This window comes from Mucilaginibacter sp., from assembly GCF_028288185.1.
GTDB lineage: Bacteria > Bacteroidota > Bacteroidia > Sphingobacteriales > Sphingobacteriaceae > Mucilaginibacter.
Window position 1 is genome coordinate 1 of sequence record NZ_JAQBOF010000007.1, and the last position, 91,536, is coordinate 91,536.

General features: G+C 41.3%; 71 protein-coding genes. 30 read left to right on the forward strand and 41 right to left on the reverse strand.

Annotation, left to right across the window (positions count from 1 at the left end; translation table 11 throughout):
- Window positions 1–3,092: hypothetical protein (locus tag JWQ34_RS02230; RefSeq protein ID WP_299353288.1), on the forward strand; the 3,092-nt coding region annotated here is incomplete at its 5' end.
- A 71-nt stretch (window positions 3,093–3,163) separates the two neighbouring features.
- Here the strand turns inward: JWQ34_RS02230 and JWQ34_RS02235 are convergent.
- On the reverse strand, window positions 3,164–3,865 hold the full coding sequence (locus tag JWQ34_RS02235; protein ID WP_299353291.1) for a DUF4136 domain-containing protein: 702 nt from the start codon (window positions 3,863–3,865) through the stop codon (window positions 3,164–3,166).
- Window positions 3,866–4,063: 198 nt separating this feature from the next.
- On the opposite strand from JWQ34_RS02235, the gene JWQ34_RS02240 reads away from it, so the two are divergent.
- Entirely contained in the window at window positions 4,064–5,353 is a 1,290-nt protein-coding gene (locus JWQ34_RS02240; protein WP_299353293.1) for an HAD-IB family phosphatase, read from the forward strand.
- Between the two features lie 131 nt (window positions 5,354–5,484).
- Here the strand turns inward: JWQ34_RS02240 and JWQ34_RS02245 are convergent, their stop codons facing one another.
- From JWQ34_RS02245 to JWQ34_RS02270, 6 genes are all read right to left on the reverse strand, one after another.
- Entirely contained in the window at window positions 5,485–5,958 is a 474-nt protein-coding gene (locus tag JWQ34_RS02245; protein WP_299353294.1) for a universal stress protein, read from the reverse strand.
- Window positions 5,959–6,061: 103 nt separating this feature from the next.
- Complete coding sequence (locus JWQ34_RS02250; protein WP_299353296.1) at window positions 6,062–6,967, reverse strand: alpha/beta hydrolase; 906 nt, start codon at window positions 6,965–6,967, stop codon at window positions 6,062–6,064.
- Between the two features lie 33 nt (window positions 6,968–7,000).
- Complete coding sequence (locus JWQ34_RS02255; RefSeq protein WP_299353298.1) at window positions 7,001–7,906, reverse strand: alpha/beta hydrolase; 906 nt, start codon at window positions 7,904–7,906, stop codon at window positions 7,001–7,003.
- Window positions 7,907–7,989: 83 nt separating this feature from the next.
- Window positions 7,990–9,082, reverse strand: a protein-coding gene (gene prfB / locus JWQ34_RS02260) for a peptide chain release factor 2 (RefSeq protein WP_299353300.1) whose coding sequence is annotated in 2 segments (ribosomal slippage) — window positions 7,990–9,021 and window positions 9,023–9,082 — 1,092 coding nt in all. Because the reading frame shifts where the segments join, the coding sequence is not laid out codon by codon here.
- A gap of 104 nt (window positions 9,083–9,186) precedes the next feature.
- A complete protein-coding gene (locus JWQ34_RS02265; RefSeq protein WP_299353302.1) occupies window positions 9,187–9,903 on the reverse strand; it encodes a hypothetical protein in 717 nt (238 codons plus the stop codon).
- 174 nt (window positions 9,904–10,077) lie between these two features.
- Entirely contained in the window at window positions 10,078–10,512 is a 435-nt protein-coding gene (locus JWQ34_RS02270) for a hypothetical protein (protein WP_299353304.1), read from the reverse strand.
- 255 nt (window positions 10,513–10,767) lie between these two features.
- On the opposite strand from JWQ34_RS02270, the gene pgi reads away from it, so the two are divergent.
- Window positions 10,768–12,414 (forward strand): glucose-6-phosphate isomerase, encoded by a 1,647-nt coding sequence (pgi, locus tag JWQ34_RS02275; RefSeq protein ID WP_299353307.1) that lies wholly within the window; start codon window positions 10,768–10,770, stop codon window positions 12,412–12,414.
- A 70-nt stretch (window positions 12,415–12,484) separates the two neighbouring features.
- On the opposite strand, the gene JWQ34_RS02280 is transcribed toward pgi, so the two are convergent.
- From JWQ34_RS02280 to JWQ34_RS02300, 5 genes are all read right to left on the reverse strand, one after another.
- On the reverse strand, window positions 12,485–13,555 hold the full coding sequence (locus JWQ34_RS02280; protein ID WP_299353309.1) for a glutaminyl-peptide cyclotransferase: 1,071 nt from the start codon (window positions 13,553–13,555) through the stop codon (window positions 12,485–12,487).
- Window positions 13,556–13,572: 17 nt separating this feature from the next.
- Window positions 13,573–14,649: a glutaminyl-peptide cyclotransferase gene (locus JWQ34_RS02285; RefSeq protein WP_299353311.1), complete on the reverse strand. Its 1,077-nt coding sequence runs from the start codon at window positions 14,647–14,649 to the stop codon at window positions 13,573–13,575.
- Entirely contained in the window at window positions 14,646–15,020 is a 375-nt protein-coding gene (locus tag JWQ34_RS02290; RefSeq protein ID WP_299353313.1) for a YraN family protein, read from the reverse strand. The genes JWQ34_RS02285 and JWQ34_RS02290 overlap by 4 nt, the downstream gene beginning before the upstream one ends.
- Complete coding sequence (gene dnaG / locus JWQ34_RS02295) at window positions 15,020–16,942, reverse strand: DNA primase (RefSeq protein ID WP_299353315.1); 1,923 nt, start codon at window positions 16,940–16,942, stop codon at window positions 15,020–15,022. Before dnaG ends, JWQ34_RS02290 begins: the two co-directional genes overlap by 1 nt.
- A gap of 317 nt (window positions 16,943–17,259) precedes the next feature.
- The gene (locus tag JWQ34_RS02300) at window positions 17,260–18,117 is read right to left on the reverse strand and encodes a DMT family transporter (RefSeq protein ID WP_299353317.1); all 858 of its coding nucleotides are present in this window, start codon (window positions 18,115–18,117) and stop codon (window positions 17,260–17,262) included.
- A gap of 186 nt (window positions 18,118–18,303) precedes the next feature.
- Between JWQ34_RS02300 and asnS the strand changes: the two genes are divergently transcribed.
- Together asnS and JWQ34_RS02310 are read left to right on the forward strand one after the other, a co-directional pair.
- On the forward strand, window positions 18,304–19,740 hold the full coding sequence (asnS, locus tag JWQ34_RS02305) for an asparagine--tRNA ligase (protein WP_299353319.1): 1,437 nt from the start codon (window positions 18,304–18,306) through the stop codon (window positions 19,738–19,740).
- 227 nt (window positions 19,741–19,967) lie between these two features.
- Complete coding sequence (locus JWQ34_RS02310; protein ID WP_299353322.1) at window positions 19,968–23,231, forward strand: S41 family peptidase; 3,264 nt, start codon at window positions 19,968–19,970, stop codon at window positions 23,229–23,231.
- A 128-nt stretch (window positions 23,232–23,359) separates the two neighbouring features.
- Here the strand turns inward: JWQ34_RS02310 and JWQ34_RS02315 are convergent, their stop codons facing one another.
- The 4 genes from JWQ34_RS02315 to secA are packed head-to-tail and all read right to left on the reverse strand — an operon-like array spanning window position 23,360 to window position 29,332.
- Complete coding sequence (locus tag JWQ34_RS02315; protein ID WP_367278584.1) at window positions 23,360–24,280, reverse strand: hypothetical protein; 921 nt, start codon at window positions 24,278–24,280, stop codon at window positions 23,360–23,362.
- Window positions 24,281–24,324: 44 nt separating this feature from the next.
- Window positions 24,325–25,509, reverse strand: coding sequence for an amidohydrolase (locus JWQ34_RS02320; RefSeq protein WP_299353324.1), 1,185 nt, complete (start codon window positions 25,507–25,509; stop codon window positions 24,325–24,327).
- Window positions 25,502–25,972 (reverse strand): SPOR domain-containing protein, encoded by a 471-nt coding sequence (locus JWQ34_RS02325; RefSeq protein ID WP_299353326.1) that lies wholly within the window; start codon window positions 25,970–25,972, stop codon window positions 25,502–25,504. Before JWQ34_RS02325 ends, JWQ34_RS02320 begins: the two co-directional genes overlap by 8 nt.
- A gap of 45 nt (window positions 25,973–26,017) precedes the next feature.
- Window positions 26,018–29,332 (reverse strand): preprotein translocase subunit SecA, encoded by a 3,315-nt coding sequence (gene secA / locus JWQ34_RS02330; protein WP_299353328.1) that lies wholly within the window; start codon window positions 29,330–29,332, stop codon window positions 26,018–26,020.
- A gap of 246 nt (window positions 29,333–29,578) precedes the next feature.
- Between secA and purD the strand changes: the two genes are divergently transcribed.
- Window positions 29,579–30,853, forward strand: a complete 1,275-nt coding sequence (gene purD, locus JWQ34_RS02335; RefSeq protein WP_299353331.1) for a phosphoribosylamine--glycine ligase — start codon at window positions 29,579–29,581, stop codon at window positions 30,851–30,853.
- A 220-nt stretch (window positions 30,854–31,073) separates the two neighbouring features.
- Here purD and atpG read toward each other — a convergent pair whose 3' ends face one another.
- The 8 genes from atpG to JWQ34_RS02375 form a co-directional block, all read right to left on the reverse strand.
- A complete protein-coding gene (atpG, locus tag JWQ34_RS02340) occupies window positions 31,074–31,961 on the reverse strand; it encodes an ATP synthase F1 subunit gamma (protein WP_299353333.1) in 888 nt (295 codons plus the stop codon).
- Window positions 31,962–32,041: 80 nt separating this feature from the next.
- Window positions 32,042–33,619 (reverse strand): F0F1 ATP synthase subunit alpha, encoded by a 1,578-nt coding sequence (atpA, locus tag JWQ34_RS02345; protein WP_299353335.1) that lies wholly within the window; start codon window positions 33,617–33,619, stop codon window positions 32,042–32,044.
- 34 nt (window positions 33,620–33,653) lie between these two features.
- A complete protein-coding gene (gene atpH, locus JWQ34_RS02350; RefSeq protein ID WP_299353337.1) occupies window positions 33,654–34,199 on the reverse strand; it encodes an ATP synthase F1 subunit delta in 546 nt (181 codons plus the stop codon).
- 118 nt (window positions 34,200–34,317) lie between these two features.
- A complete protein-coding gene (locus tag JWQ34_RS02355; protein ID WP_299353340.1) occupies window positions 34,318–34,809 on the reverse strand; it encodes a F0F1 ATP synthase subunit B in 492 nt (163 codons plus the stop codon).
- Between the two features lie 84 nt (window positions 34,810–34,893).
- A complete protein-coding gene (gene atpE, locus JWQ34_RS02360; RefSeq protein WP_299353342.1) occupies window positions 34,894–35,097 on the reverse strand; it encodes an ATP synthase F0 subunit C in 204 nt (67 codons plus the stop codon).
- Between the two features lie 48 nt (window positions 35,098–35,145).
- Window positions 35,146–36,165 (reverse strand): F0F1 ATP synthase subunit A, encoded by a 1,020-nt coding sequence (gene atpB / locus JWQ34_RS02365; RefSeq protein ID WP_299353343.1) that lies wholly within the window; start codon window positions 36,163–36,165, stop codon window positions 35,146–35,148.
- Between the two features lie 80 nt (window positions 36,166–36,245).
- Complete coding sequence (locus JWQ34_RS02370) at window positions 36,246–36,632, reverse strand: hypothetical protein (RefSeq protein WP_299353345.1); 387 nt, start codon at window positions 36,630–36,632, stop codon at window positions 36,246–36,248.
- Window positions 36,629–36,847: an AtpZ/AtpI family protein gene (locus JWQ34_RS02375; RefSeq protein ID WP_299353348.1), complete on the reverse strand. Its 219-nt coding sequence runs from the start codon at window positions 36,845–36,847 to the stop codon at window positions 36,629–36,631. Before JWQ34_RS02375 ends, JWQ34_RS02370 begins: the two co-directional genes overlap by 4 nt.
- Window positions 36,848–37,032: 185 nt before the next feature.
- Here JWQ34_RS02375 and JWQ34_RS02380 point away from each other — a divergent pair, with 185 nt between their 5' ends.
- From JWQ34_RS02380 to uvrC, 3 genes are all read left to right on the forward strand, one after another.
- Window positions 37,033–39,708, forward strand: coding sequence for a tetratricopeptide repeat protein (locus JWQ34_RS02380; protein ID WP_299353350.1), 2,676 nt, complete (start codon window positions 37,033–37,035; stop codon window positions 39,706–39,708).
- The gene (locus JWQ34_RS02385) at window positions 39,708–41,951 is read left to right on the forward strand and encodes a transglycosylase domain-containing protein (protein ID WP_299353352.1); all 2,244 of its coding nucleotides are present in this window, start codon (window positions 39,708–39,710) and stop codon (window positions 41,949–41,951) included. The genes JWQ34_RS02380 and JWQ34_RS02385 overlap by 1 nt, the downstream gene beginning before the upstream one ends.
- Window positions 41,952–42,134: 183 nt before the next feature.
- Window positions 42,135–43,949, forward strand: a complete 1,815-nt coding sequence (gene uvrC, locus JWQ34_RS02390) for an excinuclease ABC subunit UvrC (RefSeq protein WP_299353355.1) — start codon at window positions 42,135–42,137, stop codon at window positions 43,947–43,949.
- Between the two features lie 128 nt (window positions 43,950–44,077).
- Here the strand turns inward: uvrC and gldN are convergent, their stop codons facing one another.
- The 11 genes from gldN to JWQ34_RS02445 form a co-directional block, all read right to left on the reverse strand.
- Window positions 44,078–45,073: a gliding motility protein GldN gene (gldN, locus tag JWQ34_RS02395; protein ID WP_299353357.1), complete on the reverse strand. Its 996-nt coding sequence runs from the start codon at window positions 45,071–45,073 to the stop codon at window positions 44,078–44,080.
- 6 nt (window positions 45,074–45,079) lie between these two features.
- A complete protein-coding gene (gene gldM / locus JWQ34_RS02400) occupies window positions 45,080–46,618 on the reverse strand; it encodes a gliding motility protein GldM (protein ID WP_299353359.1) in 1,539 nt (512 codons plus the stop codon).
- Between the two features lie 50 nt (window positions 46,619–46,668).
- Window positions 46,669–47,478: a gliding motility protein GldL gene (gldL, locus tag JWQ34_RS02405; protein WP_299353362.1), complete on the reverse strand. Its 810-nt coding sequence runs from the start codon at window positions 47,476–47,478 to the stop codon at window positions 46,669–46,671.
- 40 nt (window positions 47,479–47,518) lie between these two features.
- Window positions 47,519–48,850 carry an SUMF1/EgtB/PvdO family nonheme iron enzyme gene (locus tag JWQ34_RS02410; protein WP_299353365.1) on the reverse strand — a complete coding sequence of 444 codons (1,332 nt, stop codon included), beginning with the start codon at window positions 48,848–48,850 and terminating at the stop codon, window positions 47,519–47,521.
- Window positions 48,851–49,116: 266 nt separating this feature from the next.
- Window positions 49,117–49,875 (reverse strand): uroporphyrinogen-III synthase, encoded by a 759-nt coding sequence (locus tag JWQ34_RS02415; protein WP_299353368.1) that lies wholly within the window; start codon window positions 49,873–49,875, stop codon window positions 49,117–49,119.
- 25 nt (window positions 49,876–49,900) lie between these two features.
- Entirely contained in the window at window positions 49,901–50,869 is a 969-nt protein-coding gene (locus JWQ34_RS02420) for a DUF4271 domain-containing protein (RefSeq protein ID WP_299353371.1), read from the reverse strand.
- Window positions 50,870–51,026: 157 nt separating this feature from the next.
- Entirely contained in the window at window positions 51,027–51,836 is an 810-nt protein-coding gene (locus JWQ34_RS02425) for a hypothetical protein (RefSeq protein ID WP_299353374.1), read from the reverse strand.
- A gap of 37 nt (window positions 51,837–51,873) precedes the next feature.
- Complete coding sequence (locus JWQ34_RS02430; protein WP_299353377.1) at window positions 51,874–52,848, reverse strand: ROK family protein; 975 nt, start codon at window positions 52,846–52,848, stop codon at window positions 51,874–51,876.
- A gap of 6 nt (window positions 52,849–52,854) precedes the next feature.
- Window positions 52,855–54,333 carry a family 43 glycosylhydrolase gene (locus JWQ34_RS02435; protein ID WP_299353380.1) on the reverse strand — a complete coding sequence of 493 codons (1,479 nt, stop codon included), beginning with the start codon at window positions 54,331–54,333 and terminating at the stop codon, window positions 52,855–52,857.
- 41 nt (window positions 54,334–54,374) lie between these two features.
- On the reverse strand, window positions 54,375–55,757 hold the full coding sequence (locus tag JWQ34_RS02440; protein ID WP_299353383.1) for a sugar porter family MFS transporter: 1,383 nt from the start codon (window positions 55,755–55,757) through the stop codon (window positions 54,375–54,377).
- 61 nt (window positions 55,758–55,818) lie between these two features.
- Window positions 55,819–56,832 carry a LacI family DNA-binding transcriptional regulator gene (locus tag JWQ34_RS02445; RefSeq protein ID WP_299353386.1) on the reverse strand — a complete coding sequence of 338 codons (1,014 nt, stop codon included), beginning with the start codon at window positions 56,830–56,832 and terminating at the stop codon, window positions 55,819–55,821.
- 185 nt (window positions 56,833–57,017) lie between these two features.
- On the opposite strand from JWQ34_RS02445, the gene JWQ34_RS02450 reads away from it, so the two are divergent.
- The 13 genes from JWQ34_RS02450 (at window position 57,018) to JWQ34_RS02510 (ending at window position 71,409) form a co-directional block, all read left to right on the forward strand.
- A complete protein-coding gene (locus JWQ34_RS02450; RefSeq protein WP_299353389.1) occupies window positions 57,018–58,901 on the forward strand; it encodes a glycoside hydrolase family 97 protein in 1,884 nt (627 codons plus the stop codon).
- A 54-nt stretch (window positions 58,902–58,955) separates the two neighbouring features.
- On the forward strand, window positions 58,956–60,077 hold the full coding sequence (gene hemW / locus JWQ34_RS02455) for a radical SAM family heme chaperone HemW (protein ID WP_299353392.1): 1,122 nt from the start codon (window positions 58,956–58,958) through the stop codon (window positions 60,075–60,077).
- Window positions 60,078–60,232: 155 nt separating this feature from the next.
- Window positions 60,233–60,775, forward strand: coding sequence for a fasciclin domain-containing protein (locus JWQ34_RS02460; protein WP_299353394.1), 543 nt, complete (start codon window positions 60,233–60,235; stop codon window positions 60,773–60,775).
- A 366-nt stretch (window positions 60,776–61,141) separates the two neighbouring features.
- Window positions 61,142–62,023 (forward strand): cupin-like domain-containing protein, encoded by an 882-nt coding sequence (locus JWQ34_RS02465; RefSeq protein WP_299353396.1) that lies wholly within the window; start codon window positions 61,142–61,144, stop codon window positions 62,021–62,023.
- A gap of 413 nt (window positions 62,024–62,436) precedes the next feature.
- Window positions 62,437–63,066: a TetR/AcrR family transcriptional regulator gene (locus JWQ34_RS02470; RefSeq protein ID WP_299353399.1), complete on the forward strand. Its 630-nt coding sequence runs from the start codon at window positions 62,437–62,439 to the stop codon at window positions 63,064–63,066.
- Window position 63,067: 1 nt separating this feature from the next.
- Entirely contained in the window at window positions 63,068–64,426 is a 1,359-nt protein-coding gene (locus JWQ34_RS02475) for a TolC family protein (RefSeq protein ID WP_299353402.1), read from the forward strand.
- Window positions 64,427–64,437: 11 nt separating this feature from the next.
- Window positions 64,438–65,496: an HlyD family secretion protein gene (locus tag JWQ34_RS02480; protein WP_299353405.1), complete on the forward strand. Its 1,059-nt coding sequence runs from the start codon at window positions 64,438–64,440 to the stop codon at window positions 65,494–65,496.
- A gap of 5 nt (window positions 65,497–65,501) precedes the next feature.
- On the forward strand, window positions 65,502–67,049 hold the full coding sequence (locus JWQ34_RS02485; RefSeq protein ID WP_299353408.1) for a DHA2 family efflux MFS transporter permease subunit: 1,548 nt from the start codon (window positions 65,502–65,504) through the stop codon (window positions 67,047–67,049).
- 285 nt (window positions 67,050–67,334) lie between these two features.
- Window positions 67,335–67,940 carry a nicotinamide riboside transporter PnuC gene (pnuC, locus tag JWQ34_RS02490; RefSeq protein WP_299353410.1) on the forward strand — a complete coding sequence of 202 codons (606 nt, stop codon included), beginning with the start codon at window positions 67,335–67,337 and terminating at the stop codon, window positions 67,938–67,940.
- A 74-nt stretch (window positions 67,941–68,014) separates the two neighbouring features.
- A complete protein-coding gene (locus JWQ34_RS02495) occupies window positions 68,015–68,572 on the forward strand; it encodes an ATP-binding protein (RefSeq protein ID WP_299353412.1) in 558 nt (185 codons plus the stop codon).
- A 341-nt stretch (window positions 68,573–68,913) separates the two neighbouring features.
- Window positions 68,914–69,471 carry an RNA polymerase sigma factor gene (locus JWQ34_RS02500; RefSeq protein ID WP_299353415.1) on the forward strand — a complete coding sequence of 186 codons (558 nt, stop codon included), beginning with the start codon at window positions 68,914–68,916 and terminating at the stop codon, window positions 69,469–69,471.
- Entirely contained in the window at window positions 69,468–70,028 is a 561-nt protein-coding gene (locus tag JWQ34_RS02505) for a hypothetical protein (protein WP_299353418.1), read from the forward strand. Before JWQ34_RS02500 ends, JWQ34_RS02505 begins: the two co-directional genes overlap by 4 nt.
- A complete protein-coding gene (locus tag JWQ34_RS02510; protein ID WP_299353421.1) occupies window positions 70,009–71,409 on the forward strand; it encodes a hypothetical protein in 1,401 nt (466 codons plus the stop codon). The genes JWQ34_RS02505 and JWQ34_RS02510 overlap by 20 nt, the downstream gene beginning before the upstream one ends.
- Window positions 71,410–71,556: 147 nt before the next feature.
- On the opposite strand, the gene JWQ34_RS02515 is transcribed toward JWQ34_RS02510, so the two are convergent.
- Window positions 71,557–72,744 carry a class I SAM-dependent rRNA methyltransferase gene (locus JWQ34_RS02515; protein ID WP_299353424.1) on the reverse strand — a complete coding sequence of 396 codons (1,188 nt, stop codon included), beginning with the start codon at window positions 72,742–72,744 and terminating at the stop codon, window positions 71,557–71,559.
- A gap of 247 nt (window positions 72,745–72,991) precedes the next feature.
- On the opposite strand from JWQ34_RS02515, the gene JWQ34_RS02520 reads away from it, so the two are divergent.
- Window positions 72,992–73,900 carry a hypothetical protein gene (locus JWQ34_RS02520; protein ID WP_299353427.1) on the forward strand — a complete coding sequence of 303 codons (909 nt, stop codon included), beginning with the start codon at window positions 72,992–72,994 and terminating at the stop codon, window positions 73,898–73,900.
- A 133-nt stretch (window positions 73,901–74,033) separates the two neighbouring features.
- On the opposite strand, the gene JWQ34_RS02525 is transcribed toward JWQ34_RS02520, so the two are convergent.
- The gene (locus tag JWQ34_RS02525; protein ID WP_299353430.1) at window positions 74,034–75,584 is read right to left on the reverse strand and encodes a Do family serine endopeptidase; all 1,551 of its coding nucleotides are present in this window, start codon (window positions 75,582–75,584) and stop codon (window positions 74,034–74,036) included.
- A 284-nt stretch (window positions 75,585–75,868) separates the two neighbouring features.
- Between JWQ34_RS02525 and dapF the strand changes: the two genes are divergently transcribed.
- From dapF to JWQ34_RS02545, 4 genes are all read left to right on the forward strand, one after another.
- Window positions 75,869–76,654 carry a diaminopimelate epimerase gene (dapF, locus tag JWQ34_RS02530; protein WP_299353433.1) on the forward strand — a complete coding sequence of 262 codons (786 nt, stop codon included), beginning with the start codon at window positions 75,869–75,871 and terminating at the stop codon, window positions 76,652–76,654.
- 411 nt (window positions 76,655–77,065) lie between these two features.
- Window positions 77,066–79,957: a DEAD/DEAH box helicase gene (locus JWQ34_RS02535; protein ID WP_299353436.1), complete on the forward strand. Its 2,892-nt coding sequence runs from the start codon at window positions 77,066–77,068 to the stop codon at window positions 79,955–79,957.
- A gap of 128 nt (window positions 79,958–80,085) precedes the next feature.
- Window positions 80,086–80,997, forward strand: coding sequence for a TIGR01777 family oxidoreductase (locus JWQ34_RS02540; RefSeq protein ID WP_299353439.1), 912 nt, complete (start codon window positions 80,086–80,088; stop codon window positions 80,995–80,997).
- A gap of 100 nt (window positions 80,998–81,097) precedes the next feature.
- A complete protein-coding gene (locus JWQ34_RS02545) occupies window positions 81,098–82,405 on the forward strand; it encodes a deoxyribodipyrimidine photo-lyase (RefSeq protein ID WP_299353443.1) in 1,308 nt (435 codons plus the stop codon).
- Here JWQ34_RS02545 and JWQ34_RS02550 read toward each other — a convergent pair whose 3' ends face one another.
- From JWQ34_RS02550 to JWQ34_RS02560, 3 genes are all read right to left on the reverse strand, one after another.
- Entirely contained in the window at window positions 82,406–83,320 is a 915-nt protein-coding gene (locus JWQ34_RS02550) for an FKBP-type peptidyl-prolyl cis-trans isomerase (RefSeq protein ID WP_299353446.1), read from the reverse strand.
- A gap of 106 nt (window positions 83,321–83,426) precedes the next feature.
- A complete protein-coding gene (locus JWQ34_RS02555; protein WP_299353448.1) occupies window positions 83,427–84,011 on the reverse strand; it encodes an FKBP-type peptidyl-prolyl cis-trans isomerase in 585 nt (194 codons plus the stop codon).
- Between the two features lie 39 nt (window positions 84,012–84,050).
- The gene (locus JWQ34_RS02560; RefSeq protein ID WP_299353461.1) at window positions 84,051–84,497 is read right to left on the reverse strand and encodes a MarR family transcriptional regulator; all 447 of its coding nucleotides are present in this window, start codon (window positions 84,495–84,497) and stop codon (window positions 84,051–84,053) included.
- Between the two features lie 167 nt (window positions 84,498–84,664).
- Between JWQ34_RS02560 and JWQ34_RS02565 the strand changes: the two genes are divergently transcribed.
- Complete coding sequence (locus tag JWQ34_RS02565; RefSeq protein WP_299353449.1) at window positions 84,665–85,162, forward strand: hypothetical protein; 498 nt, start codon at window positions 84,665–84,667, stop codon at window positions 85,160–85,162.
- 284 nt (window positions 85,163–85,446) lie between these two features.
- On the opposite strand, the gene JWQ34_RS02570 is transcribed toward JWQ34_RS02565, so the two are convergent.
- Window positions 85,447–89,202, reverse strand: coding sequence for a S8 family serine peptidase (locus JWQ34_RS02570; protein ID WP_299353451.1), 3,756 nt, complete (start codon window positions 89,200–89,202; stop codon window positions 85,447–85,449).
- A gap of 553 nt (window positions 89,203–89,755) precedes the next feature.
- On the opposite strand from JWQ34_RS02570, the gene JWQ34_RS02575 reads away from it, so the two are divergent.
- Window positions 89,756–89,998 carry a hypothetical protein gene (locus tag JWQ34_RS02575; RefSeq protein WP_299353453.1) on the forward strand — a complete coding sequence of 81 codons (243 nt, stop codon included), beginning with the start codon at window positions 89,756–89,758 and terminating at the stop codon, window positions 89,996–89,998.
- A gap of 102 nt (window positions 89,999–90,100) precedes the next feature.
- A partial coding sequence (locus JWQ34_RS02580; protein ID WP_299353456.1) for a hypothetical protein occupies window positions 90,101–91,536 on the forward strand: 1,436 nt, incomplete at its 3' end.

Below are 91,536 nucleotides of genomic sequence, written 5' to 3' on the forward strand. Positions count from 1 at the left end.
ATAATACCGGTTTGGTTAAACAAACAGGTACGGGCGGTATAACATTTTCAGGGATAGTCACCAATAATTCGGGCGGTGTTATAACGCAAAACGGCGCATCCGGACTCATGCAGTTTACGCTTGCTCCAGTTAACGGCGGTTTAATTAATCAGACCAATGCCGGCCCGCTAACCTTTACCGCAGGGGCTACCAATAACTCCGGCGGTAACATTACCGAAGGCTCCTCGGGGGTTATGCTTTTTTCGGCGGGGGTTACCAATAACTCAGGTGGTACTATTACCGAAGGTGGATCGGGCCTTATAACATTTAATACTACCTTAAGCAATACCGGCCTGGTTCAGCAAACGGGTACAGGAGGTATAACATTTACGGGGATAGTAACCAATAACTCGGGCGGTGTTATAACGCAAAACGGACCATCAGGACTCATGCAGTTTACGGCTGCCCCGGTTAATGCCGGTTTAATTAACCAGGTAGATGCCGGTCCGCTAACCTTTAGTAGTACGGTCGCCAATAATTCGGGCGGCACTATTTCACAGGCCAGCACAGTCACCGGCAGTGTTATGACGTTCGCACTGGCGGTAACCAATAGTTCGGGCGGCACCATTACACAGGACAACACGGTCGGCGGTACCATGACCTTTACCACTACTTTAGGCAATAGCGGTTTAGTTAACCAAACCGCTACCAATACAGGCGGTATAACATTTTCAAATACAGTTACCAATGCCGCCGCTACCAGCGTACTTACTTTTAGAGGTGGAACAGCTACGTTTACCGCCACATTTACAAACGGAGCTACAGCCAATTTAAACCAGTTTGGGCCGGGAACAGTTACTTTTAACAATACGTTTACCAATTCTGGTACAGTTACCCAGACAGGGGGTACAATAGTGTTTCCATTGGTATCTGCATCTGTATTTACTAATAATGCCGCCCCGGCAACATTTACTGCCAGTGCCGGATCTGTGACGTTTAGCGGTGCAGGCGCTCAAAGCATAACTAATTTAAATACTACAACACCTGTTACATTTAATAATTTAAACATCAGTGTAAGCGGCACCAAAACTTTAGTGGGTGCAGGTAAATTTATCATAGCTAGCAGCGGTGTTATCACCTTATCAACTATAGGCAACACCATATTTAATCCCGGTATTGCCTTACTTACGCTTAGTTCGAACGCTACGAGTACGGCTTCCGTGGCCACTTTACCACCGAACACCAGTATTACCGGTAGTCCGTCTACTATAAGCATACAAAGATATATAACGGGTGGCAATATTATTTACCGGGGTTATCGTTTACTATCATCGCCAGTTCAAGACCCGGGGTCAGGCGGCTATTATAGCTTAGGTTATTTAATAGGCGGAGGTGCTGGTGGCACAGGCAGTTACATAAGCGCAGCTACCGGAACCGGCGGCGGATTTGATGTAACCGGTAACCCCAGCATGTTTTTATATCGGGAAAGCGCAACACCAAGCAATGCTTCATTTACCAGTGGTAACTATCGGGGTATTGAAAAAATAAATAATACTACTCCTTCTTATTCAATAGGCATTACCGGGGATGGAAGTCATAACCTGGGGGTTGGTAACGGTTTATTGTATTTTTATAGGGGTAATACTGGCACCAGCACATCAGCGGTTCCAAATAGTTTGATGTTCACCAGTTCGGGCGTATTAAACCAGGGCCCAATTACTGTTACATCATGGGTAACCGGCACAACTAATTTATCATATACCGCCGCCAGCATCGGCCCCCCTACTGACCCAAGGACAAATGTTGTTGGTTATAACTTAGTGGGCAATCCGTATCCAAGCACTATTGATTGGAATACTTTCCATACAACAGCAGGAGCTACAGGTATTTTAGGCACTAACCTTGATGCAACTATATATACTGTTGACCCTACTACACAAGGTTATGCAACTTATTTAAATGGCGGAAGTACAAATAGTGGCTCACGTTATATAGCAAGCGGGCAGGGCTTTTTTGTACACGCCAATGCCCCAGGGGCCCAGTTAACTTTTTATGAGGACGCTAAAGTTCCTAACCAGCCGTCTCCCTTGTCTTTAAACGCATCGACTCCTTCTGTTGAACATACGCACCTGCGTTTGCAGTTAGCAAAAGATTCTGTTCATAAAGAAGACATTTATCTGGGCTTCGCCGCCAATGCCAGCACTAAATATGTTATAGATGAGGATGCTCCTTATAGACTAGGAAATGGCACCGTTAGTTTATCAAGCTTTTCAAGCGATAACAAGGCTATGGCTATAAATTTTTTGCCTTTGCCCAAAGGAGTTCAAACTATCCCATTAAATGTATTAACAGCTGCATTTGGCACTTATAAATTAAATTTAACCGAAATAAGTACGGCTTTTAATATTTACGATGTTTGGTTAAAGGATAATTACACCAAAGATTCGCTGGATATTAAGCATAACCCAACTTATACCTTTAATATTAAAACCGATACTGCTACTTATGGTGCAAATCGGTTTAAAGTGGTGATTCGTTTAAATGCTTTAAAAGCGGTTCATTTATTAAGCTTTACCGGTGTGCAGGATACTAAACAGATAAAATTAACCTGGACGTCCGAAAATGAAGAAAATTATACCACCTATGTATTACAACGCAGTATAGACGGCGGCCATACTTTTACAAACCTGGATAGTTTAACATCGGCTAATTTGGGCACTTATAATGACCTTGATCCAAACCCGGTAACAGGTATAAACCTGTATCGTTTAAAACAAGTTGATGTAACTGGCAGCGTTAGTTATTCGGCTGTTTTGTCATTTGCCTATACTCCACCAATAATACCTATAGCTGGTAATAATAATGCCGTAAGTGTTTATCCTAATCCTGTAAAGTATATTTTGGGTGTGGTTATAAAACCTAAGAGCGACAAACCGGCAAACTATAAAATAATCGTTACCAACAATATGGGTATTGTAATAAAAACTGCTACTACAACGCTCCCAATATGGCTTTATGAGGTGGCAAATTTATTGCCGGGCACTTATTTTGTAAACGTTACCAGCAGTAAAGACAATAGTTTAGTTGGACGCGCTACCTTTATTAAACTATAACAGATCATAAATTATCATACAAAAAAGCCCTGCCAGATTTTTTAAACTGGCAGGGCTTTCTATTATAAATTTTATATAGACTTAGTAGATACAGGCGAAACAAAACCTCGTCTGCCCCTTGGCACTCTTCCATCGTTACGGCCACCAGCCGGTGCAGCTGATGATGGAGCTAAACTTAACTGATCTAAAACGCCCGCAACTACTTCAGGCAGATCGTCAATATTTTTTTGTTGATTATGATGTACTTCGCCAACCCCAAAGCCACGCCAAACTATCTGACGGCTGCGCCTGTCAATCAAATCAATAATTAAAGTACCTTCTTTGTAATGCTCTGTCCCCTGGTTATAACCATCATACATAAATGGCGCGCCATAAGCATAATAATACGGGCGATACCAACCACCCCAGCCACCAAAACCACCATAGCCAAAACCAAAGCCCGGATACATACCGCCATAATAATTAGGATAGTAATAAGTACGGGTGCCTTTACCTACTACGCTCGAGTAACTTACAATCAGATCGGGGTCGCGCTGGTTTAGTGTTAAACCTTTAGTTACTAATGATGCCGTTGCCGCGTCTTTTATCTTTGCATCGGCAGCCATATTGGTAGTTGCTTTACTATTATTTCGGCCCGTCGGCATCCAGGCAAAAGTACGGTACCGGCTTAAATTTGTGCGGTTTAAACCCGCAACATAATAATCATAACTGGTACAGGCTGATAAGCCTGAAATGAATAAACCTACCAGTACTGCATAAATTGATCTTCTCATGGCTAATTATCCCCTTCTTTTATATTTTTATTAGACAAGCAACCTAAAAAAGGTTTAACACTAAATTAAGTTTTTTTGAACTTATATTTTTTGTCAAATCTTACATTCATAAACTAAAAAAGCCAATCAAAAATTGCACATTTGCTAGCCCGATGGTACCGCTAGCTTACGGGAGGATATATTTGTTTATTAAGCAGCATGAGCCAGTATTTTATAATAGATTTCGATAGTACATTTACACAGGTTGAGGCACTAGACGAACTTGCCCGCATATCCCTAAAAAATCATCCCGACAGGGAAAAAATATACCAGCAGATAGAGGACCTGACCAATGCTTCTATGGAAGGCAAACTATCATTTAGCCAAAGTTTGGAGGCTCGTGTTAAACTGTTACAAGCTAACCGCGATCATTTAAAACTGCTTATCACACATTTAAAGAAAAAAGTTTCCACTTCATTTTCGCGCAATACCATATTTTTTAAAAACCACCAGGACGAAGTATTGATTGTATCGGGTGGATTTAAGGAATTTATTATACCTGTAGTTACCGAGTATCATATTAAAAAAGAAAACATCTACGCCAATACTTTTGAGTTTGATGAGGATGGTAATATAACAGGCTATGACCGCGAGAACCCGTTATCGCAGGAAGGTGGTAAAGTAAAACTGTTAAAAGAGCTTAAATTGGAAGGTGATATTTATGGTATTGGTGATGGCTACTCTGATTTCCAACTAAAAGAATCGGGCATGATCAAAAAATTCTTTGCCTTTACAGAAAACATTGAACGTAAATCGGTAGCCGAAAGAGCAGACCATATAACGCCAAGTTTTGATGAGTTTTTATATATCAACAAATTGCCACGGGCTATATCATACCCAAAAAACCGCATAAAATGTTTGGTGATTGGTAATATTGAGGAAGATGTACTAACCCAAATGCAAAAAGAGGGTTATAACATACGCCAGCGTGATAGCATTGAAGAAAAGTATCTGGATGAAGCAGGCGTATTGCTTTGCGACGAGGACAACCAACCAACCCCCGAGCAGGTACAAAATGCCGGCCGACTTAAAGTTATAGGTTGTTTTGGTAAAGCTAACCGTAAACTGGGAGAAGCGGCTTGCGAAAATGGCATTATTGTTTTTGATGACCCCAAACATAACCCGCGTAACGATGATTTTTTACCCAAACGCGTAATTGCTTTTATGAACGAGGGTAAAACCCATACCAGCTGCAATTTCCCTGATCTGCAACCACCGCGAATTAGCAACGCGCACCGCCTGATACACATCCACAAAAACGTACCGGGGATATTGGCCAAGATAAATGATGTATTTGCCCGCCATAACATTAACATAGTTGCAGAGTTTTTGGTTACCAACGAGCAAATAGGTTATGTAATAACCGATGTTAATACCGGTTATGATACCGAAGTATTGGATCAGCTAAAGGCTATTGAGCATACTATTAAGTTTAGGTTGCTTTATTAGGCCATAGTCGATGGTCCATAGTCCATGGTTTTTTAATTAATCCATGGCTTGTGGTTAGTAACCTATAGTTCATTGCTCAATTAGTGCTGCCCAAATCTATCGACTATGGGCCATAGTCTATGGACTATTAGCTATGAACCAACTTCTACCATCGGCACTACCAACACCGGCACTTCTGAGTGACGCACTACATGCTCGGCAATGCTACCCATTAACAAGCGATCAATACCTGTACGGCTGTGGGTGCCAATAACTATCATATCTGCACCAAATTCTTTACTGCAATTAATTATACCATCGGCGGTATCGCCAAACTCGCTAAAATGAGTTACGTCCAGGCCATCGCCAAACTTCTTTATTGTAGCATCAATAATAGCCTTTGATGCGTTGTTTTGTATATTAATTATATCTATATCTGCCACTGTCATATCTGATGAGCCCATCAATGGGTCGCCGGAGTTGTTATATGGCATTATAACCGGTTCAACAATATGCACCAAACCTACATGGGCTTTAAATTTATGGGCGATATCAAAACCGTATTTAGCGGCGTGTTCGGCAAATTTACTGTTGTCTATCCCGATGAGTACTTTCTTGATCAGCATGATTTATGTAGGTTAGTGTATTATATAAACAAACTAGCGGCGATATGTTTGAGCCCTAAATTTTCCTCCATGATTTGATTAAGGGCAGGCTATTATATTATGTTTAAAACCCATTATTATTCATCCAGCTTTTGCACCAGTCAAACCATTTCTCTTTACTGGTTTTGTTATTGATGCCAAAGCCATGGCCGCCTGCCTGGTACACGTGCAGCTCACCTTTTACTTTGGCTTTGATCATAGCGCTGTAAAACAATAGCGCGTTTTCAATAGGTACTGTACGGTCATCCTCGGCCATTACAATAAATGTAGGTGGGGTATCGGCAGTAACTTGTTTTTCGTTGCTGTACAGGTCAACCATATCTTGCGATGGAGTTTTACCTATTAAATTATCTTTTGATCCCTGGTGTGTCTTATCGCTAAAGGTTATAACCGGGTACATTAAAATAGCAAAATCAGGGCGTACACTAACATTGGCTTTATTATCTATTACCACTTTATTAAAATGAGTTTCGGCAGTTGATGCCAAATGTCCACCCGCCGAGAAGCCTATAATACCAATCTTAGCCGGATTAATACCCCAATCGGCAGCACGACTACGTATCAATTGTATAGCAGCTTGAGCATCCTGTAACGGGCCGATGGTTTTATCAATCATGATCAGATCGCTTGGTAAACGGTATTTTAAAATGAAAGCGGTAACACCGATCTGGTTAAAGGCTTTGGCAATGCTTATGCCCTCATTCTCCATTGATAGGCCCGAATAACCACCACCCGGACAAATAACAATGGCGGTGCCTGTGGCAATGGCTTTATCTGCAGGGTATGGTAACAGCGTTGGTATGCTTACTGTACGCGCCCAACCATTAGCATCATTCTCTACATAAGTTGCCGGCGTAGGTTTTGAGTTAGGCACACCATCGGGATATAATGGAATTTGTTTAACATCCTGAGCATGAGTTAATGGTATAGTCGCGATAAATGTTAACGCAATAAAAATTAGTTTTTTCATTAGTTTATACTTTTTGGAGTTGATATATGTTTATTAAAATCCGTTGGCGTTTAACCAGCTTGCACACCAGGTAAACCAAAGCTCGCGGCTTTTGGGGTTATGCAAGCCAAAGCCATGCCCGCCGGCCTGGAAAAGATGCAACTCGGTTTTTACTTTGTTTTTTAGCAAAGCCTCGTACATCATTATAGAGTTTTGTACAGGTACGGCACCGTCATCGCCAGCCTGTACTAAAAAGGTGGGTGGTGTATCTGCAGTAACCTGTTTTTCATTACTGTAAAGCTCAACTAATTCGGGCGAAGGGTTTTTCCCTATTAAATTTTCGCGCGATCCTTTATGAGCCTGATCGCCAAAAGTTATAACCGCATATAGCAGCAATGCAAAATCAGGGCGAACGCTAATGCCTTTATTATCAATTACCGGTTTATTAAAATGGGTCTCGGCAGTTGCCGCCAGGTGGCCGCCTGCAGAAAATCCCAATATGCCAATCTTTGACGGGTTAATACCCCACTCGGCCGCGTTTTTACGTACCAGCATAATAGCGGTTTGCGCGTCCTGTAACGGACCAATGGCTTTGTCAACCATTATCTGATCGCTTGGCAGGCGATATTTTAATACAAACGCGGTTATGCCGATCTTGTTAAATTCTTGCGCAACCGCATAACCCTCGTGCCCGGCAGCTAATATACTGTAGCCTCCACCAGGGCAAATAATTACGGCCGATCCGTTTGCTTTGCCCTTCTCCGGGAAAAACGGAGTTATAGTTGGAATGCTTACTTTTGATATATGCATATCCGCACTTGTTGCTTCAACGTAAGTTGCGGGCGTGGGCTTTGAATTGATTACGCCATCTGGATATAACGGAATTGCAGGCGCGGTGCCTTGGGCATAAGATATAGTTACCATAGCCATTAACAGCAAAGTTGTAAATACGGGTTTCATAATAAAAGGTTTATACAATAATAAACCTTTTCGGAGAGAAAGACTTACGAAGTTTTAAAAACTTAGTAAGTATTTTGTTAATATTAACCATTCGGCCCGCCAAATTCCATTAGGTATGCTTTCAGGAAATCGTTCAAGTCACCATCAAGTACCGCTGCTGCGTTCGATGTTTCATGATCTGTACGCAGATCTTTAACCAGTTTATAAGGATGCAATACATAGTTGCGTATCTGCGACCCCCACTCTATTTTCTTTTTATTGCCTTCAATTTTATTACTGGCTTCCTGGCGCTTGCGCATCTCGATCTCGTACAATTGCGATTTCAGTAAGCGGATAGCGTTATCTTTATTCTGCAATTGCGAGCGCGACTCCTGGTTTTTGATAATAATGCCTGATGGTTTGTGATATAAACGCACCGCGGTCTCTACCTTGTTTACGTTTTGCCCACCTGCACCGCCTGATCGGAAAGTTTCAAACTCAATATCCGCAGGGTTAACATCTATCTCAATAGTATCATCAACCAAAGGGTAAACGTATACCGAAGCAAAGGATGTATGGCGCTTGGCGTTCGAATCAAACGGTGAGATCCGCACTAAACGGTGTACGCCGTTCTCGCCTTTTAAATAGCCGTAGGCAAAATCGCCTTCCAACTGTAAGGTTACAGTTTTAACACCTGCCGACTCTCCCTCCTGGAAATCCTGCTCGGATACCTTGTAACCATTCTTTTCGCCCCACATAATATACATACGCATCAACATGCCGGCCCAGTCGCAGCTCTCTGTACCGCCGGCTCCTGCTGTTATTTGTAGCACGGCGTTAAACTGGTCCTCTTCGGCTGATAGCATGTTTTTAAATTCAAGCTCTTCAACCACTTTTATGGCCTCGTTATATTGTTCCAGCATTTCGGCTTCAGTAGCATCACCACTCTTAAAAAAATCAAACATAACGCCGGTATCATCAATAACCGATGCTACTTTCTGATACTCGTCTGTCCAAACTTTTTTTGTTTTGATGGATGCTAAAACCTTTTCGGCTTCCTTTGGATGGTCCCAAAAATGGGGGCCTACAGTTATGTCCTGTTCTATTTTTAATGCATCAAGCTTCTTGTCGATGTCAAAGATGCCTCCTCAGGGAAATTAATCTATCCCTTAAATCCTGGATCTGTTCTTTAGTCATGAGGCAAATATATAAAATAGCGATGGGTTTGAAATCTATTGGTAATTAAAACAATGCTAGTTGATACAATTAGTACAGATAAGTGCGGGGGGGCAAAACTATTTTTAATTAGCATGTAGCAGTCCAGGTGAAAACTGGAAAACTTGTATAATAAGCTGCATAAGTTCAGCTCCTTTTTGAGAATCTAAAGAAAGGGCTATACATATGCTTATAAAAGTGTTTATTAAAACGCCTTTGTAATCAGTCTTACTTAACGCCTCAACCCGTTCTGTTAAATACTTTATGTGATGTGCAACTATTTGTTGTTGTACATCGTTTTTTGTATAACGTTCGTTAATCAATACTTTCAACTCGGATAAAGCGATTTTGATGCTTTCAGTTTCTTCTTTACTAAAATTACTTTGGTCGGCGTAATTAATGGTTGTAATATCATTCGCGTTTTTTCTTTGCAAATAAGTAGACCATAGATCAATTTCATTAACTTCTCTAATGTATCCTTTTAGATCTTTAACAAGCCAAAGCTTAAATTCTTCAAGACCTTGCCTAAAATTATGAAGATTGGATGGTTGGTTCAGCTTTAATTCTAATGCTGGCGTGAATTTTACCGAAGCTATATTAAACAACTCAAAACTGTCTGGTCGCTCAAGAAAGACAAATTGCATCTTTGGCATAGGTTTGTATGAAACCTTCAAACCATTAACATAAGAACCTGATAAACTCGGAAAAATAGCCTTGAAATTCTCATTGATTTCTAAATTATCAATTCCAATTTCGTGTGTTAATAGCGTCTGGAACAGTTCATTTTTATACTCTTTTAACATAAGCTAAAAGTAATATTTTTTGCAATCAATAGCAATCTGCAAACGTTACAAGGAGAAATTACTTACTATTGATTTGTTTTATTTAAAAGAAGTTTTGGAGGCCTACAGTTTAAACTCTAATAAAAAAGCCTGTCCGCAATAGCAAACAGGCTCTTCATAGATAGATGGAATATTTTAAGCTACAGCCAACTGGCTAAGCAATGTGTTCATATTGTTGTTTCCGCTAAGCATAGCCAATAACTTGCCTAAACTAAAATCAGTATCCTGCTCATTTTTTGATTGTTGTATTATTTCCTGCATAACCGGCGGAATCAACTCTTTAGCAACTTGCAAAGCTGCAACCGGCTCAATGCCGTAATAGTTATTCAGTTTGTTAGCAAACTTATTAACAGTGCTAGTAATTAGCGGGTTATTATATATACCCGGGAACTGAAAATATTTGATCATATCTTTTAGCTTACCGCTTTCCATCTGGCCCTTTAATACCTCAATGATGGAGCTTGATGCTTCATTAATCACCGCTTCATGGTATTTTACCGGAATTACAGGGTTGTCAATAACAGCCATCCCGGCGTTATTTTTAACAAGCATAAAAAGTTTTTCAAACATAATACAAGTACATTTAAATTCTGATTATCAAAATGACGATAAATAATTGATTTATTTATCAAGTGTTCAAATATATTAAATAATAATTTTAAATATGATACTAAATTTGTTTAATCATTAAAAATATTACAATTCAATGAAATAAAAACAAACCTATTTATAATTGTGTTGAAATAACACCTGCGTCACTTAGTTTAAAATTTAATATGCACCTAAATATTAAATTCTATTTTTGCTTACAAAATATAACCAATTATGCTGCCAAATATTGATTTTACCACCACCCAATCGTATAAATACTTAACCGATCATTATATCGACGTAGTATCGCAAAGCCTTAAAGGATTATTTGATTCTGATAATGAGCGCTTTGCTAAGTTTTCTGTTCAGTTTGAAGAAATTCTGCTGGATTATTCAAAAAACCGCATTACAGACCAAACTATAGCTTTATTGCTACAGTTGGCTAAAGAGTGTAGGCTAAATGATGCAATAAGCGCTATGTTCAGCGGCGAAATAATTAACGCAACCGAGGGTCGCCCGGTGTTGCACATCGCATTGCGCAACCAAAGCAATACTCCAATTTATGTTGACGGTAAAGACGTAATGCCTGATGTTAATAGTGTATTACAACACATGAAAGAATTTAGCAATGCTATCATCTCCGGTTCATGGAAGGGCTATACCGGCAAAGCCATTACCGATGTGGTAAACATTGGTATCGGCGGATCTGACCTGGGACCGGTAATGGTTACCGAAGCGTTGAAATCATACAAAAACCATTTAAACCTGCATTTTGTATCAAACGTTGACGGTACACATATTGTAGAAACTTTAACAGGATTAAATCCCGAAACTACTTTATTCCTCATCGCATCAAAAACATTTACCACGCAAGAGACTATGACTAATGCCCATAGCGCCCGCGATTGGTTTATTAACAGCGGTAGCAAGGATGAGGATGTTGCCAAACACTTCGCGGCATTATCAACTAATGCTGATGGTGTTGGCAAATTTGGTATCGACACTAAAAACATGTTCGAGTTTTGGGATTGGGTAGGTGGCCGTTACTCTTTATGGAGTGCTATTGGTCTGTCTATTTCTTTAAGCATTGGCTTTGATAATTTTACCGAGCTTTTGGCCGGTGCCCATGCCATGGATAATCACTTTAAAACTGCCGAGCCGTCTGAAAATTTACCTACTATACTGGCTTTAGTCGGCATTTGGTACAATAACTTCTTTGATGCCGAAACCAATGCCATTTTACCATACGATCAATATATGCATCGTTTCGCAGCCTATTTTCAACAAGGCGATATGGAGAGTAATGGTAAGCATGTCGACCGCAATGGCAAACATGTTGAATATCAAACCGGGCCTATTATTTGGGGTGAGCCGGGCACTAACGGTCAACACGCATTCTATCAACTGATCCACCAGGGCACCAAATTAATTCCTTGCGATTTTATCGCTCCTGCACAATCACATAATCCGCTGGGCGAACACCATACTATGTTGCTATCTAACTTTTTCGCGCAAACAGAGGCGCTGATGAATGGCAAAAGTTATGATGAGGTGGTTGCTGAATTAAAAGCATCCGGTAAATCGGCAGAAGAAATTGAGGAACTGGCGCCATTTAAAGAGTTTGAAGGCAATCGCCCCACCAACTCTATACTGGTTAAGAAAATTACGCCGCGCAGCTTAGGATCGTTAATAGCTATGTATGAGCATAAGATATTTGTACAGGGCATTATCTGGAACATTTACAGTTTTGACCAATGGGGTGTTGAACTAGGCAAACAACTGGCCGGTAAAATATTACCGGAGTTAAGAACCAATGATAAAATCGCTTCGCATGATTCATCAACTAATGGGTTGATCAATCAGTATAAGGCTTGGCGGTAAGCCAGTTGGCAGTTTTTAGTTAACAGTTTGCAGGAGTTTATTTTGCAAACTGCCAACTAAAAACTGCTAACTATTTCTTCTTAACAAACTCAACCTGGTAAACGTACGGCCATTTTTTGCCGGTTACAAAAAGGCGTTTGCCCTTAGCATCCCAGGCTATGCCGTTTAATACATTGTTTGAGTTATCAAAATTTGCCGGGCGTTGTGATTGGGGCCAAAGGTTTGCCATGTTTGCGCGTTGCAGCACGGCACCAGTTTTGGGGTTGATAACCAAAATGGTATCTGTTGTATAAACGTTTGAGTATAGTTTACCATCAATATATTCCAGCTCGTTTACCATGTTTATTGGGCCCTTATTATCATAAACATCAATAAAGCCGGTTTGATGGTAATCATTCTTATCCAAAAACCAAATCCGGTTGGTGCTATCATCCAGGTACATTTTATTACCATCAAAAGTTACACCCCAGCCTTCAATGCCTACATTGTTGTTAAAAGTACTTAGTAGTTTAAAGGTGTTTTTATCAAACACAAAACCTATCTTGTCTCTATAAGTAAACATTACTATCTTGTCGCCAATAATGGCGCTGCCCTCGCCAAAGTATTTGGCATCAAGTTTTTGCCGCTGTACAACCTTGCCGGTTTGCAGGTCTACTTTTCTAAGGTCTGACTGGCCCGCAGTACCAGTAGTTTCATACAAATAACCATCCTTGTACAAAAATCCCTCGGTATAGGCGCTGGTATCATGCGGAAATTTTTTAATTACCTTATAGGTAAACTCTTCCGGAGCTTTTGCCGGCAGCAGCACTATATTGGTTGAGATCTCCTGGCTTTTGCCACCACTGTAAACTTTAACCGTGATTGTTCTGGGACCCATTGGAAGGCTATCCGTTTTAACAAAAAATCCCGCCGAACCTTTACCTGAACCTACTCTTACCGAATCAATCAGATAAGCAATTGAATCCGGTTTTAAATCACCATAGTTCACTTTTACGGTTACTTTGTCGCCGGTTTTATAGGACGTTCCGGCGTCAGGTGTAATGGTGATGTCGCCTTCATGTTTCGTATTGGTATGACAACCAAACATACTCAAGGTAACAGCAGCACTTAGTATAAGTATATTTATCTTTTTGCTGATCATTGATAGTGATTTTGGCCTTAGTGTTGTGTCTCTTCCATTGTAGCCTTTACCAATTCAACTTGGTATACAAATGGCCATTTTTTACCGGTTACAAAAAGGCGTTTGCCTTTTGCATCCCAGGCTATGCCGTTAAATACGTTTTTGTCGCCCTCAAATTTCGCAGGGCGTTCTTTACCGGGCCAAAGCTCCATAAAACTAATTGCTTTCTCTACCGCGCCGGTTTTACCGTTAATTATTAACATAGTATCGTAATCAAATATATTGGCATATATTTTACCATCAATATATTCCAACTCACCGATCTGGTTTACCGGGGCTTCATGATCATAAATTTCAATGGAGCCGGTTTTGTGATAATCATTAGGGTCTAAAAGCCATATCCGGTTAGCGCTATTACCTACGTAGATCTTTTTGCCATCGGTTGTCGCTCCCCAAGCCACACTATCCACATAATTAAATTGCTTAACCTGTTTAAGTGTATTTTTATCAAATACAAAACCTGCTTTATCTTTTTGGGTAAACATTACAATTTTATCACCAATAACAGCACTACCGGTGCCGGTATATTTATCGTCCAGTTTTTGGCGCTGTACTACCTTACCAGTTTCCAGCTCTACCTTCCTGATCTCTGAATGGCCCAGGCCACCGGTACTTTCATACAAGTACCCATCCAGGTACGACAAACCCTCGGTAAAGGCGGTTGTATCATGCGGGAATTTTTTGATCAACTTGAACCTATATCGCGTTGGCATCCGGGTTGGCATTATGATAATATTAGTTGTTACAACCTGACTTTTGCCGCCTTTGTATACATTTGCGGTAATAACCCTTGAGCCGCAACGCAAAGTATCGGTTTTAATAATAACTGCCGATGAGTCTTTTTTTGACCCAACGTATACCCCATCTAAAAAATAAGCGATCGAGTCGGGTCTGTATGATGCCGGGTAACTCACATGGGTATTAACCGGCTTTCCATTCTGCTCGCCATAGTTTACAGACGGACTTATGGTAAAGGTTACAGCTTCGTCTTTCGGTTTACAACTAAAAGCAAGGGCCGCTATGGCAGTAATAAGTAGTATTGATCTATTCTTCATAATTTATCAGCTGATGGCCAAAAGGCATCCTCAATATGGTTTAACTTATAATTGGTTTCGTTTTTAACTAAAATGGCAATAATATCAAACCGCACTTCGCCCTGGTGATCTTTCACATATATGTATTCGTCTGCAGCACCGGCCAGTAGCTTTTGCTTGCGGATATCTACAAAATCCTCGGGCTCACCAAAACCATTGCCTGAGCGGGTTTTTACCTCGGCAAATATAATAACCTTGTCTTTATATGCAATAAGATCTATCTCGGCTTTTCCGTGCCTCCAGTTTACATCCAATACCTCATAACCAGTCGCTTCCAGGTGCGCTTTTGCCAGGTTTTCGCCGTATCGGCCCAAATCATTATGCTGCGCCATTACTTTATTATAACCGATCCTAAATAATCAGAGATCGTTTTCTCTACCTTTTTCATGCGCATGTATTGGGTAAGCAGTATATCCTGATCCTCGTCTGTTACCGCGTTTTGTAGTTCTTTACGCAAGTTGTCTAACATTTTGCCAACCTTATGCATTTTTAAGTGAAATATAGCGCCTAATATAGTTGCCTTCATATTGGCCTGTTCATCGCTTGTCAATATTTTATGCATCTCATACCAGTTTTCACTTAACGTGTATTTGGTGGCAATTAGTGTAACCACCAGGTCGACAATGTCCTTATCGGGGTAATGGATAAAATGCTGCTCTTCGGGTAATACGCCGTTCTCTACTTCTTTACTGTATATCTCTATAAAGGCTTTACTGGCCGGGTGCTCAAACTCCACATCGTTTAACTCGGCAATCATAAACGGGCCAATATAGGTATTGGCAATACCATCCCAATCAATCATTTTATTGCCGTAAAGCAACAGCAGGCGCACAATTTCTTTTTCTTGGGACGAGGTTTCTTTACGCTCTTCCTGAACAGGTTCATCCAGCGGATATTCCTCTACCGGAGTTACCATTCGGCCGTTTGGCTGTTGCGAATCTTTTTTCGCTTTTGCCTGGCGCATTTTGTTGAGTTCGGACAGGAGCGCGCGTTCATCTATCTGTAATATACTGCTGCACTCTTTTATAAATACTGATGCTTTGATCGAATCGGGTATCTTGGCTATACTCTCAACTATATCCCGTATTACTTCTGACTTTTTTATGGGATCATTACCAACCTCTTTAAGCAGCAGTGTGGTTTTGTATAGGATGAAATCCTTCTTGTTATCCTCTATATGTTTTTTAAAGCCGTTGGTGCCTACTAATCGCACGTACGAATCAGGATCATGGCCATCCGGGAAAAGCACCACTTTTACGTTTAGCCCTTCTTCCAATATCATATCTAATCCGCGCAGCGATGCTTTTATACCTGCCGCGTCTCCATCATATAATATGGTGATATTTTTGGTTAGGCGGCCTATCAGCCTGATCTGCTCGACAGTTAATGAAGTACCCGATGAGGCCACCACATTCTCAATCCCGGCCTGGTGCACCGATATTACATCGGCATAACCTTCTACCAAATAACAGTTATCCTCTTCCCGTATAGTTTTTTTGGCGAAGTGCAACCCATAAAGCACGCTGGATTTATGGTAGATCTCCGACTCGGGCGAGTTTACATATTTGGGTACGTTCTTATCGCTTTTAAGCGTTCGTCCACCAAAGGCGATAACCCTGCCCGTAAAACTATGTATCGGGAACATCACACGGCCCCTATAACGGTCATAAAGCGATCCGTTATCGCGTTTGACAGACAGACCGCTATCTGTTAAAAACTCTTCCAGGTAGCCCTCTTTAAGGGCCTGGCCGGTAAAGGCTTCCCATTGGTCGGGCGAGTAACCCAGTTCGAATTTTTTTATAGTTTCGGTACTAAAACCGCGTTCTTTAAAATAGCTTAGGCCTATGGCTTTGCCTTCATCTGTATCCAGCAAGCTTTCGTGGAAGAATTTTGCCGCGTATGATGATACGATCATCAGGCTTTCGCGGCGGTTATCTGCTTCGCGATCTTCGGGTGCATCTACTGTTTCTTCAACTTCGATACTGTATTTTTTGGCCAGCCATTTCAGGGCTTCGGGATAGGTAAACTTTTCCAGTTCCATTAAAAAAGTGACTGCACTGCCGCCCTTGCCCGATGAAAAATCTTTAAAGATACCTTTAGCCGGCGATACCGTGAACGATGGTGTACGCTCATTAGCAAACGGCGACAGGCCCACGTAGTTGGCACCGCGCTTTTTTAACTGCACAAACTCGCCTATCACCTCCACAATATCTGTGGCTTCCATTATACGGTCGATAGTTGATTTTAAGATCATGTGTTAAAAATGCAAATGTAGGGCAATTATCCATTGCCGTAAATAAGAACGGTTAATTTACGCATTTTATTTAAAGCTCAAGGCATAGGTGAGGTGTACCACGTGAATGTGTCCCGTTGATACACTTTGGCACATTTGATTTTGTAATGTTTTGATAATTAGACAATTGATTTTCTAAAATCAGTTTCATGATACAGTTTGGCACAATTTTTATGACTTTTAGGTAAGTTTTGAGGTGCCTGAAAACTGACAATTTAGCGTCACCAAAAATATCATATATATTTATAGCGATGGGTTTCAAACCCATCGCTATGTAATCATGCTATACCAGTCTTCGGCTTTAAAAAAGTAATTGCTATCCCCGCCAATACAACCACACTGCCAATAATCTCTTTTAACTCCAGGCTTTCATTCAATATAAACATCGCCAATAGGCAGGTAACAACAGTTTGGCTAAGTAACGTAATGGCTACTTTGGTTGACTCCAAATGACTGATGGCGTAGTTAATAGTGATCCAACCGGTGAGTTGGCATATTATGCCCATGGCAGCCAAACTGCCCCATGTTTTTAAATTATAATGGAACAGGTCGTTACCTAAAACCATACTCAATATCAACAAAAAAACACCGGCCGCCAACATATTATAAAACATAAACGGAATGGTGCTTATCCGCTTTAAAATATCTTTGGTGATGAGGATATAAATGGAATAAAGTAAACTAGCCGCGACAGCATACACAATACCAATATTTAATTTTAGATGGATCAGGTTTGATACCCCAACCAATACCACCATACCTGCAATAGCTATAAACGTACCTATCCAAAACAAACCGCCCGATCTTTTTTTAAACAATAGATAACTTAATAGCCCCACCCAAACCGGCGCCAGGTTAGCCAGTAAAGTGGATACGGTTGCACTGATAATTTTAAGCGACAGGTTCCAAACTGCAATATCTGAAGCGAAAACCAAGCCGCCAACCAAGGCCAGGACCAAATCCTTACGTTGCATTTTAAGGTTGCCTTTATAAAGGCAATAAGGCAACAAACATATCCAGGCAAAAAAGATTCTATAAAACGCGCAAATTATAGGCGATGCATCAGCCAGCTTTACAAATATGGGCGAAAAGGATATGCAGACAATGCCTATAGCAAGGCTTAGTTTGGGATTCATGCGATAAACTTAGTTAATTTTGACAAGAGAGATGGGTGTCATCCTGAGCCCCGTCGAAGGATGAGCGTAAAGGCCCACCCACATGCTTCGAGAGCCTCAGCATGACACCCTTTTTTGAAGAATTACTAAGTAACATTAAATCAAATAATCGTAATTTAGCCGCTCTTAAAATATTATCATACAACAATGAGCCAGCGTATAAAGATCAAAGCATTATTAGAAAGCACAACAACCGATATTGATGTAACCGTTAAAGGGTGGGTACGCGCCTTCCGTCAAAACCGTTTCATTGCTTTAAATGATGGCTCGACCAATAATAACGTACAAATAGTTGTTGATTTTGAAAACACAGATCCTGCCCTTTTAAAACGTATTACCGTAGGCGCTGCCATCAGCATATTTGGTAAACTCATTGCCTCACAAGGCAAGGGGCAAACTGTAGAAGTTATCGCACATACGGTTGAGATATTAGGTGATAGCGATCCTGAAAAATATCCTATCCAGCCTAAAAAACATAGTTTGGAGTTTTTAAGGGAGCACGCTCACTTGCGTTTCCGTACCAATACGTTTGGCGCTATATTCAGGGTGCGTAACAGCCTGGCATTCGCAGTACACCAGTTTTTCCAGGATAAAGGGTTTGTTTACCTGCATACGCCAATCATTACCGCCAGCGATGCGGAAGGCGCGGGCGAAACTTTCCATGTTACCAACTTCGACCTGGCTAATACGCCACGTACAGATACCGGCGAGGTTGATTATAAACAAGATTTTTTTGGCCGTGCCACTAACCTAACCGTTTCCGGGCAGCTGGAAGGCGAGCTAGGTGCTATGGCTTTAAGCGATATATATACTTTCGGTCCTACGTTCCGTGCCGAAAACTCGAACACAACCCGCCACCTGGCCGAGTTTTGGATGATAGAGCCGGAAATGGCTTTTGCCGATATTACAGATAACATGGACACCGCCGAAGCGTTGTTGAAATATGTTATAGCTTACGCGCTGGATAAAAACAAAGACGATATTGAGTTTTTAACCCAACGTTTGTTAGAAGAAGAAAAGCAAAAACCACAAAACGAACGCTCAGAAATGACGCTCACCGAAAAGCTACAATTTTGCCTTAGTAATGATTTTGAACGCTTAACTTATACCGAAGCCATAGAGATATTAAAAGAATCGACCCCTAATAAAAAGAAGAAGTTTCAATACCCGGTTGAAGGCTGGGGTACCGATCTGCAGTCAGAACATGAGCGTTATTTGGTAGAGAAGCACTTTAAGAAGCCTGTTATATTGACCGACTATCCAAGAGAGATCAAATCATTCTACATGCGCCAAAATGATGACGGCAAAACCGTTGCCGCTATGGATATATTATTCCCCGGCATTGGTGAAATTGTAGGCGGAAGCCAACGCGAGGAGCGTTTGGATAAACTGGAAACACGTATGGACGAAATGAGCATACCTAAAGACGAGCTTTGGTGGTACCTTGACACACGCCGTTTCGGCTCATGCCCGCATGCGGGCTTCGGCTTAGGCTTTGAGCGTTTGGTGCTGTTTGTTACCGGTATGGGTAATATCAGGGATGTGATCCCTTTCCCAAGGTTCCCTAAAAACGCAGAATTTTAATCGCTGATTTAAAACAAACACGTCATTGCGAGGAACGAAGCAATCTCTATGGTTGCTAATCAACGTCCTCAATTGTCGTGCTGGCTATCGCCAAATTATATTAAGGATATTGACTGTCTGTTGCAGAGATTGCTTCGTTCCTCGCAATGACGTGTAGTTTAAGTTGTTCTTCGCTTATTGCTAATTAGCCCCACTTTCCCTATATTGTCCCTCGAAATTAACTTATCATGAAAAAATTCTCCCTGATTATTTTACTAATCGGCATAGCTGCATGCCGGGTATTTGCCCAAAGCCATGCTTTGTGGATGCAGCAACCCTCAATTTCCCCAGATGGTAACTGGATAGCTTTTGAATATAAAGGCAATATCTTTAAAGTAGCCTCAACCGGCGGTGCCGCTATACCGCTAACTATCAATAGCTCATACAACGGCTACCCTGTTTGGAGCCATGATGGTAAAACTATCGCTTTCGCGTCAGACCGCTACGGTAATTTTGATGTTTATACCATGCCGTCAGACGGTGGTGTAGCTAAAAGGCTAACGTTTGATTCGGGCAAAGATATCCCTAACGAGTTTTCGGGTGATGATAAAACCATTTATTTTGGTAGCCGCAGGCATGATGTTGCCAGTTCGGTGCGTTTCCCCGAAGATGGTTACTTTATCAAATTATATAAAGTAGCAGCTAAAGGTGGCCGTAGTTTTATGGTAAACTCGGCAGGTACAGAGTTTGTACACTTTAATAAAGCAGGTGATAAATTTATTTTTCAGGATAGTAAAGGTTATGAAAACCCTTATCGTAAGCACCATACCTCAAGCGTAACGCGCGATATATGGATCTACAATACTAAAACGGATGGTTACACCAAAGTATCAGATTATAAAGGCGAGGACCGCGAACCACTTTGGGGCAACGGCAGTACCTTTTATTATTTAAGCGAGCGCAATGGCAACCAAAACCTTTTCCGCTCGACCGAGGCTGATGCAAGCAAAGTAACCCAGTTAACTACGTTTGATAAAAACCCGGTACGTAACCTGTCACGAGCAGACAACGGCACATTCGCCTTCACTCAAAACGGCGATATCTACACATTAAAAGAAGGCCAGAAACCACAAAAGGTAACCATTAATATCAATGCTGATTTTAATGGCGATCAAACCCAAAATATAGCTGTTAGAGGTGGTGCCAGCGAAATGGCCGTGGCGCCCGATGGTAAAGAAATAGCATTTGTGTATCGCGGCGAAATATTCGCCGCATCAGCCGAAGGTGGTTTGGTAAAAAGAATAACCAACACCCCTAACCAGGAGCGCATGATCAAATTCAGTTCGGACGGGAGAAGTATTATCTATTCGGTAGAGAATGAGCAATCATGGGATATTTACAAAGTATCTATCGCCAACAAAAGCGAGCCCTATTTTTATGCGGCTACTACCCTAATTACCGAGCCTGTAATTGCTACCGATAAGGATGAGTTTCAGCCTATCCCATCGCCGAACGGCAAAAAAATAGCTTACCTGGAAGAGCGTAATGTGATTAAGGTTTATGATATCGCCACAAAAAAATCTGTCGCTATATTACCGGAAGGCGTAAACTTCTCTTATGCCGATGGCGATCAAAATTTTGTTTGGTCGGCAGATAGTAAGTATATCTTAGCACAATCTACCGAGGGTAACGCATTAGGCAGCAGTGAGGTGGTATTAATTAAAGCCGATGGCTCGAAAGCACGCGTCAACCTAACCCAAAGTGGTTTTGACGATAACAACCCGCAGTTTGGCATGGGCGATAAAATGATGTACTGGACAAGCGACAAGCAAGGTATGAAAAACCTTACTCGCGGCGGACAAGGCGATGTTTACGCCATGTTTTTTGACCAGGCTACCTGGGATAAATTCCAACTAAGCAAAGAGGACCTTGCTATTAAAACAGAGATAGATAAAAGAGATTCAGTCGATATCAAAAAAGCGATAGCAAAAGCGGATAGCGTGGCTAAAGCCGAAAAGAAAAAAATAACGCCGCCTGCTATACCTGAGTTTTTACCTAACCTGGAAAATTTGGAGGATCGTACCGTGCGTTTAACCTTAACTTCGTCACGTATAGGCGATGCCAAACTATCAAAAGATGGTGAAAAGCTATATTACCTAGCCCGGTTTGATAAAGGGTATAACCTATGGGTACTAACAACCCGCACAAGAGAAACCAGGGTGCTGGCCGAAATAAACGCGGGCGGCGGATCGCTGGAAATGAGCAATGATGGTAAGGCATTATTTTTACTATCAGGCGGTGGTATTATGCGTATAGGAGTTGACGATGGTAAGGTTACACCTGTGCCTATCAGTACCACTTTTACCCTAAATGCATCTGCCGAAAGAGCCTACATCTATGAGCATATCTGGAAACAGGTTAAAAAGAAATTGTTTGACCCTAACCTGCAAGGCGTTGATTGGACCTATTACCATGATAACTATGTTAAATTTTTACCGTACGTAAGTAATAATTATGATTTCCAGGTATTATTGAGCGAATTGCTGGGCGAGTTAAATGCATCACATACAGGCGGTATTTATGCCGTTAGTTTCCCTGATGGTGAGCGTACGGCCGCTTTAGGTTTAATTTATGATTACACAAGAACCAATGATGGTTTGATGGTTAAGGACATTATAACCGGTAGTCCGTTTAGTATTGCTAAAACCAAAATGAAAAGAGGTTATATTATTGACAAAATTGATGGCACAGCCATTACTGCCGATGATGATTGGGCCAAACTATTAAATAATAAAACCGGCAAATTTACACTTATCACTTTCCATGATCCGGCAACTAATCAAACCTATAATGAAACTGTTAAACCAATAACCGTTGGTGCAGAAAATGGCATGTTATACAACCGTTGGGTACGCAAAATGGAGCATTTAACGGACAGCCTATCGCATGGCGAAGTTGGGTATGTGCATATAGCAGAAATGAACGAAGAAAGTTATCGCACCGCTTTTGATAAGGTTTTAGGTAAAAATCTTAATAAAAAAGCATTAATTGTTGATACCCGTTTTAACGGCGGCGGCTGGCTGCATGATGATTTGGTTACCTTTTTAGGTGGCAAGCACTATTTCTCTTTCAGGCCGCAAGGGCATGTAGCCAATGGAGGCGAATCTGCCAACAAATGGGATAAACCAAGCTGCGTATTAATGAGCGAGGGTAATTACTCTGACGCGTTTATGTTCCCGTATGCTTATAAAGAATTGGGCATAGGTAAATTAATAGGTATGCCGGTTGCAGGTACAGGCACCGCGGTATGGTGGGAAAACCAGATAGACAACTCTATAATTTTTGGTATACCGATGATATCAAGCTGGGGGACTAATGAAACCCACGCTACCGAAAATCATCAGTTAGAACCGGATATTAAAGTTAATAACGATTACAATCAGGAGCTTACCGGCGAGGACCAACAACTGGAAGCTGCCGTAAAAGAAATGCTGAAAGAAATAGGTAAGTAATAGAAATTCCCTAACGCAATATATAACGAATTAAGCCCTGCCCGGTAACGGTGTGGGGCTTTTTTTGGGGAGGAAGAGCGCGAGGGCTGTCATACTGAGCTCCGTCGAAGTATGAGCGAGGGCCTTTTTTAATTATGATGATAATCCCGTTGAAAGATTAGAAAACTAGCGCGCTCTACTTTATGGAAAGGTACGTTCCAGTTGCCCTGGTAACTTATTTTGGCTGGGAGCAATTCGCCATTATATGGGATCAATTCAATGTTCATCTTCACATCAAAATCAAAGAAAATGTTACTGTATTTCATATCAACATAACGGCCCAATATTTTAAAGGTGCGTGTATCAAAAATGGTAGTCAGCTCTCTTATCATTACATCGCCATCGGCTATGCTCGGCTTTTTTATCACCTTAAAACGATAAACGGGTATAGAGTCCAGATATTTACCACGCGCAAACTCATAGCTGTAAAACTGCTTCATATCGCGGCCAAAGATCTCTGTTTTACCACTCAAAAATGGGATACCGGTAACTTTGCGTCCCGGAGAGAATATCAGTGTTTTTAGCTTGTCTTTATACGTTCCATTCTTACCTGCCCCGGCCAGCGGATCGCTCGCAGAAAATTCAGAATTATAGGCGTTGTTAAAAATATAGTCGAACATTTCAACAGTATACAGCTCATACTTGCCATTCTTTTTATAAACATTGCCTTTGTCCTGCTTTAACAGGTATTCGGTTTTATGCCTGCCTCCTACTATGTTGTGTTTTACAATTCGGTGTATCTCGCCGTCTACTTTATTATTCTTATCATAAGTGTAAATATTGTTTTCGGCAGTGAAGCCATAGCGTTTCATGTTACGGAAAGCTTTATAAAAACCGGTATCGGCTAATACGGCATCAATAAAATCCTGCGCGTTTAAGCGGTGCGACCGGATATTTATCGGCGAATCAATAACAACGGTTAATAGTGTATCCGGGTTAAACCTATGCTGTGCCTTCAAGCTAAAAGCCGAAAGCAAAAGGCAGAAAGACAGTAAGATTCTTTTCATCATTATTCCATCTACGGTCTATAGACCATGGACTACTAACTATCTATCTAATTACCCAATTGTTTAATAGCCAAATAAGCCATTAGGCCAATACTTTGCTCCAAAGCAGTTTCTTCTATATCAAAAGTGGGGGTGTGTACGGCTGATGTGATACCACGGCTTTCGTTACGTGTACCCATACGATAAAAACAAGCATCAGATACCTGCGAATAGTAGGCAAAATCTTCGGCAGCCATCCATATATCCAGGTCCAGCACGTTTTCTTTGCCTAAATAATCTTCGGCATGCGCGCGTGTGGCCTCGGTTAATTTGGGTTCGTTTATCAGGAATGGATAGCCTTTCATAATATTAAACTCGCAGCTTCCACCCATACTTTCGGCAATACCTTCGGCCATTTTTTTCATTTTGATATGGGCCTCTGCGCGCCACTCTTCATCAAGCGCTCTAAAGGTACCTTCCAGCTTAACCTCGTTAGGGATAACATTGGTTGCGCCATTAGCTATTACTTTACCAAATGACAGTACAGTTGGATTTTTAGGGTCGGCCATGCGGCTAACAATTTGCTGTAGGGCTATTAATATATGCGCGGTAATAATTACCGGATCAATGTTTTGTTGTGGCTGCGCGCCATGGCCGCCTTTGCCTTTTACGGTAACATATAATTCGTCTGTAGAGGCCATGTATTTGCCCGAGCGGAAACCAAATTTACCGGCATCAATTAAAGGCATTACGTGTTGGCCTAGTACTGCATCAGGCTTTGGATTTTCCAATACGCCTTCTTTTATCATCAGGCTTGCTCCACCGGGTAGTTTTTCTTCGGCAGGTTGAAATATCAGTTTAACAGTGCCACCAAACTCGCTCCTTAATTCGGTCAATATTTTTGCGGTACCTAACAGGGATGAGGTATGCACATCATGGCCGCAAGCATGCATCACACCCATGTTTTGCGATTTGTATGGAACATCATTAGCCTCGGTAATAGGCAGTGCATCCATATCGGCACGCAAGGCAACTACCTTGTCAGACGGCTTCTCGCCTGTTATCAGGGCCACCAAACCATTATCAGCCATGCGTTCCCAGCCGATACCCAGCTCGTCTAATTTTTTAGCAACAAACGCAGATGTTTCTACTTCATGAAATGAAAGCTCCGGATGCGTATGTATATGGCGGCGATTGCCTACCACTTCGTTAAAAAGGTTTTTAGAAAGTTGCTGTATCTGCTGTTTAATCATTTCCTGTGTTTATTTTAGGCGGATTTATTTTGCCTTCAATTATAAAAAGGCTTGTAAACTTACCTCGTAATTCCTGCATTAGTTTTTCGGCCTCCAGGCGCGATCTGAAATCGCCTGCCCGTACTTTAAAATCCGGCTCGTTATAAGTAATATAAGTACGCATACCCGGATGTTGGTTTACAAACCGCTCCTGCACATCATAAGCTTCTTTACGGCTTGTGCCGTTGTATATCTGCACCCGGTAGCCATAGCCTAATGTTGAATAAGTAGCCGTTACTGCCACACCACCACTCCCTTTTAAAGTAGAGCGCCTGGCTGCTAAAGTATCTATCCGTGCATCTTTTATAACCTCGACCGTGCCGCGGGTTTGCGCCTGTGCTGTTACCGGTACAAAAATAGTTATAAAAAAAATGCACCCGGCTATATTGCTAAAAATTGCTTTATAATCGGGTGCGTTTTTCATGCTTTTTTTTCAAAGCCCTCTCCTTTGGGGAGGGTTGGGTGGGGCCTACGCCTGGCCTATGCCATGGCAGCTTTTATATTTTTTACCGCTACCGCAAGGGCAAGGGTCGTTTCTACCTATTTTTTGTTCAACACGTATTGGCATTGGTTTTTGTAGCTCGCGCGTGTCGTCAAACTGTGGTATGCCTGTACCGCCATCATGCACTAACTCAGGTTTTGAGGTACGCATTTTACGCATATCTGTTTTTGGCTGTGGCCTTGCTTCCTGCACTTCATCAGGTGCTTGTTGCGCGGCAATTCCTCCCCTAAACAAGAAACTCACTAACTCTTTATTAACACTGGCTAACATAGTACGGAACAAATTAAACGCCTCTAACTTATAAACCAGTAATGGGTCTTTTTGTTCGTAAGTCGCATTTTGTACAGATTGCTTTAACTCATCCATTTCGCGCAAATGCTCTTTCCAGGCATCATCTATCAATGAAAGCGTAACATTCTTTTCGAATGATTTGATCACTTCCATCCCATTGTTTTCAACCGCCTTTTTAAGTGGAACAGCTACCTGCATGGCATGAACACCATCAGTAAACGGTACTACTATGTTTTCGATAATATTACCACGGGTGGTGTACACATCTTTCAGTATTGGGAAAGCCTGCTGTGCAATAGCTTCTGATTTACGTTTGTAAAACTCTGTTACTTCTGCAAAGGTGCGGTCGACTAAATTATTTAAGCTTGTTGCTCCAAACTCATCTTGCGTAAGCTCAATATCAACAGAAAACAAACGGATAACCTCTAAACGATAACCTTCGTAATTGTTTACTTCTTTGTATTCGGTTACAACATCTTCAACTACATCAAAAACAGTATTGTTTAAATCAACATCTAAACGTTCGCCAAACAGCGCGTTTTTACGTTTGGTATAAACAACAGTACGCTGCGAGTTCATCACGTCATCATACTCCAGCAAACGCTTACGGGTACCAAAGTTGTTTTCTTCTACCTTTTTCTGCGCACGCTCTATCGAGTTTGATATCATGGAGTGCTGTATAACTTCGCCTTCCTCAATACCCATACGCACCATTAGGTTTGAGATCCGCTCTGACCCGAATAAACGCATCAAATTATCCTCTAACGATACAAAGAATTGTGAGGTACCCGGATCGCCCTGGCGGCCTGAACGACCACGCAACTGCCTATCCACACGGCGCGACTCATGGCGCTCTGTACCTACAATGGCTAAACCACCGGCTTCTTTTACACCTGCACCCAATTTAATATCCGTACCACGGCCAGCCATGTTAGTGGCAATAGTTACCGTACCTGTTTGACCGGCTTCGGCTACTACATCAGCCTCTTTCTGGTGCATTTTGGCATTCAATACGTTGTGTTTGATACCGCGTAGCTTCAACATACGGCTCAATAATTCTGATATTTCTACCGAAGTTGTACCTACCAGCACCGGGCGACCCGCCTGCGTTAGTTTTACAATCTCATCGGCAACGGCATTATATTTTTCGCGTACGGTACGGTAAACCAGGTCTTCCATATCCTTACGACTGGCCGGTGTATTGGTCGGTATTTCTACCACATCCAGTTTATATATTTCCCAGAACTCACCTGCTTCGGTAACGGCAGTACCCGTCATACCGCAAAGCTTGTGGTACATCCTGAAATAATTTTGCAGGGTGATGGTCGCAAAAGTTTGTGAAGCATCTTCTACTTTTACGTTCTCTTTAGCCTCGATAGCCTGGTGTAAGCCGTCAGAATAACGACGGCCATCCAATACGCGGCCTGTTTGCTCATCAACAATTTTCACTTTACCATCGTCAAGGATGTATTCGGTATCCTTTTCAAATAAAGTATAAGCTTTTAATAATTGGTTAACCGAGTGGATCCGCTCAGACTTAATAGAAAAATCGCGCATCAACTCGTCTTTTCTGGCGATCTTTTCTTCAGCCGGCAAATCAGATTTTTCAATTTCTGCTATCTCAGTACCTACATCCGGCATTACAAAGAAATTAGGATCTTCGCCTGATGAGGTGATCAGCTCAATGCCTTTCTCGGCCAACTCAACCGAGTTTTGTTTTTCATCGATAACAAAGAAAAGCTCGGCATCAACCTTATGCATTTCCTTGTTTTGGTCCTGCATGTAATAGTTTTCAGATTTTAACAGGGTTTGCCTGTTGCCGCCTTCACTTAAATATTTTATCAGGGCCTTACTTTTTGGCAAACCTCTAAATGCGCGCAGCAGTGCCATACCGCCTTCTTCGGGGCCTGTTTTGCCTTCGGCAATAGCTTTTTTGGCATCGTTTAAAACACCGTTGATCAACGCTTTTTGCGCGGCAACCAAACGCTCAATACGTGGTTTCAAATCATGAAACTCATGCTCATCACCACGCGGCACAGGGCCCGATATAATTAAAGGTGTACGGGCATCATCAATTAATACCGAATCGACCTCATCCACCATAGCAAAATGCAGCTTGCGTTGCACCAACTCTTCAGGGCTACGTGTCATATTGTCACGCAGGTAGTCAAAACCAAACTCGTTGTTGGTACCAAAAGTAATATCTGCTAAATAAGCGGCACGGCGCTCTTCGACATTTGGCTCATGTTTATCAATACAATCAACAGATAACCCTTGGAACTCATACAAAGGGCCCATCCACTCAGAGTCACGGCGTGCCAGGTAATCATTAACGGTTACAATGTGTACACCTTGCCCGGCAATAGCGTTTAAGTAAGCAGGCAGCGTGGCTACCAACGTTTTACCCTCGCCCGTTGCCATCTCGGCTATTTTACCCTGGTGCAATACAATACCGCCAATTAGCTGTACATCATAATGCACCATGTCCCAGGTAATTTCATTACCGGCAGCCAGCCATTTATTATGGTGAATGGCTTTATCGCCTTTAATCAACACGTTTGATTTTTTAGCGGCCAGGTTACGGTCAAATTCGGTAGCTGTAACTTCTATAGTAGCATTATCTTTAAACCTGCGGGCAGTTTCTTTTACCACGGCAAAAGCCTCTGGCAATATATTTAACAATATAACTTCCAGTTCTTTATCGCGGTCTTTTTGCAACTTATCCAGTTGGGTATAAAGCTCAACCTTTGCAAGCATATCCATATCCGGGTTGCCTTCGGTTTGCTCTTTTATTGACTGTATCTCTTCGTCAATTGATGCTAATCCTGCTTTTATGGTTTCCTTAAATGTTAAGGTCCTGGCTCTAAGCTCATCATTAGTTATCTGGTCAAGCTTGGCAAACTCTGCCTTTACTTTTTCAACCAAAGGCAAAATAGCCTTAACATCCCGTTCTGATTTGCTTCCGAAAAGCTTACTTATAAAATTTAACATATTTAGTTTTATATAGGCATCAACTCAATAATTACGCCATTGTAATTTTGAAGTCATTATGACAGGCAAAGGTAAGATTTTAGTTTTGAGTTATGGGTTTTGAGTTATAAGTTTTGTGTATAAAACACAAGTAAATGACAATAACGGCAAACTATACTGCACTAATACATCAGATATTATATACCCACTTAAAACTCATTACTCACCGCTCAAAACTCACCACCAAAAATTCTATCTTTGCGCCCTATGAATATCCTGATCCTCGGTTCAGGCGGAAGGGAAAGTGCCTTCGCCTGGAAATTAGCTCAAAGCCCAAAATGTAGTCAAATTTTTATTGCCCCGGGTAATGCCGGCACGGGCCAATATGGCACCAATGTAAATATTGGCGTAAATGATTTTGAGGGTATTAAACAATGTGTTTTAAGCAACGGCATTAACCTGGTATTGGTTGGCCCCGAAGAACCATTGGTTAGAGGTGTACATGATTTTTTCCTCGCGGATGAGCGGTTGAAAAACATCCCGGTTATCGGTCCACAGGCAGAGGGCGCGCAGTTGGAAGGCAGCAAGGATTTTTCTAAACAATTCATGACCCGTCATAACATCCCGGCGGCGGCATCACAAACTTTTACTGCTGATACCTTACAGGAAGGGTTAGCCTACCTGCCAACCATAGGCTTACCTATAGTTTTAAAGGCTGATGGACTAGCAGCCGGCAAAGGCGTACTAATTTGTGCATCATTAGCAGAGGCCCAGCAGGAACTAAAAGAAATGCTTACCGAAGCTAAATTTGGCGCGGCAAGTGCCAAAGTAGTAGTAGAGCAATTTTTACAAGGTATAGAGCTATCTGTATTTGTGCTGACCGATGGCAACAATTATAAAATATTACCATCAGCAAAGGATTATAAACGTATTGGCGAAGGCGATACAGGTTTAAATACAGGCGGCATGGGTTCTGTATCACCGGTACCGTTTGCGGATGCCGAGTTTATAAAGAAAGTTGAGGATCGTGTTATCATCCCAACTGTTGAAGGATTGAAAAGCGAAGGTATCCCCTACAAAGGTTTTATCTTCATCGGCCTGATGAATTGCGGTGGCGATCCATACATGATAGAATACAACTGCCGCATGGGCGACCCGGAAACTGAAAGCGTGCTACCACGTATCGAGTCTGATTTTGTGGAGCTGTTATTAGGGGTAGCCGAAGGAAATCTGAACGAAAAAGAACTCATTATATCCAACAAGGTTGCCGCGACCGTAGTGTGCGTTGCTGGCGGCTATCCAGGCGAATATCTAAAGAACAAAGCTATCACCGGCATGGAGAATGTTCGCGGCTCGCATGTGTTCCAGGCTGGTACAACACAACAAGGCGATGACGTTTTAGCAACCGGCGGTCGTGTGTTGGCCATTACATCGTTACAAGACAATATGTTTGATGCCCTGCAACAAGCAACTGCCGATGCCAGCCGTATTTATTATGATGGTTGTTATTTTAGAAAAGACATTGGGTTTGATTTGATATAGTAGCAACTCCCATTTCTCAAACACGTCATTGCGAGCGTAGCGTGGCAATCTCTACACGACAGGTTACGACTTACGTATCGCGCAGAGATTGCCACACTCGTTCCTCGTTCGCAATGACGCGCGACGAGATATAAAAACAAAAGGCTTTTCAAAATTGAAAAGCCTTTTGTTTTTATGCTTATTTAAAGTCTCCCCTTCGGGGAGATTTAGAGGGGTTATGTTAATTTGATGACAACGCTGCTGCACCACTTACGATCTCGGTAAGCTCGGTGGTGATAGCTGCCTGGCGGGCCTGGTTGTATGAAAGTTTTAGGGCTTTCAATAAGTCGCCTGCGTTTTCTGTTGCTTTGTCCATCGCTGTCATACGTGCGCCATGCTCTGAAGCTACCGAATCTAATACCGCGCGATACAGTTGTATCTTGATGTTTTTAGGTATTAGTTGTGCAACAATCTCTTCTTGCGAAGGCTCTAATATATAATCAACCGGTGCTGCTTTTACTTCTTCTTTTTTAAGCTCTGTTTTTGGTACCGGTAATAATTGCTCGGTTATTAAAAACTGCATAGCCGCGTTTTTAAAGTGGTTGTACACAATTTCAACACGGTCATACTGTCCTTTTAAAAAGCCTTCCATAATGCTTTCGGTAATTAACGAAGCATTGTGGAAGTTTAAGTTGTTATACAACTCGGTATTGTTGCCAATAACGGTGTATTTACGGCGCTCATAAAACTCCTGCGATTTTTTACCAATAGCAATGATAGATACATTACCAGCTTTTAACTGCTCGCTATATTTCTCGGCGATTAGGTTATTAGCTGTTTTTATAGCGTTGGCATTAAATGCACCGGCCAGGCCACGGTTTGATGTTACCACCACAACCAATACACGCACCGGCTCACGCTGCTGTAAAAAAGGTGACGAACCATCCTCTAAACTTGCAGACAAGTTTGACAATAATTCCTTCAGCTTATTTGCATAAGGGCGTAATTGTACAATAGCATTGGTAGCACGTTTCAACTTAGCCGCCGAAACCATTTTCATAGCCTTGGTGATCTGCTGCGTTGATGATACCGATGATATCCTGTTTCTTACTTCTTTTAAATTAGCCATTCTTTATTTTGAGTGGTGAGTTTTGAGTTGTGGGTTTTGAGTTTTCACTCATTACTTACTACTCATTACTCAAAACTAAATTAATTATAATTCGCTGCCAGTTCTTTAGCTACTTTTTCAAGTACGCTTGTTAATTGGTCATCAAACTTACCTGCTTTTAATGCAGCAAGTACTTCCGGGTGACGTTGTTCTAACTGGGTTGTATATTCGCTTTCAAACTCGCGGATTTTATTTACAGGTACGCTACGCATTAAGTTTTTGGTACCTAGGTAAATAATAGCTACTTGTTTTTCAACAGATACCGGTGAGTATTGACCTTGTTTCAAGATCTCAACGTTACGGGCGCCTTTATCTAATACATTTTTAGTTGAAGCATCTAAGTCTGAACCAAATTTAGAGAAAGCTTCCAGCTCGCGGTATTGAGCCTGGTCCAGTTTTAAAGTACCGGCTACTTTCTTCATTGATTTGATCTGGGCGTTACCACCTACACGTGATACCGAGATACCTACGTTAATAGCCGGACGAACACCCGCGTTAAACAAGTTAGACTCCAAAAATATCTGGCCGTCAGTAATTGAAATTACGTTGGTTGGGATATAAGCTGATACGTCACCTGCCTGAGTTTCGATGATAGGTAACGCTGTTAATGAACCGCCACCTTTTACGATACCACGGATAGACTCCGGCAAATCATTCATCGCTTGCGCGATAGAATCATTGGCGTTGATCTTAGCGGCACGTTCTAATAAACGGCTGTGCAAATAAAACACGTCACCAGGATAAGCCTCACGGCCCGGTGGACGACGTAATAATAAAGATACCTCACGATAAGCTACCGCTTGTTTTGACAAGTCATCATAAACGATCAAAGCCGGACGACCAGTATCGCGGAAATACTCGCCAATTGCAGCACCTGCAAATGGAGCAAAGAATTGCATAGTTGCAGAGTCTGACGCGTTTGCAGCAACGATGATAGAATAAGGCATAGCGCCTTTTTCTTCCAACGCGCGTACGATGTTTGCTACTGTAGATGCTTTTTGACCGCAAGCTACATATATACAGATAACCGGTTTGCCGGCATCATAAAATTCTTTTTGGTTGATGATAGTATCGATACAAACCGCAGTTTTACCTGTCTGACGGTCGCCAATAACCAACTCACGCTGGCCACGGCCGATAGGGATCATCGCATCAATAGCTTTGATACCTGTTTGTAGTGGCTCGGTTACCGGCTGGCGATAGATAACACCCGGAGCTTTACGCTCTAAAGGCATTTCGTAAGTCTTTCCTGCAATTGGTCCTTTACCGTCAATAGGCTCGCCTAATGTGTTTACAACACGGCCAAGCATACCTTCGCCTACGTTAATAGAAGCAATTTTATTGGTACGTTTAACTGTATCGCCTTCTTTAATTTCGTCAGACTGGCCCAATAATACAACACCCACGTTATCTTCTTCTAAGTTTAATACAATGCCTTGTAAGCCATTGTCAAACTCAACCAACTCGCCTGATTGTACTTTTGTTAAACCATAAACGCGTGCAATACCATCACCCACCTGGAGCACGGTACCCACTTCTTCTAATTCAGATTCTGACTTGAAACCCGCCAACTGCTGACGCAATATTGCCGATACTTCATCTGGTCTTACCTCTACCATAGTTTATTTTAATTTTGAGATTTTAATTATTCAATTAAACAATGCCTTGAGCAAAGTTCTTTTTCAATTTCTTTAAGTTATTTGCAATACTGGTATCTATCTGCCTGTCGCCAACGGTTAAAACAAAACCGCCAATTAACTCAGGGTCAACCTTTGTTTCTAATACCACTTCGCCACCTACCGATGCTTTTATTTCGGCTAATATTTTGGCTTGGTTAGCCGCCGATAACGGGGTTGCAGATACTACAGTAGCTTGAGTAATATGCTTTAGCGTATCATACTGGTTAATAAACTCATGTGCTGTAGTGTATAATACTTCGCCACGGCCTTTGTTTATCATCAGCTTATAAAACGCTATAGATATTTTATTTACCTTACCTTCAAATAACGCGGTAAGGATATTTAATTTCTTAGCGTGCGATATGATAGGATTACTTAAAACCGCTATTAACTGCGGGTTTGCCTTTAAGGTTTTCAGGAAAAAAATCATATCATTATTTACGTCCTCAAGAGATTTTTGCTCCTGCGAAAGATCAATGATTGATTTGGCGTACCTGGCTGCTACCGTTAATTCTGACATGTTTTTAATTTCGGAATTCGGATTTTCGATTTCGGATTTACCTCCGTCGTCAATTCAAATTCATTTATGTAATTATTCAATTTTCTAATTCCGAAATCGTAATTCCGAAATCCGAAATTTAAAGCTTAACTTCTCTTAAAAGCTGGCTAACCAACTCGTCTTGTTTTTGCTGATCTGCAAGTTGTTGTTTCAAAACTTTCTCAGCAATTTCTAATGATAAGGTTGCTACCTGGTTTTTCACATCAGCCATAGCAATAGCTTTTTGATTGTTGATCTCAACCCGAGCCATTTCTATCATCCGTGCACCTTCCGTATGTGCAGCTTCTTTAGCATCGCTTATTATTTGATCTTTAACCTTTTTAGCTTCGTGTAATATTACATCGCGCTCTGCACGTGCTTGCTTTAACAAGGCTTCATTCTCATTAGTTAAACGAGACATTTCTTCTTTAGCAGCTTCTGCTTTCAATAAAGCATCTTCAATAAAACGTTCGCGCTCATTAATGGCGCTTAAAATTGGTTTCCAGGCAAATTTGCCCAGTATAAATAACAAGATCAAAAAAGAGATCGTTGTCCAAAAAACCAATCCTATATGTGGGGTAACTAATTCCATAGTATATATCTTATAATTTCAGTATCATTCAAAATAATTAAAGAATAGGCCGGTGCCAATCGCGCCGGTCTATTCTTTTTTCTCTTAGCCAATCATAGCAACAACCACCGCGAAAAGAGCTACACCTTCTACAAGGGCAGCAGCGATGATCATGTTAGTTTGGATTTTAGAGGCAGCTTCAGGCTGACGGGCAATACCTTCAACGGCTTTACCACCAATTTGTCCGATACCGATACCGGCACCAATAACAGCTAAACCTGCACCAATTGCAGCAATACTTCCAGTCATTGTTTGTTAATTTAAACGTGTATATTAATAGATAATTAATTCAAAAGATTAATGATGATGCTCTTCAACAGCCATACCAATAAATAAGGCTGTAAGCATGGTAAAAATGTAGGCCTGTAAAAATGCCACCAGTAATTCAATAGTATCCATAAATACTACAAACACCACTGATGCCGGCGAAACCCACAATGATTTAAATATAAAGATTAATGATATTAAGCTTAATACAATAATGTGGCCTGCTGTAATGTTAGCAAACAAACGTATCATTAATGCAAATGGCTTTGATATAATACCTATAATTTCAACAGGTACCATAATAATATATAACCAAAGCGGTATATCAGGCGCAAAAATATGTTTCCAATAATACTTGTTTCCGCTTACGTTAACGGTTATTAAAGTAATAACAGAAAGTACCAGCGTTACAGCTATATTACCTGTAAGGTTAAAGCCTCCCGGGAAAAATGGAACTAATCCCAATAAATTATTTATCAGGATAAAAAAGAACATAGTTAATAATAAAGGAATATATCTTGCATATTTTGAACCAATGTTGGGTATTGCTACATCATCACGCACAAACATTACAACAGGCTCCAGTAAAGATTGAAAACCTTTTGGCGCTTTGCCCTGACGCTTGCGGTAACTTGAAGACATACCGATAAATACGATGATTAAAATGATCATCCCCATCCACATACTGGCCACGTTACGGGTTATAGAAAAATCCCAAACTTTTTTACTGGCTGCTTTATCAATCTTACCGGCGGCATCTGCAACTAATATTTTATCATGATCGGCAGTATAGGTATAATATTTACCCTGATATATTTTTTTCTCTGATTTACCCCCAACTTCTTCTTCTCTGACATTTGCAGATGAAAACACTTCTAAACCTTTATCTGTATACAAAATAACCGGCAACGGTAATACTATACTACCAAATATCGGCAATGAATGCGAATCGCCTACGTGCTCTAATATTACGTCTTTAGGATTGAATTTTTCTTCTGCTTTATGCTCTTTTTCCTGCGCAAAAGAGATAGCAGGGAAAATTGCAACCATTATAAAAACGGCAGAAATTAGTAGTTGCTTAATTTTTTTTGAGTTTAAAATCGACTTTTTATTCATCAAAATGAAGTTTTTTACCTTGAATTTTGGTTGCGCAAGTTACGCAACAAAATATAAATTTCAAAGGCCGTATTTAAGAAATATATGTAAAAAAAATCAGCAACAAAAATATACCTGTTTAGCTTGTTTTTAAGGATGAAAATGAGCGCGAAAACCAGGCATGCCAGTATTTTAAAAACAGTTGCGGCCAAAAACATTTGGGTGCCTTTTTCGGCATCCATTTGCTGGCCTGTTAATACCGCTATAACCACAACCAACGTAAGGCCCGAAAGAAAAAAGAATACCAGCCAAAAATGTGGGATCAATAAGCTGGCATACCCATTATTAGCTAGTATATATGGAGGAACTGCTAAAACAATAACAAATAATATAAAAAATAATATGTGGCGCAGCAATTTCATTTTTTTATTGATTTGATTACTATATACAATGAAATAAATACACCAATAAGCGATAACAGTGCTGTTACCCATTTAGTGTGATGGTTGGTTGCCATATCAATTTTATACCCGGCAAATGCAAAAATGCCAATAATAGCTATCATTTGAAAAGCAATACCTGTAAATTTAGCTAAGCTACTTCTTTCGTTTTCGCTATCTGATTCATTTTCTTCCATCCGCAAATTTATTAAATCCTATTGCATAATGTTTACTAAATTAGCAATGCTTTTATAATCCCACTTTGAATTTGAGGCACATCTGTATATCCATTGTAAATAAGCAAGTTACCTTTTTAGGATTAGTATTATTACTACTAGCCGCAGGCTGCTCTTTTGAAAGGCAGACCGGTTTTAACCGTACAATGCAAAATTTAACCGCGCATTATAATATATTATATAATGCCAACGAGTTGCTACGCCAAAAACAAGAGACTTATACCGGCACTTATATTGATCAGTATAACAATATATTGAGCGTTTACCAGGATACCGTAGCCCACGGTACCGCGCTTGATAAAGAGCTGGATGCCGCCATATTTAAAGCCAACACTATTATAAACGAAAAAGAGCAAAGCAAATACGTTGCCGATGCTTACCTGGTTTTAGGCAAGGCAAATTTTTTATATGGCAAGTATTTTGACGCGGTCGAGTTTTTTAGCTATGTCATCCGCTCGTTCCCGAAACAACTTAGCTTGACACAGGAAGCAGCCTCATGGAAAGTACGGGCCTTATTATATTTAGATAACCAAAAGGAAGCTAAGCTAACGCTTGATTCGGCTTTTGCTAAAGTCGACCCTAAAAAGCACATAACCGCCGAGTTGTATGCCGCCGCTCTGCAATATGATATCAATACCAAAAACTATGTTGACGCAGAAGCTTCCGCTAAAAAAGCAATATTGTATACAAAGGACGGCAGCCAAAAACTACGCTGGACCTTTATACTGGGACAATTACAGGAACTGAACCGGGAAAATAAGGATGCCCTGGTAAATTATACCCGTATAGTAAAAAGCAACGCATCGTTCGAGATGGCTTTTAATGCCAACCTAAACCGCATACGTATAGAGGATATGCGCAACGGCGTTAAACTTAACCGTACCGCTCTTTTGTTATCTTTATTAAAGGATGAGAACAATGTTGATTTTAACGACCAGGTATATTTCCAGGTGGCCGAGATCTATGCCGCTAACAAGGATATTAATAACGCTTTAAAATATTACAGGCTATCGGCACACAGCAGTTTAAAAAATCAAAATCAAAAGGGATTATCCTACCTGCGTATTGCCGATATTGACTTTAACACCAAAGCCGATTATGTTAATGCTAAAAAGTATTATGATAGCACGCTTACCAACCTGTCTACCAATTATCCCGGCTATCAAACCATTCTAAAGAAAGCCAATAACCTGCAATTGCTGGTTGATAAACTACAAATAATTGCCCGCGAAGACACCTTGCAAGCCCTGGCTACAATGGACGAGAAAACGCGTTCGGCTGCTATTGATGCTATGGTAACTGCACAAACCTTACAACAAAATGCTGTTATCGCCAGCAATAATGCCATCGCGGCGACAAACAACACGTATAATAATACCAATGCTGCCACCCCTACCGGGAAAGCCGCAACAGGCAGCAGTTTTTACTTTTATAACACTGCCGCGGTAAGCCAGGGATATACCGAATTTAAACGCCGCTGGGGCGATAGGAAATTGGAAGATAACTGGCGCAGGGCAAATAAAAGTGGCGGTACCAGTGTCAATAACCCTAACGCATCGCCGGCCATAAACGCTATTACCGATCCTGACGCGCTGCCTACTGATATGCGCAAGAGCAAAACTGATGTGTCTGCAGGTGGTTACAGGCAAAGTCTGTTACAGAATGTACCGGTTACGCCTTTGTTGCTGGCTCAATCAAACATACGTATTTATAATGCTTATTTAGATATAGCCAATTTTTACCGCGATATTTTGGAGGATAAGAAAGAAGCTATAGCCAACTACGAGCTGCTTTTAACTAAATATCCAGACGATACCAATAAAGCGCCTATATATTATAGCCTGTACAGATTATATAGTGATATGGATGTTGCTAAATCAACAGGCTATAAAAACAAGTTATTGAAAGAATATCCCGAAACTGTTTTTGCCAAAGTAATTATAGATCCTGATTACAGTAAAAAACTGGATGATAATGATTCGCGGTTTAATGAGGCTTATAATACTGTGTACGATCTGTATCGCCAGAAAAATTATCCCCAGGTTATAAGCCATACTGATAGTTTACTAAAGCAATATCCCGGCAATAAACTACTGGCACAATTATATTATTTAAGGGTAATAGCTTCGGGGCATTTAGAAAAAGTGGCACCCTTCCGCGCCGAGCTACAGCAAATAGCGGCTACTTATCCTAACGATCAATTAATAACGCCATTGGTTAAGCAACACTTAGCTTATGTTGATGCCAATACTGCCGAGCTATCTGCACAAACCTTTGCTATTATGAGTACGGATACAGCTGGTGCACTATTTACGCCACCTGTCGAATATCAAAAAGACGCGGTATATAACCGTGGCCGCACTTTTGCACAGGTGCAGGTATTTGAAAAACCCGCTGTTAAACAGGCGCCCGTAGTTGTTAAAGAAAAACCGGTTGAAAAAGTTGTATCTATCATATTCACCAATCGCGACAGCACCAACTATTATTTTGTGATAAATGTGAACATCGGCACAACAGATCTCTCCTCGTCACGTTTTGGGATTGGGCAGTTTAACCGTGCAAATTTTCAGGCAAATACCATAAGGCACCAGCTTAAAAATGTAGGGACCGATAACCAGCTGATATATGTTGGCCGTTTCCGTAGCTTTGCCTGGGCAAAAAATTACGCTACTGCAATTATCAAGTTGATGCCGCAGATAATGAAGGTACCGAGTGATAAATACAGTTTTTTTATCATAACACAAGAAAATCTGGATAAATTAGCCGATAAGAAATTATTGGATGATTATATTAATTATTATCAACAAACTCTATTAAAGTAATGATCGTTAAATTATCGCCGCAGGATATAAAAAGATACAACTGGTACATCTGGAGGTTTTTTATAGGCTGTTTTGCATTTGTAGTGATACTAATAGGCCTTACCACGTTTGGTGTGTTTGGCCCACTCCCATCTCTGCGTGATCTGGAGAACCCAAAAAGCGACCAGGCATCAGCGATCATATCGTCTGATAAACAGGTTATAGGTAAATATTATTTCAAAAACCGCTCGAGCGTAAATTTTAAAGACATTTCGCCCAATGCAATTAACGCGCTGATAGCTAAAGAAGATAACCATTTCTACTCGCACTCTGGTGTTGATTTTTGGCGTACATTCTCTATTATACCCTATAATTTAATTGGTAAAAAACAAGGAGCCAGTACTATTACCCAACAATTGGCTTTAAATCTTTTTTCTGATACAAAGCGAGCGCACAACCCCATCAAACGTATCATCCAAAAATTGCAGGAACTAATAATTGCTGTACGTATTGAAAAACATTACACCAAGCAAGAGATCATTACCATGTATTTAAACACGGTTGATTTTGGGTCGAATACATTTGGTATAAGCTCGGCAGCGCAAACCTATTTTAATACGACGGCTGCTAACCTAACGCCCGATCAGGCTGCCACGTTGATACAAATGCTTACCGCGCCTACAAAAAACTCGCCGGTTAGGCACCCTGACAGGGCGCTTAATAACCGTAACTTTGTATTGAACCGTATGGTTAGCGAGGGCTATTTAAACGGCGGCCAGGCAGCAGAATACAAAGCTAAACCATTAGGTATTGATTACCACCAGGTAGATCATAACGAAGGCTTAGCGCCCTATTTTAGGGCTGTATTAAAAGATGATATTAAAAAAATACTGACAACGGTTAACAAAGCCGATGGCACTCCTTATGACATTGACCGCGATGGCTTAAAAATATATACTACCATTAATGCTTCCATGCAAGAGTATGCAGAAGCGGCGCAACGCGAATGGATGCGCGACCTGCAAAACCAATTTAATAGCCAGTGGAAAGGCGTTAAACTATCAGATAAAATAAAAAATTACAAGTTACTAATAGACCAGGGTATTCATCAATCAGACCGTTACCGCGAGCTGAAAGCCGAAGGACAATCAGAAGAAGAAATCATTAATAATTTTAATACACCCGATAACCTTAATCTATTTACCTGGAGGGGTAATATTGATACCGTAATGAAACCGATAGACTCTATAGTTTATTGCAAAATGCTATTACGCAATGCCGTTATGAGTATGGACCCAACTACAGGGTATGTTAAGGCATGGGTAGGCGGTATTAATTTTGAACATTTTAAGTATGACCAGGTAAAGGTTGGCGCACGCCAGGTTGGATCAACCGCTAAACCTTTTACTTACGCGGTGGCTATAAACAATGGATACTCGCCATGTTTTCAGGTTGAAAATGTGCCGGTGACGATATCCGGTTATGGCGGTCAGGATTGGACGCCTGGTTCATCGCCACTGGAGACCTTACCCGGAATGGTAACTTTGCGCGCCGCGCTGGCACACTCGCAAAACTGGGTTACAGCATATTTGATGAAAGAGCTAACCCCCGAGCCTGTAGCCGAATTGATAAAGAAAATGGGTATCCATAATAACGTACCTGCGTATCCAAGTATTTGTTTAGGTGTATTTGATGCTACGGTTATGGATATGACGGCGGCTTACTCTGTATTTGCCAATCATGGCGTATGGACAGAGCCTACCTATTTACTACGCATTGAAGATAAAAACGGTAACGAAATATACAACTACACCCCTAAAGTTAAACAGGTAATGAATGAGCAGGATGCCTATGTAATGGTTGATATGCTAAAGAGTGTTGTTGATATGAGCGGCGCTACCGGTAACAGGCTGCGCTGGAAATATAATTTCACCAATCCAATCGGAGGTAAAACAGGTACTACGTCTGACAATTCTGACGGTTGGTTTATTGGCATAACCCCTAAATTGGTTACCGGCGTATGGACAGGCTGCGAAAACCGCGATTTCCATTTCCGTACAACGCATATGGGCGAAGGCTCTAATTCGGCGTTACCAATATTTGCACTGTATCTTAAAAAGGTTTATGCCGATCAATCATTAGGCATCAAAAAGAATATCGATTTTGAGTTACCTAAAAAAGGCTTAACCTCTGTTTTAGATTGTAATGTTTACAGCCAGCAGCAAAAGGGCACTAATGAGGTGGAGAAGAAGCTAAGTTTTTAACTTAGTTCATATAATAAATACCCGCGCGTCATTGCAGGAACGAAGCAATCTCTTCACTCGCTAATCAATGTCCGTAGTGTTGGTTAGTACGTAATAAATATCTGCATAGGGATGAAATTTATCACATTGACTGTCTGTTGCAGAGATTGCTTCATTCCTCGCAATGACGTAGTTATATAGAAAATGGAGAAATTCGATTATCGTGCTGCATTAAAAAACATCCCCCATAAACCCGGGGTTTACCAGTATTGGAACGAGGAGAAGGAGCTGATCTATATTGGTAAAGCTAAAGACCTACGTAACCGGGTTACGTCTTATTTTAATAAGGATACCAACGTAAATGCCAAAACACGGGTGCTGGTATCAAAGATCCGCGACATAACGTTTACTATTGTTGATACCGAGGTGGATGCCTGGCTATTGGAGAATAGCCTTATTAAAAAACACCAGCCACGCTATAACGTAATGCTCAAGGATGATAAAACATATCCCTGGATCATTATTAAAAATGAAAAATTCCCCCGCATATTCTGGACAAGGCGCATAGTTAAAGATGGCTCAAAATATTTAGGACCTTATGCGTCTGTTAGTATGATGCACGCTATTTTAGGGTTGATAAAAGAAACCTACCCCCTGCGCACCTGCAACCTTGCGCTTACCCGGCAAAACATTGATGCAGGCAAATTTAAGGTTTGTTTAGAGTACCAGTTAGGTAATTGCAAGGGCCCTTGCCAAAACTACCAAACCGAGGACGATTACGATAACAGCATTGAAGAAATAAAGGATATCCTTAACGGTAAAATTGGCGCGGTACTGCGTAAAATGAAAACCGAAATGGATAATGCTATATCCGGCATGAACTATGAGCTGGCGCACCGGCTAAAACGTAAGTTCGAGCTGCTGGAAAATTACCAAAGCAAGTCAACCGTAGTCAACTCGTCCATTACGGATGTGGATGTGTTCAGCATCGCGTCCGAAGAGAAGATAGCTTTTGTTAACTTTTTAAAGGTAATGAACGGCACCATCATCCAAACGCAAACCATCGAATTAAAGAAACGGCTTGACGAAAGTGATGAAGAATTACTGGAACTGGCCATAATTGAATTTAGGAGCAGATACAACAGCGATTCTAAAGAGATCATCGTCCCCTTTAAGATAGACCTGGCAGACACTACTTTAAAATTTACCGTACCCAAGTTGGGCGAGAAGCGAAAGCTACTTGACCTGTCGCAAAAAAATGTGCAGTTCTTTAAAAAAGAACGTATAGATCAATACGAAAAACTAAATCCCGAGATACGCACCGAGCGCCTGCTTACCCAAATGATGAAGGACCTGCGCATGAACCAACTGCCGCGGCATATTGAGTGCTTTGATAACTCCAATTTTCAGGGTAAGTATCCGGTATCGGCAATTGTGGTGTTTAGGGATGGTAAGCCGTCCAAGAAAGATTATCGGCACTTTAACGTAAAAACCGTTGTCGGGCCTGATGATTTTGCCACCATGGAAGAAGCCGTTTTAAGGCGTTATAAGCGGGTTTTGGAGGAGAATACAGGCTTGCCGCAATTGATAGTAATTGACGGCGGCAAGGGCCAGCTATCATCGGCTATGAAAAGTTTAAAGCTGCTGGGGATAGAAAAGCAAGTTACCATTATCGGCATAGCCAAACGCCTGGAAGAACTATATTATCCCGGCGACCAGTACCCCATGTACCTTGATAAAAAATCTGAAACATTAAAGGTTATACAGTATTTGCGCGATGAAGCGCACCGTTTTGGTATAACCTTCCATCGTAAAAAACGGGATAAGGGCACACTGGCTACCGAGCTTGAATTGATTGAAGGCATAGGCAAAACCACTGCCGAAAAGCTACTTAAATACTTTAAATCAGTTAAAAAGATACGTGAGGCAAATGCCGAAACTTTGCAGGAGGTAGTAAACGGCAAACAGGCCAATGCGATAATAGAATATTTTGGCGGCAGCGGGTTAGATACAAACTAAATGTCATTTCGCGCAAACATGCAACCCAACAACATTTATAAAACAAAAAGCCTCACGATATGATCGCGAGGCTTTGTTATATTTTTACAGGTAACTAATCTCTAATCACCAATTAACTAATCACTAAATTAATACTGCCACAAATTAAGTTCCCAATCCATCAAAGATTTCTTGATCCGTTCAGATTCGTACAGACGATCTATACCGATGGCGTAGTCTTTAATACGTTCATCTTTATCGTTTGATACTTTTACTACATAGCCATGAAACAATCGTTTTAGGAATACATCATCAAAGCTTAGGTCGGTAGCATCGTTATTGCGGTTAAAAGCTTCTTTTGTAACCAATACCTGGCGAGCGGCCGGGAAATATATCCAGAATGCCGGTTGATAATCAAGCGCCAAATTTGCACCATCTACTTTTTGCTTGATCATTGGCGCTATACCAATAATGCGCGGCTCCCATACAGAACGTTGTTTATCAAATACCCAATCCTCTTTAATACGGAACTTTACAATGCTATCCGGTTGGAAATCGCCGGCCACCATTTTGGAACCGGTTTTTTCGCCTGTTTTTTTATCAATAACATTTACCACAGCGCTATCAGCCATTTTAGCTTTTGCTTTATCGGCTGTTAATGGGGTGGCAAAGCTATCACCATTAGGATCATTTTTAGTAGGCAGCGGGTCGTAAGCAGTTAACTCGCCTGCTGCAATGGCATCCATTAATACATCAATTAACCTTGATTTTGGAGAGCCTAAATAAGCGTTAACTTTTTCGCGCAGGTCAATTTCTTCCCAAACACGTTTTGAATATACTACGTCCGATTCGCGCAGGTTAGCATAAGGCGTTACCTTGTTATGCTCGATATTGTTTTTTTTGTAGTAACCATCCAAAGGCCTGTCAAACGGTTTAGCCGGATCGGCAGTTATAGGCACGTCAGTTATCTTCTTGCTGGTATCAACCGTTGATGATTGTTTATTAGAAGCCGGGTTAATAGCAGGTTGTGTTGCCACACGTTGTTTTACGGTTTGTTTTTTAGTTGCCGGTGTCTTCTTTTTAGTTTGTGCGAAAGATGCTACACAAGCTAAACAAAGTACAACTAATAAAATTCTCTTTTTCATACGCTTCTAATTTGCAAATAACACTATATTATCTAAATTTCGCTGTGTGCCGTCAGGCCCCACGGCAATAATTTCTTTAAACACTACGGTCGATCCTGCCGTTATGCCGTTCAACACCGTATGCATGGCGCTGGTTAGCTGGTTGCCTGTACCCGAAAAACTTAATGGGTCCTGGCGCGGCTTTATTACTAATAATGTAAAACGTGTAACATTAAACCTGGCATCAAACTCAAAATTATCCAGTTTAGCAAACACCGCGTCCTGCGATTTGATGTTGGCCGAACTGGTTGTTCCACCTGATTTACCCGCAAACTCCGCCTTTGGATCAGGTATACGTTTTACACGGAATAAAGTTGACCCTAAGGCCATAACTTTTCCTTTTGATACCTCGCCCGATACATTAACTGTAGCTGTACCGGTGGTTGTAACAGTAGCAATATAACCATTGCCTGACGGTGTAATGCTACCACCTGTCATGCTTACTCTTAAGTCCTTTTTAGCTATACCGGGGGCCGATACCGATACCGGGTTGGGCACACCAATATATAATACATTCATTTTATCAGGCGACACTACTGCCGATGGACGCGCCACGGTATAAGTTTGCGGCTGTGTTTTGTATTCAGTTATTTTACCTGTATTGTCTTTAACGCTAATAGTTCCTATCCAGGTATGCACGCCTTCACTTGCTGTGCTCCCACTATATTTGCCACGGCCTGCTTCTGTAGGCACCCTGCTACCATCAACCGAAATTGATGGTGAAGATTTAGAATCAGACGCAGTTAAAAATACTTCAGCGGTGTAAGGTTGTCCAACTAAAACATAACTTGTTGGTGCAACCGCCACTGCCGAAAACTGATCCAGATTAACTACGGCCTGATCTACTTCACCCAATATTTTTTTGACAACCTCATTCTCGGCATTTTTTGAATCCGATTGTATTTTTATAAATGCGGTCATCGCTGCTCCCATCGGTACCCCCTCACCAAAATTGGCCTGCTCCCACGATTTATTAGGGAACCCCTTTCTATGAACAGGAGGTATTGTAGTTAAAGATAATTTAACACCAACCCTGTCTTTTGCCGGCAATAATGCCAATAAAGCTTCACGGGTTTGATTTATTTTTTTTGACAAGTCGAAAGCATTTTTTCTTCTGTCAACCATCAGATCAACAGATGCATCCAAATTATCTCTGCCTTTGTAATCGTTTGTTGCCTCATCAAAGCCACCAGTTTCCTCAACCAATTTACTTTTTAATGATTCAACATAAGTATTCAAATCATCTGTCAATTTACTTGCTTGTTTGGCCCTGTCATAAATAGGCTTTGCCCTATCAGGTTGCTCCTTTAATTTTGTTTTTTCAAAAGCGTTAAAAGTATTATCAATACCTACCTGCACATTTGCTTTTGAAGCCGTTAAACTGTTGCTAATGTTTTTAAAAGCGTCAAGCAAGTTTTCAGGAACCTCAAGAGCAATAAGACCAAGCAATACCAGGTATAATATACCCATCATCCGCTGCCTTGGGGTTTGTTTACCTCCAGCCATTTGTTATATATCTTGTTTTGTATTGTTCAAAATTTGGTTAATTTGCCCAATTATGCCTGGCGGGGCGGCTGGTTCATTGCTGTTAACATATTGCCGTAAATAGAATTTAACGATGATAAGTTTCTAGCTAATCGGCCCACTTCTTCTTTAAACTGTTTAGAGTCTTCTAACGATTCATTAAAGTTGTTCATGGTTAATGATAAGTTTTGGTAAAACTTATTCATTGATTTTAAATGCGCGCTTGAATCTTGCAGCTCCAACTCATAAACCGCATTTAATGCTGATAGATTTTTAGCCAAATTGTTTACCTGGTCATGATATGCTTTCGAATCAACATTAGTATTAGCCAACTCCATTAAATTGCCTGATGCTTTCTCAAACGATAAGGTTAAGTTATCATAGCTTTGTGTAGCAGCCTTAACTTTTTGCGTAAACGCGATGGTAGCTTCGCCGGCATCGGTAACTTTAGATATACTATTAACTTTATCGCCAAAAGTTCTTAAACCATCGGCAAGACTGCCAATCAGTTCAGGACCAATTTTAGCTTCTTCCAGCATTTTATCTAAAGCAGCTGTGGTTGATACACCACCGCCAATTGCTTTTGTTGATGCCTTTGGTAATTCGCCATTAAAATCATGTGCTAATTCCGGATAAGCTCTTGTCCAGTCTATCTCTACTTCCTCACGCTGAAATCCGAGTATGAAAAACAAAATAGCTTCTGCCCCTAGTCCAAGGGTTATAAATAAGCCGCCGTTTGGCCAATGCTGGATTTTAAATAATAACCCAACAATAACCACTGTTGCACCCCAGGATACAACATTATTAATTCCCCATGGTTGTTTCTTACCTGTACCTGCCATAAAATTCTATTATATTATTTTTAAGTTTTTGGATTATTAATTAGCGCTTGTCTCTTAAGTCGCGACCCTGGAAGTGTGTTACACAACGAAAACCGATATATGATTTAGCGCTATCCTGGTACTCATAACTACGTGATGAGTTTTGAAGAAAATATCCAACATCTTTCCATGAACCACCACGTACAACTTTACGTTTCATTACTTCGGCATCATTCTTTTTAGCATTATAATTAAAGGTAGGTGCCAAATCATTCACAAACGTTGATGCCGAGGGATCAAATGCAGATTGTGTCCACTCTGCAACGTTACCGGCCATATTATACAGGCCATAATCATTAGGAAAATAAGATTTTACTTTTACGGTATAAGTACCGCCATCGTCCGAGTAATTACCACGGCCTGGTTTAAAGTTTGCCAGTAAGCAGCCTTTAGCATTTTTAATATATGGGCCACCCCATGGATAATCAGTACCTATCCTACCACCACGTGCAGCATACTCAAACTCATTCTCTGTAGGCAATACATAAGGTGATCGGTGTGGTAAACGGCGTGAATCTTTATAAGAATTATTATAACGTGTACGCCATACGGTAAACGCGGTAGCCTGTCTCCAGGTTACACCTACTACCGGGTAATCTCTAAATGATGGATGTGAGAAATAGCCTTCAACCATTGGCTCATTGGCCGCATACGAAAAATCACTTAACCAAACCAGGGTATCGGGATAAACCGGTACGGTATCACGTTCTATAAAGTCTGATCGTTTCTTATTTTTATCGTTTTTATAGCGTGCTGCTTCGTTTAGGTCTATATTAGAATAGTTGTATTTTAACACTCTAACGTCTAATTCGTTACGGTCAAACACACGGTCATCGCCCTGGTAAAACATGCCTTGTAACTTAGCTGCATTAGCATTTGGCGCTTTTTTGCTACCACCGGCACCCCAAATAGGATATCTTTTTGCATAGGCCCAGTTAATGTATTTTTTGCCTGAAGGATTTGGCGCTGCTGCTGCTCCTTTTCCGGTTGGCGCGCCTATATAATATTTAGGATCATTTAAATAGGAGGTAATGGCTATCGAGTCGCGAACCCAGTTGACAAACTGCCTGTACTGGCTGTTTGATATTTCTGTTTGATCCATGAAGAAAGCGGGTATAGTAACCTGTTTGGTTTGGGCTATCTGGGCAAAGGTAATATCCTGATCGGTTTGCCCCATTAAAAAGGTACCGCTTGGCACATAAACCATATTATAGGGTATGGGGTCTGCAAACACCTTGGCCTTAGCCCCCAATATCTCGCCTTGGTCTCCTTTATGGCATCCGCTTAGTGCCGCTGTACCTAAAATTGCTATTAAAAAGTATATCTGCTTCATTTTTTACAAATCAAAATCAGGCTATAAAAATATAACACAAAATGACCCCCGAATATATAAAATTTGCTACCCAATATCAAAAAATGTTTTTATAATTAAAAATAACATCTTTTAAACTGCAAGGCAAATTAATTAACGAATGAACAAATTGGTATATACTCCCAAATCCCTTTAAATTAACTAGTTATAAACTATAAGTATTTACTTATCGCTTATACGGCAAAATAAGGAAAAAGTTGCAGACTAGATTAAAAATTACTAAAAAGCTATTTATTTACCTGCTTGCAGTATTGCTCGATAGCCATTGTCATGGATGGAGCGGCAGGAGTGGGTGCCGGAATATCTAAAATTAACCCAGCTTCAAGTACTGCTTTATGGGTTGTTGCACCAAAAGCCGCTATGCGGGTATTGTTTTGTTTAAAATCCGGAAAGTTTTTATATAATGATTGGATGCTTGACGGGCTAAAGAAGGCTATGATATCATAAAAAACTTCGGCCAGGTCGCTCAGGTCACTGCAAACTGTGCGGAATAATACAGCTGGTGTGAAGTTGTAGCCATTCTCTAACAAAAAACGCTGGGTTTCTTCGGCAGCTACATCAGAGCATGGATAAAGAAACTTCTCGTTCGAATGTTTTTTAAGCACTTCGGCCAGGTCGGTAGCTGTTTGTTTACCAAAAAAGATCTTTCTTTTACGGTATTGAATATATTTTTGAAGGTATAAAGCAATAGTTTCAGACAGGCAGAAATACTTCATTTCTACAGGCACTTCAAAACGCATCTCTTCGCATATCCTAAAGAAATGATCGGCCGAGTTACGGCTGGTAAATATAACAGCTGTAAAATCTGCAAGGTTAATTTTATCCTTGCGGAAATCTTTAGCCGGCACACCTTCAACATGGATAAATGACCTGAAATCAATTTTCAGATTATGCTTCTTTGCCAGCTCTGTGTATGGATTTTTATCGTTTTCGGGCTTTGCTAAAGTAACCAATATACTTTTCACCTTTTTCTTTCTTTCTTCCAAATCGCTAAGTATAAAACCTAAAAAATTATATATTCAATGCTTTAATTAATATCAAAATGGGGCAAATTTCGAGGGCACAAAGATAGACAAATAAATAAAATTTATGAAATCGAAAATTAGAAATAATATTAACACTGCTGCGCAAGTAAAGCCAGGTAAAAATTATTACTATTAATATCAACGCGACTATAAGCAAAGGCTTTATAAATACAGCCGCCAGTAAGCTAAAACATACGGTAACGGGCAAAAACACAAACGCTATATTGAAATAAGTTAAGTAAAGTATTGACACATACTCTGTTACCAGTTTTTGTATATCAAAAACAAACCCTACAAACTTTAGAACCAGGAACTTAACAGCAAACAGCAACAAAATTATCAGCATCAGCGAAATAAATAGCCTGAAACCACTTATACTGTAATAGATCCCTTTATAGGATGCCAGCTGGTACAAAAACAAGCCAAATGTTAAGCCAAACAATAAAAACAAGCCTACAAATGCCCAGAAATTTATCTGTGTATCATCTTTACTTGCCTGCACCAGCGCGCGTTTACTATAAAAAGACAGGAACACGTTTTTAATATCCTTATTTAAAGCAATGTTTAATATAGCGGTGTATAACAGCAGCCCTATAATTATTATAATGATCCATTGATCGCGGGTTTGGCGCGTGTGGCCGGTGCGTAACGTGCTTTTTGCTTTATAGGGGATATCCAGAAACCCGTTGCCGTGATATAAGTGCTCGCGCAAGTATTGCCGGGCGGCCTGGGCACTTAGTGTAGAGTCGGGATATTTGATGTATTGAAAAGCGATAGAATCTTCGACAAACTTTTTGCGGGCTGCAGTTGCCATTATAACCGAATCAAGCACCTGCATACCGCCTGATTGGGCGGGGGTAATAACTGTATGGCCGCGAACCGTTGTATCTACCTGTGCGTAGCCGGCAAAGCAGCCAACAACCATTAACAGGAAACACCAAACAATAAAACGCATATTAATAAGCAGGGTTAATATGCTGCAAAAATACCCGAATTATTGGTTGTTTATAGGTTAAGTGTTAAAAAATAGTATGGCAGGGGCTCACCCGGCCTACGCTTCGCTGGACCACCCTCTCTTTCGCAAGTGGGAAAGAGGGTTTTTGTATGATAAATTATTTAGATAGTTTATTGGGGATGACTGAGGTGGTTGGCTGCCTTAATGATTTTTTAGCTAAAAAAGCTGCTAACTGCTCTATTTTATCAGTGCCGATAATATCAGCGCCGAAGGCAATCTGGGTATCCCATGATTCGGGCAAATCAGGTCCACCCCAAAATCTAACTAGTTTGCCGGTATTGGTGTGCACACTGTCTACTGTTTTTAGTAAACGTTTCCTATCGGCTTCAGGGATAGCGCCAACGCCTTTCCATTTAGACCATTTTTCAAAATTAAGGCTTACCTGCCCTACTCTGTCCCATTCGGCCTGAGTATGCGGATAAACTAAATCGTCATCAAACCATAATATGGATGGATAATCTTTATAGTTTGCAGGTATCGGCCTGTTTCCGCTGATCAGGATTTTCAACCGGCCATAAGGGTTCTCTTTGCTCAATAAATAGGGTTTAAGCGGTTTTAGCTCTTTTATCAGTTTGGGCAATAGTTTTCTATAGTCTTCCTTATCATCTATTAAAAGGCAAAGGCGGCGGGTGGTATCTTTGCGCAGGGCGTATAAAACAGGTTCGAGGTACATGCCTTTTAAAGTACGCTCCGGCTCTAAAGCTTTATCGCTATGCGATACCAGCAGTTTGCCATCAACCAAAAATATATCCGCTTCGATAGAGTTAAAGCCGTTATAAAATGCCTTGTAAAACGGTGTATTGTTGGCATAATCGTTATGCGAATGTGTATACCTGGCTTGTGCAAATGCGTTGCCGGTAATGAAAAACAACAACGGTAATAGTAATAGATGAGCCTTAAATTTCATGGTGATAAAACTAGTATATTTTGATATAACTTCTAAACTATTTTATCTGCATACTCATTACCGCCAAACTAAGCGCCGCCATATCGCCAATATTTTCACCCAGTCCGGCAGGTACTATCTTACAAACATTTCTGGCTCCAATGTAGGCTTCGCGCTCAATTACCTGCATCATGCGGGTATCTAACAATGATCTTGCACGTCCGTAAATACTCCCCATAATAATTACTTCGGGATTAAGGATATCTATCAGTAAAGACAATCCTCTGCCCAGAAACTCGGCGCAGGTGTTATAAATATCAAGCGCCAATTCATCACCATTATGCGCTGCTTCGGCAACAATTTTGGCGGTTAGTTTACCAAGATCATCCAGGCTATTGCAAAAACTCACTTTCTCGCCTATCTGCAAACGCTCACGTACTTTGATCTGCGCCAGTTGCGCTATACCACCACCACTACAGTAACCCTCAAAAGATCCTGCCTTACCGAAGCCCACAGGCCCCATATCGGCTAAACGTAAGTGGCCAACCTCACCGGCAAAATCAGACGTCCCGGAATAGAGCTGCCCGTTCAGGATCAGCCCTGCCCCCATGCCCGTGCCGAAAGTTAAAAATATCACATTTTCATAGCCCTGCCCAGCGCCATATTTCCACTCGGCAACGGCGCAGGCATTGGCATCGTTTTGCAGCAAGGCGTTCCTGCCGAATCGCTTTTCGGTCATTTCAACCATGGAGATATTATCCCAGCCCGGTAAATTTGGAGGCGATAATATCAAACCCTTTTTACTGCTTAACGGGCCACCGCAGCTTATGCCTATACCATCCAATTGATTATTTGAAACGGTATGTTTTGCCAATAACTCTTCGGCAGCCTTAAACAATGTTTCAATCATTTCATAAGCAGGGCCGGTAGTTGGTAGCACCACTTTATCGATAATTTCGATAGAATCATCGTCCAATACCTTACCTATAACCACGGCGCATTTAGTACCGCCAATATCAAAACCTAATAGCATATCTAACTAGTCTTCTTTAAGTGGACTGATCTTAATTGATTTAAACTTCACATTACCGTGCTTGGCATAAAACCAAAGGTAGCCCCCCTTTTGCTCGGGCACACGGTTAACAATACAGCGTTTGCCGCCAACAGAAACGTCTATCAAATCGTCCTTCATAATAATATCGATCTTAACGGGTTTGTCCAGTCCATCAACTGCCCTTATCATGGTATTACCCAACCAAACGGTTTTATCCGTTGGCGAGAAGTTTAGGCGATAAGCACGGTCAGCGTCCTGGTCTGATCGTAAATATAAACCATAATCGGCGGTTAGTGTAGCCGGATCAATTTCTAATGTTATACGGCAATTTGCAGGTACATTTTCCAGGTGAGCCGAACCTACGCCGCTAACCGTATTAATCACCATGTTTTTCATCGCGTCCATTTTACTATCAACATCGGTTTTAAAATTAAGGTTCAGCGGTGCGCCACTTTCGGGGATCATCTCTATAGGAAAGCTTGTTGACAACGTACCATCAAGCTCTTGTTTAAGTTCGCGGAATATCATATTACCGCCAAATCGTTCGCCTTCATTATCGCGGTTTTGGTTTCGGCTGGGTATCCACGCGCCTTCTATCCTACGTCCATTTTTAAAGGCCGCGGTTTTAGCCACGTTTGTCCACGACTCGTTAAGCGCCTGGTATTTAGGCTCCTGCCATGGGCCATATGGCTTACGCGATTGCACATAATAAGTATCGCCGTTATCACCATACACGAGGTAATACCAGCCATTCCACAAGAAGTAATCAGAACATTCAGGCACAGACCCCTGGCCCGTTAGTACCGGGTCAAGAACGGTCCAGTTTTTAAGATCCTTTGATACCATGTGCACCAGCGCGCCGCCTGCATGGCGCAATACGGGGTTTTCTTTCGAACTGGAAACGAATAGATGAAACTCACCGGTCTTTTCATCGACAAAAACTTTAGGGTCCCTAAAATCGCGCTTGCTATAACCCGGTGCCGATGTATAAAACGGGTTAGGCTTTTGTTTATCAAAGTGGATGCCGTCATTACTGATGGCGTAGCTTAATTGCTCGTTTATCTTGCCGTCATTAATTAATCGCGTAGCATAAAAAGCGTAGTATTTATTTTTGTAGAAGACGATGGAGCCGGTGCAGATAGATTTTTCCCACGGCTCATCAATTCCTAAAACAATGGGTTCCTGTTTCCAGGTTTTCAGATCAGTAGTAGTACTTAGCGCCCATTGGTGTCCGCCCAACCCACCCAAACTGGCATGATGTGCCGAATCTAACAACCAGTACATAGAGAACACGCCGTCCTTATAAAACGGCATGCAATCGCCCACAAATAAATTGCCTTTGGGCCGCCAGTATTGCAGGTTTTTGGTGCTTTGGATGGCAGGGTCATATTTAACGCCTAGTTTTTGCGCTTTTAGACCGATGCTGGCCAGGATAAAAGGTATTAGTAATAGGTATTTTTTCATTATGGTGATTTTTCAATTGATTATAAATTATGATAAAGCGTTTAAAGCTCTCTCGGTGTACCGCCTTTGCGCCAATGTTCCTCTATTTCTTCTAATGATTTACCTTTAGTTTCGGGGATATAATACCGGCCCCAAAACATACCTACCAGGCAAACACCCGAGTAAAGAAAGAACGTGCCCGATATCCCCAACGAGTTAACCAGTTTAAAAAATGTAAACGCAACAATGGCGTTAAAACCCCAATGAGATAAAGAACCAATACTCATACCTACACCACGAACATTTAGCGGGAAAACTTCGGATATCAACAACCAACCCAACGGGGCAAGGCTTATGGCGATAAATATGATATAACAAACTATACTTAACACCGCGAAAACAGGCAGGCTTGCGCCTAATGCTTCTTTAAAATGGAAGCAGATACCCAGCAATGCCAACGACGGGATCATGCCCCAGATACCAATCATGTAAAGTTTACGACGGCCAACTTTATCGAGTAAAATCACCGAAACAAAACAGGCTAAAACATTTACTGTACCGATGATAATGGCCGGCACAATAGACGCTGTATTACTAACTATCCCCGCCATTTTAAAGATGATGGGCGAATAATAAATGATGGTATTCACTCCGGAAAATTGCTGAAAGAAAAATATACCCACCGTAATTATCAATGCAGGGCGCAGCCAGGGTTTTAGTATTTCGCTACCGTTGGTTTTATTTTCTTTGGTTAGCTCAATGTCGCGCCTCAGGTCGGTTAAGGTTTGTTGGATCAGGTCAGCGTCCTCAACCCTGTTCAGCACTGCTTCACCTTCTGCCCACCGGTTTTTACTGATAAGCCAGCGTGGTGTTTCGGGTAAAAAGAACATGCCTATTAATAATATCAGCGCAGGGAATAATCCTACAAAAAACATCCATCGCCATGATTCCAAATTAGCATCGTTACCCAACGCATAATCTGTTATGTACGATACCAGGATACCAATAGTGATCATTAACTGGTTAAGCGTTACCATTGCGCCCCTGCGCCGGGTTGGCGCAATCTCGGCAATATACATGGGTACTACATACGATGTAATACCAATGGCTATACCAATAATAACCCGCATCACCATTAAAAACACAATGCTATGCGCATAGGTACAGCCCACTGCCCCTACGGCAAAAATAATGGCGTTAATAATGATCATTTTTTTACGGCCCAGGTAGTCTGACAATTTGCCGCTGCTGATGGCACCTAATACCGCGCCTACAAGCACGGTAGTTGTTATCCATTCAAGGCTCGAGTCGCCAAGTTTCCAATACTCTTTCATAAACGGCAACGCGCCGGATATTACCCCGGTATCAAAACCAAATAGCAGCCCGCCCGTAGCAGCCACTATGGAAATGAGTAAGACGTTAGATCTTATTTTTGTTGGTTTCATTATTTTATTTTTAAGTATATATAGTTGGTTTCTATAATTAGTTTAAAGTGTTCTCAAAAAATTACTCCTTACATGATTGCCCGATTATCAGTTCAGACGAAAGGCTTATCTGCTTACTTATTTTATTATAATTAATTAACTCAAGCAAGGTATCTACCGCCTTTTGCCCCATCTCTTCTAACGGTTGTCTTAAATGAGTTATCGGGCTATAAAACAATTCAAAAGCTTCCGATTCATCAAAGCTCAATACAGATATATCTTGCGGCACTTTCGCTTTAATTTTATTAAGATATTTTAACCCGTTTATAGCCAGTGTATCTGTCGCGAAAAATACCGCATCGCAGGGTTCTTTTAAATTCAATATACTATCTAAGGCCTGTTGGATATCTCCTGCTCTATTCGCACTATTTATTTGTTGCAACCAGTCTGACTTAAAAACTATATCATGATCTTTCAACGCTGCCAGGTATCCGCGATCACGTTCCTGCAAATGGAACATAGTGGTAGCATAATTAAAAAACGCAATACGGTTATGCCCCTGCTTAATTAAATACGCAGTAGCGGTATAGGCCGCTTTATAATTATCAAGCGCGATATGGTTAGTTGTTATTTCGGGGAAATTTCTGTCGATTAGCACAAATGGAATCTCTGCTTTTTGCAGCATTTTTATCTGATCTTGCGAGTTTTCAACCGGCACCAATATCAGGCCGTCAACCTGGCGGTTTATCAGTACATTAACCAGCTCGGCAAAAGTATTTTCGTTTTCGTTCGAGCTGCCAAACAGCACCGTGTAGTTTGCTTTTTTTGCTTCAGCCTCGATGGCGCGGGTAATGCCGGTACTAAAACGATAATTAATATCGGCCACCACCAACCCAATGGTATGGGTTTTATGCATTTTAAGGCTTTTTGCTATTTGGTTGGGGCGATAGTTAAGCAGCTCGGCAGCGGCTTTTATTTTTTGGGCGTTTTCTTTGCTTACCTGTTTAATTTCGGCCTGCCCGTTTAGCACGTAAGACACCAGGGCGATAGATACACCCACATGCTCCGCAATATCCTTGAGGCCTACTTTTTTCATTAAGATTTACTAATTGGTTAAACCAAAGCTATCACTTTAAACGATTAAAGCAAATGAAAAATTAAATTTATGGTGGTTATAGAAATAATGCGGATTGCCGCCTGCTGCTCCATTAACTATATTTTATAATACACTATCTTTGAGTACGACCACAATATATAAACTACAAACTTTTAAGAACCACAATGAAAAAACTGCTTAAAGTTATGCTGACAGCCCTGTGCTTATTCATAGGGGTAAACAAAATTTTTGCTGATGGCGATATCAAGATCATCAGCCCCGATAAGCAGCTTTCTGTTATAGTTTTTGTAGCACCCGATGGCAGACTGACCTATTCTATCCAAAATAAAAATACACAACTAGTGGAGCCATCGCCCTTAGGTATAACAGTTGATGATATTGACTTAGGTTATGGGGCAAAAATAACTGCTAAACCAATTTTAAGTAAAATTGATGAAAGCTACCCTATTCTTGGGAACCACGCCACAGCAAGGAACCAAGCGAATGAGGCGGAGATCCCACTTGAAACAGTAGGGCGCTCATTCAAATTAATAGTGCGTGTTTATAATGATGGTGTTGCTATGCGTTATACCATCCCCGAAGGATCAAAAAAAATAAACGGTGAGTCTACTTCGTGGAACCTGCCGGCAAAAGCAAACAAGTTGGCATGGTCTGGGTTTAACAGTGCTTATGAGGAGCTGAGCCATGTTACAACGTTGGAAAATGTGCCGCAGGATACCACGATCATGGGCCCTATAACCCTTGAAGTTGCTGGTAATTACCTTTCAATTGCTGAAGCCGATTGTGAAAATTTTTCAGACATGGCCTTTGTGCGTCATGGTACAACATTTAAAGCCAACTTTCCTTTTGCAAAAAAAGGCTGGGATATTAAAAACAGGACTGATAACCGGTCAACATTTTTAAACGGGACATATAAAGGTCAAAACGTATCACCATGGCGAACAACAATGATCGCCGGTAATTTAACCTATTTGATAAATTCTGATCTCTTAATGAATTTATGCCCTCCGCCTGCTAAAGATCAGGATTTTAGCTGGGTAAACCCCGGCCGGTGTATGTGGCAATGGTGGAGCGTGGGTAGCCCCGTTTATGAGGATCAGAAAAACTGGTATGACGCGGCAGTAAAATTAAAATGGGAATACTATTTAGTTGACGATGGCTGGCGCACCTGGACGGCTCCCGGCAAGGACCAATGGGCGCTACTTGCCGAGGTGATTGCCTATGGCAAAAGCGTTGGCGTAAAATCAATTGTTTGGGTGGACTCTAAAGAAATGCGCGAAGGCGAAAAACGACGTGCCTACCTGGAAAAGATAAAAGCGTTAGGTGCTACCGGGATAAAAATAGATTTCGTTCCGCCTGCTACCGCTGATATTATGCAATGGTACATGGGCGCGTTGCAGGATTGTGCCGAATTAAAATTAATGGTAAACTTTCATGGCAGTGTTAAGCCAACCGGCCTGCGCCGCACTTATCCAAATGATATTACCCGCGAGGCTGTCCGCGGTAATGAATGGCACATGACCAGGTACAAACGGGTAGAACCATTTGAGCAGGATGTATCCCTGCCTTTTACCCGGTTCATGGCCGGTGCTGCTGATATTACCCCCGTGATGTTAGATCCGGAGCAACTAACATCCACCAAATTTACCTGGGCTCATGAGTTTGCGCAGGCCATTGTATATCTATCTCCTATAACACACTTTGCCGATCAGTATAAATTTTATTTGGAAAGCCCAATGTTTGATCTGTTCCAGCAAATACCTACCGTTTGGGACGAGACAAAAGTATTGCCGGCCACAGAAATGGGCGAGGTAGTTGCCTATGCCCGCCGTAAAGGTGATACCTGGTGGATAGGTGTAATGAACGGCGCTACCGAACGGGAAATAAAGATTCCCTTAGATTTTCTTAAAAAGCCGACAAAGGCAACTTTGATATATGATGACCAGGCTACCAATACTGCTGTTAACAGGCAGGAGAAAACGCTTGCGAGTAAGGATACGTTAACCATAAAGTTAGCGCCGGGCGGTGGTTTTGTGGGGCGGTTTTAGAATTTAATATCTGTAAAAGAATAAGAAATTTATAATTGCGCTTACCTTTGCGGCATGGCCGGTATCTACCTACATATTCCTTTTTGCAAACAAGCCTGTCATTACTGCGACTTCCATTTCAGCACATCTCTAAAATATAAGGATGAGCTATTGCAATCGCTGGTAAAAGAGATCCAGCTGCAAAAAAACTACCTGCTAAATGATACTATCGAGACCATTTATTTTGGCGGAGGCACACCATCAATTTTAGAAGCCGGCGATATTAATTTATTGCTGGATACCATTACCGGCTTGCATACGGTAACTGCCGATGCCGAGATTACCTTAGAAGCTAACCCTGATGATCTGGACAAAGCTAAGCTACAAGCATTGCGCCAAACGCCGGTTAACCGTTTCAGTATAGGTATACAATCTTTTTTTGATGACGACCTGCAATGGATGAACCGTGTGCATCGCGCCAATGAGGCAGAGGCATCGGTTAAACGGGCGCAGGATAGCGGGTTTGAAAACATAACTGTCGACCTGATCTATGGCTACCCCTTGCTTACTGAACAAAAATGGAAGCATAACCTTCATAAAGTTTTTGAGCTGGATGTACCGCACATATCGGCTTATTCTATGACGGTGGAGCCGCAAACCGCGCTGGCATCTTTCATCCGCAATAAAAAACAACCTGCTATGAACGAGCAGCAAAGCGCCGAACAGTTTAACCTGCTGATGGCCGCAATGGCAGAAAAAGGCTTTGAGCATTACGAAATATCCAACTTTTGCAAACCGGGACAGTACAGCAGGCATAATTCTAATTACTGGCATGGAGTAAAGTACCTGGGGATAGGCCCATCGGCACACTCTTATAACGGCCAGGCCCGGCAGTGGAATATTGCCAATAACGCAAAATATATTCAATCTATACAAACTAGTACCCTGCCTGCCGAAACGGAACAACTGACCGAAAACAACCGCCTGAACGAGTATATCATGACCTCGTTACGTACCATTTGGGGCCTTGATCTGGATAAGTTAAACGCTATTGCCGCGACATCATCCAATGTACTGATGAGCGAAGCCCAGCCTTTTTTAGAAAAGGAGTGGATCATGAAAAAAGACAATAAAATTTACCTTACCCAAACCGGTAAATTATACGCCGATCATATAGCTGGCGAGCTGTTTTTTTAAGCTATTTATACTTAAATAGCTCATTTTTCAGGGGCACGTACTTACGCAGATAATTTAGTTTCGGTTTAAAAAAAACAACAACTGATAGCTATGCGATTTTAAAAACCGTCCTTTAAAACCCGCCGTATCTTCCAACAAATAGCTTTAAAAAAACCATGAAAAAACTAATTATCTCGGCGTTTGCTTTAGTAGCTATCGCGACTGCGCCAAACACTTATGCTCAAACCAAAATGGTTGGAGGCGCGGCAATGTATCCTACAAAAAATATAGTAGAGAATGCTGTAAACTCAAAAGATCATACCACTTTAGTTGCTGCTGTTAAAGCCGCAGGTTTGGTAGAAACATTAGAGTCGGCTGGCCCATTTACTGTGTTTGCGCCAACTAACGAAGCGTTTGACAAATTGCCTAAAGGCACGGTAGAAACTTTGGTGAAACCAGAGAACAAGGCAACCCTTACAAAAATACTAACGTATCATGTTGTGGCCGGCAAATTAAGTGCCGCCGACCTATGGGCAAAAGTTAAAGCCGGCAAAGCCGAATTAACTACTGTACAAGGTGGTAAACTATGGGTAAAAGTCCAAGGCAAAAAATTATACCTGGTTGATGAAAAAGGCGGCAAATCATGGATCACCATTGCCGATGTTAACCAAAGTAATGGCGTAATACATGTAATAAATACGGTATTAATGCCTAAATAGATAATTTATGGCTTTAGCGGTAAGCAGTTTGCTGGAGTTCGTTGGCAGAACTGGAAACCGCAGCCATAAATTACTTATATCTACCTATAAATGGAAAGCCCGGTTGCAAATGCACCGGGTTTTTTGTTATTCTTTTAAAATTCCCTCCCCTGGGAGGGGTGTGTTGGTTGTGAGGTGGCAGGGAGGGGTTTCGCAAATTTGCAATAATTAACCCCTTCCTCCCCCCTCTCAAGGGAAGGAATCGCACATGGCCCTTGCTTTTAAAACTACAAACTGACAGATCCTCAACAAAATATCAAAAACAAATAAGGCCCACTGCCGTATTTATGGTATTAATTAGTTTTTGCGCGTTAATTATTAGGGAAAATGGGTATTATTTTAACCCCTCTTGACAGGGTTGACAACATTAACAAAGACGATTTTATAAACAATTACTTAAAGCCGCGCAAGCCGCTGGTTATTCGCGATGCTACCCAAAGCTGGCCTGCGCTAAAAAAGTGGACCTTCGAGTATTTAAAAGAAACCGTTGGCGACCAAATTGTGCCGCTTTACGATAGCGCTAAAGCCGACCCGTCGAAAGCCATCAACGCATCGGCTGCCGAAATGAAGTTTGGCGACTACATAGACCTGATACAAAAAGAACCTACCGACCTGCGTATATTTTTGTTCGACCCGATAAAGCATGCGCCAAAGTTGCTGGACGATTACCGGCCGCCTACCGGCCTGATGGGTGGCTTTTTGGATAAATATCCTAATATGTTTTTCGGCGGTGCCGGATCAATTACCTTCCTGCATTTTGATATTGACCTGGCTCACATTTTCCATACCCATTTTAACGGGCGCAAGCGTGTTATTTTGTTTGATAATAAATGGAGCGAACGCCTTTACCAAATCCCGTTTGCTACTTATGCCTTAGAAGATTATGATATTGAAAATCCTGACTACATTAAATATCCCGCGCTAAACGGCGTTGAGGGCCAGGAGATTATACTAGAGCATGGCGATACCCTATTTATGCCTACCGGCTACTGGCATTGGATGAAATACCTGGACGGGTCGTTCTCCATATCACTGCGCGCATGGGATACCTCGTGGGCCATTAAAGCCAAAAGCCTGTACAACCTTACGATACAACGCAAGTTTGACGATATCATGAAACGTAATTTTAAAAGCCGTTATATGGATTGGAAAGAGAAGTTAGCGGTTAAGAGAGCGGATAAAGCGTTAGCGGAGGGGGAACCTCGTTAATGTTTTTTAAAATTGCAGGGACAAAACTATCGCAATGATGCCACTTAAACGCGTCGTAGCGCTCTAGGCCGCTAGGGCCCTTTACTTTTTGCTTGTCAGGGCGCGCGGCCGGGAGTTTGGCCTTGTGGGTGGCAACGATCGGCCTGACTTGATCTTTTGGTTACTTTTGGATCAAGCCAAAAGTAACAGCCTTAGCGGCAATTGAGCGTCACCAAGCGATAAGTACCTCTCCCCTGTCCAAAATCCCCTTCCCCAATCGTTATTAAAACAATTATCCAAAAAAACTGTATTTATTATAGCTTGTTAATCGATTGATTAATTTTATACATCTGTAAATCAACAACTTATAGAATTAACATAAAAATAATTTTATTTTAATCAATCGTTTGATTAACTTTGTGCTATTAAAAGATATGGATAAAGATAAAATAGACAAAAGAGACTATATTCTGGACGTTGCCGAGCGCGTGTTTTCAGAAAAAGGTTTTGACGGCGCATCTACCCGATTAATTTCAGGTGAGGCCGGTGTTAATATGGCTATGCTTAACTATTACTTTGGCTCGAAAGAGGGTCTGTTCCTGGAAATATTTGAACGCAAGATATCATCGTTCCAAAATATTTTACAAAACCTGGGTAATGACGAGAGCATGAACGCCTGGGAAAAGATGGAGCAATATATTGAAATGTATGGCGAGAAAATTGTTAACAATAACTGTTTCCAAAAACTATTATACCAGGAAATAGGGATGAACAGAAACAATGACCTGTCTAACAAATTGCGCGATTTATTGCTAAAGAACGTGACCGAGCTGGATAAAATATTGAACGAGGGAATTGCCAAAGGCGAGTTTAAAAAAGACATAGACATACCTATGGTGATAGCCACCCTTTATGGCACCAAAAATTATATTATTAATACACCCTTAATGTCATCACGCCTACTAGGTTATAATATACTGAATGATAAAATGATTGAGACTAAGTTAAAGCCGCAGATAAAAAGCTTTATGAAGAACCTATTAAAAGCATACTTACTGAACTAACATGAATATACATTTGAACACCTCACACAAACTACACCTTTACAAAATACCTGTTTTAGCTATTGCGCTCGCGTTATTATTGATGTCATTGGTATCTAAAAAAGCTTCGGCCCAGGATAGAACCATCACCTTAACCGAAGCCGTTAAACTAGGGCTGGATAACAGCAAGGTGTTAAGGCTATCGCAGTCAAAAATTGACCAGGCGATATCACAATATAACCAAACTAAGGATAAGGCGTTACCAAGCGGGAACGTAAGCTTTGCTTATAACCGTGCCGAGATACCTTACAACACTTTAGCTTTTGGCAGCAGCAATATCCACCTGCCTAAAAATGCTAACGCTTACTTAGGCATAGCATCATTAAGCGAAACCATTTTTGCAGGCGGTAAATACAAGTATGCGCAGGAGTCTACCCAGATATTAACCAGCATATCAAGGTTAGATGCTGAGAAAGACAAGGATCAGATCACTTACGAGATCATAAGCGAGTACTATAACCTGTATAAAGTACTGCAAAGCAAAAAAGTGGTAGACCAGAATTTGGAAACCATTGACGCGCAGATACACCAGTCGCAACGTTTTTTTGACCAGGGATTAGTTACCAAAAATGATGTTTTACGTTTCCAGTTACAACGCGCTAATGTTGAGTTAACCGGCATCGACCTGGAAAGTAATCGCAAAATAATTAACTATAACCTGGACATTCTTTTAGGCTTGCCTGAAACTACCAGGTTAAGCATCGCACAGATCAATGAAGCAAACCAAAATTTAAGCGCGCTTAGTAATTATATTGATACCGCGGTGAGTTATCGCCAGGAGCTTAAACAGCTTGACCTGCGTAATAAGTATGCCGAAACAAATATTAAAACCATTAACGCCAATACTACGCCAACTGTAGCAGCATCGGCAGGTGCTTATTATTTGGATGCCAGCGGCAACCCGCTGCCAAGGTCAGGCAATTTTGTTACTCCTATAACTGTAGGTGTAACCGCAGCCTGGAACTTTGGCGCTTTATGGACCAATAAAAACAAATTGGCCGAGGCAAGGATACAACGCGATGAAGTAGCTATTAACAAAAACATCACTTTAGATAATATCAAAAACGAGATCAACCAAAACTATCAGAATTACCTGACGGCTTTAAACAAGATCAAGCTTTTACAAACATCTATAGAGCAAGCCGGCGAAAATAACAACATACTAGCATCAAAATACAAAAGCAACATCGCGTCGGCAACAGATAAGGCAGATGCAGAAACATTACTATACCAGGCGCAAATAAACTTAGAATTAGCTAAAGCTGATGCAGGACTGGCTTATTATACATTATTAAAATCAACCGGAAAACTTAACAAATAATACAACACAAAATGGCAAAGCAAGACACTAACGAAAACACACCCAAAAAACCGAACAGAGTATTACCTATAATTTTAGGGCTTGTACTTTTAGGTGGCGCTTTTTTCGGAATAAAAGAATATATATACTACGGTAAACACGTTGATACAGACGATGCACAAGTTGATGGCGATATAAGCCCGGTTGTTGCACGCGTTGGCGGATATGTTGACAGCATTTTCTTTGAAGAAAACATACACGTTAACAAAGACCAGGTACTGGTAAAAATTGATCCGCGAGATTACAAGGTAAAATTAGAGCAGGCACAAGCCGCGCAAGTTGGCGCAAGCGCCGGCGTTAATGTTGGCCAATCACAGATCTTTACTACTGCTTCAAACTCGGCAGTTGCTAAGGCAGGTGTGGTATCTGCCCAGGCCCGTTTAGATAAGGTGAATAAAGACTACCAACGTTTTGCAAACCTGATAAAAGATGGCTCAATAACCCAGCAACAGTTTGACCAGGCAAAATCTGATCTGGAAGTTGCACAAGCAAACTTAAACGCCGCGCAAGATCAATACAAAGCAGCTGTACAACAAATTGGTACTACACGTAATGAGTTAAAGGTTACCAATACCGGTGTTAGCCAGAAACAGGTTGATGTTGATTATGCCAAATTACAATTAAGCTATACAAATGTTAAAGCTCCTGCAAGTGGTATCGCGTCAAAAAAGAATGTGCAATTGGGGCAGTTGGTACAAGCAGGTCAAACACTATTCTCCATAGTGAATGATAACAGCTTGTTTATTACCGCCAACTTTAAAGAAACCCAGTTAGAAAAAATACACAACGGCTTAAAGGTTAATATTGAAACCGATGCTTACCCTGATCTTAAAATTGAGGGAACAGTTTACAACTTCGCTCCCGCTACGGGCGCTAAGTTCTCTTTATTACCTCCGGATAACGCAACCGGTAACTATGTAAAAGTGGTACAACGTATCCCTGTTAAAATAAAATTAAACGCGTCAAAAGATGTTTTGGATAAACTGCGCCCGGGTATGAGCGTGAACGTATCTGTTATTACTAAAGACTAATTATAATGGCTGAAACTGGCTTTAAAAAATGGATCATTACTATTACGGTTATCGTGGCTTCGCTTTTGGAGCTAATTGATACCACGATAGTAAACGTATCCTTACCGGTTATCCAGGGCAATCTGGGTGCCACCCTTGAGGATGTTGCCTGGGTGGTTACCGGTTACGCGGTGGCTAACGTAATCATACTCCCCATGTCGGGATGGTTAGGCAGTCGCTTTGGACGTAAACAATACTTTATAACATCAATTATCGTATTTACCATTGCCTCGTTTTTATGCGGTAATGCCACCAGTTTAGATGAGTTGGTAATATTCAGGATACTACAGGGTATAGCGGGTGGTGGTTTAATATCAACATCGCAGGCTATACTGGTTGAAACCTGGCCGCGCGAGCAAATAGGTACAGCTACTGCCCTGTTTGGTTTAGGCGCGGTTGTGGGCCCTACACTGGGTCCAACCATAGGTGGTTATATTACCGATCACTTCTCATGGCGCTGGATATTTTATGTAAACATCCCCGTAGGTGCGCTGGCAGCATTTTGTGCCTACACCTTTATTAACGAAACACCCAAGGAAGCCAAAGGGCGACCCGTGGACTGGTGGGGCATTGCACTACTAGCCATAGCTGTGGGCAGTTTACAAACTATATTAGAAAAAGGTGAATCGGAAGATTGGTTTGCCAGGACATACATACTGGTATTAACCGTTACGGCTGTACTAGGAGTTATCCTGTTTATATGGCGCGAAATGAGTATAGAGCACCCTATAGTTAACTTTGGCATACTCCGGCATCGAAGTTTCGCGGTGGGTATGTTTACTTCGTTTGTATTAGGGTTTGGTTTATACGGCACTGTGTTTGTGTTCCCGGTATTTTGCCAGAACCTGTTGGGCTTTTCGGCTCAGCAAACGGGCGAACTGTTATTCCCCGGAGGTTTATGTACTATTGTTATGATGCCCTTTATAGGCAAGATGCTTAATAAGGGTATCCCGGCGCAATTTATGGCAACTGCAGGTATGTTTTTGTTCTTTGTGTTTACAACGATGCTAAGTAACTCAACCCTCGGCACCGGGCAAAAGGACGTATTGGTGCCTTTACTGATAAGAGGTGTTGGTATGGCGCTGTTATTTGTACCATTAACTACATTAGCTATTGCCGATTTGAAAGGGCCTGAACTTGGCCAGGGTACCGGTTTAAATAATATGATGCGACAGTTAGGCGGCTCTTTTGGTATTGCCGTGTTAACTACCATCATCCATATACGGACGGGTTTCCATAGAAGCAACCTGTTAAGCAATATCAACCCGTATAATAACGCGTTTACCGAAAGACTACACATGATAGAACAGAGTTTTATTGCCAAAGGCAGATCCGCGTCTGACGCGCTGCACATGGCTTACTCGGCAATTGAGGGTGCTGTAACCAAGCAATCGTTATTATTGACTTATGATGATGCTTATTATCTATCGGGCCTGGTGATGCTATTCTCTATACCGTTGCTGTACTTACAACCGTTTAAAAAGAATGTTAAAGTGCCAACAGATGTGCACTAAATAATAAAAGCCGTTCCCCTATGAAAGGAACGGCTTTTTACAAAAAAAATTAACAATTTGGGTATTGTGTCCTCGATAGCCGCTTTCCTCACAAAAAAAGTATCCTCGCAGGACTTGTTTAAATCTTAGGCATAAAATTAAAAGTTTTTAATTAACAAATCCTATTTTTATTACCTTAAATGAAATTATTTTCATTTTGTTAAAAATTTGGGGGATAATTCTCTTCAAATTACAAATCACCTAACAGTCCCGACAATATCAGGGCTGTTTTTTTATATTTGAGCAATGGGAATTATACACGCGCTGCAAACCTGGTGGCAACAACAATCATTGTTAGAAGTTATCGGCGTTATAACCGGATTATTGTGTGTATATCTTGCTGCCAAAAACATTATCTGGAACTGGCCCTTCGCCATCATCAGCGTGGTTATTTACATCTTTATTTTTTTCGATAGCCACCTCTTTGCCGATATGGGGCTGCAGGTTTATTTTTTAATAATGAATATTTACGGCTGGTATTATTGGAGCAAAAAACCTGCATCCGAAGAAAAAACACCTGTAATGCGCATTAAAAAAACAGAGGTAATGTTATCTATCATCGCTATTATAATTTTTACATTTTTGCTGGGGACTTTTTTATTAAATCATACATCGGCATCCTTTCCTTTTGTGGATAGTTTTTGTACGGCGTGTAGCCTGGTAGCACAAATATTCCTGGCCAGAAAAGTATTAGAGAACTGGCTGATATGGATTTTTGTTGATATAATTTATGTAGGTGTTTATATATTTAAAGGCCTGCACCTTACCGCTGCAATGTATGCCATATATGTAGGTATAGCTTTAATGGGGTATATTGATTGGAAAAGGGACTGGAAAAAGCAGGTAGCTTAGGTATCGGATTTCGTATGTTCGATTTCGGATTTATTTAAATTGTAAATTAGCAATGATTTATTTGTAATTATTAAATGCCAAAATCCGAAATCGAACATTCGACATCCGAAATAAGAAAGATCGCCATTGTAGGTCCCGAATCAACGGGAAAATCAACCATGTCTATTTATTTGGCCGAATATTACCATACCGTTTGGGTACCCGAATACGCCCGCGGCTATTGCGAAAAACTAACCGATACCCCCACCTGGCAAGATGAGATCAATATGTTTCACGGGCAAATAGCTCTTGAAAAGGAACTACTGCCTAAAGCCAACGGGATATTAATTTGCGATACTACTTTTATCACCGTAAAGATCTGGAGTGATGAGATATTTGGCAAAGCCCCCCAGGAAGTGCTGGACGAATTACCCAATCATCATTACGACTTGTACCTGCTTTTAAACATTGACCTGCCCTGGCAGGATGACCCCCTGCGCGATTTCCCCCACATGCGCGAACATTTTATGAATGTATGGTATAAAGAGCTAAATGCTTTAAATGCCAATTATGTGGTTATTAGCGGTACAGGGCAGGATAGGTATGATAGCGCGGTTGTGGCGATTGATAATTTTTTAGTGGGCAGTGTTTAGTGCAGTGGGCAGGTTTATTAAATTAAATCAAAATCCCATTAATCCTATAATCAGGTAATCGAGGTTCAGACAATCCGCGTTAGTGATCGAAGCGGATACCGGCCTGTGAATAAGGCCTTGTGTAGTATGAGCGAACAGCACGGGCCGCAGGCAACGCCCTAATTATAATATAATGGCCTCTTTACTTCTTATCCCCAAATAATCTTTTACTTATCTTTAGATATAGATAACCCACACTTAAAGATTCAATTATACTTAAATTCATATTATTTTCATAATTATTTCACTTTGATGCAACATTCAAAAAAAGTCGTTGTCATATAACCCGAAAGCTGTAAAACTTGGAGACCTTATTCATAGACAAACATTACAACTTAGTAGTTGAATGTAAGCAGGGCAGTAAGAAAGCCTGCTATGAGTTGTACAAATTATATTCTAAAGCGATGTTGAACATCGCCTTTAGGATTGTGGGTAACGTTGCCGAGGCCGAGGATGTTTTACAGGAAGCTTTTTTAGATGCATTTAAACGCCTACCAGATTTCAGGCAGGAAACCACTTTTGGTTTATGGCTTAAACAAATAGTAGTAAGCCGCTCCATTAATTTATTGAGAAAGCGAAAAGTAGAGCTGGTTGAGTTAGGCGAGGATGTAGATAACATAATTGACGAGGAGCAGGATGATGACGAAGAAATTCAATATAAAGTAACCCAGGTAAAACAGGCCATGAACGAGCTGCCCGAGGGTTACAAACAGGTAATATCATTATACCTTATTGAAGGTTATGATCATGAAGAAATAGGGCAAATATTAAACATTACAGAAAACACATCAAGAACACAATTTTTAAGGGCTAAAAGAAAGCTGAGCGAGATTTTAAACAGGAAAGGGATAACACAATGAGTAAGCGATTAGAGGATTTTATAAAGAATAACAGGGAAGAATTTGATGACCTGGAACCACGGGCAAATTTGTGGAGCAGGATAGAAACAGAATTACCACAACAATTTGCAGCACAAAAGCATGAGGCTAAAACATTTTCGTTAGGGTTTGTACTGCGGGTTGCCGCTATAGTAATTGCAGTAATGGGGATAAGTTTTTTCACCTACCTGCATAACCAAAGATCTACACAAGTTAACCTGGCCGCTATTAACCCCGAGTATGCTAAACAACAAGTGCAGTATGCATCATTAATAGCCAGCAAACGTACCGAGATAAAAAGCATTGCAAAAACGGACCCCCAACTTTATAATGAGTTTACGGCCGAGATTGCTAAAATGGATTCGACCTATAGAAAATTAAATAAAGACTTAATTACCAGCCCTAATCAGGAAGCTGTTTTACGTGCAATGATCCGGAACTTGCAGGTGCAAACAGAGGTACTTAATCAACAACTTAATGTAATTGAACAATTTAATGAATTTAAAAATCAACGAAATAATGAAATTAAAAATATATAGTATCGCACTATTAAGCCTGGTGGCCTGCACTTTTGCCAATGCGCAAACTGTTGCACCGGTACCGGCAACACCAGCCATTCCGGCTATACCGGCAGCCCCGGAGACTAACGTTTATAGCGGACAAAATCACGAACCACATGTTTATGTTGTAGCACCGGGGGCAGCTTATGCTACCGCACCTAATGTTTTGATCTACGGATCGCAAGACACGGTTTACCGCAACAAAATGCGCAAACTGCAAGAACAATCTCGCGCCCTAAACAAAGAAATGGCCGAGCTTAGCCGTGAGGAAAGCAAAAAAAATGGCGCAGCTATGCAGGAGCGAATGGCCACTCTACGTAAAACAGTAGGTATTAGGTTCGACTCGACATTTAACAGGAACTTTGCCAGGAGTTTCTCAAACAATATGCATTTCAATTTTGATTCGGACGTTAACCTGGCTAAACAAGTAGCCAGCGGCGATGTAAAAGAAAAAAGCAAAACCTTTACCAAAAGCTACCCGGTTGATGCTAACGACAAATTACAGATTGATAACCGTTATGGAAAAATTGTAGTAAACACCTGGAACAAAAACGAGGTTAAAGTTGATGTAGATATTAAAGCCTACGCTAACGAAGATGCTGACGCGCAAAAACTACTTGACCAAACTACTATCACCAGCAATAAAGAAAGTAATGTTGTAAATTTTACAACTGCTATTGAACGCTCAGAAAATTCATGGTGGGGAAGCATGTCGCAGAACGGTAAGCTAACTAAAATTCGCAAAGTAATTATTAATTATACCGTATATATGCCTGCTAAGAGTGCATTAACCATTACCAACAGGTATGGCGGCATTACTCTGCCTGATATGTCTGGTAAATTAAATATCACTAACTCGTACGGTGGCCTGGTAGCTAAAGCATTAACCAATGCCGACAATGTGATAGTAGTGAAATACGGAAACGCCAGCATTGGCAGCCTTACCAATAGCGATTTAAATGTATCATACGGCAGCCTTGATTTAGAGTCGGCAGATAACCTGAATGCTACTTTAAGCTATAGTCCTGCAAAAATTGGCAAACTAAGCACATCAGGTACGTTCACCGTACATTATGGCAATGGTTTAGAAATTGGCGATGTAGGTAAAAACATTAAATCATTATCTATCAATGCATCATACGCACCTATAAAATTAGGGTCGTTAAATGATGCCGATTTTGATGTGACTGTACATTATGGCGATTTCTTGTACGGTAACGCCACAAGCGTTACCAGCAAAACACCTGATAATACAAGAGGCTATACCTCAACAAAAAATTATAAAGGCCACGTAGGTAAAGGCAATAATGATAAAGTTATTACCGTAAAATCAAATTATAGTTCTGTTAAGTTTAATTAGTATTAGAGATTAAAGGCAAGAGCCAAGAATCAAGAGCCAAGAATCAAGAGTGTAATCACTCTCAGGTCCTTGGCTCTTTTTTATAGTAATGCTCTTACTCCAACAACAATATTATCTTATCTCTTGATTTTTGCCTCTTGACTCTCTCTAAAACACCCTGCACAACAACCCCTTCAAATACTCTCCCTCGGGGAAAGATGACCTTACGGGATGATCTTCGGGTTGACAAAACTGGTAGATAAATTGCACTTGTTTACCGGCATCTAAGGCCGCCCATGCGATTACCTGCTTAAATGTTTCCATATTCATGGCGCCAGAGCACGAATAAGTAGCCAGGAGGCCACCATTATTCAATAATAACATTGCCAACCTGTTTAGATCTTTATACGCCCTTGAGGCTCTATCCAGCGCCGAGCGCGATGGCGCGTATTTTGGCGGATCAAGCACGATGATATCAAACAGCTCCCCTTCTTCTCTAAAAACCCGCAATTGCTTGTTTACGTCAGATTGTACAGTAGTATGCTTTTTAGTATCCAGTTTATTTAACAGGATATTCTCCTTTAAAGTTTCAATGGCCAAAGCCGAGCTATCTACACTGGTAACAGATGCCGCGCCGTTATGTAATGCATTTAACGTAAAGCCGCCTGTATAGCTAAAGCAATCCAACACTTTTTTATTTTTTGTGTGGGATGCTACTATTTTTCGATTATCGCGTTGGTCACAATAAAAGCCTGACTTTTGGCCTTCGGCAATATTGATGTTATAGATGATATTATTCTCTTTTACTTCTACAGATTCGGGCGGGTTATCACCAAACAACACTACGTTATCGGTTTCCAGGCCTTCGTGTTGTCTTGATGAGGCATCGCTTTTATCAAAAATACTTGTTGGTTTAAGCAAGCGCCTTAACTCGTCAATAATAACCGGCATCATTTTTTCAATGCCTGATGTTAGCACCTGTACCGCTAAATGATCAGCATATTTATCAACTATTAATCCGGGCAGATAGTCCGATTCGCTGAATATTAAACGGCAGGTATTGGTAATACCGGTGCTTAACAGCTCACTGCGGCCTGCTACTGCAACCGCTACTTTGTTACGGAACCAATCCTCATCAACCGTAATTTGCTCATCCCACTCCAATAAACGCAAAGCCACACGCGACTGATCATTATAAAATCCATAGGCCATAAAATCGCCTTTGGCATTTATAAGGCGTACAATATCACCATTGGCGGGTTTGACTTTAACATTCTCTATCGCACCCGAAAAAACCCAGGGATGGCGATGAAGCACAGCTTTTTCTTTACCCTTTTTTAATACAATATCAATCATGGGTGCAAATGTAATAATACATGGGTTAATAAATAACCGGCATCAAAAGCACCGGAAACAACAAGGAAGCCCTAACAACACGCAAACTAAAAACAATGTACTTATTACAACAAAGGCAATTCTACCACTTGTTATATCTGATTAGTTAACTATATGTTACTATTCATTAAAATTCATTTATACCGGTAAACTTCAAAACATTTATAAAAAATCCAATGTTAACTAAAGCGAACATAAATTTACCAACATGAAAAAAAATCTCTTTTTGATTGCGCTCTTCGCACTCCTAATTTCGGCCTGCAACAAACAAATAGATAACATACAGCCGATAGCTTTAACTAATGACTTGAAAACTTCATTACTGTCATCATCTTCAATTAGGCTTGATACAATTAAACAATGCACCCTTAATCAAGGTGCCAATCCATATTATTACATAACAGCTTTTACATACGTTGGCAAGTTGCTTCAAAGCTCAAATTCTAATAATCTACAGAAAATCCCTGGCCCTGGTGGTGTGCCTCTTTATTACGGAACAAGTGTACGTACTTATTTTTATTACTATAATAACAATGACCAGCTTACCAACACATTCATCTCCCCAATTCATGATGGTCCGGTCGCTCCCGAACAGCTTGAGAGCTCAAAGGTCACTTATGCGGACGGTCATATTGCTACTATTGAGTTTTTCAGGCAGCATGGCATATCTTGTAAAAAGTTTTTCCTTACTTACTCCAAAGATCAACTTACCGAAATCTATGAACCAAATACCGTTAAAATCAATTATGAGTACGATGCTAAAGGTAACAATACCAAAGAAATTTACCAGCTGTTTATAAATGGAGCACCTATTCAGAATGCAGTAATCACCGAAATAAGCACTTTTGATGATAAGGCCAATTTTCAAAAAGCGTTACCATTGTGGGTGTACTTTAAATGCTATGATTTAGCAAACATCGGCAAACCAGACATCGGGCTTGATTTTACTGTGCTTCAAAAAGGGTTTACTAATACACCAGGTGCTAACAATCCTTTAACACTTAGCACTAATGGTACTCAGTCAGCCTTTACCTACAAGTATTATGATAATAATTACCCTTTTGAAATTAATGATTCGCAATACATTTGGCATTACAGCTATACTACTGTACAGTAAACAGATTAGCCTGCTGCGTTTATTGGTTACATATTTTTAACATGGTTGGCCCAAACCGATGAGCATACCATAAAATCCATCTCACAAAAAAACCCGGCTTGCGGCCGGGTTTTTTACTATATAATCACTATAATTAATTTAAAACAAACCTGTTGGTAAAGCTACGGCCGTCAACATCGCGGCCTGTTATAATTAGCTGTCCATCTCTTATACTGGTTATTGCTTTGTCAATATCGGCAACGCTATTTATAGGTTGTCTGTTAATCTCTGTTATTACTGAACCTACAGGTATATCTAAATCAGAAAACATACCGCCCTCGCGCACCTGCGTTACTACAACTCCGCTGTTTACATGGAATTTGTTTTTTTGTGCCTGTGTTACCGGCATAAAGCTAGCACCCATTTTGTTATATAACTCTGTTGCCGAGCGATTGTTAACCGCCGTACGTACTACAGGAGTTTCAGCTTTAAGCATTACGGTAAAATTTTTCTCTGATCCGCCGCGCGAAACAGTAAGGTTAATTTTATCGCCCGGCTGTAAACGGGCCACACGTTCCTGCAAGTCAGACGACTCATAAACGGTAACACCTTCAACCTTGGTAATAATATCGCCTTCTTTTAAACCGGCAGCTTCGCCACCGCCACCAGGCACTATGCTTCTAATGTATAAACCATTGGTCTTATCGGTTTTTAAATCAGGGCTCGAACCAACCTCATTCAAATCAACAAAGCTAACACCTATTAAACCGCGTTTTACAGCGCCATATTTTTTAATATCGTTTAATACTTTTTTAGCCAAATTAATTGGGATAGCAAAGCCATAACCTTCGTATGATCCGGTATGTGAGGCAATAGCCGAGTTAATACCAATCAGCTCGCCTTTAGTGTTTACCAACGCGCCGCCGCTGTTGCCTGGGTTAATAGCGGCATCGGTTTGTATAAACGACTCAATACCTGTTTTAACTTTAGGTTCTTGCGAACGTCTGCTGGTTGGGCCAAACGGATTTTCGTCCTGGCTATCATCCTCCTGGCCAATAATACCAATACCACGGCCTTTAGCGCTAACAATACCTGCTGTAACGGTTGATGTTAAGTTAAACGGATTACCAACTGCTAATACCCACTCGCCTACCTTTGCATCGTCAGAGTTACCTAGTTTTACAATAGGCAGGTCTGTGGCGTCTATCTTAATTAAAGCAAGATCGGTATTTGGGTCTGTACCAATTACTTTAGCGGTAAAGTGGCGGTGATCATTAGTAGTGATATCAATCTTATCAGCTTTTGCTACAACATGGTTGTTAGTCACAATATAGCCGTCAGGCGATATAATTACACCCGATCCTGATGCCATTTGCGGGGCCATTTGGCGCGGCGTACCACGCTGGCCAAACATATCGCCAAACATTTGTTGCAAACGATCTTGCTGTGAGTTTTGTGCAGTATTTGAATAAGTGGTTTTAATATAAACTACCGCCGGTGTAACCGCGGCTGCAGCCTGCGTAAAATCAACCTCACCTGCTGACGATGTAATACCTGACGATAAATGATTACTTGCAAAGTAAACATTTTGCTTATCGTCAAAACTCATGTTATCAGCATACTTCTTTTCGATCACTTTGTAAGTACCAAGCGCCATAGCACCGCCTACAAAAGCCGTTAATAATGTTAAACCAATTCTTTTCATGTTATTAATCTTTATAATTCTGTTTGTTATACTTATTTTTGTATTTCAAATTTAATACCATATAGACGGTAAATGCAACCATAAGTTATACGGTTTTGTGTTAAAAAATGTTAAATTTAAACTAAGGACCTATTTTGTTGTTTTGGCCCCGCGTTTTGAAACTATAAGCCCCCTCTAAATCTCCCCCGGTAGGGGAGACTTTTGGGAGCGTTTTATCTTTAGTGTTATATTTTAAAGCCCTCCCTACCGGGGAGGGTTTGGGTGGGGCTTGTTAATAATATACTGTGAAACTACATTTCTATAAATACCAGGGTGCAGGCAATGATTTTATTTTGGTTGATAACCGCGAAAATGCTGTAAATCATCACAATGTAAAACTGATTGCTCATTTATGCGATCGCCGTTTTGGTATCGGTGGCGATGGTATTATGTTTTTACAGAATAAAGAAGGCTTTGATTTTGAGATGGTATATTACAATGCCGATGGCCAGCCAAGCAGCATGTGCGGCAACGGCGGGCGCTGCATTGTGGCCTTTGCCAAATTCCTGGGCATCATCAACACCGAGACGGATTTTTTGGCAGTTGACGGCCCGCATCATGCCAAAATTTCAGAAACCGACGATTGGGTGAGCCTGCAAATGATAGATGTTGATACTATTACCAACGATGCTGACGCTTATGTATTAAACACCGGCTCGCCGCATTATGTTGCTCTGGCTAATGACCTGGCTAACAAAGATGTTTATACTGAAGGCTACGCCATACGCAACAATGAAACTTATCATGCAAACGGCATCAACGTAAATTTTGTTGAGCCAAAAGCCAACGGTTATTTTGTGCGAACCTTTGAGCGTGGCGTAGAAGACGAAACCTATGCCTGCGGAACAGGTGTTACTGCCGTTGCTCTGGCCATGGCCAAACACAACCACCAAACCGGCAGCATAGAAACACCCATAAAAGTTTTAGGCGGCGATTTGAATATCCGCTTTAATTATGATGGCATCAGCTTCACCAAGATCTTTTTAGAAGGACCTGCTGTGCAGGTTTTTGAGGGGGAAGTGGAGATATAAATCGTGCAGGTGGCTCTTGCACAAATTCAGAGCAACTAAATACAAAGATGCTGTTTCCTAAAAATTTTTCAGAGGCATAGCCTCGGCCAATGTTGGTAGCAACGGGTTTCAACCCGTTGAATTTAAATCACGAATTAGTCAAGAGCCATAGGCTCGGCCCATATAAATGTATCGTACCTATGGTACTCATTCCACGTTCTGTTATTTCCACCGGGTTAAAACGCGGTGCTACAAAATATTCGAGTTGATGGCTCTGTTATTAAATCCAACCTACCGATGGTTAATGACTTAATAGCCCTTATCCACACTGTTAATAATTATTTAACCCAAAACATTTTTTCTTCCTGCAAATTCTAAGTACGTTTGAATTTTTTGTTGATGTAGCTTCTCTTAAATTTTTTCAAGAAGCTAATGTTAAGAGTAGACAGTTCAAAACCTTGCCAGATTATTTATGCCATAGCCCGGCACGAATATTTAGGTTATGTTATTGAACCACATATAGTTCAGCTAAATCCAAACGGCGAATTTTCTTTAACCCACCAGCGGTTATTCTCAAACACAGCAACCGAGTTTGTTCATTGTATTGATGAAACGGATTTAAAGCTTATCAAGCTCTTAGAAGAAATCGAACAAGGTAACATCATCAAGAAATTTTATAAAAAACCTATCCGTCCGTCCGAGTTCTTTTCCAAAATATTTACCGAGCAGCTTTTTGATACCATCCGCCCAAAAATAGAAAAGAAGATGGCCGATGCGTTAAACTTGCTGGGCGACAAACAGGTTTACCAAATGAGCAAGGAGGGCTACCCAGCCGAACGTAAGCTACAAATTGCTGATGAACCGGTTTCGGTGCTTTTCCATTTCCGCCGGAACGAGGAAGAGATCCGCTACTTCCCTACTATTAAATACAAGGGTATGCGTATCGAGTTTATGTTCAAAAACGCCGAGATCATTTGTAACTACCCCGCCTGGATGCTGATGGACGATACCCTTTACCATTTTGATAAAGAGATTGAAGGTAAAAAGCTATTGCCTTTTTTAAATAAGCGGTACATCGCTATCCCAAGATCATCGGAGCAATCTTACTTCGAAAAATTTGTTGCTCCGCTGATAGAAAAGCATAATGTATATGCCGAGGGCTTTACCATTGATACCGAAAAGCACGATGCGCTGCCCATGCTAAAACCGATATATGTGGAGGGCGGCACATCGCAGCTACAATTGTATTTTAAATACGCCGGTTATATTTTTTCTTATGGCGATGGCCGACATATTTCTGTGCGCATGGAAAAGCAGGGCGATAACTATACGTTCCATCGCATTAAACGCTCGGTAACCTGGGAAAAAAACAAGCTAGCGCAACTAGAGGAATTAGGGCTAAAAACAGTTTCTTCTCTATTTCAAAACCTGGAGGTTGTGCATAATGAAGATGATACCAACCAGGCTCATTCTATATTTGAGTGGCTAAACCAGCATCATGATGAGCTAATCGACCTGGGCTTTGAGATAGAACAACCCGAAGGCCAAAAACGCTACGTATTTGGTACCAGCAAAATAGATTTGGAGGTTAAAGAGGATAACGATTGGTTTGATATTAACGCCTATGTTTATTTCGGGCCGTACCGTATTCCGTTTATCCAGCTAAAAAATCATATCCTCAACCATAAAAAAGAATTTACGCTGCCATCCGGCGAGATAGCGGTTATTCCGGAGAAATGGTTCTCGCAATATGGCAACCTGCTGCACTTTAGTGAGGGCGGCAATCAGCTTAAACTGCGACGCCACCACATAGGTTTGGTAAACGACCTGGCTGGCGAAATGGCCGAAGTAACCATGAGCCGCAAACTGCAAAAGCTAACCGACTTTGACCAGTTGGACGAAGTGGCTATGCCTGCCCACTTTTCGGGCAGTTTAAGGCCTTATCAGCAGGCGGGCTATAACTGGTTTCACTTTTTAAAGAATTATCATTTTGGCGGCTGTTTGGCCGATGATATGGGGTTGGGTAAAACCATACAAACCCTGGCTTTACTACAAAAGCATAAAGAAGATACTGAAGCCGAAGGCGGCAAAAGCACATCACTGGTTATTATGCCAACCTCGCTGATCTATAACTGGCTAAATGAGGCTAAAAAGTTTACGCCGAAATTAAGACTGATGGTGCATACCGGTACTTTCCGCTATAAATCGCCGGAGGTGTTTGCCAATTATGATGTAGTGATAACCACTTACGGCATTAGCCGCATAGATATTGAACTGCTTAAAGCCTACTTTTTTGATTATGTGATATTGGATGAAAGCCAGAATATTAAGAACCCATCGTCCAAATCGTTCCAGTCGGTTAAACAATTAAAATCGAGGTTTAAGCTGATATTGAGCGGTACACCGGTTGAAAATTCGGTAAATGATTTATGGACACAGATGTCGTTCATCAATCCCGGTTTGTTGGGTACACAGCAATACTTTCTCAATGAGTTTGTAACACCTATCGAAAAGAAAAAAGACGAGGATAAAGCCAAAAAGCTACAAGCATTAATAAAACCATTCGTACTGCGCCGCACCAAAGAACAGGTAGCAACCGAGCTGCCGCCAAAAACCGAGAACTTATTCTATTGCCAGATGAGCGAGGAGCAGGCATCGGTGTACGAAGAGGTAAAATCAGAATATCGCAACGAACTATTAAAAAGCCTGGAGGACGGCACCTTCGCCAAAACCCAGATACAGGTATTGCAGGGATTGACCAAATTGCGCCAGATAGCCAATCACCCTTACATGATAGACCAGAATTACGAGGGTGATTCGGGCAAGTTTGAGAGCGTTACGCATACGCTGAACACCGTATTAGATGGCGGGCATAAGGTGCTGATATTCTCTCAATTTGTAAAGCAATTAACTATCTATCGTAATCATTTTGATGAGCAGCATATCCCATACGTATATCTTGATGGTGCTACCCAAAACCGTGGCGATGTGGTTAAGCAATTCCAGGAAGATAAAAGTACGCGGGTGTTTTTGATCTCCATAAAAGCCGGCGGCGTGGGTCTTAATTTGACCGAGGCTGATTACGTTTTCATCCTCGACCCATGGTGGAATCCTGCTGTCGAGCAACAAGCTATTGACCGTACACATCGCATAGGGCAAACCAAAAATGTGTTTATCTACAAGTTCATCACTAAAGATACTGTAGAAGAAAAAATACTAGCCCTGCAACAGCGCAAGCTCAGCATGTCGCGCGCGTTAATCACTACCGAAGAGAGTTTTATTAAGTCGCTGTCGGCGGATGATATTAAGGAGATATTGGGGTAATAAGCCCCTCCCAAACCCTCCCCGGCAGGGAGGGCTTTAAAAAGTCTCCCCACCGGGGGGAGATTTAGAGAGGGCTCAAACACCCGCTCCACTTTCTTGTTACTTTACATATAATTTCACTGTTAAAAATGAGTAAGCATATTCTATTAACCGGCGGTACAGGTTTATTAGGCACCAAACTTACCCGGCTTTTATTAGCAAAAGGCTATTCAGTAAGTCATTTAAGCCGTACATTCAATAATAATGATAGCCGGGTACAAACTTATTTATGGGATGTACATGCAGGCCAAATTGACGAACACGCTATTAATGGAGTTGATATCATAATCCACCTGGCAGGTGCCGGAGTTGCCGAAGAGCGCTGGACTGACAAACGTAAAAAGGAGATCATAGAAAGCCGCACCAAATCCATTGGCCTTATTTATAAATTGCTAAAAAGAAAGGAGCATACGGTTACTAAAATCATCTCGGCATCAGGGAGTGGATATTATGGCGACAGAGGCGATGAACTACTTACAGAAACAAGCGCACCCGGCACAGATTTCCTGGCCAGCGTATGCCTGCAATGGGAGCACGCTGTTGATGCCGGCGAAAGCCTGGGCCTGCAGCTATTAAAGTTTCGCACTGGTGTAGTGTTAGATGCCAAAGGCGGCGCTTTAGCCAAACTGGCGGCGCCGATAAAATTTGGGATTGGTTCGCCTTTGGGTACCGGCAAACAATGGGTACCCTGGATACATGAGGAAGATGTTATCGACATGTATTTATACGGAATAGAAAACGAAGATCTAACCGGCGTTTACAACATGGTTGCCCCAAACCCGGTTACCAATAAACAATTAACACAGGCAATTGCTAAAGAGCTGCACCGGCCCTTATTACTACCCAAGGTCCCGGCTTTTGCTTTACAATTGTTGCTAGGCGAGATGAGCACTATAGTTTTAGGCGGCACAAAAGTATCGGCACAAAAAATTGAGGATGCCGGGTTTAAGTTTAAATATCCTACTTTAACCTGGGCCTTGAAAGAGATTTATAAAAAATAATCTGTTATTGCGAGGAGGAACGACAAAGAATCGCGAACTGTTATCCGCATTGCCTCCTTGCGATTGCCACGCTTCACTGCAATGACACACAAGGAATTATATGACCAATAAAACAACCATCTTCTGGTTTCGTCGCGATTTGCGCTTGGATGATAATGCGGGGCTTTATCATGCTTTAAAAAGTGGCAAGCAGGTGTTATGCCTTTTTATTTTTGACCCGGCGATACTGGATAAGTTAGACAATAAGCAGGACACACGCGTAACTTTTATTTATGACACTATAACTGATCTGCATAAAGAATTACAGGAACATGGGAGTAGTTTATTAGTTTTATATGATACGGTTGAAAAAGCATGGCAACAAATTATAAAAGATCATAATGTTGGCGCTGTTTATACCAATCATGATTATGAGCCTTATGCCAAAATGCGCGATGAGGCAATTGGTAAACTGTTAAAACAACACGATATAGAACTCAAAACCTACAAGGACCAGGTAATTTTCGAGAATGATGAAGTTATAAAAGATGATGGTAAACCCTACACCGTATTTACCCCTTACAGTCGTAAGTGGAAACAAAAACTGAATGAGTTTTATTTAAGATCCTACCCCACAAAAAAATATTTAAATAACCTGCTTAAAATAAAACGCCTACCCATCCCCACGTTAAAGGACTTTGGCTTTGAACGCAGTGAACAGGATATGCCTGGTAACCATTATAAAACTGTTATTGATGATTATGCCGAAAAACGAGATTACCCGGCTATAAAAGGCACATCGCACATTGGTATGCATTTACGTTTTGGTACGGTAAGCATCCGCAAATTAGCTACTGATGCAAATAACGCCCACGAAAAAACCTGGCTGAATGAATTGATATGGCGCGAATTTTATATGATGATATTGCATCATTTCCCAAAAACGGTGGACCGTGCTTTCAGGCCAGAATACGACCGTATACAATGGATAAATAACGAACAACTATTTGAGGCCTGGTGCAAGGGCGAAACCGGTTTCCCGTTGGTTGATGCCGGTATGCGCGAGTTAAATACTACTGGGTTTATGCATAACCGTGTACGTATGTTAACCGCCAGTTTTTTAACTAAACATTTACTGATTGACTGGCGTTGGGGCGAACGTTACTTTGCCACCAAACTATTAGATTATGAAATGGCCAGCAACGTAGGCGGTTGGCAATGGGCAGCCGGATGCGGCACAGATGCCGCGCCATACTTTCGCATTTTTAGCCCCGATGCACAATTGAAGCGATTTGATCCGGAATTTAAATACATAAAAAAATGGGTTCCGGAGTATGCTGATTTCAGCACATATCCTAAACCCATTATTGATCACGCTTTTGCGCGCGATCGGTGTTTAAAAACTTTTAAAGCCGCGTTAGGCAATTAATTACGGCGAAACGCTAATTACCTGTACACCATATTTAATACAAGTATTTGGCGGTATACTGGTTCCTAATTTACCGTATGCTAATGACGATGGTATTAAAAAAGTAAGTAATGACCCTGCTCTAGCATATTTTTTCAAGCCTGTTTGCGCGCCTTTTATTAAATCAGGAATTTCAAAAGCTCTACCACCAACCTGGTTATATTCACTTGCAACAGTGCCGTTAAACAGCGTAGTGGTATAGGTTACAGTTATGGTACTATTATCATCTATTGGCACTGTTCCGGTTCCGGGTGCATCTATTGAGTACCAAAAGCCGGAAGGATCTTGTTTCATCTGGGTTAAACCATTGGCAGCGATATAATTTTTTATAACCAATTGGTCATAAGCATCCTGGTTGCTAATTATGTGAACATAGTAATCAAGGCACTGATTACCGGCTATACGCCCTGCTGTTGATATACTGCCCGAACCTGCACCTGAAACGCCGTAAGCCAAATGAGAAGGTACAATTAAGCGCATCATACCACCATGATGATTTAGTATATTATGTATAGCCATTTGCAAACCGGGGGCACTAAGCCCGATAGGAAATATGTTACCTGCTATGCGGCCCGCAAAACCATCATAATGGTTAGCTATTGTATCTGCAGAAATATATTGGCCATCAATGCTTTTTACCGTAAAAACCATCGACAGGTTATCCGAATATTTTATAACAGTATCAGTTCCCGGGCTAATTATTTTATAATACATACCAGATGTATCGCGCACCATCCCGGTTATTCCATTAGCACTTATATAAGTTTTAATTTGATCGTCATCATATTGTTTAATAGTAGGATCGTATTGGTTTTTCCGGCAGGAAACCATAGCTATTACAGCAAATAATAAAAGAGTAAAAGTAGTTTGTTTCATTTGTATTTATTGTTTCCTATTACCCGTAGGTATTAATTTAACTCGCGGGTTTTTATGCTTTAAAGCACTTGTATATAATTTATTTGCCCATTGGGGCGATATTATTCTAATTAGTTACGTCAAACAATTGGATATCAAAGTCAAGTACCGCGCTTGCGGGCAGTCCGTTTTTTAATCCAAATGCCACACCAAGTTGTGGCTGGGCCGCTGGGCCGTATGCATAACGTGATGGTATCAACAACCGTACTATCCCGGTTTTTTTAATTTTGGGGATACCTAATTGCCAACCTTTTATTACCTGAGCTAATACAAATGAAGGATGAAAATCATTTGTTTGGCTAAATACCTGTCCTGTTGTTAGCAGCCTTCCGGTATATCCTATAGTAACCAGGGTTGAATTTGTAAAAAGGTCATTACCACTACCGGGGTCTATTATTACAGCATACACCCCTGATGTATCTATTTTTTTAGCAACCAATGTTGGGTTAGCCTTTAAATAGTCTGCAATTATTTTATCATCAATAGCTGCCTGCGCTTTGTACCCTGCCAAACCACCTACGGTTGTTTTTTTACAAGCGGCAAAACCTATACATAAAAACAATATAATTAACGCGGCCCTATTCATTACATTTCCAAAAGGCAAATTTATTCTTTTATATTTCAAAAACGGCAGCTTAACATATTTTAACATTTATTAATGCTGCTGTTGGGGCAATAGCAGCGGCAATGGCTATTTACCGGTGTTTTCGGGCTTATAATTTAAGGTGAGTTGATTTATTTTTTTAAGCATATCTGTCAGATAAAGCTTATCTGCTTCGCTTATGTGGGCATTTAGGTAGTTATTAAATTGTTTTACCACCGCACGGGCCTGCTGGCGCTTTTCTTTACCCAGGGGGGTTAAATATATTTTAACAGATCGTTTATCGCCCTGGTTTGACTCGCGGTATATCAACCCGGTTTTTTCCAGTTGATTTAACATGCGCGAAAGGCTGGTTGATTTTAACCCCAACAATGCCGCCGCCTGCGATACCGTGGTACCTTCCTCCTCGTCAATATTGATCAACAAATAACCAATTGACTGCGTTATGCCGAACTCAGTAACCAATGCATTATACCGGTTTGCAACGGTTTGCCAAACTATTTTTAAAAAATAATCTATAGTTTCCTGGTGTTTTATGTTAGCCGGCATCTAAATAAATTGAGCTGTTTTGATACGCAATTGTAAGTAAATTTTATCAAACAATAAGCTTTCTACAGTCATATACATAATAGCGGGTAAGCATTAAACCTTATAAACTTTTAGGCGTCTTTACCATAAAATTAAAAACACATCGTTATACTATCATGAAAAACACTACTTATTGCTTACTTATTGCCGTTGCTTTTTTATTTTCCGCAAAGCGATCTAACGCGCAGGATTACAAGGTAGCCGCCGGTTTAAAATTTGGCGGGTATGAAAACGGCATATCCGGAAAATACTTTATGGATAAGAACATAGCCCTTGAGGGCTTGCTTGGTTTCAGGCAGGGCGGGATAGTATTTACCGGCTTGTACGAAATTCACCAGGAAGCATTTAATGTACCTGCCTTAAAATTTTATTATGGGTTTGGCGGGCATATTGGCTCTGTAGGATCGGGCACTTATCGTACTTTTAGTGGTAACGATTATATCTATACCAAACCACAATTATTATTGGGTGGCGATGGCGTTATCGGGCTGGAGTATTTAATACCCCAGTCGCCTATTGCGGTGAGCCTTGACCTTAACCCCAGGGTTGAGCTGGCTACCGGCCCATTTTTTGACCTTGCACCGGGACTAGGAATAAAATATGTTTTTAAGTAATTGATTGGCGTTTGTATGAACGCACCTGGGACTCACCCGGTCTACGCTTCGCTGGACCACCCTCTCTTCCGCAAGCGGTAAAGAGGGTGGGTTGTATGATTTTAATTTCAGCTTTGGCAACTTTTAAAAAGTTGTCAAAGCTATTCCGTTGTTAAATACCCTCTTTCCGCCGAAGGCGAAGAGAGGGTCGACAAGCGTAGCGATGTCGGGGTGAGTCGACGCCGACAGGTAAACCACTGCCAACTGCTAACTAATCCCGATAGCTATCAGTACTGCCATTGATCCTACCGCATAATCAACACCTTTTTCCCATAAATTTTTGATCCGAGCATGGTTTTAAGCACATAAATACCCGGCGATAAATTGGCCACATTAATTACGGTACTAAAATTACCCGCTGCTGCGGTTTGTATTTTGGTATAAGCAATAGCGCCATTACTGTTTATTAATGATAGGGTTAACTTATCAGTTGTTTTAACTACAAAAGTCACGTTTAGCTGTTTGTTTGCCGGTTCGGGAAACGTAGTCAGACCAATATCGGTATTTGCATCAGGGTGCAGGGCTAGTAACGCATACGTAAATACATCAGACTGTACAAGGCAACCGGTACTTAAAGTTGTTGCTACCATGTAATTACCACTTTGCAATGCCGTATAGGCTTTATTTACAGCTCCGCTTATAGGTTGCCCATCCAAATACCATTGATAGGCCGATGCAAAAGTTGAGTTTGCAGTATTTGCATTTAATAAATTACCGGCTTGTGTTATGCCCGGTTTTGACAAAGTAACAGGCAGCCTTGCGGTTGAGGCACATCCCGCGCTCTTGATATTAATATCATACAAGTAATAATAAAACCCTTTGTAGAATGTGGTGTCGGTGCCGGTTGTTGGTGCTGCATCATTACCTAAAATGCTAAAGATGTTGCCAGCTTTAAACGGATATGCAGTTACCCCGTTATTATTACGGTATAGCGTTACATTAGCATCATAAACAGGTGTAATGGTGTATTTACCCGCAGCCGGTAACGTTAAGTTTAAATTGTAAACCCTGCCCTGGTCGTTGGGGTCATCGGCCAATGCGCCCGCCTGCGGGTTTGATCTCGTAGCTGCCGCATTAATAGATGTTGTAGCCACGGTTTGCCCGTTAGAGTTGGTTACGTTAAACGTTATCACGCCGGGATTACCAATGTATAGCCTTGCACTCTGGATAACAACCGGTACCGCTGTGTAAACATTTATAGATGGTGTAAACTGGTTATACCCGCCACCTGTAAAAACATTTTTAGTAGCCGGGCCAGCATTGGCGCTAAAATCATTTAAACCTACGTAATAAGTATTATTTACCGGGGCAGATGCTGTAGTAACAGCATTGCCGTAAGCAAACGGCAATGCATCAGCAATATTATTATACCAGAACAATGTACCATCGCCCGTACCCGATAATAAATATTGATTACTGTTGGTGCAATAAAGCGCACTTAATGCAGTAGGTGCTCCCGGCGTAAATATTACCGCGGTTTGCGATATTTGGTTATTAGCACTAAACGGATCATTAGCCAACCCGGTTGACGCTGTAATGGTATAAGTTAAACCCGCAACAAAATTAAAGGTATTGCTTAACGTAAAGTTATCTTCCTGTAAAGGTTTTAACGTAGGCTGATAAGTTTCGCTAATATTGGTTACCGTATTATCAGGCGCTTTAACCGACACTGTAACCGGGATATTGCTTATTGGCCCGGCACCAAAGTTCTTAATAGTTACGGTTATATTTGTAGTGCCATTACAAGTACCGGTAGCAGCGGGGTTAACAATGGCCGTTATGCCTGCATCGGTATTGGTTTTTACAAATAGTACCCTGTAATCCTGCGTTTCGCCTTTGGCATAAGTACCGCATGATTGTATTGTCGCAGCATCGCTGGTTTCTGTTAGTACCACACGCATCAGGCTATAATTGCCCGGTATAACAGTAGTCGGGACGATAACATTAGCGGTATAGGTGCCCGTGCCGTTGATAACATTAGTGGTAGCTACCAGTTCGGTTGCATCAAAAACGCCATTATTGTCCCAATCTATAAATACTTTGGCGGCTTTGTTAAAGTTGCTGCCGCAAGTTCCTAACGTAATGCTTAACGGGTATGTTTTACCCTGCTCCAATTGCGTAGTTTGATTGGTAAAATCGCTATATGTTGTACAACCTGCGGCAGGTGTATTGTTTATGTTTGATATAGTGACATTATTAATACGTGAGTCGGCATTTGATGCGGGGGCAGATGCGCAATAAGTGGCACCGCCTATCCCGGTTATAATAAGCGAATAAGCCTGCGAACCTGATGACAATGTCCCTTTATGCGTAACGGTAAAAGTATAGGATTTACCCGGCGTGCCGTTAGGTATATAAACCTGTTCAATGTTGTCAACGATATTGTCGCCCCTGGTAGCGGGGGTCGATGGGTTTGCTACGTCTAAAACCCAGGGCAAAAAAGTATTGGTGCCATCGCTTACGCGGATATCCAGGTCATTAATCAATTTTGGGCTGCGGCTGTTAATGGCACCTTCAACAGTTGGTATGCCCGGGGCATCTGTCCATGATATTGTTGCCCTTAACGGCCCGCTGCCTGATGCAACTCCGGTAACTGTTTGCGTTTGGCCTTGTGCCAATGTATTTTCTTTAATAAGGGTTTTGCCATTATTATCTGTAATAACCTGGGTAGCAGCAGGCATGCTTAATAATCCCCAGCCAAAAATATAATCAGGCCCGGCGTTTCCGGCATCAATCGCGGTATGGCAGGCCAGCCCTTTTAGGGTTGCGGCGCGCATAAACGCGCCACTGTTTTTTTGCGCATAATATTCCTGTAATAGCAGCAAAGAGCCGGTAACATTTGGTGCCGAAAACGAAGTACCATCTTCTGATGTATAGGCAGTAGGGTTGCTACTGCTGGTCGATGTGATTTTTACCCCATCGCCAACAATATCAGGCTTTACCCGCCCATCGTCTGTTGGCCCTATACTGCTAAAATACGCAATAGTTACATCCGAGCCGCTTGAGGGCCCATTTGGCAGCGGATTTACAGCGCCTACCGTTAATATATTTTTTGCTGTGCTTGTTGTTGGTATAATATCATAACCAGTATTGCTGCTGATGGTAGCCGGACGCGGCCCTTTATTAATGATAGCTCCATTAGTACGGCTTGTATAACCGTAATAAGTTGAACCTACTGCCGGGCCGGCATATCCACGGTTATTACCTGACGATTCAACAATTAAATAGTAAGGCGCGTTATAAGCAACCCTATCAAATGATTGGGTGCGTGCATCATAAAAACCAAAACTATAATCAACGGTGTCGCCCGGTAAACCATACCACTCCCACCTTGCTTGCGTGTTGTTATAATCCCAACCGGCTACATCGCCATATGAATGATTGGATAATAATAAACCCGGCGCGGCGCGGCTCATTTCGGCTACGTCATTGTTATAATCATAGGATAATAAGGTGGATGCATTATATGCCATACCTTTCGCGGGGGCATAAACCCCTTTAGCTATCATGGTACCGGCCACGTGGGTAGCATGATCTATTACAGCTGCTGTATCTTTAAATGATATAGTTTTACCGGCAAACTCCTGGTGTGCGGCATAAACCCAACCGCCATCCCAAATAGCCAGTTTGTTGTTTAAAAAAGCGCTTGATCCTGATAAATTAAGCCCAGTTGAACCGCCGGGTTGTACCTGGTTAGTGCCCGTAGTAGCTGCGGCGGTAGTATTATTATGAGTAGTTAAATACTTGGGAAAACCTAAACTATTTACACTTTGCAATGAAAACATACCGCCATTGCGCGTATGCCGACTAATAACCCAGCCCCGGCTTTTGGCCATTAAAAGCGCTTTTTGATGGCTTTTTATATAACTGCTATCTGCTACCCTGGCAATATTATTAAGTTCTTTTTTTTTAGCCTCAGTAACCAGCACTTGTTGGCTAAAAGCATGGCCGGCCATCATTAACAAAACGCACAATAACGCCCCCCGGTAAAATTTATTCATACATGTATTTTAACTGCACTTTTCGGGTAAATAAAAAGCCGGTAACAAGTTCTGTATTTTAAATCACTTTATAAAATTTTCTGTTTAAACAAGTGTTTTTTACCGATGAATATTTAACGTAATAATTAAACAACTTGCTGGCTTAAACTAAATATCTCTGCACTAAAGTGAATGGGTTTTACCAGCGAATGAGATAAATAAATCATGCATATATTTTAAAAAATACAAACCTTGTTGTTTATCCTTTTACTTAAAAAGGTGACTATCAATGTGTTTTCGGGGAAATCATTACCCGTATTACGGGGTAAATTTTCTACTATCACTTTAGTTTTTAAAACTTAAACAAATCCAATAATTAAAAAATCTATTACTCCGTACGCAGCTAGGTTAAAATAACTATAGCTAATAGGAATAGCTATGTAAACCAATTATCTCCGGGCACTTGTTTTGCACAAGGTGATAAAACCCAAAGACAATACTCTAACCCGGTAAAAGCCGGTTTATAAAATTATAACCGTTTTATAAAACTTTTACTCTAGCGCCAGATCAGGAAATGAAGAAAATATTTTTTTTAAGCTTATTATTTGTACTGCTAACTCCGGTTATCTTATTTGCCCAGGGGCTGGGCGGGCCGGGGGACTTTCCCTGCAGCCCCAGTGGCGTAATTGGCGACCCTGACGGCGTAACCTGCCCCCTTGATTCATGGGTTATTTTATTTGCTGCGGGTACCTTAATTATTACCACATTATACTTACGTCGCAAGAAATCAGCGGCACTCCAATTGTCTTATAATTAACTGTTTTCATATTATTTAATATTCATGGATATTCTAAGTTTTTTACTATCGCGATAGAGTAAGTACTGCTTATTAGTAACCTTTCTATTAAAACTCACTTTTTTGAAAAAGCTTTTACTTTTTATTTTTCTTGCTGTTACATTACTTATTAGCAACAATTTATTTGCGCAAACAACGTATACTTGGATAGGAGGAACCACCGCCTGGACTACTGCTGCAAATTGGAGCCATTCGGGCGGTACGGGTGTCACTTTTCCCGGGAGTCAGTCAAATGATATTGCGGTAATAGGGGCCGTTGGCGCTGTCCCAACTATATCAGCCGGTAATATATCGATGGCATCTATAACATTCGGTACATCGGGCAGCTTAACAGCCCAGATCAGCGTATCCAGCGGGGCTACTTTAACTTTATCAGGAGACATCACTTTTGTGGCCAACGCCAGTGCGACCTCTACAGCTACACTTGCCGGTGCGGGCACAATAAACGCAGTAAACGCTAATATTGCAGCCAGCAATACCTCAGCCTCTTATACATTAACTTTAGCCTCGTCAATTACCGCTCTCAACTTAAGCGGTAACATTGCTCTTACCACCGCCCATTCAGCTACTCCAACTAATGGTGATGCTAAGTTTAATTTAACCGGGGGCACATTATCGGTTGCAGGTGTACAAACTAATAATGCAAACGCGGCTAACACTTCAACCGTTGCAATATCCAGCGGTGCCACGTTAAAACTTTTAAACACCACACCATTCTCCGGCCTGTCGGGCACGGGTACAAATACACTAACTTTTAATACCGCAGGCGCGAATGTTGAATATGGAGGAGCCAGTCAGACTGTTTATACTGGAACTAACTATGCCAATTTAATTTTTTCAGGCTCGGGTACTAAAACAGTGGGAGCCGCAATGGCTATTGGGGGTACGTTTACAAATGGTTCTAATGTTACTACAAGTATTACAACAGGCAACTTTAGTGTTGGTACTACTACTAATAATTCAGGTACTATTACTAAAACCACTACCGGAACGGCCATTTTTACGGGGGTTGTTACTAATAATTCCACGGGAACTATAACGCAAAATGGAACTGCGGGTACCATGACTTTTACTGCCGTACCAGTTAACGGCGGTTTAATTAATCAGACCAATACGGCCCAGATAACCTTTACCGCTGGGGCTACCAATAACTCCGGCGGTAACATTACCGAAGGCTCCTCGGGGGTTATGCTTTTTTCGGCGGGGGTTACCAATAACTCAGGCGGTACCATTACCGAAGGTGGATCGGGCCTTATAACATTTAATACTACTTTAAATAATACCGGCCTGGTTCAACAAACTGGTACAGGAGGTATAACATTTACGGGGATAGTCACCAATAATTCGGGCGGTGTTATAACGCAAAACGGACCATCCGGCCTCCTGCAGTTTACGGCTGCTCCAGTTAACGGCGGTTTAATTAATCAGGTAGATGCCGGTCCGCTAACCTTTAGTAGTACGGTCGCCAATAATTCGGGCGGTACTATTACACAGGCCAG

What these genes read in the sequence shown, in the direction of transcription:
- JWQ34_RS02235 (WP_299353291.1), bottom strand. Translation starts at nt 3,865, where the DNA reads ATGAGAAGATCAATTTATGCAGTACTGGTAGGTTTATTCATTTCAGGC.
- JWQ34_RS02240 (WP_299353293.1), top strand. Translation starts at nt 4,064, where the DNA reads ATGAGCCAGTATTTTATAATAGATTTCGATAGTACATTTACACAGGTT.
- JWQ34_RS02245 (WP_299353294.1), bottom strand. Translation starts at nt 5,958, where the DNA reads ATGCTGATCAAGAAAGTACTCATCGGGATAGACAACAGTAAATTTGCC.
- JWQ34_RS02250 (WP_299353296.1), bottom strand. Translation starts at nt 6,967, where the DNA reads ATGAAAAAACTAATTTTTATTGCGTTAACATTTATCGCGACTATACCA.
- JWQ34_RS02255 (WP_299353298.1), bottom strand. Translation starts at nt 7,906, where the DNA reads ATGAAACCCGTATTTACAACTTTGCTGTTAATGGCTATGGTAACTATA.
- JWQ34_RS02265 (WP_299353302.1), bottom strand. Translation starts at nt 9,903, where the DNA reads ATGTTAAAAGAGTATAAAAATGAACTGTTCCAGACGCTATTAACACAC.
- JWQ34_RS02270 (WP_299353304.1), bottom strand. Translation starts at nt 10,512, where the DNA reads ATGTTTGAAAAACTTTTTATGCTTGTTAAAAATAACGCCGGGATGGCT.
- pgi (WP_299353307.1), top strand. Translation starts at nt 10,768, where the DNA reads ATGCTGCCAAATATTGATTTTACCACCACCCAATCGTATAAATACTTA.
- JWQ34_RS02280 (WP_299353309.1), bottom strand. Translation starts at nt 13,555, where the DNA reads ATGATCAGCAAAAAGATAAATATACTTATACTAAGTGCTGCTGTTACC.
- JWQ34_RS02285 (WP_299353311.1), bottom strand. Translation starts at nt 14,649, where the DNA reads ATGAAGAATAGATCAATACTACTTATTACTGCCATAGCGGCCCTTGCT.
- JWQ34_RS02290 (WP_299353313.1), bottom strand. Translation starts at nt 15,020, where the DNA reads ATGGCGCAGCATAATGATTTGGGCCGATACGGCGAAAACCTGGCAAAA.
- dnaG (WP_299353315.1), bottom strand. Translation starts at nt 16,942, where the DNA reads ATGATCTTAAAATCAACTATCGACCGTATAATGGAAGCCACAGATATT.
- JWQ34_RS02300 (WP_299353317.1), bottom strand. Translation starts at nt 18,117, where the DNA reads ATGAATCCCAAACTAAGCCTTGCTATAGGCATTGTCTGCATATCCTTT.
- asnS (WP_299353319.1), top strand. Translation starts at nt 18,304, where the DNA reads ATGAGCCAGCGTATAAAGATCAAAGCATTATTAGAAAGCACAACAACC.
- JWQ34_RS02310 (WP_299353322.1), top strand. Translation starts at nt 19,968, where the DNA reads ATGAAAAAATTCTCCCTGATTATTTTACTAATCGGCATAGCTGCATGC.
- JWQ34_RS02315 (WP_367278584.1), bottom strand. Translation starts at nt 24,280, where the DNA reads ATGATGAAAAGAATCTTACTGTCTTTCTGCCTTTTGCTTTCGGCTTTT.
- JWQ34_RS02320 (WP_299353324.1), bottom strand. Translation starts at nt 25,509, where the DNA reads ATGATTAAACAGCAGATACAGCAACTTTCTAAAAACCTTTTTAACGAA.
- JWQ34_RS02325 (WP_299353326.1), bottom strand. Translation starts at nt 25,972, where the DNA reads ATGAAAAACGCACCCGATTATAAAGCAATTTTTAGCAATATAGCCGGG.
- secA (WP_299353328.1), bottom strand. Translation starts at nt 29,332, where the DNA reads ATGTTAAATTTTATAAGTAAGCTTTTCGGAAGCAAATCAGAACGGGAT.
- purD (WP_299353331.1), top strand. Translation starts at nt 29,579, where the DNA reads ATGAATATCCTGATCCTCGGTTCAGGCGGAAGGGAAAGTGCCTTCGCC.
- atpG (WP_299353333.1), bottom strand. Translation starts at nt 31,961, where the DNA reads ATGGCTAATTTAAAAGAAGTAAGAAACAGGATATCATCGGTATCATCA.
- atpA (WP_299353335.1), bottom strand. Translation starts at nt 33,619, where the DNA reads ATGGTAGAGGTAAGACCAGATGAAGTATCGGCAATATTGCGTCAGCAG.
- atpH (WP_299353337.1), bottom strand. Translation starts at nt 34,199, where the DNA reads ATGTCAGAATTAACGGTAGCAGCCAGGTACGCCAAATCAATCATTGAT.
- JWQ34_RS02355 (WP_299353340.1), bottom strand. Translation starts at nt 34,809, where the DNA reads ATGGAATTAGTTACCCCACATATAGGATTGGTTTTTTGGACAACGATC.
- atpE (WP_299353342.1), bottom strand. Translation starts at nt 35,097, where the DNA reads ATGACTGGAAGTATTGCTGCAATTGGTGCAGGTTTAGCTGTTATTGGT.
- atpB (WP_299353343.1), bottom strand. Translation starts at nt 36,165, where the DNA reads ATGGTTGCAATTTTCCCTGCTATCTCTTTTGCGCAGGAAAAAGAGCAT.
- JWQ34_RS02370 (WP_299353345.1), bottom strand. Translation starts at nt 36,632, where the DNA reads ATGAAATTGCTGCGCCACATATTATTTTTTATATTATTTGTTATTGTT.
- JWQ34_RS02375 (WP_299353348.1), bottom strand. Translation starts at nt 36,847, where the DNA reads ATGGAAGAAAATGAATCAGATAGCGAAAACGAAAGAAGTAGCTTAGCT.
- JWQ34_RS02380 (WP_299353350.1), top strand. Translation starts at nt 37,033, where the DNA reads ATGCAAAATTTAACCGCGCATTATAATATATTATATAATGCCAACGAG.
- JWQ34_RS02385 (WP_299353352.1), top strand. Translation starts at nt 39,708, where the DNA reads ATGATCGTTAAATTATCGCCGCAGGATATAAAAAGATACAACTGGTAC.
- uvrC (WP_299353355.1), top strand. Translation starts at nt 42,135, where the DNA reads ATGGAGAAATTCGATTATCGTGCTGCATTAAAAAACATCCCCCATAAA.
- gldN (WP_299353357.1), bottom strand. Translation starts at nt 45,073, where the DNA reads ATGAAAAAGAGAATTTTATTAGTTGTACTTTGTTTAGCTTGTGTAGCA.
- gldM (WP_299353359.1), bottom strand. Translation starts at nt 46,618, where the DNA reads ATGGCTGGAGGTAAACAAACCCCAAGGCAGCGGATGATGGGTATATTA.
- gldL (WP_299353362.1), bottom strand. Translation starts at nt 47,478, where the DNA reads ATGGCAGGTACAGGTAAGAAACAACCATGGGGAATTAATAATGTTGTA.
- JWQ34_RS02410 (WP_299353365.1), bottom strand. Translation starts at nt 48,850, where the DNA reads ATGAAGCAGATATACTTTTTAATAGCAATTTTAGGTACAGCGGCACTA.
- JWQ34_RS02420 (WP_299353371.1), bottom strand. Translation starts at nt 50,869, where the DNA reads ATGCGTTTTATTGTTTGGTGTTTCCTGTTAATGGTTGTTGGCTGCTTT.
- JWQ34_RS02425 (WP_299353374.1), bottom strand. Translation starts at nt 51,836, where the DNA reads ATGAAATTTAAGGCTCATCTATTACTATTACCGTTGTTGTTTTTCATT.
- JWQ34_RS02430 (WP_299353377.1), bottom strand. Translation starts at nt 52,848, where the DNA reads ATGCTATTAGGTTTTGATATTGGCGGTACTAAATGCGCCGTGGTTATA.
- JWQ34_RS02435 (WP_299353380.1), bottom strand. Translation starts at nt 54,333, where the DNA reads ATGAAAAAATACCTATTACTAATACCTTTTATCCTGGCCAGCATCGGT.
- JWQ34_RS02440 (WP_299353383.1), bottom strand. Translation starts at nt 55,757, where the DNA reads ATGAAACCAACAAAAATAAGATCTAACGTCTTACTCATTTCCATAGTG.
- JWQ34_RS02445 (WP_299353386.1), bottom strand. Translation starts at nt 56,832, where the DNA reads ATGAAAAAAGTAGGCCTCAAGGATATTGCGGAGCATGTGGGTGTATCT.
- JWQ34_RS02450 (WP_299353389.1), top strand. Translation starts at nt 57,018, where the DNA reads ATGAAAAAACTGCTTAAAGTTATGCTGACAGCCCTGTGCTTATTCATA.
- hemW (WP_299353392.1), top strand. Translation starts at nt 58,956, where the DNA reads ATGGCCGGTATCTACCTACATATTCCTTTTTGCAAACAAGCCTGTCAT.
- JWQ34_RS02460 (WP_299353394.1), top strand. Translation starts at nt 60,233, where the DNA reads ATGAAAAAACTAATTATCTCGGCGTTTGCTTTAGTAGCTATCGCGACT.
- JWQ34_RS02465 (WP_299353396.1), top strand. Translation starts at nt 61,142, where the DNA reads ATGGGTATTATTTTAACCCCTCTTGACAGGGTTGACAACATTAACAAA.
- JWQ34_RS02470 (WP_299353399.1), top strand. Translation starts at nt 62,437, where the DNA reads ATGGATAAAGATAAAATAGACAAAAGAGACTATATTCTGGACGTTGCC.
- JWQ34_RS02475 (WP_299353402.1), top strand. Translation starts at nt 63,068, where the DNA reads ATGAATATACATTTGAACACCTCACACAAACTACACCTTTACAAAATA.
- JWQ34_RS02480 (WP_299353405.1), top strand. Translation starts at nt 64,438, where the DNA reads ATGGCAAAGCAAGACACTAACGAAAACACACCCAAAAAACCGAACAGA.
- JWQ34_RS02485 (WP_299353408.1), top strand. Translation starts at nt 65,502, where the DNA reads ATGGCTGAAACTGGCTTTAAAAAATGGATCATTACTATTACGGTTATC.
- pnuC (WP_299353410.1), top strand. Translation starts at nt 67,335, where the DNA reads ATGGGAATTATACACGCGCTGCAAACCTGGTGGCAACAACAATCATTG.
- JWQ34_RS02495 (WP_299353412.1), top strand. Translation starts at nt 68,015, where the DNA reads ATGCCAAAATCCGAAATCGAACATTCGACATCCGAAATAAGAAAGATC.
- JWQ34_RS02505 (WP_299353418.1), top strand. Translation starts at nt 69,468, where the DNA reads ATGAGTAAGCGATTAGAGGATTTTATAAAGAATAACAGGGAAGAATTT.
- JWQ34_RS02510 (WP_299353421.1), top strand. Translation starts at nt 70,009, where the DNA reads ATGAAATTAAAAATATATAGTATCGCACTATTAAGCCTGGTGGCCTGC.
- JWQ34_RS02515 (WP_299353424.1), bottom strand. Translation starts at nt 72,744, where the DNA reads ATGATTGATATTGTATTAAAAAAGGGTAAAGAAAAAGCTGTGCTTCAT.
- JWQ34_RS02520 (WP_299353427.1), top strand. Translation starts at nt 72,992, where the DNA reads ATGAAAAAAAATCTCTTTTTGATTGCGCTCTTCGCACTCCTAATTTCG.
- JWQ34_RS02525 (WP_299353430.1), bottom strand. Translation starts at nt 75,584, where the DNA reads ATGAAAAGAATTGGTTTAACATTATTAACGGCTTTTGTAGGCGGTGCT.
- JWQ34_RS02535 (WP_299353436.1), top strand. Translation starts at nt 77,066, where the DNA reads ATGTTAAGAGTAGACAGTTCAAAACCTTGCCAGATTATTTATGCCATA.
- JWQ34_RS02540 (WP_299353439.1), top strand. Translation starts at nt 80,086, where the DNA reads ATGAGTAAGCATATTCTATTAACCGGCGGTACAGGTTTATTAGGCACC.
- JWQ34_RS02545 (WP_299353443.1), top strand. Translation starts at nt 81,098, where the DNA reads ATGACCAATAAAACAACCATCTTCTGGTTTCGTCGCGATTTGCGCTTG.
- JWQ34_RS02550 (WP_299353446.1), bottom strand. Translation starts at nt 83,320, where the DNA reads ATGAAACAAACTACTTTTACTCTTTTATTATTTGCTGTAATAGCTATG.
- JWQ34_RS02555 (WP_299353448.1), bottom strand. Translation starts at nt 84,011, where the DNA reads ATGTTAAAATATGTTAAGCTGCCGTTTTTGAAATATAAAAGAATAAAT.
- JWQ34_RS02565 (WP_299353449.1), top strand. Translation starts at nt 84,665, where the DNA reads ATGAAAAACACTACTTATTGCTTACTTATTGCCGTTGCTTTTTTATTT.
- JWQ34_RS02570 (WP_299353451.1), bottom strand. Translation starts at nt 89,202, where the DNA reads ATGAATAAATTTTACCGGGGGGCGTTATTGTGCGTTTTGTTAATGATG.
- JWQ34_RS02575 (WP_299353453.1), top strand. Translation starts at nt 89,756, where the DNA reads ATGAAGAAAATATTTTTTTTAAGCTTATTATTTGTACTGCTAACTCCG.